This window comes from uncultured Jannaschia sp. (genome assembly GCF_947494055.1).
In the GTDB taxonomy this organism is placed as follows: Bacteria; Pseudomonadota; Alphaproteobacteria; order Rhodobacterales; family Rhodobacteraceae; genus Jannaschia.
Genome location: NZ_CANLTR010000006.1, coordinates 1 through 109746, shown reverse-complemented (window position 1 = coordinate 109746; position 109746 = coordinate 1). Strand labels below are relative to the sequence as shown.

Annotated in this window: 116 protein-coding genes, 3 tRNA genes, 5 pseudogenes and 1 riboswitch (1 of these 125 only partly in view); of the genes and pseudogenes, 70 read left to right on the top strand and 54 right to left on the bottom strand. The window is 67.5% G+C overall.

The genetic code is table 11. The features are described from left to right. The 3 genes from scpA to Q1A87_RS24165 form a co-directional block, all read left to right on the top strand. Positions 1-1105, top strand: partial view of a methylmalonyl-CoA mutase gene (gene scpA, locus Q1A87_RS08340; protein ID WP_299649592.1) — the 3' portion only. Its footprint begins 1028 nt before the window's first position; 1105 of the gene's 2133 nt are visible here — the last part of the coding sequence; its start codon lies off the left edge, out of view; it ends in the stop codon at positions 1103-1105. Positions 1106-1225: 120 nt separating this feature from the next. Beyond that, positions 1226-1300: transfer RNA gene (locus Q1A87_RS08335), tRNA-Gln, on the top strand. Positions 1301-1385: 85 nt separating this feature from the next. Beyond that, complete coding sequence (locus tag Q1A87_RS24165) at positions 1386-1676, top strand: DUF6538 domain-containing protein (RefSeq protein ID WP_363322968.1); 291 nt, start codon at positions 1386-1388, stop codon at positions 1674-1676. A gap of 197 nt (positions 1677-1873) precedes the next feature. Here Q1A87_RS24165 and Q1A87_RS08330 read toward each other — a convergent pair. The 4 genes and pseudogenes from Q1A87_RS08330 to Q1A87_RS08315 form a co-directional block, all read right to left on the bottom strand. Continuing rightward, positions 1874-2635, bottom strand: a pseudogene (locus Q1A87_RS08330) (transposase); the annotation flags it as partial. A 374-nt stretch (positions 2636-3009) separates the two neighbouring features. Further along, entirely contained in the window at positions 3010-4314 is a 1305-nt protein-coding gene (locus Q1A87_RS08325) for a TRAP transporter large permease (RefSeq protein WP_299649589.1), read from the bottom strand. Next, positions 4301-4795 carry a TRAP transporter small permease gene (locus Q1A87_RS08320; RefSeq protein WP_299649586.1) on the bottom strand — a complete coding sequence of 165 codons (495 nt, stop codon included), beginning with the start codon at positions 4793-4795 and terminating at the stop codon, positions 4301-4303. The genes Q1A87_RS08325 and Q1A87_RS08320 overlap by 14 nt, the downstream gene beginning before the upstream one ends. A gap of 79 nt (positions 4796-4874) precedes the next feature. Continuing rightward, the gene (locus tag Q1A87_RS08315; RefSeq protein ID WP_299649583.1) at positions 4875-5855 is read right to left on the bottom strand and encodes a TRAP transporter substrate-binding protein; all 981 of its coding nucleotides are present in this window, start codon (positions 5853-5855) and stop codon (positions 4875-4877) included. 135 nt (positions 5856-5990) lie between these two features. Between Q1A87_RS08315 and Q1A87_RS08310 the strand changes: the two genes are divergently transcribed. After that, positions 5991-6821 (top strand): SDR family oxidoreductase, encoded by an 831-nt coding sequence (locus tag Q1A87_RS08310; protein WP_299649580.1) that lies wholly within the window; start codon positions 5991-5993, stop codon positions 6819-6821. 233 nt (positions 6822-7054) lie between these two features. Here the strand turns inward: Q1A87_RS08310 and Q1A87_RS08305 are convergent, their stop codons facing one another. Further along, positions 7055-7579, bottom strand: coding sequence for a TetR/AcrR family transcriptional regulator (locus Q1A87_RS08305; protein ID WP_299649577.1), 525 nt, complete (start codon positions 7577-7579; stop codon positions 7055-7057). Positions 7580-7648: 69 nt separating this feature from the next. Between Q1A87_RS08305 and Q1A87_RS08300 the strand changes: the two are divergent. Further along, a pseudogene (locus Q1A87_RS08300) lies at positions 7649-8720 on the top strand (alcohol dehydrogenase family protein). Between the two features lie 124 nt (positions 8721-8844). Here Q1A87_RS08300 and Q1A87_RS08295 read toward each other — a convergent pair. Then, positions 8845-9125: pseudogene (locus Q1A87_RS08295) on the bottom strand (transposase); the annotation flags it as partial. A gap of 583 nt (positions 9126-9708) precedes the next feature. On the opposite strand from Q1A87_RS08295, the pseudogene Q1A87_RS08290 reads away from it, so the two are divergent. Then, positions 9709-9813 (top strand): annotated as a pseudogene (locus tag Q1A87_RS08290) (IS5/IS1182 family transposase); the annotation flags it as partial. Positions 9814-9898: 85 nt separating this feature from the next. Here Q1A87_RS08290 and Q1A87_RS08285 read toward each other — a convergent pair. The 7 genes from Q1A87_RS08285 to Q1A87_RS08255 all read right to left on the bottom strand — a co-directional run bounded on the left by Q1A87_RS08285 (position 9899) and on the right by Q1A87_RS08255 (position 17392). Beyond that, a complete protein-coding gene (locus Q1A87_RS08285; protein WP_299649574.1) occupies positions 9899-12193 on the bottom strand; it encodes a molybdopterin-dependent oxidoreductase in 2295 nt (764 codons plus the stop codon). A gap of 16 nt (positions 12194-12209) precedes the next feature. Further along, on the bottom strand, positions 12210-13016 hold the full coding sequence (locus tag Q1A87_RS08280; protein ID WP_299649571.1) for an FCD domain-containing protein: 807 nt from the start codon (positions 13014-13016) through the stop codon (positions 12210-12212). 61 nt (positions 13017-13077) lie between these two features. Beyond that, a complete protein-coding gene (locus Q1A87_RS08275; protein ID WP_299649568.1) occupies positions 13078-14307 on the bottom strand; it encodes an ABC transporter substrate-binding protein in 1230 nt (409 codons plus the stop codon). A 49-nt stretch (positions 14308-14356) separates the two neighbouring features. Further along, the gene (locus Q1A87_RS08270; protein ID WP_299649565.1) at positions 14357-15364 is read right to left on the bottom strand and encodes a branched-chain amino acid ABC transporter permease; all 1008 of its coding nucleotides are present in this window, start codon (positions 15362-15364) and stop codon (positions 14357-14359) included. Positions 15365-15367: 3 nt separating this feature from the next. Continuing rightward, a complete protein-coding gene (locus Q1A87_RS08265) occupies positions 15368-16243 on the bottom strand; it encodes a branched-chain amino acid ABC transporter permease (protein WP_299649562.1) in 876 nt (291 codons plus the stop codon). Continuing rightward, complete coding sequence (locus Q1A87_RS08260; protein WP_299649559.1) at positions 16240-16959, bottom strand: ABC transporter ATP-binding protein; 720 nt, start codon at positions 16957-16959, stop codon at positions 16240-16242. Before Q1A87_RS08260 ends, Q1A87_RS08265 begins: the two co-directional genes overlap by 4 nt. Next, positions 16946-17392: an ATP-binding cassette domain-containing protein gene (locus tag Q1A87_RS08255; protein ID WP_363322967.1), complete on the bottom strand. Its 447-nt coding sequence runs from the start codon at positions 17390-17392 to the stop codon at positions 16946-16948. Before Q1A87_RS08255 ends, Q1A87_RS08260 begins: the two co-directional genes overlap by 14 nt. Between Q1A87_RS08255 and Q1A87_RS08250 the strand changes: the two genes are divergently transcribed. Further along, positions 17346-17537 (top strand): hypothetical protein, encoded by a 192-nt coding sequence (locus tag Q1A87_RS08250; RefSeq protein WP_299649556.1) that lies wholly within the window; start codon positions 17346-17348, stop codon positions 17535-17537. The two genes, Q1A87_RS08255 and Q1A87_RS08250, sit on opposite strands and share 47 nt — an antisense overlap. A gap of 3 nt (positions 17538-17540) precedes the next feature. On the opposite strand, the gene Q1A87_RS08245 is transcribed toward Q1A87_RS08250, so the two are convergent. Next, entirely contained in the window at positions 17541-17771 is a 231-nt protein-coding gene (locus tag Q1A87_RS08245; RefSeq protein WP_299649553.1) for a peptidase dimerization domain-containing protein, read from the bottom strand. 320 nt (positions 17772-18091) lie between these two features. On the opposite strand from Q1A87_RS08245, the gene rpsJ reads away from it, so the two are divergent. From rpsJ to Q1A87_RS08035, 42 genes are all read left to right on the top strand, one after another. Continuing rightward, a complete protein-coding gene (rpsJ, locus tag Q1A87_RS08240; RefSeq protein WP_298430474.1) occupies positions 18092-18400 on the top strand; it encodes a 30S ribosomal protein S10 in 309 nt (102 codons plus the stop codon). Between the two features lie 13 nt (positions 18401-18413). Beyond that, positions 18414-19286 carry a 50S ribosomal protein L3 gene (gene rplC / locus Q1A87_RS08235; protein ID WP_299649549.1) on the top strand — a complete coding sequence of 291 codons (873 nt, stop codon included), beginning with the start codon at positions 18414-18416 and terminating at the stop codon, positions 19284-19286. After that, positions 19283-19900: a 50S ribosomal protein L4 gene (rplD, locus tag Q1A87_RS08230; protein ID WP_299649546.1), complete on the top strand. Its 618-nt coding sequence runs from the start codon at positions 19283-19285 to the stop codon at positions 19898-19900. The genes rplC and rplD overlap by 4 nt, the downstream gene beginning before the upstream one ends. Beyond that, entirely contained in the window at positions 19897-20181 is a 285-nt protein-coding gene (locus Q1A87_RS08225) for a 50S ribosomal protein L23 (protein ID WP_299649543.1), read from the top strand. Before rplD ends, Q1A87_RS08225 begins: the two co-directional genes overlap by 4 nt. A 109-nt stretch (positions 20182-20290) precedes the next feature. Beyond that, positions 20291-21133 (top strand): 50S ribosomal protein L2, encoded by an 843-nt coding sequence (rplB, locus tag Q1A87_RS08220; RefSeq protein WP_299649540.1) that lies wholly within the window; start codon positions 20291-20293, stop codon positions 21131-21133. Position 21134: 1 nt separating this feature from the next. Then, positions 21135-21413 (top strand): 30S ribosomal protein S19, encoded by a 279-nt coding sequence (gene rpsS / locus Q1A87_RS08215; RefSeq protein ID WP_299649537.1) that lies wholly within the window; start codon positions 21135-21137, stop codon positions 21411-21413. A gap of 3 nt (positions 21414-21416) precedes the next feature. Further along, positions 21417-21797, top strand: coding sequence for a 50S ribosomal protein L22 (gene rplV / locus Q1A87_RS08210; protein WP_299649534.1), 381 nt, complete (start codon positions 21417-21419; stop codon positions 21795-21797). Continuing rightward, on the top strand, positions 21797-22531 hold the full coding sequence (rpsC, locus tag Q1A87_RS08205) for a 30S ribosomal protein S3 (RefSeq protein ID WP_299649531.1): 735 nt from the start codon (positions 21797-21799) through the stop codon (positions 22529-22531). The genes rplV and rpsC overlap by 1 nt, the downstream gene beginning before the upstream one ends. Before the next feature lie 12 nt (positions 22532-22543). After that, positions 22544-22957: a 50S ribosomal protein L16 gene (rplP, locus tag Q1A87_RS08200; RefSeq protein WP_299649528.1), complete on the top strand. Its 414-nt coding sequence runs from the start codon at positions 22544-22546 to the stop codon at positions 22955-22957. A 113-nt stretch (positions 22958-23070) separates the two neighbouring features. Further along, positions 23071-23691: a TIGR02466 family protein gene (locus Q1A87_RS08195; RefSeq protein ID WP_299649525.1), complete on the top strand. Its 621-nt coding sequence runs from the start codon at positions 23071-23073 to the stop codon at positions 23689-23691. Positions 23692-23849: 158 nt separating this feature from the next. Continuing rightward, on the top strand, positions 23850-24059 hold the full coding sequence (gene rpmC, locus Q1A87_RS08190; protein ID WP_299649522.1) for a 50S ribosomal protein L29: 210 nt from the start codon (positions 23850-23852) through the stop codon (positions 24057-24059). A 4-nt stretch (positions 24060-24063) separates the two neighbouring features. Continuing rightward, complete coding sequence (gene rpsQ, locus Q1A87_RS08185) at positions 24064-24294, top strand: 30S ribosomal protein S17 (RefSeq protein WP_299649519.1); 231 nt, start codon at positions 24064-24066, stop codon at positions 24292-24294. 73 nt (positions 24295-24367) lie between these two features. Then, the gene (gene rplN, locus Q1A87_RS08180; protein WP_007118848.1) at positions 24368-24736 is read left to right on the top strand and encodes a 50S ribosomal protein L14; all 369 of its coding nucleotides are present in this window, start codon (positions 24368-24370) and stop codon (positions 24734-24736) included. Next, the gene (rplX, locus tag Q1A87_RS08175; protein ID WP_299649515.1) at positions 24736-25041 is read left to right on the top strand and encodes a 50S ribosomal protein L24; all 306 of its coding nucleotides are present in this window, start codon (positions 24736-24738) and stop codon (positions 25039-25041) included. The genes rplN and rplX overlap by 1 nt, the downstream gene beginning before the upstream one ends. Next, positions 25041-25604: a 50S ribosomal protein L5 gene (gene rplE, locus Q1A87_RS08170; protein ID WP_299649512.1), complete on the top strand. Its 564-nt coding sequence runs from the start codon at positions 25041-25043 to the stop codon at positions 25602-25604. The genes rplX and rplE overlap by 1 nt, the downstream gene beginning before the upstream one ends. Positions 25605-25614: 10 nt before the next feature. Beyond that, positions 25615-25920, top strand: a complete 306-nt coding sequence (gene rpsN, locus Q1A87_RS08165) for a 30S ribosomal protein S14 (RefSeq protein WP_299649509.1) — start codon at positions 25615-25617, stop codon at positions 25918-25920. A 14-nt stretch (positions 25921-25934) separates the two neighbouring features. After that, complete coding sequence (gene rpsH, locus Q1A87_RS08160; protein WP_299649506.1) at positions 25935-26327, top strand: 30S ribosomal protein S8; 393 nt, start codon at positions 25935-25937, stop codon at positions 26325-26327. Positions 26328-26338: 11 nt separating this feature from the next. Then, a complete protein-coding gene (gene rplF / locus Q1A87_RS08155) occupies positions 26339-26872 on the top strand; it encodes a 50S ribosomal protein L6 (RefSeq protein ID WP_299649503.1) in 534 nt (177 codons plus the stop codon). A gap of 11 nt (positions 26873-26883) precedes the next feature. Then, the gene (gene rplR, locus Q1A87_RS08150; RefSeq protein WP_299649500.1) at positions 26884-27243 is read left to right on the top strand and encodes a 50S ribosomal protein L18; all 360 of its coding nucleotides are present in this window, start codon (positions 26884-26886) and stop codon (positions 27241-27243) included. A gap of 100 nt (positions 27244-27343) precedes the next feature. Then, positions 27344-27928 (top strand): 30S ribosomal protein S5, encoded by a 585-nt coding sequence (gene rpsE / locus Q1A87_RS08145; protein WP_299649497.1) that lies wholly within the window; start codon positions 27344-27346, stop codon positions 27926-27928. A 3-nt stretch (positions 27929-27931) separates the two neighbouring features. After that, positions 27932-28120 carry a 50S ribosomal protein L30 gene (gene rpmD, locus Q1A87_RS08140; protein WP_299649494.1) on the top strand — a complete coding sequence of 63 codons (189 nt, stop codon included), beginning with the start codon at positions 27932-27934 and terminating at the stop codon, positions 28118-28120. Positions 28121-28245: 125 nt separating this feature from the next. Beyond that, on the top strand, positions 28246-29031 hold the full coding sequence (locus tag Q1A87_RS08135; RefSeq protein ID WP_299649491.1) for an MBL fold metallo-hydrolase: 786 nt from the start codon (positions 28246-28248) through the stop codon (positions 29029-29031). A gap of 192 nt (positions 29032-29223) precedes the next feature. After that, positions 29224-29691: a 50S ribosomal protein L15 gene (gene rplO / locus Q1A87_RS08130; RefSeq protein ID WP_299649835.1), complete on the top strand. Its 468-nt coding sequence runs from the start codon at positions 29224-29226 to the stop codon at positions 29689-29691. Positions 29692-29796: 105 nt separating this feature from the next. Continuing rightward, entirely contained in the window at positions 29797-31155 is a 1359-nt protein-coding gene (secY, locus tag Q1A87_RS08125; RefSeq protein WP_299649488.1) for a preprotein translocase subunit SecY, read from the top strand. Further along, the gene (locus tag Q1A87_RS08120; protein WP_299649485.1) at positions 31152-31802 is read left to right on the top strand and encodes an adenylate kinase; all 651 of its coding nucleotides are present in this window, start codon (positions 31152-31154) and stop codon (positions 31800-31802) included. Before secY ends, Q1A87_RS08120 begins: the two co-directional genes overlap by 4 nt. A gap of 167 nt (positions 31803-31969) precedes the next feature. Beyond that, entirely contained in the window at positions 31970-32338 is a 369-nt protein-coding gene (gene rpsM / locus Q1A87_RS08115; RefSeq protein WP_299649832.1) for a 30S ribosomal protein S13, read from the top strand. 14 nt (positions 32339-32352) lie between these two features. Then, positions 32353-32745, top strand: a complete 393-nt coding sequence (gene rpsK, locus Q1A87_RS08110; protein ID WP_299649482.1) for a 30S ribosomal protein S11 — start codon at positions 32353-32355, stop codon at positions 32743-32745. 115 nt (positions 32746-32860) lie between these two features. Beyond that, positions 32861-33877, top strand: a complete 1017-nt coding sequence (locus tag Q1A87_RS08105) for a DNA-directed RNA polymerase subunit alpha (RefSeq protein ID WP_299649479.1) — start codon at positions 32861-32863, stop codon at positions 33875-33877. Positions 33878-33987: 110 nt separating this feature from the next. Next, positions 33988-34407 carry a 50S ribosomal protein L17 gene (gene rplQ, locus Q1A87_RS08100; protein ID WP_299649476.1) on the top strand — a complete coding sequence of 140 codons (420 nt, stop codon included), beginning with the start codon at positions 33988-33990 and terminating at the stop codon, positions 34405-34407. A 238-nt stretch (positions 34408-34645) separates the two neighbouring features. Continuing rightward, positions 34646-35260 carry an autoinducer binding domain-containing protein gene (locus Q1A87_RS08095; protein ID WP_299649473.1) on the top strand — a complete coding sequence of 205 codons (615 nt, stop codon included), beginning with the start codon at positions 34646-34648 and terminating at the stop codon, positions 35258-35260. A gap of 83 nt (positions 35261-35343) precedes the next feature. Beyond that, on the top strand, positions 35344-35931 hold the full coding sequence (locus tag Q1A87_RS08090) for an acyl-homoserine-lactone synthase (protein WP_299649470.1): 588 nt from the start codon (positions 35344-35346) through the stop codon (positions 35929-35931). A 54-nt stretch (positions 35932-35985) separates the two neighbouring features. Further along, complete coding sequence (locus tag Q1A87_RS08085; RefSeq protein ID WP_299649466.1) at positions 35986-37311, top strand: replication-associated recombination protein A; 1326 nt, start codon at positions 35986-35988, stop codon at positions 37309-37311. Between the two features lie 31 nt (positions 37312-37342). Then, the gene (gene crcB / locus Q1A87_RS08080) at positions 37343-37708 is read left to right on the top strand and encodes a fluoride efflux transporter CrcB (protein WP_299649463.1); all 366 of its coding nucleotides are present in this window, start codon (positions 37343-37345) and stop codon (positions 37706-37708) included. Then, positions 37705-38748 carry an RluA family pseudouridine synthase gene (locus Q1A87_RS08075; protein ID WP_299649460.1) on the top strand — a complete coding sequence of 348 codons (1044 nt, stop codon included), beginning with the start codon at positions 37705-37707 and terminating at the stop codon, positions 38746-38748. The genes crcB and Q1A87_RS08075 overlap by 4 nt, the downstream gene beginning before the upstream one ends. Beyond that, positions 38741-39403 (top strand): HAD-IA family hydrolase, encoded by a 663-nt coding sequence (locus tag Q1A87_RS08070; protein WP_299649457.1) that lies wholly within the window; start codon positions 38741-38743, stop codon positions 39401-39403. The genes Q1A87_RS08075 and Q1A87_RS08070 overlap by 8 nt, the downstream gene beginning before the upstream one ends. Further along, complete coding sequence (locus Q1A87_RS08065; protein WP_299649454.1) at positions 39400-40110, top strand: ATP12 family protein; 711 nt, start codon at positions 39400-39402, stop codon at positions 40108-40110. The genes Q1A87_RS08070 and Q1A87_RS08065 overlap by 4 nt, the downstream gene beginning before the upstream one ends. Positions 40111-40328: 218 nt before the next feature. Beyond that, positions 40329-41348, top strand: a complete 1020-nt coding sequence (locus Q1A87_RS08060) for an amino acid ABC transporter substrate-binding protein (RefSeq protein WP_299649451.1) — start codon at positions 40329-40331, stop codon at positions 41346-41348. Positions 41349-41496: 148 nt separating this feature from the next. Further along, positions 41497-42783: an ABC transporter permease subunit gene (locus Q1A87_RS08055; protein WP_299649448.1), complete on the top strand. Its 1287-nt coding sequence runs from the start codon at positions 41497-41499 to the stop codon at positions 42781-42783. Position 42784: 1 nt separating this feature from the next. Then, on the top strand, positions 42785-44083 hold the full coding sequence (locus Q1A87_RS08050) for an amino acid ABC transporter permease (protein WP_299649445.1): 1299 nt from the start codon (positions 42785-42787) through the stop codon (positions 44081-44083). Positions 44084-44093: 10 nt separating this feature from the next. After that, on the top strand, positions 44094-44879 hold the full coding sequence (locus tag Q1A87_RS08045) for an amino acid ABC transporter ATP-binding protein (protein ID WP_299649441.1): 786 nt from the start codon (positions 44094-44096) through the stop codon (positions 44877-44879). Positions 44880-45106: 227 nt separating this feature from the next. After that, positions 45107-45544, top strand: a complete 438-nt coding sequence (locus Q1A87_RS08040; RefSeq protein WP_299649438.1) for a universal stress protein — start codon at positions 45107-45109, stop codon at positions 45542-45544. A gap of 11 nt (positions 45545-45555) precedes the next feature. Further along, a complete protein-coding gene (locus Q1A87_RS08035) occupies positions 45556-47109 on the top strand; it encodes an alanine/glycine:cation symporter family protein (RefSeq protein WP_299649435.1) in 1554 nt (517 codons plus the stop codon). Between the two features lie 51 nt (positions 47110-47160). On the opposite strand, the gene Q1A87_RS08030 is transcribed toward Q1A87_RS08035, so the two are convergent. After that, positions 47161-47733 carry a DUF6151 family protein gene (locus tag Q1A87_RS08030; protein ID WP_299649432.1) on the bottom strand — a complete coding sequence of 191 codons (573 nt, stop codon included), beginning with the start codon at positions 47731-47733 and terminating at the stop codon, positions 47161-47163. Next, positions 47733-49052: a polyhydroxyalkanoate depolymerase gene (gene phaZ / locus Q1A87_RS08025; protein WP_299649429.1), complete on the bottom strand. Its 1320-nt coding sequence runs from the start codon at positions 49050-49052 to the stop codon at positions 47733-47735. The genes Q1A87_RS08030 and phaZ overlap by 1 nt, the downstream gene beginning before the upstream one ends. Positions 49053-49201: 149 nt before the next feature. Between phaZ and phaC the strand changes: the two genes are divergently transcribed. The 4 genes from phaC to phaR all read left to right on the top strand — a co-directional run bounded on the left by phaC (position 49202) and on the right by phaR (position 53806). Then, positions 49202-51010 (top strand): class I poly(R)-hydroxyalkanoic acid synthase, encoded by a 1809-nt coding sequence (phaC, locus tag Q1A87_RS08020; protein WP_299649829.1) that lies wholly within the window; start codon positions 49202-49204, stop codon positions 51008-51010. Between the two features lie 88 nt (positions 51011-51098). Then, positions 51099-52484, top strand: coding sequence for a peroxidase family protein (locus Q1A87_RS08015; protein WP_299649426.1), 1386 nt, complete (start codon positions 51099-51101; stop codon positions 52482-52484). A 189-nt stretch (positions 52485-52673) separates the two neighbouring features. Continuing rightward, positions 52674-53123, top strand: coding sequence for a Phasin (locus Q1A87_RS08010; protein WP_299649423.1), 450 nt, complete (start codon positions 52674-52676; stop codon positions 53121-53123). A 116-nt stretch (positions 53124-53239) separates the two neighbouring features. After that, complete coding sequence (gene phaR / locus Q1A87_RS08005; protein ID WP_299649420.1) at positions 53240-53806, top strand: polyhydroxyalkanoate synthesis repressor PhaR; 567 nt, start codon at positions 53240-53242, stop codon at positions 53804-53806. Between the two features lie 9 nt (positions 53807-53815). Here the strand turns inward: phaR and Q1A87_RS08000 are convergent, their stop codons facing one another. The 9 genes from Q1A87_RS08000 to Q1A87_RS07960 form a co-directional block, all read right to left on the bottom strand. Next, positions 53816-55186: an aminotransferase gene (locus tag Q1A87_RS08000; RefSeq protein ID WP_299649417.1), complete on the bottom strand. Its 1371-nt coding sequence runs from the start codon at positions 55184-55186 to the stop codon at positions 53816-53818. Positions 55187-55239: 53 nt separating this feature from the next. After that, entirely contained in the window at positions 55240-55677 is a 438-nt protein-coding gene (gene dtd / locus Q1A87_RS07995) for a D-aminoacyl-tRNA deacylase (protein ID WP_299649414.1), read from the bottom strand. Then, on the bottom strand, positions 55674-56561 hold the full coding sequence (locus Q1A87_RS07990) for a carbohydrate kinase (protein WP_299649411.1): 888 nt from the start codon (positions 56559-56561) through the stop codon (positions 55674-55676). The genes dtd and Q1A87_RS07990 overlap by 4 nt, the downstream gene beginning before the upstream one ends. 13 nt (positions 56562-56574) lie before the next feature. Beyond that, positions 56575-57606: a primosomal protein N' (replication factor Y) - superfamily II helicase gene (locus tag Q1A87_RS07985; protein WP_299649826.1), complete on the bottom strand. Its 1032-nt coding sequence runs from the start codon at positions 57604-57606 to the stop codon at positions 56575-56577. A gap of 137 nt (positions 57607-57743) precedes the next feature. After that, complete coding sequence (locus Q1A87_RS07980) at positions 57744-58862, bottom strand: SPFH domain-containing protein (protein WP_299649408.1); 1119 nt, start codon at positions 58860-58862, stop codon at positions 57744-57746. A gap of 42 nt (positions 58863-58904) precedes the next feature. Next, positions 58905-59852: a DUF2927 domain-containing protein gene (locus Q1A87_RS07975; RefSeq protein WP_299649405.1), complete on the bottom strand. Its 948-nt coding sequence runs from the start codon at positions 59850-59852 to the stop codon at positions 58905-58907. A 4-nt stretch (positions 59853-59856) separates the two neighbouring features. Further along, the gene (locus Q1A87_RS07970; protein ID WP_299649402.1) at positions 59857-61050 is read right to left on the bottom strand and encodes a toxic anion resistance protein; all 1194 of its coding nucleotides are present in this window, start codon (positions 61048-61050) and stop codon (positions 59857-59859) included. Between the two features lie 3 nt (positions 61051-61053). Beyond that, positions 61054-61935: a 5-bromo-4-chloroindolyl phosphate hydrolysis family protein gene (locus Q1A87_RS07965; RefSeq protein WP_299649399.1), complete on the bottom strand. Its 882-nt coding sequence runs from the start codon at positions 61933-61935 to the stop codon at positions 61054-61056. Positions 61936-62098: 163 nt separating this feature from the next. Then, positions 62099-62782: a glutathione S-transferase N-terminal domain-containing protein gene (locus Q1A87_RS07960; protein ID WP_299649396.1), complete on the bottom strand. Its 684-nt coding sequence runs from the start codon at positions 62780-62782 to the stop codon at positions 62099-62101. Between the two features lie 104 nt (positions 62783-62886). After that, positions 62887-62963: riboswitch (SAM riboswitch) on the top strand. Between the two features lie 49 nt (positions 62964-63012). On the opposite strand from Q1A87_RS07960, the gene metZ reads away from it, so the two are divergent. The 3 genes from metZ (at position 63013) to chrA (ending at position 66668) form a co-directional block, all read left to right on the top strand. Then, a complete protein-coding gene (gene metZ / locus Q1A87_RS07955; RefSeq protein WP_299649393.1) occupies positions 63013-64206 on the top strand; it encodes an O-succinylhomoserine sulfhydrylase in 1194 nt (397 codons plus the stop codon). A gap of 193 nt (positions 64207-64399) precedes the next feature. Next, complete coding sequence (gene folE2 / locus Q1A87_RS07950; protein WP_299649390.1) at positions 64400-65431, top strand: GTP cyclohydrolase FolE2; 1032 nt, start codon at positions 64400-64402, stop codon at positions 65429-65431. A gap of 28 nt (positions 65432-65459) precedes the next feature. Further along, positions 65460-66668 (top strand): chromate efflux transporter, encoded by a 1209-nt coding sequence (gene chrA / locus Q1A87_RS07945; protein WP_299649387.1) that lies wholly within the window; start codon positions 65460-65462, stop codon positions 66666-66668. A gap of 226 nt (positions 66669-66894) precedes the next feature. Here chrA and glmM read toward each other — a convergent pair whose 3' ends face one another. The 9 genes from glmM to Q1A87_RS07900 form a co-directional block, all read right to left on the bottom strand. Further along, positions 66895-68238: a phosphoglucosamine mutase gene (gene glmM, locus Q1A87_RS07940; protein WP_299649384.1), complete on the bottom strand. Its 1344-nt coding sequence runs from the start codon at positions 68236-68238 to the stop codon at positions 66895-66897. Continuing rightward, complete coding sequence (gene folP, locus Q1A87_RS07935; protein WP_299649381.1) at positions 68219-69211, bottom strand: dihydropteroate synthase; 993 nt, start codon at positions 69209-69211, stop codon at positions 68219-68221. The genes glmM and folP overlap by 20 nt, the downstream gene beginning before the upstream one ends. Then, positions 69208-70086 (bottom strand): dihydroneopterin aldolase, encoded by an 879-nt coding sequence (locus Q1A87_RS07930; protein WP_299649378.1) that lies wholly within the window; start codon positions 70084-70086, stop codon positions 69208-69210. The genes folP and Q1A87_RS07930 overlap by 4 nt, the downstream gene beginning before the upstream one ends. A gap of 70 nt (positions 70087-70156) precedes the next feature. Continuing rightward, positions 70157-70861 (bottom strand): cell wall hydrolase, encoded by a 705-nt coding sequence (locus Q1A87_RS07925; protein WP_299649375.1) that lies wholly within the window; start codon positions 70859-70861, stop codon positions 70157-70159. A gap of 72 nt (positions 70862-70933) precedes the next feature. Beyond that, positions 70934-73483, bottom strand: a complete 2550-nt coding sequence (locus Q1A87_RS07920; protein WP_299649372.1) for a putative PEP-binding protein — start codon at positions 73481-73483, stop codon at positions 70934-70936. A 269-nt stretch (positions 73484-73752) separates the two neighbouring features. Then, positions 73753-75909 (bottom strand): glycine--tRNA ligase subunit beta, encoded by a 2157-nt coding sequence (gene glyS / locus Q1A87_RS07915; protein ID WP_299649369.1) that lies wholly within the window; start codon positions 75907-75909, stop codon positions 73753-73755. Positions 75910-75912: 3 nt separating this feature from the next. After that, positions 75913-76443 (bottom strand): DUF6446 family protein, encoded by a 531-nt coding sequence (locus Q1A87_RS07910; protein ID WP_299649365.1) that lies wholly within the window; start codon positions 76441-76443, stop codon positions 75913-75915. Positions 76444-76515: 72 nt separating this feature from the next. Beyond that, positions 76516-77223, bottom strand: coding sequence for an FkbM family methyltransferase (locus tag Q1A87_RS07905; RefSeq protein WP_299649362.1), 708 nt, complete (start codon positions 77221-77223; stop codon positions 76516-76518). 58 nt (positions 77224-77281) lie between these two features. After that, complete coding sequence (locus tag Q1A87_RS07900) at positions 77282-78214, bottom strand: glycine--tRNA ligase subunit alpha (RefSeq protein WP_299649359.1); 933 nt, start codon at positions 78212-78214, stop codon at positions 77282-77284. A 156-nt stretch (positions 78215-78370) separates the two neighbouring features. On the opposite strand from Q1A87_RS07900, the gene Q1A87_RS07895 reads away from it, so the two are divergent. Beyond that, complete coding sequence (locus Q1A87_RS07895; RefSeq protein ID WP_299649356.1) at positions 78371-80119, top strand: serine protease; 1749 nt, start codon at positions 78371-78373, stop codon at positions 80117-80119. Positions 80120-80309: 190 nt separating this feature from the next. Here Q1A87_RS07895 and Q1A87_RS07890 read toward each other — a convergent pair whose 3' ends face one another. Both Q1A87_RS07890 and ilvC read right to left on the bottom strand, forming a co-directional pair. After that, entirely contained in the window at positions 80310-81758 is a 1449-nt protein-coding gene (locus Q1A87_RS07890; protein WP_299649823.1) for a TrkH family potassium uptake protein, read from the bottom strand. Between the two features lie 155 nt (positions 81759-81913). Further along, positions 81914-82936 carry a ketol-acid reductoisomerase gene (gene ilvC, locus Q1A87_RS07885; RefSeq protein ID WP_299649353.1) on the bottom strand — a complete coding sequence of 341 codons (1023 nt, stop codon included), beginning with the start codon at positions 82934-82936 and terminating at the stop codon, positions 81914-81916. Between the two features lie 132 nt (positions 82937-83068). On the opposite strand from ilvC, the gene Q1A87_RS07880 reads away from it, so the two are divergent. The 3 genes from Q1A87_RS07880 (at position 83069) to Q1A87_RS07870 (ending at position 85183) form a co-directional block, all read left to right on the top strand. Continuing rightward, entirely contained in the window at positions 83069-83524 is a 456-nt protein-coding gene (locus Q1A87_RS07880; RefSeq protein ID WP_299649349.1) for an Lrp/AsnC family transcriptional regulator, read from the top strand. Then, entirely contained in the window at positions 83521-83985 is a 465-nt protein-coding gene (locus Q1A87_RS07875; RefSeq protein WP_299649346.1) for an Lrp/AsnC family transcriptional regulator, read from the top strand. The genes Q1A87_RS07880 and Q1A87_RS07875 overlap by 4 nt, the downstream gene beginning before the upstream one ends. A gap of 70 nt (positions 83986-84055) precedes the next feature. After that, entirely contained in the window at positions 84056-85183 is a 1128-nt protein-coding gene (locus tag Q1A87_RS07870) for an aminotransferase class V-fold PLP-dependent enzyme (RefSeq protein ID WP_299649343.1), read from the top strand. A gap of 89 nt (positions 85184-85272) precedes the next feature. Here the strand turns inward: Q1A87_RS07870 and Q1A87_RS07865 are convergent, their stop codons facing one another. Next, entirely contained in the window at positions 85273-86451 is a 1179-nt protein-coding gene (locus tag Q1A87_RS07865; RefSeq protein WP_299649339.1) for an FAD-dependent monooxygenase, read from the bottom strand. Next, positions 86448-87107, bottom strand: coding sequence for a pyrimidine 5'-nucleotidase (locus tag Q1A87_RS07860; RefSeq protein WP_299649337.1), 660 nt, complete (start codon positions 87105-87107; stop codon positions 86448-86450). The genes Q1A87_RS07865 and Q1A87_RS07860 overlap by 4 nt, the downstream gene beginning before the upstream one ends. Positions 87108-87207: 100 nt before the next feature. On the opposite strand from Q1A87_RS07860, the gene Q1A87_RS07855 reads away from it, so the two are divergent. Beyond that, entirely contained in the window at positions 87208-87825 is a 618-nt protein-coding gene (locus tag Q1A87_RS07855) for a GntR family transcriptional regulator (RefSeq protein WP_299649333.1), read from the top strand. 4 nt (positions 87826-87829) lie between these two features. On the opposite strand, the gene Q1A87_RS07850 is transcribed toward Q1A87_RS07855, so the two are convergent. Both Q1A87_RS07850 and carA read right to left on the bottom strand, forming a co-directional pair. Next, entirely contained in the window at positions 87830-89797 is a 1968-nt protein-coding gene (locus tag Q1A87_RS07850; protein ID WP_299649330.1) for a glycosyltransferase family 2 protein, read from the bottom strand. Between the two features lie 116 nt (positions 89798-89913). Further along, positions 89914-91065, bottom strand: coding sequence for a glutamine-hydrolyzing carbamoyl-phosphate synthase small subunit (carA, locus tag Q1A87_RS07845; RefSeq protein ID WP_299649327.1), 1152 nt, complete (start codon positions 91063-91065; stop codon positions 89914-89916). A 185-nt stretch (positions 91066-91250) separates the two neighbouring features. Here carA and Q1A87_RS07840 point away from each other — a divergent pair, with 185 nt between their 5' ends. Then, positions 91251-91703 (top strand): GatB/YqeY domain-containing protein, encoded by a 453-nt coding sequence (locus Q1A87_RS07840; RefSeq protein WP_299649324.1) that lies wholly within the window; start codon positions 91251-91253, stop codon positions 91701-91703. Here the strand turns inward: Q1A87_RS07840 and Q1A87_RS07835 are convergent. From Q1A87_RS07835 to ccmA, 5 genes are read right to left on the bottom strand one after another with little or no spacing between them, the layout of a single operon-like run. Further along, on the bottom strand, positions 91700-92221 hold the full coding sequence (locus Q1A87_RS07835) for a DsbE family thiol:disulfide interchange protein (RefSeq protein WP_299649322.1): 522 nt from the start codon (positions 92219-92221) through the stop codon (positions 91700-91702). The two genes, Q1A87_RS07840 and Q1A87_RS07835, sit on opposite strands and share 4 nt — an antisense overlap. Then, positions 92218-92355, bottom strand: a complete 138-nt coding sequence (gene ccmD, locus Q1A87_RS07830) for a heme exporter protein CcmD (protein WP_299649319.1) — start codon at positions 92353-92355, stop codon at positions 92218-92220. The genes Q1A87_RS07835 and ccmD overlap by 4 nt, the downstream gene beginning before the upstream one ends. Beyond that, entirely contained in the window at positions 92352-93080 is a 729-nt protein-coding gene (ccmC, locus tag Q1A87_RS07825) for a heme ABC transporter permease CcmC (protein ID WP_299649316.1), read from the bottom strand. Before ccmC ends, ccmD begins: the two co-directional genes overlap by 4 nt. A gap of 41 nt (positions 93081-93121) precedes the next feature. Continuing rightward, positions 93122-93778 carry a heme exporter protein CcmB gene (ccmB, locus tag Q1A87_RS07820; protein ID WP_299649313.1) on the bottom strand — a complete coding sequence of 219 codons (657 nt, stop codon included), beginning with the start codon at positions 93776-93778 and terminating at the stop codon, positions 93122-93124. Continuing rightward, positions 93775-94398, bottom strand: coding sequence for a heme ABC exporter ATP-binding protein CcmA (gene ccmA, locus Q1A87_RS07815; RefSeq protein ID WP_299649311.1), 624 nt, complete (start codon positions 94396-94398; stop codon positions 93775-93777). Before ccmA ends, ccmB begins: the two co-directional genes overlap by 4 nt. Positions 94399-94551: 153 nt before the next feature. Between ccmA and acnA the strand changes: the two genes are divergently transcribed. From acnA to Q1A87_RS07790, 5 genes are all read left to right on the top strand, one after another. Then, on the top strand, positions 94552-97326 hold the full coding sequence (gene acnA, locus Q1A87_RS07810; protein WP_299649308.1) for an aconitate hydratase AcnA: 2775 nt from the start codon (positions 94552-94554) through the stop codon (positions 97324-97326). A 181-nt stretch (positions 97327-97507) separates the two neighbouring features. Continuing rightward, positions 97508-98188, top strand: coding sequence for a DUF1223 domain-containing protein (locus Q1A87_RS07805; protein ID WP_299649305.1), 681 nt, complete (start codon positions 97508-97510; stop codon positions 98186-98188). A gap of 10 nt (positions 98189-98198) precedes the next feature. Next, the gene (locus tag Q1A87_RS07800; RefSeq protein ID WP_299649302.1) at positions 98199-98906 is read left to right on the top strand and encodes an HAD family hydrolase; all 708 of its coding nucleotides are present in this window, start codon (positions 98199-98201) and stop codon (positions 98904-98906) included. 61 nt (positions 98907-98967) lie between these two features. Continuing rightward, complete coding sequence (locus Q1A87_RS07795; RefSeq protein ID WP_299649299.1) at positions 98968-99564, top strand: heme NO-binding domain-containing protein; 597 nt, start codon at positions 98968-98970, stop codon at positions 99562-99564. 2 nt (positions 99565-99566) lie between these two features. After that, positions 99567-100592 carry a GGDEF domain-containing protein gene (locus Q1A87_RS07790; protein WP_299649296.1) on the top strand — a complete coding sequence of 342 codons (1026 nt, stop codon included), beginning with the start codon at positions 99567-99569 and terminating at the stop codon, positions 100590-100592. Between the two features lie 88 nt (positions 100593-100680). On the opposite strand, the gene Q1A87_RS07785 is transcribed toward Q1A87_RS07790, so the two are convergent. The 6 genes from Q1A87_RS07785 to efp all read right to left on the bottom strand — a co-directional run bounded on the left by Q1A87_RS07785 (position 100681) and on the right by efp (position 105869). Further along, positions 100681-100755: transfer RNA gene (locus Q1A87_RS07785), tRNA-Glu, on the bottom strand. Between the two features lie 78 nt (positions 100756-100833). Continuing rightward, the gene (gene recJ / locus Q1A87_RS07780; protein WP_299649292.1) at positions 100834-102579 is read right to left on the bottom strand and encodes a single-stranded-DNA-specific exonuclease RecJ; all 1746 of its coding nucleotides are present in this window, start codon (positions 102577-102579) and stop codon (positions 100834-100836) included. Position 102580: 1 nt separating this feature from the next. Further along, a complete protein-coding gene (gene glpX / locus Q1A87_RS07775; RefSeq protein WP_299649289.1) occupies positions 102581-103540 on the bottom strand; it encodes a class II fructose-bisphosphatase in 960 nt (319 codons plus the stop codon). A 72-nt stretch (positions 103541-103612) separates the two neighbouring features. Further along, complete coding sequence (locus Q1A87_RS07770) at positions 103613-104899, bottom strand: homoserine dehydrogenase (RefSeq protein ID WP_299649286.1); 1287 nt, start codon at positions 104897-104899, stop codon at positions 103613-103615. 69 nt (positions 104900-104968) lie between these two features. Beyond that, entirely contained in the window at positions 104969-105298 is a 330-nt protein-coding gene (locus Q1A87_RS07765) for a hypothetical protein (protein ID WP_299649283.1), read from the bottom strand. A 7-nt stretch (positions 105299-105305) separates the two neighbouring features. After that, complete coding sequence (efp, locus tag Q1A87_RS07760; protein ID WP_299649280.1) at positions 105306-105869, bottom strand: elongation factor P; 564 nt, start codon at positions 105867-105869, stop codon at positions 105306-105308. Between the two features lie 331 nt (positions 105870-106200). Between efp and Q1A87_RS07755 the strand changes: the two genes are divergently transcribed. Next, a complete protein-coding gene (locus tag Q1A87_RS07755) occupies positions 106201-106530 on the top strand; it encodes a DUF6280 family protein (protein ID WP_299649277.1) in 330 nt (109 codons plus the stop codon). Between the two features lie 33 nt (positions 106531-106563). Here the strand turns inward: Q1A87_RS07755 and Q1A87_RS07750 are convergent, their stop codons facing one another. From Q1A87_RS07750 to Q1A87_RS07740, 3 genes are all read right to left on the bottom strand, one after another. After that, a complete protein-coding gene (locus Q1A87_RS07750; protein WP_299649274.1) occupies positions 106564-107037 on the bottom strand; it encodes a hypothetical protein in 474 nt (157 codons plus the stop codon). A 98-nt stretch (positions 107038-107135) separates the two neighbouring features. Next, entirely contained in the window at positions 107136-108581 is a 1446-nt protein-coding gene (locus tag Q1A87_RS07745; protein WP_299649270.1) for a TolC family outer membrane protein, read from the bottom strand. Beyond that, positions 108581-109204 (bottom strand): protein-L-isoaspartate O-methyltransferase, encoded by a 624-nt coding sequence (locus tag Q1A87_RS07740; RefSeq protein ID WP_299649267.1) that lies wholly within the window; start codon positions 109202-109204, stop codon positions 108581-108583. The genes Q1A87_RS07745 and Q1A87_RS07740 overlap by 1 nt, the downstream gene beginning before the upstream one ends. Positions 109205-109373: 169 nt before the next feature. Between Q1A87_RS07740 and Q1A87_RS07735 the strand changes: the two genes are divergently transcribed. After that, a tRNA-Cys gene (locus tag Q1A87_RS07735) sits at positions 109374-109444 on the top strand. A gap of 194 nt (positions 109445-109638) precedes the next feature. Beyond that, a pseudogene (locus Q1A87_RS07730) lies at positions 109639-109746 on the top strand (IS5/IS1182 family transposase); the annotation flags it as partial.

Genomic DNA, 109746 nt, shown 5'->3' with positions numbered 1-109746 from the left:
CTCCGCCGTGCTCGGTGGGACGCAATCGTTGCACACGAACTCCTTCGACGAGGCGATGGCGCTGCCGTCGGAAACGTCGAGCCGGATCGCGCGGAACACGCAGCTCATCCTGCAGGAGGAGACGGGCGTGACCAACGTCGTCGACCCGCTTGCCGGCTCTTTCTACGTCGAGCGCCTGACCCATGATCTGGCGGAAGCCGCCTGGACACTCATCGAGGAGGTCGAGGCGATGGGCGGCATGACGAAGGCCGTGGCCTCCGGCATGCCGAAGCTGCGCATCGAAGAGAGCGCGGCCACGCGGCAGGCCAAGATCGACCGGGGCGAGGATGTCATCGTCGGCGTCAACAAGTATCGCCGGGAGACGGAGGACGAGATCGACATCCTCGCGATTGACAACGATCTAGTCAGGGCGGGGCAGGTGGACCGGCTCGAGCGCATCCGGGCGAGCCGCGACCAATCCGCCTGCGACGCGGCGCTGGCGGAACTCACCCGACGCGCGGCCGACGGTGGCAACCTGCTCGAAGCGGCGGTCGAGGCCGCTCGCCAGCGCGCGACGGTGGGCGAGATCAGCCTGGCGATGGAGGAAGTGTTCGGCCGCCACCGGGCCGAGGTGAAGACGCTGGCGGGCATCTACGGAGCGGCCTACGAGGGGGACGAGGCCTTCGCCGCGATCCAGCGCGACGTCGAGGCCTTCGCGGAGGAGGAGGGACGCCGGCCGCGCATGCTGGTCGTCAAGATGGGTCAGGACGGACACGACCGTGGCGCCAAGGTCATCGCGACCGCCTTCGCCGATATCGGCTTCGACGTCGACGTGGGTCCGTTGTTCCAGACGCCGGAAGAGGCCGCACAGGACGCGATCGACAATGACGTTCACGTCATCGGCATATCCTCGCAGGCCGCCGGGCACCGGACCCTTGCGCCGAAGCTGATCCAGGCGCTCCGCGCGCAGACGGCCGGCGAGATCCTCGTGATCTGCGGCGGTGTCATTCCGCAGCGGGACCATGCGTTTCTGAAGGAAGCCGGTGTTGCCGCGATCTTCGGTCCTGGCACGAACATTCCGCAAGCAGCGAAAGAGATCCTCGGCCTTGTCCGGGCCGCCCGCTGAAGGCGTCGCGTACTTGCGGACGGGGGTTGCCCGCTTGGGAAGCCAGGATGTGGAGGGGGGCGAAGAGGCACTTTTTGACTTGCGACCCTTTCCGGCCTCGCCTATCCCACGCCGCACGGTTGGGGTGTAGCCAAGTGGTAAGGCAGCGGTTTTTGGTACCGTGTACCGTAGGTTCGAATCCTACCACCCCAGCCAATGAACTCCGATCAGACACGAAAAGCGCAAGAAGATAGGGGTTCCGATCTCCTGTCGGAAACCCGCGTATCCCACCGCCGCGTCAATGGGATACGCGGTAGGATACACGCCTCCGAGCCATCCCGTCCATCGCCGCGCCGCCGATCCGTATCTCCTGCGAAGAGGGCGCATTTACTACTTCAGGAAGCGCTTACCCAAGGTCATCTCAGGAAATTGCTGCCGTACGTTTCTGTGTCTGTCACTGCGGACCCCCTTACTGAGCGAAGCGATGAGCCGGTCCGCCCGGGTCTTCGCCGCATATCAACGTACAGAGACCAGAGTGATGACCGGCCTTGAAAGCGCAACCTCGCATCCAAAACCATTCTCGCCGTCCTGACGGAAACGGCGCGGAACGAACTCGACCGCATCCTCCGCGAGCAGGATGAGGGTCCTGTCCTGTACGACGACGAGATCGACCACCGTATCGAGCAGATCGACAGCCGGCGCACAGCGCTGCGCCGGCGCGCGCGGGGCAATGACTTCTCGGCGCCGTCCACTGCCCGGCAGGGTCATGCGAAGCATGATCCCGAGAGGGGCGGTGACCGAGGCGATCGGCTCGCTCTCAGGGACTTGGCCAAGCAGGTCCGGCAGCACGGAAGCACGGAAGCACGGAAGCATCCATTGCCCGACAGGCGATTGCGAAGCAATCTGCCGAAAGGGGCCCACGCCGCTGCCGGTGATCTCGACTGCACGAACCTCGAGCGTGCTCTCGTCGACGACAAGGTGGACCTTGCGCCAAACCCGCCTCCGCGCCCCACCATGTTTGCGAGCGTGCCATTCGCCCTCACCGCGCGCTTTGATACCGGTCCTGTCCACTGCCCGGCAGGGCATTGCGCAGCAATGTCCCGAGAGGGGATCAGCAGGTGCAGCGGGCCGCCGCTGCCGCGGTAGGGCAGTTGCACGGCCAGCATCTTTTGCCGCCAAGACAGCGTCGAGACTGAGGAGGATCAGCGAGCCTTCCAGTGGAAGGATCGCCCGACGAAGGGCACCGGCCAGTCGAACCCTGCCAGCTTGAGAAGGCTTGCTACGAAGCCTGTCGTTTGGCGCAGCGGCGGGCTGAACAAGACCTTGATCCCTCTCGGGACATCACCGCGTGATGCCCTGCTGGGCAAGGGTCAGACAGGCTTGGATCGCGGCGTCACTGTAGACCGTCTGCCCGCCGCGCTTGCCCGATGGTGCAGCGTGTCAAGGCGTCGACGGGTCAAACCAGACCGTCAAAGATCCGCGCTCACGTAGCGAGGCGTTGTAAGTAGACTAGTTCAGAGTGCGGTAGCGGTTCGGAACAGGCTTGGACATGCCGTCCAGCTATGCTGCTGGAGGCGCAATGTGAATTCCGGGCAGACTTCGTGCAACAAGGCCGCGGAGGAGTCCCCGTTAGTTTACTTATCGACCAACTTGATGTGCGCCATTCTGTCGTCGGTCATCTCCGTCTTGGTTCGAGGTGCTGCAATCGAATGTTTTAGAAGATCGCCGGTCGCCGCCAGCGTCGCCACCACGTGCCGCGCTCAGCCGAAGGCTCCGTGCTCGGCGTCCAACACCAACCGTAAGGAAACCCTCCGATGCGGAGGTCTGCACTTCCTGTAATGTCTGACCGCCGGACGTCCTTGCAGTTTCCATGCCGAATGGACCGGCCAGTTCGTCAACGATGCGGCGCCCTACCGGGGCGGGAGTCAGTTGACGTAGGTCGGCATGATCCAACGGGGCAGGGCAAGGATAATGTCCGGAAATAGAATGATGATTAGAAGTACCGCAATCATTGGAAGGAGAATTACGGCCACGTCACGCAGGGCGTCGATCAGGCGGATCCGTCCGATCGAGGCCGCGATCAGCAGGCAAAGACCGTAGGGCGGCGTGACCAAGCCGAACGCGAGGCTCATAACGCCGATGATAGCGAAGTGGATCGGGTGCATTCCGACATGTTGCGTCACCGGGTAGAGCACGGTGCCCAAGATGATGATCGCCGGGATCGCATCGATGAACATGCCGATCAGCAGAAAGGCCAACGCGCTCATGATGCCGATGCCGATGATGCCGAGACCCATTTGGTCGATCTGTTCGACAAGCGCTGCGGGAATCTTGAAGTAGGCAAGACACCAGCCGAAGGCTGAAGCGGTGCCGATGCAGAAGAGGGTGATCGCGGCGAAGCGGGCACTGTCGTAGATCACGCCGGGCAGGGCACGCGGGGTGATCGAGCGATAGACGAAAACGCCGAGGATCAGGGAGTAGATTACCGCAACGACGGAGGCTTCGGTCGGTGTGAAAAAGCCGCCGACGATGCCACCGACAATGATGAGCGGAGTCATGAGGGCGAGGGTGGCCGAAGCCAGGGCCCGCATGAGTTCGACGAAGGTGGACCGCGTGTGAACGGCGTAGCCGCGCCGTTTGGCATAAATGTAAACGGTAAGCATCTGCGAGCCGGCGATCAGAATGCCCGGCACGACACCGGCGAGGAATAGCCCGCCGATGGAGACCGACATCAGCCCCCCCCAGACAACCATCAGGATCGAGGGCGGGATGATGACGCCCATGACGCTCGAACAGGCGGTGATGGCCACAGCGAAAGGGGCATCGTAGCCCTCCTTGCGCATCTGGGGAATGAGGAGCGAACCGATCCCGGCCGCGTCTGCGGTGGAGGAGCCGGAAATGCCGGCAAACAGCATCGAGACGACGACGTTCACATGGCCGAGTCCACCCGGCAAATGCCCCACCATGGCGCGCGCCAATCGGATGAGGCGGTCGGTGATCCCCGCGGAGTTCATCAGGTTCGCCGCCAGCAGGAAGAAAGGCACGGCGAGCAGCACGAAGGAGTTGTAGCTCTTGAACATTTCCCGCATCAGGAGGATGGGGGTCAGCCGCTCCTCGATGAAGAAGACGGGGACCACGGCGAGACCCAGTGCGAAGGCTACGGGAACTCGCAGGAAGACAAGGATACCGAAAGTTCCGAACAGGATCGCGGCGACTTCAGCGGGACCCATCCGGACCACCCCTCCTGAATTCGATGATGTCGGCCCAGATCCGTTCGAGAAGGAACAGGGTCCAGGTCGCGCCGGCGAGCGGCCAAGCGATGTAGATGGCCAGCATCGGCAGACCGGAGATCTCGGATCGCTGACGAGAGCCGAGGATACCGAAATCCCAGCCCCACCAGAGGAAGGATACCGCCATCGCGAGCATGGCGAGATTGACCAGGAGCCGGAGCGCCAATTCGACCCACTTGCGGCGGCTGTGAGGCATGACGTCGACATCGAAATGGGTGCCGTCGCGCACGGCGATCATGGCGCCGATCATGATCACCCAGACGAAGCAGAATCGCGCAATTTCCTCTGTCCAGATGTAGCGCGGGATGACGCCGGTGTAACGGCTGAGGATCTGCATCGCGACGGGCACGATCAGCACGGCCATCAGCAGGGTCAGGAGCAGCTTGAGGAGACGGTAATAGCCTTCCAGCAGGACGTGCATGGCCCCTCGCAGATGTTTCGTGGATCAGGATGGGCGGTGGATTGGAGCGGACCCGCCGGCGAAGCGGACCCGCCCAGGGTCACTCGACGGCTTCGATCGCCTCGAGAACGTCCTCTGCGCCAAGCTCCTCGGCATAGGCGCGCTTGACCGGAGCGGCAAGCTCGAGCAGCTTGTCGCGCTCGACGAATTCGTGCGTGGTCAGCAGACCCGCCTCTTCCATCGCCGCGAGTTTCTCGCCGTCTTGGCCGCTCTCGACGTCGCGGCCGAGCTTGCCACCCGCCTTGCCCGCCTCGATGACGCATTCCTGCTCCTCGGGGCTCAGCCGCTCGAAGGTAGCGTTCGAGAAAGCGATGGGGCGTACGGTGATCGCGTGCTTCGTCAACGCGATATCCGGGCCGACTTCGTAGAATTTCATTTGCTCGATGCCGGCGGCCTCGTTCTCGGCGGCATCGATCACGCCGGTCTGTATGGCGTTGTAGACCTCGTCATAGGCGATGACCGAGGGCGCGGCCTGAATGGCCTCGAAGATACGGGTCTGGATCGGCGCGCCCATCACCCGCATCGGAAGGCCCGACAATTCTTCCATGTTCGTCACCGGCTTGTTGACGATCAGGTTGCGCGTGCCGCCTCCGGCGTAGCCGATAAGGCGCACGTCGGCCTGTTCGAGGACGTCCTGAGCCAGCGGCGCGAGCGCATCCTGCTCCATCACGGCGTTCCAGTGCTCGAGGTCGCGGAACAGGAACGGCATGTCCATCAGCGGGGCCTTCTGCGAGAAGGTCGACATGTGCGAGGGGCTGACGATGCCGTAATCGACGGCAATGCCTTGGCTCATGTTCTCGAAGTAATCCTTCTCGAGCCCGAGCTCCGAGTTCAGGTGCAGATCGAAGGTCAGCGAACCGTCCGAGCATTCGCTTGCCACGCGCTCGAATTCTCGCAAAGCCTTGGTGAAGGCATGGTCTTCGTCGAATTGGACCGCGCCGACCAGTTCGACCGCCTGAACGGGCAGAGCCGTGAGCACAAGAAGCCCAAAGCCGCACGTCAGCTTCCCTATCGTATGCATGTAAATTCCTCCCAACGGTCAGGCCCGTTCGCCCAGACAGTCGTCTTGTGAACGTTCCTCGGGGAGCACGTTGCAGCTTTGAATGGCGTGTGTCTACATTCCCGTTTTGAGGATGTCCTGGGGAGTGCGCTGTGCTTGGCACCGCGCACCATCGACAACCTCGCCAAAAACCGGACGGATTCTGCCATGAGCTCGAAACCCTTCACTTTCCCCGAACTCGACGGGAAGTCGGTCTTGATCACCGGGGCCTCGACCGGAATCGGCGCGGCCCTCGCTAAGGCCTTCGCCGCACAGGGGGCGAAGGTTGGCGTGCACTACAATTCCAGCCAAGACGCCGCGGAGAATCTTGCTGCCGAGATTGAAGAGGCGGGTGGCACGACCGTTCTGGTGCGTGCGGATGCCTGCGACTCGGCTGCGTTTGCCTCCGCCGTGGACGAAGCGGCCGAGAAGCTTGGCGGGCTGAACGGCCTGATCAACAACGCCGGCGGAATGGTCAAGCGCGTGCCCTACGAGGAGGCCACCGATGCGGATTACGACCGGGTAATGGACCTTAATGCGCGGTCAGTTCTGACCGCTTCGCGTGCTGCGCTGCCCTATCTGAAGAAGCAGGGCGGCTTCGTGATCAACACCACGTCAATCGCGGCGCGCAATGGCGCAGGCGGCGGCGCGGGACTCTACGGGTCGTCGAAATCCTTCGTCTCGAATGTGACGCGCGGTATGGCAAAGGAATGGATCAGCTACGGCATCCGGGTGAACGCGGTTTCGCCTGGCGTGATCGAAACGCTCTTCCATGAGAGGTATTCGACGAAGGAGCAGATGGATACGATGCTCGCGACTGTCCCCCAGGGACGCCTGGGCAGTGCTGAGGATTGTGTCGGCGCATTCCTCTTCCTGGCCTCCGAGGCTTTGGCAGGCTATATCATCGGGCAGGTCATCGAGGTCAACGGCGGCCAGCTGATGCCCTGACGGGTGTCTTCCGTTCGACTATCTGGCCTGAACACGAGCGAATTACGCGTGTGCGCCAAGAATTTAACCCCTATTATTCACGCGAAGAAGCATATGCGCGTCGGACCCGGGTGCAGCCGTTTGACAGGCCACGCGGCCGTTGAATTTCGCTTCTCGTAGTCGACCGAATTGCCAGCCATGACGTTTCGCTTGGCTAGCGCGTAGCATTCTGCACGATGGGCCTCGGAGATCGCTTATACGAACGACACTCGAAGGGCGTGACCCAACCGCTTTGCAGCATCTACGGCCGGATCGCCGCGCAGCGGCCATGCTTGAGTCAGGCCCTCGATGATTACGAGCAATTCGGCCTCGGCCTCGACGACGCCGGTTGCCGCGGCCGCTCTGGACGCGACCTCCGCCTTGTGGCGTTCGAGAAGCTCGCGGAGTGGACCGCTGTTCGGGTCGGCTGCCACGGCGGCATGAAACAGACAGCCATGCGACGTCTCGGTCGCCATCCAGGTGCCGACCCTCACGAGGATAGCGTCGGTCGCTTCTTCGGTGTCGTCCGGCAGGCCATCGAAGACATGCAAAAGGTAGCGTTGATGCCGGTTCTCCAATGCCGCCAGAACCATGTCGGCCCGGGAAGGGGTATATTTGTAAAGCGTGCGCAGGCTCACGCCAGCGGCATCGCGCAAGTCCTCGACGGAGGGCTCCGCGAAGCCGCGGCTGGCGAAGGCTCGCTCGATGCCGGCGGATATCTTGCTCATCATGTCAGCCATAAGTGACTACGTAGAATGATCCCTCTACCTAGGCAAGTAGAGGGATCATTCTACACGGGAGCTGCTTCGATGACGTTGCCTGCTACGATGAAAGCCGTCGTCCTCACCGGACATGGCGGTCTAGACAAGCTTGAATGGCGGGAGGCCGTGCCGGTTCCCCAGCCTGACGCGGGAGAGGTCCTGATCCATGTCGGTGCTTCCTCGGTGAACAATACCGACGTGAACACTCGGACTGGCTGGTATTCCAAGTCCGTGCGGGGCGACACGAACTCAGCGGCGACGGAAGGATATGGCGGCATCTCAGACGCCGACGGTTCGTGGTCCGGAGCGCTGAGTTTCCCGCGCATCCAGGGCGCCGATTGCTGCGGCAAGATCGTCGCGGTTGGCGAGGGCGTGGACGGTGCCCGTGTCGGCGAACGGGTTCTCGTGCGGCCGATGCATCGCCCAAAGAGCACGGAGCCTGATGTCCTTGTGACCTTCGGCTCCGAGCGCGACGGTGCCTTTGCCGAATATACGACCGTCGAGTCCGAACACGCCTTGAAGATCGACAGTACGCTTTCTGATATCGAACTCGCTTCCTTTCCCTGCGCTTTCTCGACCGCCGAAGGAATGATCCAGCGTGCGGCCCTGGGCGGGGAACGGGTGCTGATCACGGGGTGCCTCGGGCGGTGTCGGCTCGGCCGCCGTGCAACTCGCCAAACGCCGCGGTGCCCATGTCACCGCGGTCACCAGTGCCGCGAAGATGGAGGCGCTGAAGGAGCTTGGGGCCGATGCCACGGTTGATCGGGACGAGGCCTTCCCCGAGAACAGCTTCGACGTCGTGCTCGATCTGGTCGGCGGGCCGCGCTGGCCCGCGTTGCTGAATGCGCTCGTGCCGAGGGGCCGCTACGTAACCTCGGGCGCAATCGCAGGGCCGATCGTCGAGCTGGACCTGCGAACGCTATATCTCAAGGATCTGACACTTTTCGGAAGCACCCGACAGGCCCCGAGTGTCTTCACTGACCTGGTGGGCTACATCGAGATGGGCGACATACGCCCGGTCTTGGCTGAGCGTCGCCCTCTGCACGAGTTGCGCGTCGCTCAGGAGGCCTTCCTCGAAAAGTCTCATATGGGGAAGATCGGGATAGAGATTTCCGGGTGACGGATGCCGGAAGTCGCTCTTCCACGACGGAACAGGTCCAAGGTCGAGGAAGGGTTCACGGCAGACCTGCGGCTTGAAAGGATCGTGGCCACCGATAGAACCCACGAGGGTGTGCGTCGCATCACAGTGAGCGCGACATCACGACCGACGAGATTCCCTTCGAGGATGTCGGCACGAGGAATATCGTGCAATACCGATCCGATCGAGCTTCGTCGCATGGGGTGGTGCCTCGGTCGTCACGGTGAACTGGCCGCGGCATTCCTTCTCGGCGGACCCATACAGACCGGGGCGGACGGAGCCACCGCGCAGCGGGTGCGAGCTAAGGCTGCCGCAGTGCGGACAGAACTGGTCATTGCCCCAGATGGCGTTCTCGAGAACGAGCCGCGCGTGACGCTCGGTCGGCATCGTCTTCCAGATGTCGCGGACGGACTTCAGTTCGGTATCACGACGTAGGCTTCCTTCAGGGGGAACCAAAAGATTGGCTGGTTACTCCGAACCGGAGACGACTACGCCGAGGCGGATGGAAAGCCTGCAGGCTAGGCTTCCCGGGAACCCTGCTTTGTCTAGATAATATTGAAAAGGCGGAGCGGTTCGAGGAAGGAATGGTGACCAAGGCTGGGGATTGGCATCACGGTTCGTCCGCTAGGGCGACAATGTTTCTGTTAAGTTGCCGCGAGACGTATTCTTGAAGGCTTTATTACACGGAGGCTGCTCGGAATTCGCATCGCGAGTCCTGCGGTATAGCTGGGTGACAGGTCCAAGCCCGCACCGACCCTCTACGGCACCCTGAACTGGCCTGTCTACCACGCGTCTCTGTGCGGACGCGGGCCGCCGGCGGTCTGGTTCGACCCGTCGTCGAAACCGTGGCACGCAGCGTCTTCGAGCAGGCAGGGCGGGCAAGCGTTGCGTCTGCCGCAAGGTGCATCTGGCCTTGGACGAGCGTGAGGAGGATCAGGAAAGGCCCCGGTAGGGCGCTTCCCCAACGAACCTCGAGGTGCGGCTGGTCGAATTTGTTGGAAGCGGGGTGGGCGACGCGCGCATGCTGCCTAGCCTGCTGTCGCAGATCCTCGAGGGTGAGCCGATCGCGTCCATGTCGGCCCCCTCTCGGGATCATGCAGTCGAAGCCGTTAAACTACTTCCCAAAGGGTCAGACCAACCTGGTCTGGGTAATGGGTCATCTATATCGGGCCGTCGAAGGCTCTGATGTCGGGCACGTCGCCGTGCCACTTTTCGACCTCTACGCAACAGAGTTGTCCCGTTGAGCCCTGCGCGAGCCGTGATGTCCCCGCGTCCCGCGTCACTGCGTTAGGGTTGCCGTGTTGGCATATCCGTTGGCCGTCAAAGTCGATCGGATCGTACCAAGCGCCCGTCGGGAGATTGACGACGCCTCTTGCGACAGACTCGGTTATTGCTGCGGCTGCCAGACATGCGCCTCGATCGCTTGAAATCTTGATCAGGTCTCCATCCGCTATGCGTCGATCCTGCGCGTCGCCGGGATTGAGATATGCAACTTCGCGACCCTTTCGCTTGGACGCCTGTGAGGCCGCGCCGAAATCGAGCTGGCTGTGCAGCCGCGTCGCAGGCTGGTTTGAAACCAGCCAAAGCGGACAGGCCGGCGTGGGCACTTCGATCCGGTCGAGCCAGACCGGGTGTCCGGGACAATCGGGATAGCCGAACCCGGCGATCGTCTCCGAGTAGAGTTCGATCCGGCCGCTAGGAGTTGGAAGGGGGTGCGCAACCGGGTCGGCTCGGAACTTGCGGAGCATGCCGCCGTCGTCGACGGGCGCCGGCAAATCGACCTCGCCCGTATCGCGGAAGGCATCGAAGTCTGGTGCTGGAAGGCCGCGGGCCTCAAGTGCCGCGCGGGTGGGTTCGTAGAGGTGACGCAGCCAAGCTTCGGTGTCGCGCCCTTCCGTGAAGGCGTCCCCGCAACTCATGCGCGACGTAAGACCCTGGAAGATCGCGAAGTCGTCCCGCGCCTCGGCGAACGGCTCGGCCAAGGCGCGCATCGCCACCATCTGCAAATCGGTCTTGGCGGCGCCGATATCCTCCCGCTCGAGGCTCATGGTGGCAGGCAGGACGATATCCGCGTGACGCGCGCTCGCCGTCCAGGCGAAATCCTGCACGACGAACGTGTCGATTCCGGCGAAGGCTAGGGCGAGCCGCGTCAGATCCTGATGATGGTGGAATGGATTTCCGCCGGCCCAGTAAACCAGCTTGATTTGCGGGTAGGTCAGGCGCTGACCGTTGAAGTCGAACGAGGCGCCGGGATTCAGAAGCATGTCGGCGATGCGTGCGCAGGGGATGAATGCCTCGACCCCGTTCTGGCCCTGTGGAAGCGTTGGCAGAGGCAGGTCGATCGGAACCCGGCCGGTATGGCCGAGGGAGCCGAGCGCATAATTGTATCCAGCGCCCGGCAGTCCGATCTGCCCCAGCATCGCGGCCAGCGCGATACCGGCCCAGACCGGCTGCTCACCGTGCTCCGCCCGTTGCAGGGAGTGCGACACGGTGATCAGCGTTCGCCCCTTCGCTGCGTCGAGGGACAAGGCAGTAATGACCTCAGCATCGAGACCCGTGATGCCGGAGGCCCAATCGGGCGTCTTCGGTATGCCGTCCGCTTCGCCGCGAACGTAGGCGATCAGCCGGTCCGCGCCGACGCAATACGTCTCGAGATAGCGGCGATCGGCCAGCCCGGCCGCGTCCAAGACGTGCATCATCGCCAGCATCATCGCTGTGTCGGTCCCGGGCTGCGGCGCAATCCACTCTGCGCGAGCTTCAGGCGGGAAGTCTCCACGGAGGGGGCTCACGTTGACGAAGCGCGCACCGCGTGCAGCGGCCTCGGCCATCGATCCCCGTTCGATATGCCGGGAGATCCCGCCGGCGGCGACGTTCGAGTTCTTCACCGCCATTCCGCCGAAGGCGATGACCAGATCGGTATGCTCGACGATCTGCCCCCAGGTGATGTTGTGGCGCGAGATCGCCTCGAACGATCCGACGACGTGAGGGAGCAGGAACGTCGAGGCGCCGGCGCTGTAGCTGCCGACCGAGCCGACATAGCCGCCGAGGGCTGTGTTCAGGAAGCGGTGCAGCTGGCTCTGAACGTGATGGAAGCGTCCTGCGCTGGCCCAGCCGTAGGAGCCGCCGAACACCGCCTCGGGGCCGTGATCGTCGCGCACGCGCGCAAGCTCGGCGGCGAGCCTGTCGAGCGCTTCGTCCCAAGGCACCTCGACATAAGCGTCCGTCCCTCGACTTTCATCTGGTCCGGGGCCACGCTCCAACCATCCGCGTCGGATCGCAGGCCGCGCGATCCGCGCGCGGTGACGAAGCGCATCCGTGAAGTTGTCAAGGAGCGGGGAGGGATCAGGATCGTCGGGATGAGGCCGGACCTCGAGACGATCCCCCTCAAGTCGGCCACGGAAGCGGCCCCAATGGGAGCTATGGGGCAAGCCCCAGTTCGATCCGTCCTCTGCCATGTCCGTCCTTTCGGTGTCAGGGGCGATCGCGCGGGTTGAGCGCGATGTCCTCCAGCGTGAGATTGCCGTAGATAAGTCGAAGGTGCTCATGGGCGCTGTCCATGTGCTTGCGCATCAGGGCCGCGGCCTGATCCCCGTCTCCGTTTCGGAGGGCTTCGACGATCCGGCCGTGAAAGCCGCAATTCTCCTCGGACCAGGCGCCATGCAGTTCGTGATCCGCACTTTCGCGAGCGGTCGCCGAAACGAGCAATCCCGTCAGGACCTCGACCATCAGCGACAGGAGGGGATTGGGTGAGGCGGAGGCGAGTACCGTATGGAACGCGAACTCGGCTTCACGCTGCTGGCGCCGTCCGTCCCCGTCGCTGGCGGGACGGGACGAAATTTCGATGAGGGCCTCGAGCTGGCTGAAGGTCGCGGCGTCGACATGCCCGATCACGGACCGGACAGCCTGCACCTCGATCATGCTGCGCAGCTCGTAGATATTCTGAATGGTCGCAACCTCGAAGTAGCAGAAGTTGCGGATTGATTGGATCGCTTCCCGCGCGCCGCTGGCCGCGACGACCGGGCCGCCCTTCGGGCCTGTGCGGAGCTGGATCAGGCCCTGCACTTCGAGTTCGCGGAGCGCCTCGCGGATCGTCGCCCGGCTGACGCCATAGGCCGCGATCATGTCCCGCTCGATCGGAAGCGCATCCCCGGGCCGAAGGCGCTGCATGATGATCGAGGCGCGTATCTGTCCGGCCACGACGGCGGATCGTTTGGGCGGCCGGGCCGGGCGCGGCGGGGCCTGCGTCGTCTGCCCGTGTCTGCCTGAACGCCCCGTCATCGAAGATCTCCCGAGCGATGCCCCCGGCGGGCGGGCGCCCGCCGGAGAATGCGCCAATTGGCTATTGCGGCTCTGCCGTGGCGACGTTCTCGGGCCAGATGATCTGACTCGCGTCGCCCTGGACCTGGGCCACGGGCACCGGAATGAAGTCGGGGCCGGACTGGACCGTGTTATCCTCGCCGAAGGCGTACTTGCCCACGAGGCAGTCGTAATCCGTGCCGCCAATCTCGCTTGCGATGGCATCCGCATCGGTGCCGCCGGCCGCGTCGATGGCCCGCAGTGCGACCACCATCGTGCAATAGGCATGTGCGTGACTGTAATTGGCCGACACGCCGAACTCCGCCTCGATCCTGTCGTTGAACGCCTGGTGCTCGGGCGTGATCTCCGGGCTGAATTGCAACGCTGCCCAGAACATGCCGTCCGCGATATCCGGGGCCTGCTCCATGAATTCAGGACGGGTGGGATAGAAAATCGCCATATGCGACGCCTCAAGCGCCTGCTCGTCAAGCTGACGCACGAAGGAGATGCCGGAATTGGCCAATGTGAACACGGAGACCAGGATGTCCGGATCGAGCCCGCGCAGCTTGGAGAGCTGCGGGTAGAAGTCGGTCGTGCCGGTCGGCGTCGTCTCCGTCGCCGCGACCGTCCATCCATCCGCCTCGAACAGTTCGCCGATCTTCTCGGCATTGGCGATGCCGTAATCGGTATCCTCGACCACGAAGGCGATCGTCTTGTCACCTTCCGGCACGACGTCGTTCTCGAAGGCCCAGCTGTAGAAGCCATGCACAGCCTTACCGTACCCATCGCTGTTGTAGTTGCCCTTGTAATAGAGCGCGTAGCGCTCGGGGTCGGAGAGGACCTTGTCGGCGATAGCCGAGGAAACGGGCTCGGCGCTCAGGATCGGCACGCCGTATTGCGGCGCCATCTCCATCAGGGCGAGCGTCACATGACTGTGCAGCGTGTCGCCGATGATCATGTCGACATCGCTGCGGGTCATCAGCCTTTGCGCCGCCCCGATGGCCACTTCGGGTTTGGAGTTGGAATCCTCGACCACGAGCTCGACCTGCGGCGGTTCGTCGGAGACATAGTCGCCGGCCCCCTCGTTCCACTCCTTGACCGCAAGCTCCATCCCCTCGCGATGGGCGGTGCCGGTATTCGCCGCTGGGCCCGTCATCGGTCCGATCACCCCGATGCTGACGTCTTGGGCCTGAGCCGTGCCTGCCGTTCCGGCAAGCAGCATCAGAGCGAGTATGCGCCGCGCCGCTACAGGGCCCTTTGTATAAGTCGCCATGTCCTTCACCTCCTTCGTTGCAAGATTGTCGTCTCGGTTTCCTTCGCCATCATGCGGAACTCGAGCTTTCGTTCGTCCCGTGCCCTCGGCGGCGGCGCAGCCGGTCGAACTTCAGACCCGCGATGCCCTGCGGCGCCACGAATACGAACCCGATCACCAACGCGCCGTAGAGGAGCATCCGGTAGTCGCCGAACTCGCGCAAAAGCTCGAGCGACCCGGTCAGCAGCAGCGCGCCGTAGAGCGGTCCGAAGAACCGCCCCGCGCCGCCGACGATGATGATGGCCAGTAGCGTAATCAGCATTTCCGGCCCCGCCACGGAGGTCGGCGTGAGGATCATGACGTAATGGGCGTAGATCGCCCCGCTCAGCCCCACGATTCCCGCGCTCAGCGCGAAGGCCGCAAGCTTCCAGGCGCCGAAATTGATGCCAAGGCTTTCGGCCGCGGCCTCGGAATCCCGGATCGCAGCGAAGGTGAGGCCGGGCCGGGACCGTAGCAGCAGAAGCAGGCCCCCCTGCACGGCGAAGAAGAAGAGGCCCACGAGGATGAAGGACCCCCAAGCGTTGCCCAGACCGAAGCGGATCGTGGTTTCGCCGAAGGAGACGGGATCGAAGGGCGGGATGCCCCAGAACCCCAGTTCTCCGCGGGTGATGTCCTTGAGGTTGGAAAAGATAAGGCGAACGATCTCGGCGAAGGCCAGCGTGACGATCGCCACATGCGGCATCGAGCGGATTCGCAGGATGGGCAAACCGATGAGGAGGCCCGCAAGCGCTGCGAGCACCGCGCCCACCCAGATCGTCAGCCAGGGGCTAACGCCGCCGTAGAAGGCCGCAATCGCAGAGAGGTAGGCGCCGATGGCGAAAAAGGCATGGTGCCCCAGCGTCTTCAGACCGAGGATTCCGAGGGTCAGGTTCCAGCCCGAGGCGAAGATGGCGAAGATCAGGCTCAGCGTCAGGATGTGCAGGACGTAGTCATTGAGTGGCAGGACAAGCGTCAGGAGAAAGAGTCCGACGCAGATCAGAAACGACAGGGCAGGGCGGCGGCCGAGGATCTCCGTCATGCCTCAGGCCTCCCGTCCGGCAAAGAGCCCGTTGGGCCGTACCCAGATCACTGCAATCAGGAAGGTGAAAGCCACGACATCGCGCCATTCCGTTGGCAAGACCATCACGCTCGCCGCTTCGATCAGGCCAAGGAGGAAGCCAGCGGCGACGGCTCCTCCGAAGGAGCCCAGCCCGCCCAGGATCACCACCGCAAAGCCCTTCAAGAGGAATGACACCCCCATCCAGGGGTTCACCGTCAGGATTGGCGAAAGCAGGATCGCCCCGGCCCCGGCCAGCACGGCGGAAATGGCGAAGACGCTCGTATGCACCAGCCCAGCGGGGATTCCGACGGCAAGCGCGGCCTCGGCGTCCTGTGCCGTGGCGCGGACGATCCGGCCAAGGCTCGTGCGGTACAGGACAAGCGCGCAGAGGCCCATCAGCAGCAGTGCGATCACGAGAATCGACAGCCGCTGGACCGGCATCCGAAGCCCGCCGAGGCTGACCACGCCGTCGAAGAAGTAGGGCAGGGTGCGGAACTGCTCGCCCCAGACGATCTGCGCACCGCTTTGCAGGAAGATCGACAGGCCGATCGTCGCGGCGATGACGCGGAACGCCCAGTCCTCGCGGGCAAGAAGCGGGGCGATGGTGATGCGCTGGATCGCGGCGCCAATGCTGCCGACGAGCGCGAGCGTGACCACGGAGGCGAGCAGCACGTTCCATCCCAGCGTCACTGCGAAAAACAGGACCAAATAGCCGGCGATCATCAGAAGTTCGCCATGCGCAAAGTTCAGCACCCGCGTCGTGCCGTAGACCAGGGCGATGCCGGAGCCCACAAGGGCATAGATCGAGCCGGAGATGAGCCCATTGATAGCCATTTCGAGAAACAGGGGCGCGGTCATCGGGCGGCCTCCTCACGCACGCCGAGATAGACACGCTTCACTTCGGGATGGTCGAGCATCTCCTGGCCGGACCCGCTGAGGATCACGCGACCGCTCTCCAGCAGGTAGCCGCGATGGGATAGTGCAAAGGACAGCTTCGCGTCCTGCTCGTTGAAAAGGATGGCGACGCCCTCGCCATTGATCGTGCGCATGATCGCGCTGACGGTTTTGACCATTGCAGGCGACAAGCCGAGGAACGGCTCGTCCATCAGGAGGACCCGTGGCCGCGCCATCAGACCGCGCGCGATCGCGACCATCTGCTGCTGCCCGCCCGACAGCTTGCCGGCGGTCGCGTCCAGATGCTCCCGTAGGTCGGGCAGCAGGCCAAGCACCCATTCGAGAGACCCCTTCGTCTCGCGCGCAGGACGGGCATAGGCGCCCAGCACGATGTTCTCGTGCACACTCATGCGAGGGAAGAGTCGCCGTCGCTCCAGCACGATCGCCATTCCGTGACGCGGGCGCTCCGTCGCGGAGGCGTCCTGCATTTCGCGTCCGTCGAGCAACACACGGCCGCCCGACGGGGCCTTCAGGCCCATCGCCGCCTTCAGCACGGTACTCTTGCCCGATCCGTTCGGCCCCATGATCGCAACGATTTCGCCTTCGGCCACACGCATGTCGACCGACCAGAGCACCTGCGTGGCGCCGTAATGGACGTCGATCCCCTCAAGCCGCAGCATCGGCATCCCCGAGATAGATACGACGCACCTCGCCATGCGCCGCGATGTCGGCCATGCTGCCGGACGTGACGACACGTCCTCGGTCGAGGAAGACCGCGTCGTCGGCCAGCCCGTGCAGCACGTCCATCTTGTGCTCGATGACGAGCACCGTGATGCCCCGCTCGACACGAAGCCGGCGGATCAGGTCGAGGAGTTCCGGTACGCTGGGTTGATCGACGCCGCCTGTCACCTCGTCGAGCAATAGAAGTCGGGGTCGTGTCGCCAGCGCACGCGCGAGTTCCAGCCGCTTGCGCTGTCCCGTGCTAAGCGTCCGCGCAGGAGATGTGGCTTTTGCCCCGAGGCCCACAAAGTCCACGTATTCGGCGGCATCGCGACGAGCAGCTCCCATGGAAGCACCGCGCGAAACGATCGCGACCGCGACATTCTCGATCACGCTCAGGCCGCTGAAGGGCTGGGTGATCTGGAATGTCCGCGAAGGCAGCGACGCGATCCTTGATCTCGCGCGCTGCTCGGGCGGCCTGGCCTCTGGGATAGATCGACACGCGGCAATCGAGGCGACACCAGAAGGGCACCGATGATGCTCAGTCTCCGCCCTCGATCCGGCTAAGGTTCAGCTTGATTAATTGATCCTCTCCGACGAAATGGGGGTGGTCGGCCCGGACCGCGTTCCAGACCGCCTCCATCTGCCTGAGCGCGCCCACGACCCGATAAGCCGCGTCGATGGCATTCGCCCCGGCGCCCATCTCCCGGACATGGACCGGCGTGCCCGACAAGTGGACCTGAAACCAGATCACACCGGTATTGGCCCGCACGAGCATCTCCTTCTCGGGTTCGCGGATCAGGACCGCATCGGCGCGGTAGCCGCGCAGAGTTTCTTTGGTGCGCTCCTCATTGTCGTTCCGACCGCCCAGTTAGGTATGCTCCGCCGACTTCACTGGTCACGGGAAAAAGCCATGATCCGGGGTTGCCACCTTGAGCGACTCGGTCTAGAGGCCCCCATCCGGACGGGGTCGCGATTGCGGCCCCGCTTCCGTCAGGTCCGACGAGGGGGCCGGATGAGCCGTTCTCCTCCTCTCGACTTGAACAGCCAGGGTGCCCGGGCGGGCGCCTGGCCGTCATTCGGACGAACGACATGAAAAGCCAGAATATCCGTATCCGGCTCAAGGCGTTCGATTACCGCGTGCTCGACGCCAGCACGCAGGAAATCGTAAATACCGCCAAGCGCACGGGTGCCCAGGTTCGCGGGCCGATCCCGCTTCCGAACAAGATCGAGAAGTTCACCGTCCTGCGCGGTCCGCACATCGACAAGAAGTCGCGTGACCAGTGGGAGATCCGCACGCACAAGCGGATGCTCGATATCGTCGACCCGACGCCGCAGACCGTGGACGCGCTGATGAAGCTCGACCTCGCGGCCGGCGTCGACGTCGAGATTAAGGTCTGAGGAGGGCACGTCTATGCTGCGTTCCGGAGTGATCGCAAAGAAGGTGGGCATGACCCGCCTGTTTCTGGAAGACGGCAAGCAGGTGCCCGTCACCGTGCTGCAGCTCGACGGCGTGCAGGTCGTCGGTCAGCGTACCGCCGACAAGCACGGCTACACGGCCGTCCAGCTCGGCGCGGGGACCGCGAAGGTCAAGCGCACGAGCCAGCCGATGCGCGGTGTCTTCAAGGCCGCCAATGTCGAGCCCAAGCGGAAGATCGTAGAGTTCCGCGTCGACGACGACGCCCTGATCGAAGTCGGTGAGGAGATCATTGCCGATCATTACTTCGAGGGTCAGTTCGTCGACGTCTCGGGCACCTCGATCGGCAAGGGCTTCGCCGGCGCGATGAAGCGGCATAATTTCGGTGGTTTGCGCGCCTCGCATGGCGTCTCGATCAGCCACCGCTCGCATGGCTCCACCGGCCAGTGCCAGGACCCCGGCAAGGTGTTCAAGGGCAAGAAGATGGCCGGCCACATGGGCGCCGCCCGTGTGACCACGCAAAACCTGCAGGTTGTCCGCACCGACACCGACCGTGGTCTGATCATGGTCAAGGGCGCCGTTCCCGGCTCCAAGGGCGGCTGGGTGACGATCAAGGATGCGGTGAAGAAGCCGTTCCCCGAAAGCGCCATCATTCCCGCCGCGCTTATGTCCGCGCGCCGCGAGGCGCAGAAGGCCGCCGAGGAGGCCGCTGCTGCTGCGGAAGCGGAGGCGAAGGCCGCCGAGGAGGCGCGACTGGCCGAGGAAGCCGCCGCGCAGGAAGCCGCTTTGAAGGAAGCCGAGGCGGAGATCGCCGAGGACAAGGCCGACACGGATCATTCGGATCCCGAGAAGAAGGAAGGTGACGAATGAAACTCGATGTCATCACCCTCGACGGCGACACGGCCGGGTCGGTCGAGCTGAGCGACGACCTGTTCGGGCTCGAGCCGCGTCGGGACATCCTCTACCGCGTCGTCCGTTGGCAGCGGAACAAGGCGCAGCAGGGGACGCACAAGGTCAAGACGCGCTCCGAGGTCAGCTACTCGACCAAGAAGATCGTCCGTCAGAAGGGCTCCGGCGGCGCGCGCCACGGCTCCCGCAAGGCGCCGATCTTCCGCAAGGGCGGCGTCTACAAGGGGCCGACCCCGCGCAGCCATGCCCACGAGCTGACGAAGAAGGTCCGCAAACTGGGTCTGATGCACGCGTTGTCGTCGAAGGCACAGTCCGGCAAACTCGTCGTGCTCGACGAGCTTCGTGCGGAGGGCAAGACCGGCGCGCTCGCCAAGCAGCTCTCCAATCTCGGCTGGAAGCGTGCGCTCATCATCGATGGAACCGAGGTCAACACCGAGTTCGCGCAGGCCGCGCGGAATCTCGGCCATGTCGACGTCCTGCCTTCGGTCGGCGCGAACGTCATGGACATCCTCAAGCGTGACACGCTCGTGCTCACGAAGGCGGGTGTCGAGGCTCTGGAGGCTCGCCTGAAATGAACACCTACGACGTGATCCGAAAGCCGATCATCACTGAGAAGGCGACCATGGCTTCCGAGGCCAACGCGGTTGTCTTCGAAGTGGCGATCGATGCGAACAAGCCGCAAATCAAGTCCGCGGTGGAAGAATTGTTCGGTGTGAAGGTGCGCGCGGTGAACACCGCGATCACCAAGGGCAAGTCGAAGCGCTTCCGGGGGCGAATGGGCCGCCGGAAGGACGTGAAGAAAGCCTATGTGACGCTCGAAGAAGGCAACACAATCGATGTGACGACGGGGCTCTGAGCCCTACTGCGGCCGACCTGCAAGGGTCGGTCGTTTTCAACGGGGACCTCCGGGGCCCTTTGACCAAGGCGGGGCGACCCGCCGACATTGCAAACGGAAGACAGGTAACATGGCACTCAAGTCGTACAAGCCGACGACGCCGGGCCAGCGTGGGCTGGTTCTGATCGACCGTTCGGAGCTGTGGAAGGGCCGGCCGGTCAAGTCCCTCGTCGAGGGGCTGACCAAGAACGGCGGCCGCAACAACACCGGACGGATCACGATGCGCCGCAAGGGCGGCGGGGCGAAACGCCTCTATCGGATCGTCGATTTCAAGCGCAGCAAGCTCGACGTCCAGGCGAACGTGGAGCGGATCGAGTACGATCCGAACCGGACCGCCTTCATCGCGCTCATCCGCTACACGGATGGCGAGCAGGCCTACATCCTCGCGCCGCAGCGTCTCGCCGTGGGCGACCGCGTCGTCGCTTCGGCCCGCGCGGACATCAAGCCGGGCAACGCGATGCCGTTCCAGGGCATGCCGATCGGCACGATCGTCCACAACATCGAGCTGAAGCCAGGCAAGGGCGGGCAGATTGCGCGCGCGGCCGGTACATACGCGCAGTTCGTCGGTCGCGACGGCGGCTACGCGCAGATCCGGTTGTCCTCCGGCGAGCTGCGGCTCGTGCGGCAGGAATGCATGGCGACGGTCGGAGCGGTCTCGAACCCGGACAACTCGAACCAGAACATCGGCAAGGCTGGTCGCAACCGGCACAAGGGCATCCGCCCGAGCGTCCGCGGCGTCGTGATGAACCCGATCGACCACCCGCATGGTGGCGGCGAAGGGCGCACCTCCGGTGGCCGGCATCCGGTCACGCCCTGGGGCAAGCCGACCAAGGGTGCCCGCACCCGTGACAAGAACAAGGCGTCCAGCCGACTGATCGTTCGGTCGCGCCACGCTCGCAAGAAAGGCCGCTGATATGAGCCGTTCCGTCTGGAAAGGGCCCTTCGTGGACGCATTCGTCCTGAAGAAGGCCGAAGCCGCTCGGGAATCGAGCCGCAACGACGTGATCAAGATCTGGTCCCGCCGCTCGACCATCCTGCCGCAATTCGTCGGCCTCACCTTCGGCGTCTACAACGGCCAGAAGCATATCCCGGTCAACGTCTCCGAGGACATGATCGGCCAGAAGTTCGGCGAGTATTCCCCGACGCGGACCTATTACGGCCACGCGGCCGACAAGAAAGCCAAGAGGAAGTAAGTCATGGGCAAGGAAAAGAATCCCCGCCGCGTGGCTGAGAACGAAGCCATGGCGAAGCTGCGGTCGCTGCGCACCAGCCCGCAGAAGCTGAACCTCGTCGCCGCGATGATCCGCGGCAAGAAGGTCGAGCGCGCGCTGAGCGACCTGACCTTCTCCAAGAAGCGGATCGCGATCGACGTGCGCAAGTGCCTGCAATCGGCCATCGCGAACGCCGAGAACAACCACAACCTGGACGTCGACGAACTGGTCGTCGCCGAGGCCTGGGTCGGCAAGAACCTTACCATGAAGCGCGGCCGCCCGCGGGCGCGTGGCCGGTTCGGGCGGATCATCAAGCCGTTCTCGGAGATCACGATTAAGGTGCGGCAAGTCGAGGAGCAAGCCTGATGGGCAACAAGGTCAACCCGATCGGCATGCGGCTTCAGGTCAATCGCACCTGGGATAGCCGCTGGTACGCCGACACGAAGGATTACGGAAACCTCCTGCTCGAGGACCTGCGCATGCGCGAGTTCATCGAGAAGGAATGCAAGCAGGCCGGCGTCAGCCGCGTCGTGATCGAGCGCCCGCACAAGAAGTGCCGCGTCACGATCCACACCGCGCGTCCGGGCGTCATCATCGGCAAGAAGGGCGCCGATATCGAGGTGCTTCGCAAGAAGCTCGCCGCGATGACGGACAGCGAACTGCACCTCAACATCGTCGAGGTCCGCAAGCCCGAACTCGACGCGCAGCTCGTCGGTGAGAGCATCGCCCAGCAGCTCGAGCGTCGGGTCTCGTTCCGTCGGGCGATGAAGCGGTCGGTGCAGAACGCGATGCGCATGGGTGCGCTCGGCATCCGGGTGAACCTCGCCGGCCGTCTTGGCGGCGCGGAGATCGCGCGGACGGAATGGTATCGCGAGGGGCGGGTGCCGCTGCACACGCTGCGCGCGGATATCGACTACGCGCATTCGGAAGCCACGACGCCTTACGGGATCATCGGGATCAAGGTCTGGATCTTCAAGGGAGAGATCATGGAGCACGATCCCTCGGCCCGTGATCGCAAGGCGCAGGAATTGCAGGACGGTCCGGCCCCCCGTGGCGCCGGCGGTGGACGTCGCGACGACCGCCCGCGCGGCCGCCGGTAAGGAGAAACCACGATGCTACAGCCAAAACGGACGAAGTTCCGCAAGCAGTTCAAGGGACGCATTCATGGCGAGGCGAAGGGCGGGTCCGACCTGAACTTCGGCACCTACGGTCTGAAGGCGACCCAGCCCGAGCGTGTCACCGCGCGTCAGATCGAGGCCGCCCGCCGGGCCATGACGCGCCATATGAAGCGCCAGGGCCGCGTCTGGATCCGGATCTTCCCGGACTTGCCGGTCACGTCCAAGCCGACCGAGGTGCGGATGGGCAAGGGCAAGGGCTCCGTTGATTACTGGGCCTGCAAGGTGAAACCCGGCCGCGTAATGTTCGAGATCGATGGCGTGAGCGAACCCGTCGCCCGCGAGGCGCTGCGGCTCGCAGCGATGAAGCTGCCGATCAAGACGCGTACCGTCGTCCGCGAGGATTGGTAACTTAAACGGCGAGCCCGCTGTATACAAATTGGCCCCTGCCGGGAACGGCAGGGGCCTTCTGGTCTCCGCCGGCCTCCTAAGCGACTGGGGCATGCAACACCAGGATGGCTACCATGTCCGACATATCCTCGATCTTCAGCACACGCCTGTATCGCGCTACGTTGTCCGAGCATGGCCCGGCAATTGATGCGCGTGAGCTCGAGGCGTCCTGTCTCTCGATCGCCGAGGACGACGAGGCGGGACAGGCGTGGTGCGAAGAGAACGACTTTCCGGGCTATACGAGCTATGCCTCGCTGACCGACCTGGCGTGGCGATTCCCTATTTTTGCCGACCTCGTAAAGTCTCTCGACGCGCATGTGGGCGCATTCGCCGAAGCGCTGGTTTTCGATCTGGGGGACGGGCGTCTCATCCTCGAGGATATCTGGATCAATATCCTGCCTGAAGGCGGCAGCCATTCGGGTCACCTTCACCCGCATTCGGTGATCTCGGGTACGACCTACGTAGCGATGCCTGATGGGGCCTCGGCGATCCGGTTCGAGGATCCGCGTCTGCCATTCATGATGGCTGCGCCGCCGCGGCGGAAGGATGCCCCCGCGGACCTCCGCAGTTTCTCCTATGTCCGGCCGACAGTCGGTGACGTGCTTCTGTGGGAGAGTTGGCTGCGCCACGAGGTGCCGCTCAACATCTCCGAGGGAGAGCGGATCAGCGTGAGCTTCAACTACGCCTGGCGTTGAGTGCGGCGATCGGTCGGTGAGGCGGGAAACTCGATCCTTGGCCGATCTGACTGTTGTCATTCCCGGTCGGTCCCCCTATAGGCCCTTCACTCACCCTCCACCGGGAATTAGGTGACCCTCTTGGGGCCTGCCGGTGATGTTGCAGAAAGGAGCCGGCGATGAACGCCAGCGAAATGAGAAACAAGACGCCGGACGAGCTCCGGGACCAGTTGAAACAGCTTAAGAAGGAAGCCTTCAACCTGCGCTTCCAGGCTGCGACGAACCAGCTCGAGAACACCGCACGCATGCGCAATGTCCGCCGTGACGTCGCGCGCGTTAGCACGATCCTCAATCAGAAGGCGGCCGAGGCCGCGAAGTCGGAGGCCTGAGTCCATGCCGAAGCGTATCCTGCAAGGCGTCGTGACCTCCGACCAGAACGCCCAGACTGTTACCGTTTCCATCGAGCGCCGCTTCAAGCATCCGCTCCTGCACAAGACGGTTCGGAAGTCGAAGAAGTACCGCGCCCACGACGAGACCAACCAGTTCAAGGTCGGCGACGTAGTCCGCATTCAGGAATGCCCGCCGAAGTCCAAGACGAAGCGGTGGGAGGTCATCGCCGAATAGGGCGTTGACCTGAAGAAATCGAAACCCTGGGGACGAAGGCACGCATCGCCTCCCCAAAGGTCGGGAGAAACCAATGATCCAGATGCAAACCAACCTGGATGTTGCTGACAATAGCGGCGCGCGCCGTGTTCAGTGCATCAAGGTCCTGGGCGGGTCCAAGCGGAAATACGCCTCCGTCGGCGACATCATCGTGGTGTCGGTGAAGGAGGCCATTCCGCGGGGCCGCGTCAAGAAGGGCGACGTCCGCAAGGCCGTGGTCGTTCGCACCGCCAAGGAAGTGCGCCGCGACGACGGCACCGCGATCCGCTTCGACCGGAACGCCGCCGTGATCCTCAACAACAACAACGAGCCGGTCGGCACCCGTATTTTCGGGCCGGTGGTTCGCGAATTGCGCGCGAAGAACTTCATGAAGATCATCTCGCTCGCGCCGGAGGTGCTGTGATGGCCGCGAAACTCCGCAAGGGCGACAAGGTCCGCGTCCTGGCCGGTAAGGACCAGGGTCGCGAAGGCGAGATCGTCAGCGTCGATCCGAAGGCCGGCAAGGCTGTCGTCGACGGCGTGAACATGGCGATCCGCCATACGCGTCAGAGCCAGAACTCGCAGGGCGGACGCATCCCGAAGGCGATGCCGATCGACCTGTCGAACCTCGCTGTCATCGACGGCAACGGCAAGGTCACTCGGGTCGGCTTCCGCTTCGAGGACGGCAAGAAGGTTCGCTTCGCCAAGACCACGGGAGACGTGATCTGATGCTCGATCAAGCAAACTACACGCCGCGTCTGAAATCCGTTTACGCGGAAACCATAAAGCCCGCCTTGAAGGAAGAGTTCGGCTATAAGAACGTCATGCAGGTTCCGCGTCTGGACAAGATCGTCCTGAACATAGGGGCCGGTGCGGAGGCCGTGCGCGATTCCAAGAAGGCGAAGTCGGCGCAGGACGACCTGTCTACCATCGCCGGCCAGAAGGCCGTCGTGACCAAGGCTAAGAAGTCGATCGCCGGTTTCCGTGTCCGCGAGGGCATGCCGCTCGGCGCGAAGGTGACGCTGCGTGGCGCCCGGATGTACGAGTTCCTCGACCGCCTCGTCACGATCGCGCTGCCCCGCGTCCGCGACTTCCGCGGCGTGAACGGCAAGAGCTTCGACGGGCGCGGCAACTACGCCATGGGCCTGAAGGAGCACATCGTGTTTCCCGAGATCAACTTCGACAAGGTCGATGAAGTCTGGGGCATGGATATCATCATCTGCACCACCGCGAAGACGGATGCGGAAGCCAAGGCGCTGTTGAAGCACTTCAACATGCCGTTCAACAGCTGAGGGAATAGACATGGCAAAAGAATCCATGATCGAACGCCAGAAGAAGCGCGAGCGGCTGGTGAAGCAGTATGCTGCCAAGCGCGCGTCTCTGAAGGACATCGCCAACGACGAATCGAAGCCGGTGGAAGAGCGCTTCAAGGCCCGGCTGAAGCTGGCCGAGTTGCCGCGCAACTCCTCGCCGACCCGTCTCAACAACCGCTGCCAGCTCACCGGACGGCCCCGTGCCTATTACCGGAAGCTCAAGCTCAGCCGCATCATGCTGCGCGACCTCGCCTCGCAGGGGAAGATCCCCGGCATGGTCAAGTCGAGCTGGTAAGGGAGGTCAGATAGATGAACGATCCTATCGGTGATATGCTGACCCGCATCCGCAACGCGCAGATGCGCGGGAAGTCGACCGTCTCCACCCCCGCCTCGAAACTCCGGGCGCACGTCCTCGACGTGCTGGCCGACGAAGGCTACATCCGTGGCTACGAGACGTCGAGCGACCGTCAGGGTCATCCGACGCTCGAGATCGCGCTGAAGTACTACGAAGGCACGCCGGTCATCCGCGAGGTCAAGCGGGTGTCAAAGCCCGGGCGTCGTGTGTACATGGCCGTCGCCGACCTGCCGTCGGTCCGCCAGGGCCTCGGCGTTTCCATCGTCTCCACCTCGCGTGGCGTCATGTCCGATGCAGCAGCACGCTCCGCCAATGTTGGCGGCGAAGTGCTCTGCACCGTATTCTGAGGAGGGTTGCAATGTCTCGTATCGGCAAACGACCCGTCGAGCTGCCTTCGGGCGTCGAAGCCTCGCTTTCTGGTCAGAAGATCTCCGTCAAGGGGCCCAAGGGCACCCGTGACTTCACCGCGACGGACGACGTCACGCTGGCCGTCGAGGACAACGCCGTGACGGTAACGCCGCGCGGCAAGTCCAAGCGGGCGCGCCAGCAATGGGGCATGACCCGGACGATGGTCGAGAACCTCGTGACCGGCGTGACCACGGGTTTCAAGAAGGAGCTCGAGATCACCGGCGTCGGCTACCGCGCACAGATGCAGGGCAACACCCTGAAGCTGGCACTCGGCTACAGCCACGATGTAAACTTCGATGTGCCCGACGGCGTAACCGTGACGGCGCCGAAGCAGACCGACATCGTGGTCGAGGGCATCGACCAGCAGCTCGTCGGTCAGGTCGCGGCCAACATTCGCGAATGGCGCGCACCGGAGCCCTACAAGGGCAAGGGCATCCGCTATAAGGGCGAGTTCATCTTCCGCAAGGAAGGCAAGAAGAAGTAAGGACCAGACAGATGGCAAACAGCAAACGGGATCTGTTCCTGAAACGCCGCCTGCGCGTCCGGAACAAGCTACGCAAGATGGCCGCGGGACGTCCCCGTCTCTCGGTGCATCGCTCCAACAAGAACCTTTCGGTTCAAGTGATCGACGACGTGGCGGGCCGCACGCTCGCCTCGGCTTCGACGCTCGAGAAGGATCTGGGGCTTATCGGCAAGAACAACGTCGAGGCGGCAGCCAAGGTCGGCGCGGCGATCGCGGAGCGTGCGAAGAAAGCAGGTGTCGAAGACGTCTATTTCGACCGCGGCGGCTTCCTTTTTCATGGCAAGGTGAAGGCCCTGGCCGACGCTGCGCGTGAAGGCGGCTTGAAGTTCTGAGTGCGGGGGGCGTTCGCGCCCCCTCGATGATCCGGGAGCGGGTTCACTCACCAAGGATCGAACCAATTTGGGCACGGGCCCGAAACCGAAGGAGTGCCGCATGGCGGAACGTGACAACAACAGGGGACGCGGCCGCGGGCGCGACCGCGACGAGACCCCGGAATTTGCTGATCGCCTCGTGGCGATCAATCGTGTGTCGAAGACGGTAAAGGGTGGTAAGCGCTTCGGCTTCGCGGCGCTCGTTGTTGTCGGCGATCAGAAGGGTCGTGTCGGCTTCGGCAAGGGCAAGGCCAAGGAGGTCCCCGAGGCCATCCGGAAGGCGACCGAGCAAGCCAAGCGGCAGATGATCCGCGTGCCGTTGCGCGACGGACGGACGCTTCACCACGACATGAACGGCCGCCACGGCGCCGGTCGCGTGGTCATGCGCACCGCACCTGAAGGCACAGGCATCATCGCCGGCGGTCCGATGCGCGCCGTGTTCGAGATGCTGGGCATCAAGGACGTCGTCTCGAAGTCGATCGGTTCGCAGAACCCCTACAACATGATCCGGGCGACGCTCGACGGTCTGACCAAGGAGGCCAGCCCGCGTTCCGTCGCGCAGCGTCGCGGCAAGAAGGTGGCCGACATCCTGCCCAAGCGGGACGAGGCGCCGGCTGAGTCGACCCAAGTCGCAGAGGAGGCCTGATCCATGGCGAAGACGATCGTCGTCAAGCAGATTGGCAGCCCGATCCGCCGACCCGAGAAGCAGCGGGCCACCTTGGTCGGTCTGGGGCTCAACAAGATGCACAGGACGCGGGAGTTGGAGGATACGCCCTCTATCCGCGGTATGATCTCCAAGATCCCCCATCTCGTGGAGATCGTGGAAGAGCGCGGCTGATCCGCCACCCAGTTGCGTATGAATGCAAGGGGCGTCCGACGGACGCCCCTTTTTGCTTTGCGGGTCGCCGCGTGTGGTCAAGTGGCTGGATGGCTCTATTCTCGCACCCGACAGGAGGAAACATCATGAGCCAGACAAGACGCAGCTTTCTTGCCACCGCCGCCGCAACCGGCGCCGTGACCGTGTTGCCTTACGCTGCCCGCGCCGCGGCGCATCAGGCCGACACGTTCCAGACCGGGTCGGGCGAGGTGACGGTCCACCCGGTGAGCCACGCCTCCTTCGTGATGGAGACGCCCGCAGGTGTGATCTACGCCGACCCGGTGGGCGGGGCCGCGGAATACGCGGAACTGCCGCCGCCGGATCTGATCCTGATTACGCATGAACACGGTGACCACTACGATGCGGACACCCTTGCCGGGCTCGTCGGCGAGGCCACTCGCATCATCGCCAATCCGGCCGTCTACGCGATGCTTCCTGCAGAACTGCAAGACAGGGCCGAAGAGATCGGGAATGGCGGGGAGACGAGCTTCGGCGACGTCTCCATCGAAGCCGTTCCGGCCTACAACACGACCGACGGGCGGCTCGAGTTCCACCCGGAGGGTCGTGACAACGGTTACGTCCTGAACTTCGACGATTTCCGCGTCTATATCTCTGGCGATACCGAGGATATCCCGGAAATGCGGGCGCTGGAGGATATCGACCTCGCCTTCCTCTGCATGAACCTTCCCTACACGATGGACGCCGAGCAGGCTGCCTCGGCCGTGCAGGAATTTACGCCGACCTACGTCTATCCCTATCACTACCGGGGCCAGGACGGGGGAACGCAGAATCCGGCCGAGTTCGCGCAACTGGCCGGCGACGCTACGGAAGTGAAGACCGGCGAATGGTATGCGCCGGGCGAGCTCGGCTGACCGTTCGTCGGAGCGAGGGGAACTCGGGCGCACCGAACGCGCCCGGGATATCCCGTTCACACGCCATCTCATCCTCTTGCGTTCACCTTCCGGCTTCGCTATTCGCGCCGGGTCCGCGAAGGACGCAATATGAACGCCGTGTCCCTCCCGCATTCGCTTCGGGGAGGTCGTCCGGCAAGAGGAGAAGCGATCATGAAACTGCACGAACTCCGCGACAACGATGGCGCGGCGCCCAAACGTAAGCGCGTCGGTCGTGGCCCCGGCTCCGGCATCGGCAAGACCGGCGGCCGCGGCATCAAAGGCCAGAAGTCCCGTTCCGGCGTGGCGATCAACGGCTACGAGGGCGGTCAGATGCCGCTCTACCAGCGGCTCCCGAAGCGCGGCTTCAACAAGCCGAACCGGAAGTCCTATGCCGTCGTCAACCTGTCGAAAATCCAGGAATTCATCGACAACGGCCGCCTCGACGCGGACGCAATCACCGAGGAGAGCCTCGTCACCGCCGGCGTCGTGCGGCGCAAGCTCGACGGCATCCGTCTGCTCGGCAAGGGCGAACTCACCGCCAAGGCCGCCATTACCGTCACCGGCGCGTCTAGGGGCGCGGTCGAGGCGGTAGAGAAGGCGGGCGGATCGGTCACGCTTCCGGCAGCCGCCGACGCCTGATCGGTTGCAGGCGGTCACGGCGCCGCGTACATCGGTTCCACGTTTTCCGAACGCCGTCTGCGGGGAAATCCGTCGGGCGGCGTTCCCGTTTCAAGAGAGGCTCGCATGGCGTCAGCTGCGGAGCAAATGGCCGCGAACATGAGCTGGGGCGCGTTCGGCAAGGCGAAGGAACTGCGCCAACGCATCCTGTTCACGATCGGCCTTCTGATCATATACCGGGTCGGCACCTATATTCCCGTGCCTGGCATCGACGCGGAGCAGCTTCGCCGTTTCGTCGAGGATGCGAGCGCGGGCCTCGGCGGCGTGCTCAACATGTTCACCGGCGGCGCCATCGGCCGCATGGGCGTCTTCGCCCTCGGGATCATGCCCTACATCTCCGCTTCGATCATCATCCAGTTGATGACGGCGATGGTTCCGCAGCTCGAATCCCTGAAGAAGGAAGGCGAGGCGGGCCGCAAGAAGATCAATCAGTACACGCGTTACGGGACGGTCGCGCTGGCGACGCTCCAGGGCTATGGCTTGGCGGTCTCGCTGCAATCGGGCGGGCTGGTGCACACGCCAGGCTGGTTCTTCATCGCCTCCTGCGTGATCACGTTGGTCGGCGGCACGATGTTCCTGATGTGGCTGGGCGAGCAGATCACCGCGCGCGGGATCGGCAACGGTATTTCGCTGATCATCTTCGTGGGCATCGTGGCCGAGCTCCCCTCCGCTTTCGCGCAGTTCTTCGTGCAGGGCCGGACCGGTGCGATTTCGACCGCGGTAATCCTTGGTGTCCTCGTGATGCTGCTCGCGACGCTGCTCTTCGTCGTCTTCATGGAACGCAGTCTGCGCAAGATTCATATCCAATATCCGCGCCGACAGGTTGGCATGAAGGTCTATGACGGCGGGTCGAGCCATCTGCCGATCAAGGTGAACCCGGCCGGTGTCATCCCGGCGATCTTCGCCTCGTCGCTGCTGCTCCTGCCGACGACGATCAGCACGTTCTCGGGCGCGAATTCCGGTCCGGTCATGTCGACGATCCTCGCCTATTTCGGGCCGGGCCAGCCGCTCTACCTGCTGTTCTTTGCGGGCATGATCGTCTTCTTCGCGTACTTCTACACCCACAACGTCGCCTTCAAGACCGACGACGTGGCCGATAATCTGAAAAACCAGAACGGCTTCATCCCGGGCATCCGGCCGGGACGGCGCACGGCGGAATATCTCGAATACGTCGTCAACCGCGTTCTCGTGCTCGGCGCGGGCTACCTTGCCCTGGTCTGCCTGATCCCGGAAATCGTGCGTCAGGAACTCGCCATCACGGCCTATTTCGGGGGAACGTCGATCCTGATCATCGTCTCGGTCGGTATGGACACGATTCAACAGGTGCAGTCGCATCTGCTGGCGCACCAGTACGAAGGTCTGATCGAGAAATCGCAGCTGCGTGGTAAGCGGCGCGGACGAAACAAGGGAACGGCACGTCGATGAACATCATCCTTCTGGGACCGCCCGGGGCGGGCAAGGGAACGCAAGCCCGCAGACTCGTCGACGAACGCTGCATGATCCAGCTCTCGACCGGAGACATGCTGCGCGACGCGCGGAACTCCGGGACCGAGATGGGGAACCGCGTGGCCGGGATCATGGACCGAGGAGAATTGGTGACCGACGAGATCGTCATCGGACTGATCGAGGAGAAGCTGGAAGGCGACACCGGCGGCGGGCTGATCTTCGACGGGTTCCCCCGGACGCTCGCCCAGGCGGACGCGCTTGAAGCGCTTCTGTCGCGCAAAGGGACCGGGCTCGATGTCGTGATCGAGATGCGCGTCGATGACGAGACTCTGGTCGCTCGCATTATCGCACGGTCGACCTGCGCCGCCTGCGGCGAAGTCTACAACGATCTGACGCGACCGGTTCCGGATGACGGGCGGTGTGCGAAGTGCGGTGGAATGCAGTTCACCCGTCGCGCCGACGACAACGAGGAAAGCCTCAAGACGCGTCTGTTGGCGTATTACAAACAGACGTCTCCCTTGATCGGATACTACCACTGCAAGGAAAAGCTCCGGGTCGTGGACGGCCTCGGCGAGATTGCGGATGTCGCCGCGAGCATTTCCGAAGCGATGTCAAAAACTCCTTGACAGCGCGCCGCGCAGCGCTTGACGCGCCCGTCAATAGCCCTTAGGTCGCAGTCTCCGCCGGTTATCGCAGGGTTCCCGGTGATATGTTTTTGCTCGGTCGGGAACGACGCGGGCGTTGTGAAAAAAGGTTCTGGGGCTACGGAACCGCAACGAAGAAGGAAGCTCCCTTGGCTCGAATCGCTGGTGTCAACATTCCGACCGGGAAGCGTGTTCCCGTCGCCCTGACCTATATCACGGGAATCGGTCCCTCAAAGGCGCGCGAGATCGTCGAGGCGACGGGGATCGATGGATCCCGCCGCGTCAACGAACTCTCCGACGCCGAAGTGCTGTCGATCCGCGAGTTCATTGACGCCAACGTCACCGTCGAGGGCGATCTGCGTCGCGAAACGCAGATGAACGTCAAACGTCTTATGGACCTCGGTTGCTACCGCGGTCTGCGCCATCGTCGTAATCTGCCGGTGCGGGGTCAGCGGACCCACACCAACGCGCGGACCCGGAAGGGCCCCGCGAAAGCCATCGCCGGCAAGAAGAAATAAGGGAGCGCACAGACATGGCACGTGATACCCGCCGCGCTCCGAAGCGCAAGGAACGCAAGAACATCGCCGCCGGTGTGGCGCATGTGAACTCATCGTTCAACAACACCAAGATTCTGATCTCCGACGTGCAGGGCAACGCCATCAGCTGGTCCTCGGCCGGCACGATGGGCTTCAAGGGCTCGCGCAAGTCGACGCCCTACGCCGCACAGATGGCCGCCGAGGATGCGGCCCGCAAGGCGCAGGAGCACGGCATGAAGACGCTCGAGGTCGAAGTGCAAGGTCCGGGGGGCGGTCGCGAATCTGCGCTTCGCGCCCTGGCTGCGGCCGGCCTCCAGATTACGGCGATCCGCGACGTGACGCCGATCGCGCATAACGGCGTTCGTCCGCCGAAGCGCCGCCGCGTCTGATCCGAACCAGATTATCCGACGGGGGCCGTTCCGCGGCCCCCGTGCCGCCGTTTGACACACCTCGGGAGTCCCGCGCCATCCGCCCCGGCGCCGGACAGGAATGGAGGGACAGGGCATGATCCACAAGAATTGGCAGGAACTCATCAAGCCGCAGCAGCTTGAGGTCCGGCCGGGCAACAACCCGGCCCGTCAGGCGACCGTCGTGGCCGAACCGCTCGAGCGGGGCTTCGGTCTGACGCTCGGCAACGCGCTGCGCCGTGTGCTCATGTCGTCGCTGCAGGGCGCCGCCATCACAAGCGTCCAGATCGACAACGTGCTCCACGAGTTCTCAAGCGTGTCGGGCGTCCGCGAGGACGTGACGGACATCATCCTGAACCTCAAGGGTGTCAGCCTCAAAATGGAGGTCGAGGGGCCGAAGCGCGTCTCGATCTCGGCCAAGGGTCCGATGGTCGTTACCGCGGGCGACATCAGCGAGTCGAACGGGATCGAGGTGTTGAACCGCGACCACGTGATCTGCCATCTCGACGACGGTGCCGAGTTGTACATGGAGCTGACCGTCGATGTCGGGAAGGGCTACGTCTCAGCCGACAAGAACAAGCCCGAGGACGCGCCGATCGGGCTGATCCCGATTGATGCGATCTACTCGCCAGTCAAGAAGGTCTCCTACGAGGTGCAGCCGACCCGTGAGGGGCAGGTCCTCGATTACGACAAACTCACGCTGAAGCTCGAGACCGACGGCTCGCTTGCGCCCGACGATGCGGTCGCCTACGCGGCCCGCATCCTGCAGGACCAGTTGCAGGTCTTCGTCAACTTCGACGAACCGGAGGCCGCGCGTGGCGCCGAGGCGGCCGACGACCTTGAGTTCAATCCGCTGCTTCTGAAGAAGGTTGACGAGCTGGAGCTTTCGGTGCGTTCGGCCAACTGCCTGAAGAATGACAACATCGTCTATATCGGCGACCTGATCCAGAAGACCGAGGCCGAGATGCTGCGGACTCCGAACTTCGGGCGCAAGTCGCTCAACGAGATCAAGGAAGTGCTCTCGGGCATGGGCCTGCATCTCGGCATGGAGATCGTCGACTGGCCGCCCGAGAACATCGAGGACCTCGCCAAGAAGTTCGAGAATGAATTCTGATACTACGGGACGCCTCAGGGCGTCCCGCGACCCGGGCATCCTGCCCCAAGAGGTGAGGTCGCGACACGCATCGCGATCCGGACAAAGCAAAATGGAATCGGAGTAAAAACATGCGTCATGCCCGCGGATACCGCCGCCTCAACCGCACGCACGAACATCGCAGCGCGATGTTTGCCAACATGGCCGGCTCGCTGATTGAGCACGAGCAGATCAAGACGACCTTGCCGAAGGCGAAGGAGCTTCGCCGTATCGTCGAGAAGATGGTCACACTCGCCGGCCGGGGTGACCTTCACGCGCGCCGCCTCCTGCGGTCGCGGCTGAAGGAGGACCGGCACTTGGCGAAACTCATGGACGTGCTCGGACCGCGCTACAAGGAGCGCCCGGGCGGTTACGTCCGCGTGCTCAAGGCGGGGTTCCGTTACGGGGACATGGCGCCGATGGCGATTGTCGAGTTCGTCGACCGCGACGTCGATGCGAAGGGTGCAGCGGATCGCGCGCGACTCGAAGCCGAAGATGTCGAGCTCGGCTAGGTCGGGACACAAGGAATCGATGCATGAGGGCTCGGCCAGCCAAGGCCGGGCCCTTCTGCTTTTTCGGCGACGGGACTGGATTTGCGCAACCGTTCGGATAACATCGGCCAATTAACAAAGAAAGAAAGCTAGAAATCGAAATACTTAAAGCCGAGGTTTAGGCGTTCATTAACCCTTACCGCGTCAACAATCGGCCGGTAATGTTGACGGAACTCCGCCAGCGAATGGAACGATGGAAATGTCCGATAAACTGCGCCAGATCAGCAAGGTCATGCAGCGGCTCACCGAGATCGCTCCGGCGGGTTGGCAGACGGGCATCCATATCCGGTTTGCCCAGCCGCTCTACCTCCGCAGCACCTACCCGCAGTCCTGGCAGGACCATTATGCCACCAACGCCTATTCGCTACGCGATCCGCTGGTCTTCTGGGGGATCAGCCGGACTGGCACTGTGCGGTGGAGCGAGATCACGCTGCCCGATCCGTTCGGCGTGATGGACAAGGCCCGGGAGTTCGGTCTGCATTACGGCGCAGTCATTTCCTGCGGAAAGATCACATCGCGGACGATCGTCGGCATCGCGCACGGCGAGAGAGAGTTCACCGATGAGGAGATCGCAGAGACGGCCTTGCTGACGGACGAACTCCACCTGGCCGCCGACCTGCCCCAGAAGCTGACCCCCGCCGCTGTCGAGGCGCTTGCCCTGTCCGCGGAGGGATTTACGGCCGAGGACGCCGCGGGTCGGCTCGGGATCACCGAAGACGTCTTCGAGGCGCGGCTCGCGAGCGCGTGCAGCACACTGGGCGTCAGAACAACAGCCGAGGCATTGAGGATGGCCCGAGAGTTTCAGCTGATCTAAGGGGTTTGGCCCGCCCATCGACCGTACATCACGAGAACACTGGACCGGCGACACCGCTCCGCCGGCAACGAAAGTCATTGTCCATGCAAGTCACCACGCTTTCCTTCGACAACCTTCATGCCCACGGACCGCTTTTCGCCGACCTGCTGCGCGCCCGGCACCGTACGTTCATCGAGCAGGCGAAATGGGACCTCCCCGCGGCCGACGGCATGGAGTTCGACCAGTACGACACGCCGGCGAGCCGTTGGGTCGCGGTCCACGAGGGCGGCCGCATTCTCGCCGGCGTCCGGCTGACGCCGACGACGCATCGCTGCGGGATCTACTCCTATATGATCCGCGACGCGCAGCTTGGGCTGCTCTCGACCATCCCGCCGAACCTTCTCTTTCAGGAGGCGCCGGTCGATCCGAAGATCTGGGAGTCGAGCCGGGTGTTCGTGTCCCATGACGTCCCGGCGAGTAAGCGGCTGCGCGTGCAGATGCAGCTCATCTCGGAGATGGTGCAGGCTGGCCGCGCCCTCGGCGCGACGTCGGTCCTCGGCTTGATCCCCGCGAATTCGCCGCGTCTGGCCCGTCGCGTCGGGCTCGACTGCATCCCGGCTGGGCCGGTGCTCGACATCGGCGGCTCGATGAGCGTGGCGGTCAACATCTCGATGGCGACGAAGGTTCACTGACCCACCTTGCCGGCCGGCTTTCCCAGCGGCGCGGCAAGGTCTACATGACGGGGGATGGCCGACCTGTTCGATACCGCCCCGGAGCCCACATCCGACGTGCCGAGTGCGCCAGTACCCCTTGCGGACCGGCTGCGCCCCGCCTCCCTCGAAGCCGTGATCGGGCAGGGGCACCTCCTGGCCGAGGACGGTGCCCTGACGGCGATGCTGGAGGGTACGCTGCCGAGCCTCATACTCTGGGGCCCCCCCGGTGTTGGCAAGACGACCATCGCGCGTCTGCTCGCGGAACGCTCGGGCCGACACTTCGTCCAGATCAGCGCGATCTTCACCGGTGTCGCCGACCTTCGCAAGGTGTTCGAGACGGCGCGCAACAAACGGGCGAACGGCAAGGGGACGCTCCTCTTCGTCGACGAAATCCACCGTTTCAACAAGGCGCAGCAGGACAGCTTCCTGCCACATATGGAGGACGGGACGATCACGCTGGTCGGCGCGACGACGGAGAACCCTTCCTTCGAACTGAACGCCGCGCTGATGTCGCGAGCGCAGGTCCTCGTCCTCGAACGCCTGACCCTCCGCGACATGGAACTCCTGACGCAACGCGCGGAGAAGGAGATCGGCGCGAAGCTGCCGCTCGACGGCGAGGCGCGCGAGGCGATGCAGGAAATGGCGGACGGCGACGGGCGGGCGCTCCTGAACCTCGTCGAGCAGGTTGCGGCCTGGGGCGCCAAGGGACCGGTCGATCGCGACACGCTGTCCCGCCGCCTCCAGCGTCGGGCGGCGCAATACGACAAGTCCGGCGACGCGCATTACAACCTGATCTCGGCGCTGCATAAATCGGTGCGCGGCAGCGACCCGGACGCGGCGGTATATTGGCTGGCGCGGATGCTCGCGGGCGGCGAGGACCCACGCTACCTCGCGCGGCGCGTGACCCGGATGGCGGTGGAGGATATCGGCCTCGCCGATCCGCAGGCGCAGGGCATCTGCCTCCAGGCCTGGGAGACCTACGAGCGGCTCGGATCGCCCGAAGGCGAACTCGCCATCGCCAATGCCGTCATCTACCTCGCGCTCGCGCCGAAATCGAACGCGGCCTACGCTGCCTACAAGGCCGCCGTCGCGGGCGCGGCCAAGACCGGATCGGAACCGCCACCCAAGCATATTCGCAACGCCCCGACGAAGCTGATGAAGGAGCAGGGTTACGGCGCGGGTTACGCCTATGACCACGACGAGGTCGATGCGTTCTCGGGACAGAACTACTTCCCGGACGGCATGAAGCGTCCGGTCTATTACGTCCCCGTCGATCGCGGCTTCGAACGCGAACTCGGTCGGCGGCTCGACTGGTTCGTGGAGCAGCGCGAGAAGCGGCGCGCTCGCGGCGACGGTTGACACCGGGCGGCGCAGGTTCGACAGGACGGCCATGACCTTCCCCCTGATCTCCGTCGCGCTCGGCGGCGCGCTCGGCGCGTCGCTGCGGTTCCTCGTCGGCGCTGCCCTGATGCGCGAAGGCTTCCCGATCGCAGTCCTGACGGTCAACGTGGTCGGCAGTTTCGTCATGGGGCTCGCGGCAATTATGCTCGGACGAGCGGGCCTGCCGGAATGGCAGCCCTTCGTCCTGACCGGCGTGCTCGGCGGGTTCACGACCTTCTCGGCCTTCTCGCTCGAGACGCTGACCCTGATCGAACGCGGCCAGGGCGGCGCGGCAATCCTCTACGTCCTCCTGTCGGTCGGGCTCAGCCTGCTTGCGCTTACCGCCGGGCTCGCCCTCGCGCGGGGTCTCTCGTGAGCGGTGTGCAGACCATCGCAGTCGGACCGGGCGAGGGGGACCAGCGCCTCGACCGCTGGCTCCGTCGCCGGTTTCCGAACGTGACGCAGGGGCAGGTCGAAAAGATGTGCCGCAAGGGCGATCTGCGGGTCGATGGCGGACGGGTGAAGGCCAACACCCGCGTGACCGAGGGCCAGATGGTCCGTGTGCCGCCCTTGCCGGAGGACCGCGCGCCCGCGGCCCCGCGTCGCGAGAAGGTGGCCGAAGCGGATGCGGAGATGATCCGGTCCTGCGTTCTCTACCGTGACGAGCACCTGATCGCGCTGAACAAGCTGCCGGGCCTCGCTTCGCAGGGCGGCTCCGGCCAGACGCGGCATGTCGACGGGCTGGGCGACGCGCTGCGCTTCGATGCCGAGGAGCAGCCGCGCCTCGTCCACCGGCTCGACAAGGACACGTCGGGCGTCATGATCATGGCCCGCAATCGCCTGACCGCCGCGCAGCTATCGGAAGCGTTCCGCGACCGCGACACGAGGAAGATCTACTGGGCCGCCGTGGCCGGCGTGCCGCAGCTGCGGATGGGAACGGTCCGCTACGGGCTCGTGAAGTCCGGCGGCGGCGGGGAGGGGGGCGAGAAGATGCGGGTCGTGCATCCCGACGAGGTGGATGACGTTCCGGGGGCCAAGCGGGCGGTCAGCGACTACGCCGTTCTGGAAAGCCTCGGCGCCCGCGCCGCATGGGTCGCGCTCGTCCCCGTGACCGGCCGGACGCACCAACTCCGCGTGCACATGGCCGAGATGGGCCACCCGATCGCGGGCGACGGCAAATACGGCGGTTCGGGGCAGGAGAATCTGGGCGATGGCTGGGGCGCGTCCTTCGGCGGCGAGATCAGTCGCAAGTTGCACCTTCACGCGCGGTCGCTGACCTTGACGCACCCGATCACCGGCGCCCGCCTGCACATCACCGCGCCGCTGCCCGAACACATGCAGCGCACGTGGGACATGCTGGGCTGGTCGGCCGCGGACGTGCCCGTCGACCCCTTCGCGGAGGACGACCTTGTCTGAAGGGCTGGCGATCTTCGACGTGGACGGCACGCTGGTCGACAGTCAGGCGGTGATCGTCGCCACGATGGCGCAGGCCTTCGCGGCGGTCGACCGGCCCGTTCCCGACCGGCGCGAGATCCTGTCGGGCGTCGGCCTGTCGCTGCCGATCCTCGTCGCCCGGCTGACGCCCGGCGTCGACGAAGCGACGCGGGCGGAGATTGTCGCGGGCTATCGCAGCGCCTACGGGCCGACGGCAGCCGAGTACGGCGAGACGATGCTTTATCCGGGCGTGGTCGAGGGACTCGAGCGTTTGCGCAGCGTCGGCGTCATCCTTGGCATCGCCACGGGCAAGTCGCGGCGCGGCCTCGACCGCCTGATCGCGGCGAAGGGCTGGGACGACCTCTTCGCGACGCTGCAATGCGCCGACGATCATCCGTCGAAGCCGCATCCCTCGATGATCGAGCGCGCGCTTCTGGAGACGGCGACCGAGCCGGGCCGGTCGATGATGATCGGCGATACGACATTCGATGCCGCGATGGCCGCCGCCGCGGGCGTCCCGATGGTGGGCGTGGACTGGGGATTTCACACGGCCGATGCGCTCGCGGCGGCTGGGGCCAGCCCGATCGTGTCCGACTTCGCGTCGCTCACGGCGCTGATCGAGGCGCGCCTGACGTGAGCGAATGGGCCCCCAAACGGTTCTGGACGGACGCGCGCGTGGAGTCCGTGCCGCAGGGCCATGCCGTTCGCCTCGACGGCCGGTCGGTCCGCACGCCGCTGAAGACGGAACTCGTCGTGCCGTCCCGCGCACTGGCCGAAGGGATCGCCGACGAATGGCGCACACAGGGCGAGCGGATCGATCCGCTGTCGATGCCGCTGACGCGGGCGGCCAACGCGACGCTCGACAAGGTCGTGCCGCAACGGGCCGAGGTCGCCGCGGGTCTGGCGGAATACGGCGGCTCGGACCTGCTGTGCTACCGGGCCGCGGGGCCGGACGCGCTCAAGGCGCGGCAGGCTTCGGCCTGGGACCCGCTGCTCGCCTGGGCCGCCTCCGCGCTCGGCGCCCGCCTCGTTCTGACCGAAGGCGTCATTCCCGTCGAACAGCCGGATAGCGCGCTCGATGCCCTGCGACGCCGGGTCGCGACGTTCTCCGTCTGGGAGCTGACGGCCCTGTCGGAGTTCGTGTCGCTGTCGGGGAGCCTCGTCATCGGTCTTGCGGCGATGGACGGGCAGGACGCGGAGGCGCTCTGGGCGGCCTCCCGGGTCGACGAGGACTGGCAGGCCGAGCAATGGGGCCTCGACGCCGAGGAGGCCGAACGCGTGGCGATCCGGCGGGCCGCATTCCTCCAGGCGGCGCGATACCTGGAGCGGCTGAACGGCGCCTGACGCGGCAATCCGGTCGATCCGACGCACAATTCGGACGCTTCCGCCGCGTCCGACCGGATCGGTCGAAGGTATCTCCCTTGACCTTCGGCCCCCCATCTGGCCTCTTTCCGCGCAGTGAGGGGATCAAGCATCCTCACGTCAAAACCGGTCGGCCCGTATGTTTTTCGGTCCCGACCCCGTTCGCGCGTGCGGGCGGATCAACAGGAAGAGGTATATCCATGAAGAATTCCGTCCTTCTCGGCACGCTGGCCTTCGCCGGCCTCGCCGCCGCCGGAGCGTCCGCCGCGACGCTCGACGACGTGAAGGCGCGCGGGTCGCTGAATTGCGGGGTCAACACCGGCGTGCCGGGCTTCGCCGCGCCGGACGCGAACGGCGAGTGGCAAGGCTTCGACGTCTCCGTCTGCCGGGCCGTCGCCGCCGCCGTGCTGGGCGATCCGGAGGCGGTCAACTTCATCTCGACCACCGGCAAGACCCGCTTCACCGCGCTCGCCTCGGGCGAGGTCGACCTGCTGGCACGCAACACGACCTGGACGTTCTCGCGTGACACGGACCTGAAGTTCGATTTCGTCGGGGTGAACTACTACGACGGACAGGGCTTCATCGTCCCCACCGCCCTCGGCGTGTCCTCCGCCACGGAGCTCGACGGCGCCACCATCTGCATCCAGACCGGCACGACGACCGAGCTGAACCTCGCGGACTATTTCCGCGTCAACGACATGTCCTACGAGCCGGTCCCGATCGAGACCGAGGCAGAGGCACGGACCCAGTTCCTCGCCGGCGCCTGCGACGTCTACACGACCGACCGTTCTGCCTTGGCCTCGGTCCGCGTGACCTACCCGTCGCCCGACGATTACGTGATCCTGCCCGAGGTCATCTCGAAGGAGCCGCTCGGCCCCCTCGTGCGCCACGGCGACAGCGAATGGGGCGACATCGTCCGCTGGACCTACTTCGCGCTCGTCGCGGCGGAGCAATACGGCGTCACCCAGGACAACGTCGAGGAGATGGCGGCGGAAGCCGGCGACAACCCCGAGGTGAACCGTCTTCTCGGCACCGAGGGTGAGCTCGGCGCGATGATCGGCCTCGAGAACAGCTGGGCCAAGGACGCGATCGCGGCCGTCGGCAATTACGGCGAGATCTTCTCCCGCAACATCGGCGAGGATAGCCCCGTCGGACTGGAGCGGGGTCTGAACGCGCTCTACACCGAAGGCGGCCTGCAATACGCGCCGCCGTTCCGGTAAGACGAGACGGGGAGGGGCGCGGGCATCACCCGCGCCCCTCTCGCATCAAGAATCCTCCACGGGCATGAACGGGTCGATCCACGGCCCGACGGACGAGAAGGCCGAAACGCGCCCCGTCCGATAAGCCGGCGGAACACGGGGAACACATATGACGACACTGAGTGATCCGCCGCGCGCGGACGGCTTCAGGCTGAGCCTCCTCGTCCGCGACAAGCGCTACAGGTCCTACACGTTTCAGGCCATCGCGCTGATCGCCCTGATCCTGTTCTTCGGGTGGCTCGCGAGCAACGCGATCCGCAATCCCGTGCTCCGACAGGCCGGCATCGATTTCGGCTTCCTCGCCGATCCGGCGGGCTACGACATCAACCAGCAGCCGATCCCCTACACCAGCCAGTCGTCGCATCTTCGGGCCGCCTTCATCGGCGCCATCAACACGCTGATCGTTGCGTTCCTCGCCTGCGCGACCGCGACCGTCCTCGGCGTCATCGCCGGCGTGTTGCGGTTGTCGAACAACTGGATCGTCCGGAAGCTGATGGCGATCTACGTGGAGATGTTCCGCAACATTCCGGTGCTGATCTGGATCCTGATCATCTTCACGATCTCCGCGAACGTGTTCCCCCAGCCGAGCGCCTTCCGCGGGGACAACCCCGAGGCCTCGCCGATCTTCGGGGTCGCGGCGATCACGAACCGCGGCTTCTACCTGCCGCGCCCCTACTTCACGAACGGCATCGGCGCCGTCGCCGACGAGGTCCCGGCCGACGCGGCCGCCCCGGTCGCGCAGGAGGTCGCGAGCAACGCGAACTGGCTGATCGTGCTGGCCGTTCTCGTTACGTCGTTCTTCGCGGTGCGGGCCGTCAACGCCTGGGCGACGAAGCGGCAGAATGCGACGGGCGTCCGGCCTACCACCCTCTGGGTCAATCTCGGGCTCTGGTTCGTGCCGATCGTGGTCACGCTCGTGATCCTCGGGCTCCGGTGGGAAGTGCCGGAACTGCGCGGCTTCAATTTCCAGGGCGGCATCCTCGCCCGGAACTCGCTCATCGCGCTCTGGTTCGCCCTTTCCGTCTATACCGGCGCCTTCATCGCCGAGAACGTGCGCGCCGGCATCCTCGCCATCAGCCGGGGCCAGACGGAGGCGGCCGCCGCGCTCGGCCTTCGACCGGGACGCGTCATGTCCCTCGTCGTCCTGCCGCAGGCGCTCCGGATCATCATCCCGCCGCTCATCTCGCAATACCTGAACATCACCAAGAACACCTCGCTGGCGATTGCCGTGGGCTACATGGACCTCACCGGCACGCTGGGGGGGATCACCCTGAACCAGACCGGGCGGGCGCTGGAATGCATCCTGCTGCTGATGGCCTTCTATCTTGTCTTCAGCCTCGTCATCTCCGCCGTCATGAACGCCTACAACGCGTCCGTCGCCCTGAAGGAGCGCTGAGATGAGCGACACCCACGCCGAATCCGTCGCCTTCGTCCGCGAGAGCGTGATCCCGCCCGCGCCGCCGCCCGCCCGCGAGACCGGCGCCGTTCGATGGCTCCGTGAGAACCTGTTTGCGACCTGGTTCAACGCCATCCTCACGCTAGTCGCGCTCTACGTGCTCTGGGTCCTGCTGTCGGGCCTCGTCCCCTGGGTCGTCAATGGAACGTGGCAGGGCAGTTCCCTCGCGGAATGCCGTGAGATCCTGCAGGGCAATGGCGGCGGTTGTTTCTCCGTCCTGCGGGAACGCTGGCCGCAACTCCTTTTCGGGTTCCAGTACCCGGATTACCTACGGTGGCGTCCCGTCCTCGCGTTCTTCCTGCTCTTCGTGGCGGTGCCGCCCGCGCTCTTCATCATGTTCCTGCCGCGCTGGACGCTGATCGTGACCGCGATCTATCCGTTCCTGGCCTACTGGCTCATCTGGGGCGGCACGATCCTCACGCCGCTCTTCGCCGCTCTGGGCTTCCTCGCCGGCTATCTCGCGTTCTCGATCGTCGAACGGCGCGGCTTCGTCCTGGGCCTCGCCGCGGGATTGCTGGCCGCGGTCGCGGTCTGGTGGTTCGGAGGGCTCCTCGCCGGCGAGTTCCCCCGCTTCGCCCGCCTCGAGGCCGTGGTAAGCCGGGCGATGGGAGGCTTCATGCTCAACCTCATCCTCGGGATCGTCTGCGTGTCCCTGTCGCTTCCCTTCGGGATCCTGCTCGCGCTCGGGCGGCAGTCGCGGCTGCCGGTGGTGAAAGGCTTCTGCGTCGTCTTCATCGAGTTCGTCCGGGGCGTGCCGCTCATCACGCTGCTTTTCGTGGCGAACGTTGTTCTGGCCTTCTTCCTGCCGCCGGACGCGAATTTCGACCTCATCCTGCGCGTCATCATCATGATCACGCTCTTCGCCTCGGCCTATATCGCGGAGGTGATCCGGGGCGGGCTCGCCGCCTTGCCGAAGGGTCAGTACGAGGCCGCCGACAGCCTCGGCCTCGATTACGCGCAGGCGATGCGGCTCATCATCCTGCCGCAGGCGCTGAAGATCTCGATCCCGGGCATCGTCAACGTCGCGGTCGGGCTCTTCAAGGACACGACGCTCGTCTCGGTGATCTCGATGTTCGACCTCGTCGGCATGATCCGCGGTCCGATCCTCGCCTCGACCGCCTGGGCCGGCATCTACTGGGAGCTTTGGGCCGCGGCCTGCATCATGTTCTTCACCGTCTGCTACGGCATCTCGCAATACTCGCAGTGGCTCGAACGCCAGCTGCATACCGACCATCGTTGAGGGTAGTCACATGGCCATGACCGACACGGATACGGCAACGCCGCAGATGGAGATCTCCGACGAGGTCGCCATCGAGATCCGCAACATGAACAAGTGGTACGGTGCGTTCCACGTGCTGCGCGACATCGACCTGACCGTGCAGCGCGGCGAACGGATCGTGATCTGCGGCCCGTCGGGCTCGGGCAAGTCGACGCTGATCCGCTGCATCAACGCGCTGGAGGAGCACCAGCAGGGCTCGATCGTCGTGGACGGCACGCCGCTGTCGTCGGACCTCAAGAACATCGACAAGATCCGGTCCGAGGTCGGGATGTGCTTCCAGCACTTCAACCTGTTCCCGCACCTGACCATCCTCGAGAACTGCACGCTCGCGCCGATCTGGGTCCGAAAGATCCCGAAGCGCGAGGCCGAGAAGACGGCGATGTACTTCCTCGAGAAGGTCAAGATCCCCGATCAGGCCAACAAGTATCCCGGTCAGCTCTCCGGCGGTCAGCAGCAGCGGGTGGCCATCGCCCGCAGCCTGTGCATGCGGCCGCGGATCATGCTTTTCGACGAACCGACCTCCGCGCTCGATCCCGAGATGATCAAGGAGGTGCTGGACACGATGATCCAGCTCGCCGAGGAAGGCATGACGATGATCTGCGTCACCCACGAGATGGGCTTCGCCCGGCAGGTCGCGAACCGGGTGATCTTCATGGATGCCGGCCAGATCGTGGAGCAGAACGAGCCCGAGGCGTTCTTCAGGAACCCGCAGAACGAACGCACCAAGCTGTTCCTGAGCCAGATCCTCGGCCACTGATCGGCCGCGTCTTCGTTCGACTTGGGCGCGCGGGGAGGGCATCGTGCGCGCCCCAAGTGCAAAATTGCCGCGTTTGCCGTCGGAAATCGTGGTGACCGATCCGTGACAGGCGCTTTCCGTTAACCATTCTCCTAGGCTTCCGCGGGGGCAGCGCGATGGGCTGGCCCGGACGATTGCCGGCGCCGTCGCGGAGACCGCGTGTCCGGCCGCATTCGAGGAGACGGAAAATGACAGTCAAACTTGTCGTGGGCCTCGATGGCCAGGCGTCGGGCGAGAGGGCGTTGGCCCATGCCCAGCATCTCGCCGAACTGATCGGGGATTGCGAGCTCATCGTGACCTACGTGATCGAATGGTCGCCCTATTCCTTCCAGACGGCCGAGGAGAACGCGCAGCGTCACCGCCGGCGTGAGGAGGAGATCGCGACCGCGACGGAGCGTCTGGTCGATCCGGCCGTCGCGAAGCTCCGGGCGGCGGGACTGACCGCACGCGGCCTGGTCCGTCACGGGGATGTCGCCGACACGTTGAACCGCATCGCCGGCGAGGAGGGCGTCGAACAGATCATCGTCGCCCGCATGTCCGAGGGCGGCTTCGTCCAGCGGGTCTTCGGTTCCTCCACCTCCAACCTCGTCATGAGCGCCGTCGTGCCCGTGACCGTCGTCGCCTGAAGGAGGCCAGCATGAGACTTGTTTCGACATTCCTTGCCGCAAGCGCCGCGGCCCTCCTCGGAAGCGCGGCCTTCGCGCAGGAGGAGGCGCTGAGCCTCGATGACCGCGTCAACGCCGTCTTCTCCGACGTGACGGGCCCTTACGTGAGCTTCATCTTCATGCCGTTCCCGGGGACGGACTTCCCGTGGATCGTCATGTGGCTCGTCGTCGCGGCGACGATCTTCACGATCTATTTCGGCTTCGTGCAGTTCCGCTTTTTCGGCCACGCCATCGCGCTGGTGAAGGGTGACTATTCCGACCCGAACGACGCGGGCGAAGTCAGCCACTTCCAGGCTCTGGCGACGGCACTCTCGGGCACGGTGGGCCTGGGCAACATCGCGGGAGTCGCGGTCGCGATCGGTATCGGCGGGCCCGGCGCGACGTTCTGGATGATCGTCGCCGGGCTGCTCGGCATGGCCTCGAAGTTCACCGAATGCACGCTCGGCGTGAAGTACCGCAACGAATATCCCGACGGCACGGTCTCCGGGGGGCCGATGTACTACATGCAGAAAGGGTTCGACGAGCTCGGCCTGCCCGGCGGGCGCATCCTCGCGATCCTCTTCGCGGTGTTCTGCATCCTCGGCGCGCTCGGCGGGGGCAACATGTTCCAGGCCAACCAGGCGCATGCGCAGATATCCGGCATCGTCGGCGATTACCCGGGCGTCATCACCGGCCTCGTCTTCGCGGGCGTGGTCTTCGCGGTCATCGTCGGCGGCATCAAGTCGATCGCCCACGTGACGGAGAAGATCGTGCCATTCATGGGGCTTCTCTATGTCGGCGCTGCGCTGATCGTGCTGATCGCGAATTACGACATGATCGGCGCGGCCTTCGGACAGATCTTCGCGGGCGCCTTCACCGGGCTCGGGGTTGCCGGCGGGCTCGTCGGCGCACTGATCCAAGGGTTCCGGCGCGCGGCCTTCTCCAACGAGGCAGGCGTCGGTTCGGCGGCGATCGCGCATAGCGCGGTGCGCACGAACGAGCCGATCACCGAAGGGTTCGTCTCGCTCCTGGAGCCGCTGATCGACACGGTGGTGATCTGCACGATGACGGCGCTCGTCATCACGATCTCGGGCCAGCTCATCACCGACCCCGAGACCGGGCGCTTCGTCCTCGACGAGGCCGGCGCGGCGATCCGCACCATCGGCGACACGTCGGGCGTGGCCCTCACCTCGGCCGCCTTCGCGACGGCGATCTGGTGGTTCCCCTACGTCCTCGCGCTGGCGGTGGTGCTCTTCGCCTTTTCCACGATGATCTCGTGGTCCTATTACGGGCTGAAAGCGTGGACCTACCTGTTCGGCGAGGGTCGGACGTCGGAGCTGACCTTCAAGGTGATCTTCTGCATCTTCACCGTGATCGGTGCGGCGGCGAGCCTCGGGCCGGTCATCGACTTCTCGGACGCGATGATCTTCTCGATGGCGGTCGTGAACATCTTCGCGCTCTACTTCCTGATGAAGCTCGTGAAACGGGAGCTCGACTCCTATTCGGATCGCCTGCGCGGCGGGCAGATTCGACGCTTCAAGGCCTGAGGGGCGGCGAGGGAGAGACGGGAAGGGCGCCGCGCGGCGCCCTTTTCGCGTTCAGCGCCGCAACGCGGACAACGCCTCGCTGCGCTCGGCCCGGGCGAGGATCTTCGGATCCCGGACCGGCTCCCCGGCGGCATCGAAGAACGGCGTTTCTCTCCATTCGCCGGTGACATTCCGACCGACTACGCGCGAGACGAGCCGCGTCGCGACGAACAGGATGTTCTTGTGCCGGACCTTGCCGTCGGGCGTCCGGATGAAGCCTTCGCCCCGAACCGGGCCGATCGCCACCGGGTCGTCCAGCCGATCGGCGTTCATTCCGACATGAACGAGGCGCGGGCGCAGCGGCGTCACGAAGAGCGGCAAGTCGCAGCAGGCCGCGTACCACCGGAGCGCACCACGAGGCGTATGCCGGAACGCCCGCAGCTTGTCGCGGCCCTCGGTCACGCGGATGCGATCCTGACTCGTCTGGATGAGATCCACGACGCCGGGATCCTCGTGGCCGAGATACGTGTAGGCCGACCGGCAATCGTGGCAATGGCACAGGACGTGGCTGCAGGCGGCGGGCGTGACGTCGGCCACCGTCCCGCGAAGCTTGCCGCAGGCGCAGCCGTAGCCAAGATCCGGCATCAGACCGCGACGCGGCCGCTATCGCCTTCGGGCGCCTTGGTCTCGACGCTGCGCAATCTGGAATTGCCCCGCCGCGCGGGTGTCGGCCCGGACGCGTTCGCGTCGATGAAGTCGAGAACGAGCGGCCGGATGTTCCTGCGCCAGGACCCGCCGGCGAAGATGCCGTAATGGCCCGCCTCCGGCTCCAGGTGACTGGCCTTCTTCCCGTCCGGAAGCCCGGTCAGCAGGTCCAGCGCGGCGACGCACTGGCCGGGGGCCGAGATGTCGTCCTTGCCGCCCTCCACCGTCTTCACGGCGACATCGGTGATCCTGCCGATATCGACCCGGTGGCCGTCCACGACGAAGCGGTTCTGCGCGATCTCGAGACCCTTGAAGATGCGCTCGACGGTCGAGAGATAGAACTCCGCCGTCATGTCCATCACGGCGAGATACTCGTCGTAGAACCGGTTGTGGCGGTCGTGGTCTGCGGCCGTGCCGTTGGCGACGGCGAGGATCTGGTCGCGCATGGCGCGGGAATGCGTCTCGAGATTCATCGAGATGAAGGAACTCAGCTGGAGCAGCCCCGGATAGACCTTCCGGCCGACGCCCGCATGCTGGAACCCGACCTGCTGGATCATCGAGTGCTCGAGTTGCCCCATCGTGACGCGGCGCCCGAAATCGGTCACGTCTGTCGCGGCCGCGTCCGGGTCGATCGGACCGCCGATCAGGGTAAGCGTGCGTGGTTGCGCCTCCGGCTCCTGCTCGGCCAGAAGCGCTGTCGCGGCGAGGGTGAGCGGCGCGGGCTGGCACACGGCGATGACGTTCAGGTCGGAGCCGAGATGGCGCATGAACTCCACGAGGTAGAGCGTGTAATCCTCGATATCGAACTTGCCCGCGGAGACGGGGATGTCGCGGGCATTGTGCCAGTCGGTCACCCAGACATCCGCGTCGGGCAGAAGGGAGGTGACGGTGGAGCGCAGCAGGGTCGCGTAATGCCCCGACATCGGCGCGACCAGCAGGATGCGGCGCGCCATCTTCGGGCGGCCGGAGACCGCGAAGCGCAGCAGGTCTCCAAACGGCCGACTGACTTCCACCTTCGGCTCGACGATCATGTCGTGCCCTTCCGGCGAGGAGAGGTGCGGGATGTTCCAGTCCGGCTTGGCGATCATCCGGGCGAAGCTGCGCTCCGTCACCTGACCCCAGGCGGCCAGCATCTTGAAGGCCGGGTTCGGAACGAGCGCCGTCGCCGGGAAGCTGCCCATCGTGCGCGCCGTCGCGCCGAGCCACGCATTCGCATTGCGCGTGGCTTCCATCATGTCGTAGGCGGCCATGAATTGCATGAGGCGACTCCTCGTCTTGCTTGGGCGCGGGCCCGGCAGGCCCTGTCTTATTCGGCCGCATCGGGTATGCTTGCGTCCAGGGAGACCTTAGCAGTTGCAGCATGACGGGGGGAAATCAAGCGATGAGCGGGTCGGACGACGGAAACGAAATGTCGCGGGACGGCAACCCTCCGGACCCGGCGGGCCCCGCCGCGCTGGAGCGGTTGAACGAGAATCTGCTCCGGATCGACGCCTTGACCAAGCGTCTTGTGACGGCGCTCGCATCGCGCCGGAAATCCGATCCGGGGCTGCAGGGGCCGGGCGCGGAACTCTATGCCAAGGCGATGGCGGCCTACTGGACGGAGATGGCGAACAACCCCGGCAAGCTGATCGAGCGGCAGGTCGGCTATTGGGGCCAGGCGTTGCGCCACGCGATCGAGGCGCAGACCGCCCTGGTCAGCGGCAAGCCGATCCCGGCGCCCGACAACCAGCCGAAGGACCGGCGCTTCGCCAACCCGCTCTGGCAGGAGCACCCGTATTACAACTTCCTCAAGCAGCAATACCAGATCAGCGCGGCCGCGATACGCGACACGGTACACGAACTCGGCGGGCTCGACGCGGCCGACAAGCGGCGGGTGGAGTTCTTCAGCCAGCAGATCGTCGACCTGTTCGCGCCGACGAACTTCCTCGCGACCAATCCCGAGGCGATGCAGCGGGCGGTCGAAACCGAGGGCGAGAGCCTCGTGAAGGGGCTCGAAAACCTCGTCCGTGACATCGAGGCCAATCATGGCGACTGGCTTGTGACACTGTCGGACCCGGATGCGTTCAAGGTCGGCGGCAACATCGCCACGACCGAGGGCTCCGTCGTCTACCGAAACCGCCTCTTCGAGCTGATCCAGTATGCACCGACCACGGACAAGGTCCGTGCGACGCCGATCGTCCTGTTTCCGCCCTGGATCAACAAGTTCTACATCCTCGACCTGAAGCCGCAGAATTCCCTCATCAAGTGGATCGTGGATCGCGGCTACACGCTCTTCGTGGCGAGCTGGGTCAATCCCGAGCGCGAGCATGCCGACGTCACGCTGTCGGACTATATCGAGAGCGGTTTCCTCGAGGCGGTGGAGACCGTCAAGGCGATCACCGGGCAGTCGCAGGTCAACGCGATCGGCTACTGCATCGCGGGTACGACATTGTCGGCGACGCTCGCGCTGATGGCGCGGCGTAAGGACAGGTCGATCAAGTCGGCCACCTTCTTCACGACGCTGGCGGATTTCGAGGATCCGGGCGAGATGGGCGTGTTCCTCGACGACGATTTCGTCGCAGGGATCGAGCGGGAGAGTGCTGCGAAGGGCTACCTCGACAAATTCTTCATGGGCCGGACCTTCAGCTATATGCGGTCCAACGACCTCGTCTACGGACCCGCGATCAAGTCCTACATGCTGGGCGAGGCGCCGCCGGCCTTCGACCTGCTGCACTGGAACGGCGACGGGACGAACCTGCCCGGCCCGATGGTGACCGAGTATTTGCGCCGGCTCTGCATCGGCAACGAGCTGGCCACGACCGGCTTCGACCTACTGGAGCAGAAGGGCCTGACGCTCGGCGATATCGACGTGCCGCTCTGCGCGATCGCCGCCGAAACTGACCATATCGCGCATTGGCGCGGGGCGTGGCGGACGGTGGACAGGATGGGCGCGAAGGACAAGACCTTCATCCTGTCCCAGTCCGGCCATATCGCCGGGATCGTGAACCCGCCGTCGAAGAAGAAGTACGGGCATTACGCGAACGACGCGTTCGCTGCCGAAAGTCCCGAAGCGTGGCACGCGTCGGCGACCTTCCACGAGGGGTCGTGGTGGCCGCGATGGGAGGAATGGCTGCGACCGCGATCCGGTCGGGAGGTCGCGGCCCGCGCGCCGGGCGGAAACGGCTATGACCCGATCGAGCCCGCGCCGGGCAGCTACGTACTGCCGAAGGCGAGCTAGGTCGGGTTTCCCTCACTGTCGGCCGTTCCGTTCGGGCTGGTACGTTGACCACGCGTCAGTAACCAGTTCGACATCGGAGTAGATCGACATGACCAGGGAAATGGGAGCGTCCCGCCACGGGATGATGAAGGGTGTCACCGCCGCGATCGCGATGGCCTGCGAGGGAGAGGCGAAGGGCACGCAGAGCCTCGATCACAGGCCCGCGGCGGAGATCGGCAGCGCGCAGGGACCGCGCGTCCAGGCGCAGCGCAATTTCGGTCGGCTCCTCGATCGGCAGGAAGAACAGCCCTCGGTCGAGGAGATCCGGGCGCTCGCCAACCGGATGGCGGAAACGCCGGAGACGGCGACCGACGGGCCAGCGGATGCGGGGATGGCCTTTCTCGGACAGTTCATCGACCATGACCTCACACTCGATGCGACGACGCGCCTCGGCGTGGCGGCCGGGCGGGTAGAGGACGTCGAGAACTTCCGCACGCCGCGCTTCGACCTCGACTCGGTGTTTGGCGCCGGACCGGAGGTCGATCCGTGGCTCTACGGACAGGACGGGGAGGCGCGGGGGCTGGCCTTCGGGCGCGGCTGGGCGGCCGGGTCGCTCGGCAACCCGCTCGACTTGCAGCGCAACTGCAACGACCGTGCCCTGATCGGCGACCCGCGGAACGACGAGAACCTGTTCGTGAGCCAACTCCACGGCCGACTCTTTGTGGCCCGCTACAACGAGCTTCTGGCCGAGGAGACCGGGAGCGACGAGGAACGGTTCGAGGCCGCGCGGACCCGGCTGCGGCACGAATACCAGAACCGGGTCCTCACCGAGTTCCTGCCGGCCGTCGTAGCGCCGAGTGTCCTCGACCCGATGGTGTCGGGCGCTCGCGCGGGGCACCTGCCCGGGCCGGTCCATTGGGGTTGCGCGCCGGACATGCCGGTCGAGTTCTCGGCGGCGGCGTTCCGGTTCGGCCATTCGATGATCCGGCAGAGCTACGACCTGAACGACGCGCATGGCACGGTCGACGTCTTCTCGCCGATCAACCGCGGCTTCTCGCCGGTCAAGCGCGAGCACAACCTCGATTTCGCCCGCTACTTCGGACCGGCGGCGCAGAAGTCCCGGTCCATCGATACCAGGATCGTCCGCGCCCTCATCGAGTTGCCGCCCAACGTCGTGTCAGACCATCCCAATCTCGCGGAGCGCAACATGCTGCGCGGGCAGCACACGTTCTGCCTGCCGACGGGCGAGGCGGCGGCCACCGCGCTCGGCCTCGACGTGCTCGACCCGTCACCGGATGTAGAGGCGTTGAAGATGACCGGGCGGACGCCGCTCTGGTACTACCTGCTGTGGGAAGCCGAGCAGTTCGGCGGCAAGCTCGGACCCCTCGGCGGTACGCTCGTGGCCGGGACGATCCTGAACCTGATGCTTCGCGATCCAGGCTCTATCCTCAACCTCCCCGCGGAGGCGTCGCAGGCCGTCGCGCGCGTCGCCTGACGGAGGGAGCGGCCTTGCAATTCTGCAAGGCCGCCCTGTTGCCTCATTCGGTCCTTACGTCATGCTGCAATGCAGAATAATGGTTGAAATGCCGCACTGCAGCATGTATGTCCCTGTCAGCCGCCGAGGAACCGGCCCGATGGTCGGGTCCACCCGGTCGGCCCGACATGCGAGATGGAGACCGATATGATGAACCGGAACCAAGATTTCACGAAGTACATGACCGACATGATGGGTCAGTTCCCCGTCGATACTTCTGCGTTGACCGAAGCCTTCAAGACGCAGGCCGCCTTCGGCGAGAAGATTTCGAAGATCGCGCTGGCCGCCGCCGAGCAATCCGCCGAGATCAGCCACAAGTGGACCCGCGAGACGCTCTCGAAGATGGGCCCGATGGCCGAGATCAAGGAAGAGCCTTCGGACTACGCCAAGGCGATGACCGACTTCGCTTCCGCCTCTGCCGAAGTCGCTGCCGAGAACATAGCCGCCTTCGCCGAAGTCGCCAAGAAGGTCCAGATGGACACGGTCGAGCTGATGATGTCCGCCGGCAAGGAAGCGCAGGAAGACGCGACCGCCGCCGTGAAGAAGGCCACCTCCGAGGCCACCACGGCTGCGAAGAAGGTCCCTGCGACCGCGAAGTAAGGCCACGTCGTCTCCGGATCAGGGGCGGGACACCGGACGGGTGTCCCGCCCTTTTCGTTTGCGCTTTTCCGCGTGCCCGTTACGGTTCGGTGCATCGCAACCGATGGGGGCCGGAGATGTTGGACGAAGCCAAACCGCTCTTGATCAAGCGCTATGCGAGCCGTCGCCTCTACAACACCGAGACGAGCGACTACGTCACCCTCGAGGATATTGCCGGGTTCATCCGCGCCGGGCGGGAGGTCAAGATCGTCGACCTCAAATCCGGTGACGACCTGACCCGCTCCTACCTGCTGCAGATCATCGCCGAGCACGAGTCGCGGGGCGAGAGCGTGCTGCCGCTGGGTGTGCTGACCGACCTCGTTCGCTCCTACACGGGCTCGGCCCAGTCGGTGGTGCCGGACTTCCTGGCCATGAGCTTCGAGATGCTGCGCTCCGGTCAGTCGAAGATTGTCGAGAACATGACCGTGATGAACCCGATGTCGCAGATGCCGGGGTTCAAGGCCATGCGCGAGCAGCAGGCCGCCTTCTTCAAGGCGATGACCGGCGGCTGGACCGCGCCGCCCGACACTTCCCCGGACCCGTCCGAAGCCGCGCCGTCCGAGCCGCAGTCGCGCGAGGAGCTCGACGCGATCCGCGCGCAACTGTCCGAGATGCAGGAGATGCTCTCGAAGCTGAACAAGTAGCGCCGCGGCTCAGGCGATCTCGGCGAAGACGGCGTCGAGCGAGGCCGACAGCTTGTCGAACATCTCGTCCATCTGCGCGTCGGTCGTGATGAAGGGCGGGCAGAGCACGATGGCCTGACCGAGCGGCCGGCAGATCAGGCCGTGATCGGTGCAGGCATTGGCGATCCGCTCGGAGACGGAAAGCTCGCTTTCGAAGGGCTCCTTCGTATCCTTGTCGCGCACCGCCTCCAGCGCCCCCATCAGTCCGCGACCGCGCCATTCGCCGATATGCTCGTGCTTCGCGAGTTCCGCGAGCCCGGCCTCGAAGCGCGGGATCAGGCGCCGCACGTTGTCGAGCAGCCCGCCGTTCAGCACGAGGCCGATGGCGGCCTGCGCGATGGCGCAGCCGACGGGATGGCCCGAGGCGGTGAAGCCGTGCGGAAACTCCTCGATCACGCGCACCGCCCGGTCGAGCCGGTCGGCCAGTTCCGGCCCCAAGATCACGGCGCCCATCGGGAAGTAGCCCGCCGTCAATGCCTTGGAAGAGATGATCGCGTCGGGCACGAAGCCATAGCTCTCGCAGCCCCAGACCGCGCCGGTGCGGCCGAAGCCGGTGATGACTTCGTCGGCGATCACCGGAATGCCGTGGCGACGCAGCACCGGCAGCATCGCATCGAAATAACCCTCGACCGGCGGGATGACCCCGCCCGCGCCCTGCACCGGCTCCGCGAAGAAGCCCGCGATGGTGTCCGCACCCTCGCGCGCGATCATCTCTTCGAGTTCGGCGACGAGGCGGGCGAGGAAATCGGCCTCGCTCTCGCCCGGCCGCGCCTCGCGCCAGTAATGCGGGCAGGTCAGGTGGAGGAAGCCGGGCAGGGGCAGGCCGAAGACCGCGTTGTAGGGCTTGCCCGTCATCGAGGCGGAGACGGCCGTGACCCCGTGATAGGCGTTGCCGCGCGTCAGGATCTTGCGCGCCTGCGGCCGCCCCTCCGCGGCGTGCAGGAACCACAGCATCTTGACCATCGTGTCGTTCGCCTCGGACCCCGAATTGGTGTAGAACACCTTGCCGGTCTCGAAGGGGGAAACCTCGACCAGCCGCTCCGACAGCATCACCGCCTGGTCCGACATCCGCCCAAAAAAGGCGTGGTAGCCGGGAAAGCGCGCGTACTGATCCTGCGCGGCTTTCGTCAGCGCCGGATGGTCGAAGCCCGCGACCATGTTCCAGAGCCCGGAATTCGCGTCGAGGTAGCGCCGCCCCTCGGTGTCGACGACATAGGGCCCCTCGCCATGGGTCAGCACGACCGTGCCCCGCGCCTCGATCGAGGGCAGGTCGGTGAAACCGAAGAAGCTGGACGCCTTGGCGCGGGCATCCCAGGAATTGGGCAGGGCGGTATCGGGCATGACGGACCTCTCGAAAGTGCCGCCTTGCTACGCCGGCCGGCGCGGCGCGTCCATCAGCGTTCCATCGGGATCGTCACCGGTCCGTCATTGACGAGATGCACCGCCATGTCGGCCCCGAAGCGCCCGGTCTCCACCGGCACGCCCCCGGCCCGGAGCGCGGCGACGAAATGCTCGTAGAGCGGCTCGCCCGTCTCCGGCGGCGCGGCGGCGGCGAAGCCCGGGCGGTTGCCGCGCGACGTGTCGGCGGCCAGCGTGAACTGGCTGACGACGAGGGCCGAGCCGCTCGTGTCGCGGATGGATCGGTTCATCCGGCCGGCCTCGTCGCGGAAGACGCGCAGCTTCGCGATCCGCCCGGCGAGCGCCTCCGCATTGGCCTCGGTGTCGCCCTGCATCGCGCAGACGAGGATCATCAGACCCGCGCCGCAGCGCCCGACGACCTTGCCGTCGATCTCGACCCGCGCCTCCGCGACGCGCTGCACGACGGCCTTCACGCCGCGAGCTCGTCGCGCCGCGGCGGGTTGGCGCCGGCCCGGCTCACGGTGATCGCGGCCGCCGCCACGCCAAGCTCCAGTGCGGCGCAGAGCGCGGGCTCCGACGGGGTATCCGTCGTGAGCGCCCCGGCTTCCTGCAGCCCGGCCATCAGCCCCGCGTTGAACGTGTCGCCCGCGCCCACCGTATCGACCACTTCGACCCGGCGGGCCGGGACGGCGATCTCGCCCTTCGCGGTGATCGCACGGACGCCGCGTTCGCCCTCCGTCAGGCAAAGCACCTTCGGCCCCCGCGCCATCACCTGCGCCGCGTCCATCCCGAGCCAGCGCATGTCCTCGTCCGAGAGCTTCACGATGTCGGCCACTGCGAGGAGCCGGTCGAGCCGGGCGCGGAACGCGGCTTCGTCGCGGATGAAGCCCGGGCGGATGTTCGGGTCGATCATGATCGGAAGGTCCGAATGAGCGAGCGCCAGAGCCTCGTAGGCCTCCGCGCAGGGCTCCACGGCGAGCGAGATGCCGCCCAGGAACAGCGCCTCGATCCCGGTCATGTCGGGTGCGTCGGCAGGGGCCAGCATCCGCCCCGCCGTGCCCTCGTCGTAGAAGGCGTATTCGGCATGCCCGTCGGTGAGCGTCACGAAGGCCAGCGTCGTCGGCCGGTCCGAGATCGCCGCGCGGTTCTCCACCCCCGAGGCCGCGAGCGCGTCGGCGAGCCGGGCGCCGAACAGGTCCGAGGAAAGACCCGAGTGGAACGCCGCCGGCGCGCCGAGCCGGCCGAGCGCGATCGCCGTATTGAACACCGCGCCCCCCGTCGCCGGGAAGAAGCCCGGCCCGTCGGCCGTCTCGCGCGGCAGCATGTCGATCAGGGCCTCGCCCGCGCACAGGATCATCGCGCACCTCCGGTCATTGCGTCTGGCTGGCGATGAAGCCCACGATGGCGGCCACGATCAAGCCGAGGATCACCGCGATCGTGATCTTGATCGCCGAATAGGGCCGCTCGCCCTGCACACGGCCGGTCTGGCCGTTGACGACGAAACGGAAGGTCTCGCCGCGATACTTGTAGGCCGCGATCCAGACCGGAAGCAGGACATGCTTGAAGGTCACGTCCGAGATCTTCGTATCGAGCGCGGTGATGCGCTGCTGATCGCCGCCGATATCCATCCGCACGTCGCGGGCGATCACCGCGTCCATCCGGGTCCGCGCCTCGCGGAAGCCTTCCTCGAGCGCGACCTGATAGGCCTCGGCGCGGAAGCCCGCGAGGAATTGTGGCGCGTAGGGCGACAGACCGGACAGGTCCCAGGGCTCGAGCGCGTCGGTATGGCTCTTCGGCAGCGATTTCGACGCCAGCACCACCACGTCGTCGAAGAACCGCGCGACCCGACCCCGGCGCGGGGTCCAGCGTATCTTCGGAACCTGCACCGAGACCGGCTTGCCGTCGCGCATGACGGTGCGGCGGACGAAGTAGGTGTCGCCGCGCTGTCCGGAATAGCTCGTCTCGGTCCGCGCGTCGAAGGTCCAGAAGGGGACGTAGATGCCCGACATCTTGCGGCGCTTCTTCGCGTAGCGCTGCAACCCGTTCGGCGCGAACCAGAGCGAGCCGAGCCAACGGTTCATCGCCTCGTGCGCCTGCGGCTCCTCCAGCGCGAAGGGCAGGACGGCACCCGGCTTGATGTGCCGGTTCACGCCGGTCCCGGTGACGACCGGCGTGGCGCAGAACGGGCATTCGGCGGCGTGGACATCCGGGTCGAACTCGACCTGCGCGCCGCAATTCGGGCAGTCGAGGACGCGCGTCTCCTCCTGCTCGGCGCCGCCCGCACCGTCCTGCAGCCCCTCGCGGATGTCGATCTCGCGGATCGGGGCGCGGGCCGGCGTCACGTCGACGCTGTTGCCGCAATGGTCGCAGACCATGCGGCCGGCGGCCGGCTCGAACCGCATGTCGCCGCCGCAGGCCTCGCAGGGAAAGCGGTGATCCTCGGTCTTCGGGATCTCGCGCGGGCGTTCGGGCTCGCGGCGGGGCACGACGGGGACCTTCACGGGCGCCTCCGGATCGACAGATTCGGCATCGGGCGGCGTCAGGTGCCGGGCGGCGGAGGCGGGGGCATGACGGTGAAGAGCTGCGCGAGCTCCGCCACGTCCTCGGCCTTCTGCCAGCCGTCCTGGCCCTGCGTCCAGACATAGGTCTCGCGCGTGACCTCGCCCTCGGTCACCATCCGGCCCAGCCGCGCCTTGGAGAACGGCCCGCTCGTCTGCCCGCCCTTCGCGACGTGCCAGACATGCTCGACCGGCGGCGGGGGCGGCGGTGCGGCCTGCGCCGGTTGCGCCTCGGCGGGGCGCGGACCCCAGGGGCCGGTGGCCATCATGTTGCCCATCGCCATGCCCATCCCGGCGCCGAGCCCCATTCCCATGCCCGAGCCGGGCGTCGTGGCCGCGTTCTGCATCGCCTCGGAGGTGGCGAAATGGCGATACTTGTCGAGGTCGCCCAGCACGCCCATCGAGGTGCGCTTGTCGAGCGCGGCCTCGACGGCGGGCGGCAGCGAGATGTTCTCGACATAGAGCTCGGGCACCACGATCCCGTATTCCGCGGTGGTCGCCGAGATCTGCTCGGCCACGATCCGGCCCAGCTCGTCGGTGTTGGCCGCCATGTCGAGGACCGGGATGCGGCTCGAGGCCAGCGCGCGGGAGGCGGCCTGCACGATCATGTTGCGGATCTGGAACTGGATCTCGTCGCGGGTGAACTCGCCGTCGGTGCCCACGATCTCGGTCAGGAACCGCCCCGGATCGCTGACCTTGATCGCGTAGCTCCCGAAGGCGCGGAGGCGGACCGGACCGAACTCGGGGTCGCGCAGCGTGACCGGGTTCTTCGTGCCCCATTTCAGATCGGTCATCCGCGTCGTCGAGACGAAGTAGACCTCCGACTTGAAGGGCGAGCGAAAGCCGTGATCCCAGTGCTGCAACGTGGTCATCACCGGCATGTTGTTGGTCTCGAGCATGTAGAGCCCGGGCATGAACACGTCGGCGAGCTGTCCCTCGTGGACGAAGACCGCGGCCTGGCCCTCGCGCACCGTGAGCTTGGCGCCGTACTTGATCTCGTGGCCGTAACGCTCGAATCGGTAGACCAGCGTGTCGCGCGTGTCGTCCGTCCACTCGATGACGTCGATGAACTGGCCGGCGAGGAAGTCGAAGATGGGCATGGGCGTCTCCTGATCGGGTGGGGCGCGTCGAACGGGGTCCGGTCAGACGGGGCCGTCGTCGGGGCGAAGCTCGGCGGCGATCCGGCGGATGGTCGGACGGGCCTCCTCGGCGCTCATGCCGATCTCGAGCCGGGAATCGTAGAGCATCCGCAGCAGCAACTCGTCGTGCCGGGTGAGCAGCGCGTATTCCTCGTCGTCGTTGAAGATCGACGGGCGGACGTCGAAGCTGTCATTGGCGAGGCCGAGGCCCTGCGCGATCTCCTCGTGGTAGCAGGACTGGCGGAACAGGTCCGGATGCTCGGACCGCACGAAGGCGATGGCCGAGACATAGGCATTCGGCCGCTCCGACGCGGAGGAGGCGTAGACGGCGCAATAGGTCGTCCAGTCGAGCCGCGTGATCTCGCGGATCGTCGTCCGCGCGAGGCCCGGCTCGGCGGCGGCGATGGCGGGGCCGAGCCGGCGCTGTTCGTCCACGGAGGCCACGAAGATGTGGTAGTTTCCGCCCGTCTCCACGAGGTCGATCGGATGGTCCGTCAGGCGGGCGAGGCGTTCCAGATAGCCCTGCACCCGGACCCGGTCCGTCCGCCGCACGGAGTCGGGCACGGAGGCGCCGAAATGCAGCTCGACCCGCACCGGCCCCTCCCAGCGCCGAAGCTGCGCCCGGCTCTGCTGCGGGACGAAGCGCCCGTCCGTCTCGGCATATTCGGAATACAGCGCGATCCGTTCGAAGTTGCGGGCCAGTCGGGCGGCGTCGAAACTGTCCGCCTCGGACCCGTCGTCGCGCTTGAGCAGGCCCTGCGCCAGGAGTCGCCCCTGCAGATTGGCGTAGAATGCGCGCGCGTCCCGGCTCTCCGGGGAGATCGTCGCGGCGCGCGCGGGGGGGCGGTCCGGACGCGTCTTCGGGACCGGCGAGGGCTCGACCGGCTCCGGGGCGACCGTCTGACAGGCGGCGAGCGCCAGGGCGGCCGGAAGGAGGAGTGCGGCGCGCATCCGGTCAGCCGTTCGGCACCGACGTGCCGGCATTGGTGCCGACCCCGTCGCGGCGGGCGCTGGCCGAGGCGAGCGTCTCGCGCAGCTCGGCCTCCATCTTCTGCATCTCGCGCTCGGCCTCGGCGCGCTTGGCCTTGCCCTCGTCGGCGATCTGCAGGCTCTCGTTGATGGTCGCCACGAGGTCGTCGTTCGCCCGCCGCACGGCCTCGATGTCGAAGACGCCGCGCTCCATCTCGGTGCGCACCACCTTGTTGGCGTCCCGCAGGTTCTTCGCGTTCGCCGTCAGCAGTTCGTTCGTCAGGTCGTTGGCGTCGCGCACCGCCTCGGCCGCCTCGCGCGAACGCTGGATGGTGACGGCCTGCGCGAGTTGGGTCTCCCAGAGCGGGACGGTGTTGACGAGGGTGGAGTTGATCTTGGTGACCAGCGACTTGTCGTTCTCCTGCACCAGTCGGATCGAGGGCAGGGATTGCATCGTCACCTGACGCGTGAGCTTCAGATCGTGGACCCGCCGCTCGAGGTCGTCGCGCGCGGAGCGAAGGTCGCGCAGCTCCTGCGTGGCGATCATCCGGTCGCCCTCGGGCAGGGCCGCGACGCTGCGCTCCTTCGCGGGGATCGTCTCCCCGTCGAGCTCGGCGAGCTTCGCCTCGCCCGCGGCGATGTAGAGGCCGAGCTCGCCGTAGAAGTCGAGCGTCTTCTCGTAGAGCTTGTCGAGCGACTTGATGTCCTTCAGCAGGACGTGCTCGTGCCGCAGCAGGTCGCCCGTCACCTTGTCGATCTGCGCCTGCACGTCCTCGAAGCGTGCCACGAACTTGGAGAACGGCGCGGCCCGGCCGACCAGCTTCTCCCACCAAGACCGCTTGCGGCGCACGTCGAGCTCGCTCACCGAGAAGCCGCGAATGGTGGAGACGATGGAGCGCAGGCTGTCGCCCGCCGGTCCCACGTCCTTGCTCTTGACGTCCTGCAGCATCGACTGGCTGATCTGCTGCAGTTCAGCCTGCGCCTCCGCCCCGAACTCGATGATCGACTGCGTGTTCGCCATGTCGAGACGGTCCATCCGCGCGCGGATCTCGGCGGCGACCGGTTCGGGCGCGCCGGTCAGCGGCATCACCTCGCCGGCCGGCTCCGGCAGGCTCAGCGTGGCGACCCGGTCGATCTCGGTCGCCGTCTCCGCGGCCTTCTGCCTCGTGGCGGTGTCCATCGCTTACTCTCCTGTTGGCAGGCCATCGGCCTTCAATCGGTCCCGCAGCACCTCGATCTCGACGTCGAGATCGGTGCGGTCGGAACTCAACAACGTCTCGCGCCGGGCGTCCATCCCGCGTTCCAGATCGTCGAGCAGGTGGAAATAGTCCACCTTCGCCTGACGGTCGCGGGTCGAGGCGTAGAGGTCGGCGAACTTGGCCGTCGCGTCGCGCGCGCCCATCAGGTAGACGGTGAGGAACTTGCGCGCCGCGTTCAGGTCGCGCGGATCGTCCTCCACCACCCGGAACATCTCCCGCGCCGTTGCCGACACCCGGGCCACCCGCGCCTCCGCGTCGCGATCCTTTGCGCGCAGAACGGCGCTCTGCATGTCGGTCAGGTAGGTTTCCGCCTCCTCGATGGAGCGGGCGACGCGCTCGGTCTGGAACGTGTCGACGCCCTCCATCCCCTTGTCGCGCATCGGATCGGGGCCGAAGGCCACGACATGCAGCCCCCCCGCGATCAATCCGTAGAGCAGCCCCGGCAACAGACCCGTGAGTCCCGTCATCGCGGCCAGCATCACGCCCAGACCGACGACGACCGCCCCGAAGAGCTTGCGCGGGATGGCGGGGCGGCGCGCGATGCGGCGTTCGTTCCAGCGCGCCTCCGCCAGCAGGCCTTCCCGTGTGAGGTAGCCGCCGCCGGCGATCGCGGCGCCGGCCAGCAGGCTGCCCGCCATCGCGACCGGCCCGTCCTGCCCGAAGGCGGCAAGGACCGGGATCGCGCCGAGCAACATCAGGAACGTCGTCCGGGCCCGGCCGCGCAGGGGCGGCCGCATCTTGGCGGGCGGCTGCGTCCCGGCCTGTCCGCCGCCCGGAGAATAGCGTCCGCCGAACCGTCGCGCCATCAGAGGCCGCCACCGTCCAGCACGCCGGCCCCCGCCAGTGCGATCAGCACCGCGAGCGCCGCGAAGGCGATCTTCTGCACGCCGTCGGACCCCATCATTCCTCTCCTCGATCCTGCCGCATCATCCTATGACAGACGTCGCGCGGGAAACCAGTGCCGCGCCTTCAGCCCGTCGTCAGTGTTGCCCGCCAATCGGTCGCCGCCGTCGGGTCCCGCCGCAGATCCGCCCGGAGGTCGCGCCCCGCGCGCACGCCCGGCCGGTCCGCGACCTCCTCCAGCCAGCGCGCGAGGGCGGGCTTGTCGTCGAGGCTCTGCTGCTGACCGCGCCAGAGCGACGCCCAGGGCCAGATCGCCATGTCGGCGATGGTGAACCCGTCGCCCGCCACGAAACGCGTCTCGTGCAGCTTCCGGTCGAGCACGCCGTAGAGCCGCGCGACTTCGGCCCTGTACCGGTCCTTCGCGTAGGGCACGTCCTCGCGCGCGAATTTCAGGAAGTGATGGGCCTGTCCGGCCATCGGCCCGAGCCCGCCCATCTGCCACATCAGCCATTCGTCCACCGCGATCCGCTCCCGCTCGGTCTCGCCGCAGAAGCGCCCGGTCTTGCGCGCAAGATATTGCAGGATCGCCCCGCTCTCGAAAATCGAGATGGGCGCACCGTCAGGGCCCTCCGGGTCGGTGATGGCCGGGATCTTGTTGTTCGGGCTGACCTTCAGGAAGTCCGTTTCGAACTGCGCGTCCGCGCCGATATCCACGAGCCGCAGATCGTAGGGCAGGTCGAGCGCATGCAGAGCGATCGAGACCTTCCAGCCGTTCGGCGTCGGCCAATAGTAGAACTCGATCGGAGCCATGTCGCGTTTCCTTCTGCACCTCTTTGACACTTCGACACGGCGGCCCCCGGATACAACCCGCCGCGACACAGCGCTGCCTTGACCGGCTCGCATCCGCGCGGTATCGCCGCCGGCGAGGGGATTTGAACCAGCTTGCGGCCCTCGCGAAACATTCCGCTAAAGAGGTCCGGGACGTCCGCGTCCGCTTCCTCCGAGATTCTGGTGCCCGCGACCCGAAGGAGGTCTTCGAGATGAAAGACAACCAGTCCCGCCCGCGCAACCCGCGTACGCTCGCCGTCCATGCCGGCACCCGCCGCTCGCAATACGGCGAGGTGTCGGAGGCGATGTTCCTGACGCAGGGCTTCGTCTACGAGACGGCCGAGGCCGCCGAGGCGCGGTTCCTGAACGCCTCGCGGGAGGAGTTCATCTACGCCCGCTACGGCAACCCGACCGTCGCGATGTTCGAGGACCGGATCGCCGCGATCGAGGGGACGGAGGACGCCTTCGCCACCGCCTCCGGCATGGCCGCCGTCAACGGCGCCCTCGTCGCGATGCTGAAGTCCGGCGACCACGTCGTCGCGGCGCGCGCGCTGTTCGGCTCCTGCCTCTACATCCTCGAGGAGGTGCTGCCGCGCTACGGGGTGGAGGTCACGCTGGTCGACGGCACTGATCTCGACGCCTGGCGCGACGCGATCCGTGCGGACACGAAGGCCGTCTTCTTCGAAAGCGTCTCGAATCCCGCGCTGGAGGTCATCGACATCCGCGCCGTGGCGGACCTGGCCCACGGGGTCGGCGCGACGGTGATCGTCGACAACGTCTTCGCCACGCCCACCTTCTCGCGCGCGCTGGAACTCGGCGCCGACGTGATCGTGTACTCGACCACCAAGCATATCGACGGGCAGGGGCGCTGCCTCGGTGGCGTGATCTGCGGCACGCAGGACTTCGTGCGCAAGGTCGCCGAGCCGTATCTCAAGCATACCGGCGGGTCGATGTCGCCCTTCAACGCCTGGGTGATGCTGAAGGGGCTGGAGACGCTCGACCTGCGCGTGCGTGCGCAGGCCGAGGCGGCGGAGCGTCTGGCCCGCGCGGTCGAGGGTCACCCGAAGCTCGCCCGCGTCATCCACCCGCATCTCGCGAGCCATCCGCAGCAGGCGCTCGCCCGTGCGCAGATGGAGCGGGGTGGCACCGTCCTCGCGCTCGACCTCGCCGGCGGCAAGGACGCCGCGTTCCGGTTCCTGAATGCGCTCGGGATCGTGGTGATCTCCAACAATCTGGGCGATGCGAAGTCGATCGCGACCCATCCCGCGACCACCACCCACCAGCGCCTCCCCGACGATCAGAAGGCCGCGCTCGGCATCACCCCCGGCCTCGTCCGCCTTTCCGTGGGTCTGGAGGACGCCGACGACCTGCTGGCCGATATCGAGGCCGCGCTCGACGCCGCCTGAGGATCCATCGGGCCAGGACTTCTTCTTGGCCCAAATACTCATGACGCCCCGCCATCCGCGCCGTGCAGCGTCACCGTGACGAGGGCCGCCGGGCCCGTCCGCGATCGATCTTGCACCGGCGTCGGGGCTGGACATAGGGGGCGCGAGCGGCCACCTAGTGACCGTGCAAGCGCGAACCGAAGGGAGGGACGAGATGAACGTCCTGAAACCAGATATTGACCGCGAGCCGACCGAATCGGAGGCGCGCGCCGCGCTCGACGTTCTGGAACGCTACAGCCTGAGTGGGCAGCCGGCGATCGGCGGCTACTACCCCGTCTTCGCAGCGAGCTATCCCGACCATCCGGTGGACGAGGCCTACCGCGCCACGCTGCCCGACATGCAGAACGGCCCCGCCAGCACGATCCGCGGCGCGGACCGGATGATCCAGCATGTCGGCGTTTCGGGCTTCCGCGTGCCGATGCAAGTCGCGACGCGCGCGGGCCCCCGCGAGGTGGATGTCGACGTCACCGGTACCGTCAGCCTCGCCGCCGGCCGCAAGGGCATCAACATGAGCCGCCTCCTGCGGTCCTTCTACGACCAGGCGGAACGCCTCGACTTCACCAGCGTCGAGGCCGCGCTCGACGCCTACCGGCAGGAGATCGAGAGTGCCGACGCGCGGCTTCTCCTGCGGTTCTCCCTGCCGCTCCGGGTCGAGAGCCTGCGCTCCCGTCTGACCGGCTGGCAATATTACGACGTCGCGATGGAGGTCGTGCACAGCGAGGCCGGCCCGCGCCGCATCCTGCATCTCGACTACGTCTACTCCTCCACCTGTCCGTGCTCGCTGGAACTGTCGGAGCATGCCCGGCGTGTGCGGGGGCAGCTCGCCACCCCTCATTCGCAACGCTCGCTCGCACGGATCTCGGTCGAGGTGACGGACGACGTGACGCTCGAGGATCTGATCGACATGGCCCGCGCCCGGATCCCGACCGAGACGCAGGTCATGGTCAAGCGCGAGGACGAGCAGGCCTTCGCCGAGCTCAATGCCGCGAACCCGGTCTTCGTGGAGGACGCGGTGCGCCTGCTGGCCGAGGGTCTCGCGGCGCTGCCGGGGACGGCCGACTTCCGGGTCGCCGCCAGCCATCAGGAAAGCCTGCACAACCACGACGCTGTCTCCGTCCTGACCCACGGCGCGCTCTTCGCCGCGGCGGTGCCCGACCTGCACCTCTTCCCGTCGCTCACCGCCTGACGTGACCGCCGGGCCGTCCTGGTGGGACATGGCCCGTGTCTTCGGCCGGATCGGCCTGCTGTCCTTCGGCGGACCGGCGGCGCAGATCGCGCTGATGCATCGCGAACTGGTCGAGCGGCGGGACTGGCTGGCGGAGGAGACGTTCCTGCGGGGCCTGGGCTTCTGCACGCTCCTGCCGGGCCCGGAGGCGATGCAGCTCGCCACCTTCACCGGCTGGCGCCTGCGCGGAACGGGCGGGGGGCTTCTGGCCGGGCTCCTCTTCGTTGTGCCGGGAGCCGTGGTGATGGTGGCGCTGGCGGCGCTCTATCTCGCCTACGGGCGCCTGCCGCCGGTCGAGGCCGCGTTCCTCGGCATCAAGGCCGCGGCGCTTGCGATCGTCGCGGGCGCGCTGTGGAAGCTCAGGGCGAAGGCGCTTCGCGGTCGGCTCGCCCCGATCGTCGCCGGGCTGGCCTTTCTCGCCCTTTTCGTCTTGGGTGTGCCGTTCTGGGCCGTGCTCGGCACCGCGCTCGTCATCGGGGCCCTGCGCGGCGGGGACGCCTCGGCTGTTCCCGCCGCCGGCCCGGTCCCGCGGACGTTCCGGACGGTCGCGGTCTGGCTCGCGATCTGGTGGACGCCGCTTCTGGCGCTCGTCGTCCTCGCGCCCGGCTCGATCCCGGCGGAGGCCGGTCTGTTCTTCAGCTGGCTCGCGACGGTCAGCTTCGGCGGCGCCTACGCGGTGCTGGCCGCGCTGGCGCAGGTCGCGGTCGAGACGCGGGGCTGGCTCACGCCGGAGCAGATGGTCGACGGGCTGGGTCTCGCGGAGACGACGCCGGGCCCGCTCATCCTCGTCACCGTCTTCACCGGCTGGCTCGCGGGGGCGCAGTTCGGCTGGCTCATGGCGCTCGCCACGGCGGGCGTGACGCTCTGGGCGACCTTCGTGCCGTGCTTTCTGTGGATCTTCGCCGGCGCGCCGCATCTGGAACGTCTGAGCGCCAATCCCCGCCTGCGGGGCGCGCTCGACATGGTTTCGGCGGCGGTGGCCGGGGTGATCGCCAACCTCTCGGTCTGGTTCGCGATCCACGTCCTGTTCCGTCGGGTCGCGGACACGACGCCGCCGGTCCCGAACGCGGCGTCGCTCGACCCCGCCGCGCTCGCGCTGGCGGCGTTCGCGTCCGTCTGGCTGCTGATGCTGAAGCGCCCGCTCATGGAAACGCTCGCGCTCGCGGCGCTGGCCGGACTCGGCCTGCATCTCCTTTAGGTTACCTGACGCAAGCACGTTCGGACCTGCTCGGCCCGATCTGGAGTGCCGCCCGTCAGTTCGAGCAAGCTACGCGGGGCGTCTGTCCCAAATACAGACGGTTCGGCGGCATCGCCCGTCATGATGCCGAACGGGCAGCGCCCCCGCCCTGGCAGGCGGTCGAGGGCTGCCCGGAGTGACTTCGGACGGTCCCGAAAGCACGCCCGCCATCTCTCGACGCTTGGCGCTAAACGGCGGCGCGCACGGCGCCGGCGACCGTCTCCACCACGTCGTTCAGGAGCGCTGGATCCTCGCTTTCCGCCATGACCCGGATCAGCGGCTCCGTCCCCGAGGCGCGGATCAGGAGCCGCCCGTTGCCGTCGAGCCGCCCCTCGGCATCCGCGATGGCGCTCTTCACCTCGATCCGGTCGAGCGGGGCCGCGCCGCGTTCGTAGCGCACGTTCTCGAGCCGCTGCGGCACGCGCGCGAAGCTGTGCATGAGGTCGGCGGCGGGCTTGCCCGTCCGCACCATCTCCGCAAGGAACTGCAGCCCCGCGATCAGCCCGTCGCCCGTCGTCGCGTGATCGGTCATCACGATGTGACCCGATTGCTCGCCGCCCAGATTGAACCCGTGCGCGCGCATCGCCTCGACCACGTAGCGGTCGCCCACGCGCGTGCGATGCAGGTGCAGGCCGCGCGCGCCGAGGAACCGCTCGAGCCCGAGATTGGACATCACGGTGGCGACGAGCGTGTCGCCCCGCAGCCGGCCCTCCGACGCCCATCGCGCCGCGAAGAGCGCCATCAGCTGATCGCCGTCCGCGACGTTGCCGTCGGCGTCGAGGATCATCACCCGGTCCGCGTCGCCGTCGAGCGAGATCCCCACATCCGCCCCGTGGCTCACCACCGCCTCGGCGCAGGTGCCGGTCGCGGTCGAGCCGCAATCGAGGTTGATGTTGCGGCCATTGGGATTGACGCCCACCGTCACCACGTCCGCGCCGAGCTCCGAGAGCACGTCCGGCGCGGCGCGGTAGGCGGCCCCGTTGGCGCAGTCGATGACGACCTTCAACCCTTCCAGCGTCATGCCCGGCGGAACCGTCGTCTTGGCGTATTCGATGTAGCGCCCGAGCCCGTCGTCGATCCGCTTCGCGCGGCCGATATTCGGCGCGTCCGCGGGGGCGACGCCGTCCGCCACCATCCGCTCGATTTCCTCCTCCGCCTCGTCGGAGAGCTTGAAGCCGTCGGGCCCGAAGAACTTGATGCCGTTGTCGTCGGCCGGGTTGTGGCTGGCCGAGATCATCACGCCCAGATCGGCGCGCATCGAGCGCGCGAGCAGCCCGACGGCCGGCGTCGGCACGGGACCGAGGAGGAGGACGTTCATGCCCGTCGAGGTCAGCCCCGCCGTCAACGCGTTCTCCAGCATGTAGCCCGATTGCCGCGTGTCCTTGCCGATCACCACCCGGTGCGCGGCGAGACCCGTCCCTTCGCGCCGGAAGTAGCGTCCCGCCGCCGCGCCGAGGCGCAGCGCCATCTCGGCGGTCATGTCGCCCTCGTTCGCCCGCCCGCGGACGCCGTCAGTGCCAAAGAGGCCCATCCATCCCTCCTGTCTCGCGCCAGAGTGCCAGACCCTGCGCCACCTCGGCCACGTCGTGAACCCGGTGCATCTGCACCCCTTGTGCCACGGCCGCGAGGGTGACCGCCAGCGTGCCGGGCATCCGCGCCGCCGCCTCCGGCGCGCCGCCGATCGTGCCGACGAAGCGCTTGCGCGAGACGCCTACCAGGATCGCCACGCCGAGGCCGTGGAAGACCGCGATCCGGCGCAGGAGCGCGAGGTTGTGCGCGGCCGTCTTTCCGAAGCCGATGCCGGGATCGACGACGATCCGGTCGCGCGGGATGCCGGCGGCCAGGGCGGTGTCGATCCGTTCCGCCAGCGCGTCGTAGACGTCGAGCACGACATCGGCGTAACGCGGGTCGTCCTGCATCGTCTCGGGCGTGCCGGCGCTGTGCATCAGGCAGAGCGGGGCTCCGCTCGCCGCCACCGTTTCGGCCATGCGCGGGTCGTAGGCCAGCCCCGAGACGTCGTTGACGAGCGCCGCGCCCGCCTCGAGCGCCGCACGCGCCACGTCGGCCTTCCGCGTATCGACCGAGATCGTCCGCCCGGCCAGCGCGCGGATCACCGGCAGGACGCGGTCCACCTCCTCCCCGGCGGGCACCTCTCGCGCGCCGGGCCGCGTGCTCTCGCCGCCGATGTCGAGGATGTCGGCAGCCGCCATCGCCTTCGCCTGGGCCAACGCGGCATCGGGGGCGAGGAACCGGCCACCGTCCGAGAAGCTGTCGGGCGTGACGTTGAGGATGCCCATGATGGAGGGGCGGTCGAACGCCACGTCCGCGATGGCGGGGCGCGGTGCGACGAGGGGAGCGAGCGCCGCATCGGGGATGTCCGCGACGGGCACGACGTCCGGCGCGCGGCCGCGTTCCAGGATCGCCGCGTGATCGAAGCGGTACCAGCCTCCGGCCAGGCGCGGACCGGTCGCGTGCGGGGCGGGAAGGGGGCAGATGTAGCTCACGACGACAGCGCCTCGGCAACCGCCGCCGCCGGGGTCACGTCGCGCGCATCGAGGCGCGCTGCGATCCAGGCGGCCAGCGCCTCGGGCCCGAGGTCGGACGGCGCGTCGGTCGCGTCGCCGACGATTCGCCCGGGCGCCCAGAGAGCGAGACGGCGTTGCCGGAGAGACCAGTCGAGTTCCGTGCGCGTGGCGACCACGCTCAGCCGGTCGTCGCGCGCCGCGACCTGCCAGGCCGCCTGCTCGATGGCGAGGAGGTCGATCCGTCGCTGCGCGGTCGCCGTCGCGGCCTGCGGAGCCGGGGCGTCGGGCGTGGCGAGGAGGAGCGCGGGCGCCTCGGCGGCCAGCCTGTCGAGAAGTCGCGGCAATCCCCCGGCGGCATGCGCGCCGGCGGGCAGGCACAGGACCCGTGGGCGCGGGGCCTCGGGCATCCGCGTCGCCTCCGGCAAATCCGCGCGCGTCCGGACGATCTCGACGCCGAGCACGTAGGGCCCCCGGTCGAGCTTCCCGATCCGGACGAAGACGCGGGCCGCGCTTGCATGGCCGAGAACTCGCGCCGCGATCCGCTCGGCCAGCGTCTCGAGCAGGTTCACCCGCTCCGCCGCGAGCGCGCCATCCACCGCCTCGATCAGCGTGTCGTAGCTCAGGATGCCGTCGACGTCGTCGCCGGCCACCGCCTCGGGCGCCGGCATCACCTCCGCCACGATGTCGAAGCGGATGCGCTGCGTCACGCCGCGCTCGCCCTGGAACGCGCCGATCTCGACCTCCCGGATATCCTCGGTGAGCGAGATGCGGTCGCGCGGTCCGCCGGATGCCTGCGCGCGTTCGAGCGGCGTGGCGAAGGCGTGGGGCGGCGCGTCGGGGTCGGGCGGGGGCATCGGGTCTCCGGAAGGCGGGTTCGCCCTCTCAGACCACGTCGCCCGCCGGAGCGGAAGCCTTCGGCGCGGCTCAGGCGCCGGGAATCTGCCGGTAGAAGATGTGCCGCCCGAGAACGGCGGTGCGCGGATAGACCTTGGCCCAGTAGGGATCGACGTAATCGGCGTGGTAATGCGTCGCCCGGTTCGTCAGCACCCGCGGCGCGCCGTCGAGCAGACGCCGGGCGATGCGGCCGGCCGTGGCCCAGGCGGCGCCGTCGCGCACGATGTCGGCGATGCCGTCGCAGGTATAGGTGAACTGGCACGCGAACTTGCGCCCCGTGCCCTGGTTGACCACGCCGCACACGTCGTCGGGGTAGTTCTCCGCGTCGACGCGGTTCAGGATGACCTCGCCGACCGCGACCTGGCCGTCCAGCGGCTCGCCCCGGGCCTCGAAGTAGATCGCCTCGGCCAGGCAGCCCCAGGCCTCGTCGCCCGTGATCCGCGGCATCTCGCCCGGCTGCGACTCGTCCGTCGCGATGGGGCCGAGGGCGGCGACGGTGTCGCGGATGCGGCCCTGATCGGAGAGGGGGCGGGCGGTGCGGATCAGGCTCCGCCCCGTGCCCGCGACGAGGCCGCGCGGAGCCTGCGTATCGTCGCCGAGCGCGCGGGAGGGCTGGAACGCGGCGAGCTGCACACCGCCGCGGCCACCACCGAAAAGCGACTGCGCCATCGCCGGGGGGACCAGCGCGCAAAGGATCAGCACGCTCGCGAGGATCACGTTCTGCAATCCGGTCATCCGTACTCCGTCCGTCCGAAACACCGGGCGGGGCTATCGCGACGGGGTTAGGAAAGCATGAAACGGGACCGGTCAGGTCTTCGGCTTGTGCGCCGCCGCGTGTTTCGACGCCATCAGCGTCGCCTGCGCCGCGGCGAGCTTGGCCACCGGCACGCGGAACGGCGAGCAGCTGACGTAATCGAACCCGGCCAGACGGCAGAACGCGATCGAATCCGCCTGCCCGCCATGTTCGCCGCAGAGCCCCAGAACAATGTCGGGCCGCGCCTTGCGTCCCCGGGACGCGCCGAGCAGGAGGAGTTCGCCCACTCCGTCGATGTCGAGCGTGCCGAACGGGTCCTCCGGATAGACGCCCTCGTTGACATAGGCCGACATGAAGCGGCCCGCATCGTCGCGCGACAGACCGTAGGTCATCTGCGTCAGGTCGTTGGTCCCGAAGCTCAGGAACGCCGAAGTCTCCGCGATCTCGCTCGCGCGGAGCGCGGCGCGGGGCGTCTCGACCATCACGCCGACATCGTAGCGGAAGTCGGTTCCGCTCTCGTCGCGCACGGCGCCCGCGACGCCGTCGATCCGGCGCTTCACGAGTTCCACCTCGCGATGGGCGGTGACGAGCGGGATCATGATCTCCGGGTGCACGTCGTGCCCGGCCGCCTGCGCCGCGACGGTCGCCTCGAAGATGGCGCGGGCCTGCATCTCGTAGATCTCCGGGAGCGCGATCCCGAGGCGGACGCCGCGCATGCCGAGCATGGGATTGTATTCCTGCATCGCGTCGATCCGGGCGCGCACCTCCGAGAGCGGCCGGTCCAGCGCCTCGGCCAGCGCCTGGACGCCCTCGGGACCGGAGGGCAGGAACTCGTGCAGCGGCGGGTCGAGCAGGCGGATGCAGACCGGCAGGCCCGACATCAGCCCGAACAGCTCGGTGAAGTCCGCGCGCTGCATCGGCAGCAGCCGTTCGAGCGCGGCGGCGCGGTCCGGTCCCGTCTCCGCGAAGATCATCTCCCGCATCACGGTCAGGCGGCCCTCGTCGAAGAACATGTGCTCGGTCCGGCAGAGGCCGATCCCGTCGACGCCGAAGGTCCGCGACAGGGTGGCGTCGGCGACCGTGTCGGCATTGGCGCGCACGCCGATGTCGCGCACCGCGTCCGACCAGGCCATAAGGTCGCCGAACGCCCCGTCGAGCGCGGGCTCGTTGGTCGCGACCCTACCCGACAGGACCTGCCCGGAGGAGCCGTCGACGGTGATCACGTCGCCCTCCGTCAGGGTCGACCCGTCGGGCAGGCGCACCTGCCGGTTGCGGTAGCTGATCGTCAGGCCCGTCGCCCCCGTGACGCAGGGCAGGCCGAGCCCCCGCGCGATCATGGCGGCATGGCTGGTCGAGCCGCCGCGCTCGGTCAGGACGGCGTCGGCCGCATGCATGCCGCGCACGTCGTCCGGCGTGGTCTCGCGACGCACGAGGATGCAGGGTTCGTCGCGTGCCAGTGCGGCCTGCGCGGCGGCGGAATCGAAGACGATCCGGCCGGCGGCGGCGCCGGGGGAGGCGGCCACGCCCCGGGCGATCACCCGACGCTCGGCGGCCGGGTCGATCTGACGGTGGAGCAGATGCGACAGCGTGCCGGGCGCCACCCGCAGGAGCGCCTCGGCGCGCGGGATGATCCCGTCGCGGGCGAGCGCGGTGGCGATGGCGACGGAGGCGCGGGCCTCGCGCGGGCAGCGCACCGCGTCAAGCACGGCGAGACGGCCCTGGTCGATCGTGAACTCGACCTGCATCTCCTCGCGCAGACGCTCGCGGCACCGGGCCCCGATCTCGAGGAGTTCAGCGTAGACCTCGGGAAGCATCTCCTGAAGCGAGGCGCCGCGCGGGTCGCGGGTCAGGTAGATGGCCTTCTCCCGCCGGCGTAGCGCCTCGCGCCCCATCGACTGGCCCATGTAGCGGCCCGTCACTTGGGGATCGCCGGTGGCGGGATCGACGAACTGCACCACGCCCGCGCCGGACTGCCCCGGCCCCATTCCCTGCGCCATGCGCTGCACCACCAGCCCCAGACCGGCATCGGCGGGGGCGCCCTGCGCCTGCCGCAGGAGCCGCGCGGAGGTGCCCTCCCAGGCGCGCGCCATCGAACGCAGCACGGCGGCGAGCTGGTCGGCGATGGCCTGCGGGAAGGGCGCGTCGATCTCCGCCTCGTAGACGTCGCGGGCGATGGCAGGGGTCTCGGCTTCGGCGAAGGCCTCCTCGTCTAGGCGCATCACCTCGATGGCGAAGGAGCGGATGAAGCGCAGATAGATCCGGTCCGCCGTTTTTTCGCCCAAGGTGTTGGAAAGCCAGGCATGGGCCCGGTCGTTCATGCCGATGTTGAGGACGGCGTTCGGGCCGCCCCAGTCGGCGGCCTCCGAGGAGGAGCGGACGGAGAGCAGCTTCGGCTGTCCCTCGAAGAGCGCGATGAGGGTGGCGAGGTCGGGCAGATGGCCTTCGGCGATGCCGCGCACGGTGTCGAAGGAGAGCGCGACCGTCTGCGGGACCGGCAGGTCCATGCGGATAAGTCTTTGAAGACACTTGGCGCGATTACCGTGCCGGGCGACGCGGATGTCGGCCGTGGGGGTGATCTCGACGAATCCGGGCGTGTCCAGCATGATCTTGTCCTCGCACTTGCAGCATAGCGCCATGCCGCGTTGCGGCAAGGACGGAGATGCAACCCGACGCCATGTTGTCAGAGTTTCGCCCCGGCATGGTTAACGCCCGCCGAGCGCAAGCGTTGCCCGTGTTACGGCTGTGTTATGCCTGTGTTACGGTCGTGCCACATCCGTGGGCCATGCGGCCGGAGCGGGCAAGCGCCGTCACGCGGACAGGCATCGACGGGGCCGGCGGTTCCGGGCGCTGCGTCTCGCGGTCGCGAAACGCGTCAGGCGGCGATCCGGGTCAGATCGGCGATGCGGGTGCCGGCGCGGACGATCTCGGAGATCAGGTTGAGCCGGTTGCGCCGCAGGATCGCGTTCTCGGCGTTGACCTGCACCCCCTCGAAGAACGCGTCCACGGGGCCGCGCAGGGCGGCGAGGGCGGTCATCGCGGCGGGGTAGTCCTCGGCCGCCATCGCGGCGTCGATGCGCGGGCGGGCCTCCGCGATGGCGTCGAAGAGCGCGCGCTCCGCGTCGGTCTCGGCGAGCTTGCGGTCGGCGCCGAAGCTGTATTCCACGCCATCGGCCGCCTCGGCCTGCGCGAGGATGTTGGCGGCGCGACGGTAGAGCTGGATCAGGTCGGCGCCGTCCTCGGTCGCGAGCATGGCGTTGAGGGCGCGGGCGCGGGCGACGAGATCGGCGAGGTCGTCGGTGCGGTCCCCGGTCAGGCAGGCGTCGATGACGTCGTGCCGGATGCCCTCGTCGCGGAGGTGGACCTTGAGGCGGTCGTGGAGGAAGGCAAGGAGGTTTGTTTTGTCAGGGTCAATCCAAACTCTGTCAGCATCTGCAGTCACAAGACCCGTCAATTGCTGCTCGAGCTCGAACCAACGGCCAAATCCTGCATTCGCCAAATTCCAGAATGCGCCATCGATCGGCCCTTTTTCTTTTGCATTCAAACGTAGCCGAATGCTGTTGCTGACAACTAGCTGAATGACCCCAAGCGCCGCCCGTCGCAGCGCGTAGGGGTCCTTCGACCCCGTCGGTTTCTCGTCGATCGCCCAGAACCCCGCCAGCGTGTCGAGCTTGTCGGCCAGCGCGACCGCCACGCTGACCGGCGCGGTCGGAACGTCGTCGGAAGGGCCGAGGGGGGCGTAGTGTTCCTCCGCGGCGGCGGCGACCTCGGGGGGCTCGCCGGCGGCTTCGGCGTAATACCGGCCCATAAGCCCCTGCAATTCCGGGAACTCGTAGACCATTTCGGAGCTGAGATCGGCCTTTGCAATCTTTGCGGCATCGTTGGCGAGGTCCGGGTCTGCGCCCACGGCGGGGGCGATCTCGCGGGCCAATGCGGCGATCCGCTCAATCCGATCGCGCTGTGAGCCGAGCTTCGCGTGGAAGGTCACGTTTCCAAGGGCTTCGAGCCAATCCTTCATCCCCGCGCGGGCCACGCGGAGGTCGTTCTCCCAGAAGAACTTGGCGTCGGCCAGCCGGGCCGAGAGGACGCGGGTGTTGCCGTCGAGGATGGTCGCGCCGTCATCGGCGGTCTCGCGGTTGGCGACGGTGACGAAGCGCGTGATGCGGCCGTCGCGGTCGCGGACGGAGAAGAACTTCTGGTGCTCCTTCATCGAGGTCTGCAGCACCTCGGGCGGCAGGTCGAGATAGTCCCCGGCGATCCGGCCCATCAGCACGACCGGCCATTCCACGAGGCCGGCCACCTCGGCCAGCAGGCCCTTGTCCTCCACGACCTTCAGCCCGGCGGCGAAGGCGCGGTTGGTGGCGTCGTGCCAGATCGCCTCGGCCCGCTCCTCGGCGGAGAGGATCACGTGGGCGCGCTTCAACTTCGCCGCGTAATCCTCGAAGGATGCGACCTTTATCTCGCCCGGTGACATGAAGCGGTGGCCTTCGGTCACGTTGCCCGCCACGAGGCCGTCGATCTCCAGCGGCACCACCTCGGCCCCGTCGTCGCGCGTCATCAAGCAGAGGATGCGGCGCAGCGGGCGGACCCAGCGGAGCGTGCCGTCGCCCCAGCGCATGGATTTGGGCCAGGGGAAGGCGCGGATCGTCGTCTCCAGCACCTCGGCCACGATCTCGGCGGCGGGCCGGCCGGGGCGGGTGATCTTCGCGACGTAGACCTGGCCCTTCCTGTCGTCCTTCACGGCGAGGTCGTCGCGGGCAAGGCCGGTGGAACGCAGGAAGCCCTCGATGGCCTTCTCCGGCGCGTCGGTGCGGGGGCCGCGGCGTTCTTCGGTGGTGGTCGGGCTCGCCTCCGTCAGGCCTTCGAGCGCGAGGACGAGGCGGCGCGGCGTGGCGTGGGCGACGGCGCCGGCATAGGTGAGCCCGGCTTCCACCAGCCCGTTGGTGACCAGCCGCTTCAGGTCGTCGGCGGCGCGCGCCTGCATGCGGGCGGGGATTTCCTCGGAGAGGAGTTCGATCAGGAGGTCGGGCATGGTCTAGAAGCTCCCCTCGACGAGCGGTTGGAACGTGTCGCGATCCGGGCAGGACGGGCCCGTGGGCGTGCCGTCATAGGCCTTGTCGCCGCAATCGTTGAGCTGGTGCCAGGCCCAGCCGCGCCCGTCGGCGGCGAGTGCCACCACCCGGTCGACGCCGTATTGCGCGTTCGGGTAGCCGGTATAGGCGGTCGCGGTGCCGTCGATCAGCATCGCGTCGATCTCGCCCGCGTCGAAGCAGTCGAACCAGCCCGGCGCGATGGTCGGCGCGGCGTCGGTGCGGGGTTCGGGCCGCAGGTCGGCCGACGCGCCCTGTTCGTGGGTGAAGCAGGCGCGGAAGCCGAGCGGCGAGGCGGGCGAGGCGATGGCGCGGACATCGCCGGCGGACAGGGGCGCGACGCCCGCCGGACCGGCGAGCGAGAGCGTCACCGGCCCGTCGACGGGCGCGTAGTAGCCGCGGGTCTGGGCGTACCAGATGCCCGCGCCCACGGCGAGCGCGGCGCCGAGGATGAGGATGACGGTGATCTTGCCCACGCCCTGCGGCTCCCTGTCTGACGGGGGCGGGCTACACCGCGGCCCGCCGGGGGGCAAGCGACGGGCGGGGCGTCAGATCCAGTCGAGATTGACCTTGCGGGCGGGGTAGGCCGCGGCGATCTCGCGGCGCATGGCGAGGAAGTCGCGCCGGCGGTCGGGGAACTTGCGCTGGTGCGTCTCGACGAGGGTGCAGGCGATGGCGTCCAGAAGGCCCGCCGCGTGGAGCGCTGGCAGGAGGTCGAGCTCGCTGCCCTCCACGTCGAGCTTCAGGAGCGCGAGGCGCCCGGGTCGGCCCGTGAGCGGCGGGGGGACGTCGCCGGCGGCGAGCGCGGCGATCAGCGCGGGCAGGGGCAGGACGTCCACCTCGACGTCGTTGGCGCCGCTCGCGTCGGCGTCGCGCTTGCCGGTCTCGAGGGTGGAGGAGGTCGTGGCGGCGAGCGGGTCGCCGTCGAAGCGGGCGGACCGGCGCAGCGTGGCGCGGCCGGGGGTGGCGCCGACGGCGGCGTGGATGGCGCGGGCGGCCGGGTAGGGCGCGAGGCGGCGGACGAGGGCGTCGAAGGCCAGCGGGTCGGGCTCGAAGGCGAACACGGTCGCGCCGGTCTGCGCCAGGGGTTCGGCGATCTCGCCCACGTTGGCGCCGCAATCGAGGGCGATGTCGCCGGGGCGGAGCTGCGACAGGATGCCGTCGAGCAGGCCGCGCGCGGTGGCCCGGCGCAGACGCCGCTGCAGGCGCCGCGTCTGCCGCTTCGCCCGGGGGTCGGAATCGGTCGTCGTGTCCATGCGCGGCCTCCGTCGCCCCGGTCCTAGCGTGCCGGGACGGCGGATGGGTTAACGGCGCTCAGGCCGCGGCGTCGTGGCCGCCGGCGCGGGTCAAGAGGAACGCGTCGGCGCAGGCCTTCGCGAGCGTGCGGACCCGGCCGATATAGGCCTGCCGCTCGGTCACGGAGATCACGCCACGCGCGTCGAGCAGGTTGAAGAGGTGAGAGGCCTTGATGCACTGGTCGTAGGCCGGCTGCGCCATGACGATGTGGCGGCCGGTCTTGGGGTCGGTCGCGGGCTGCTCGAGGATGCGGTGGCATTCGGCTTCGGCGTCGCGGAAATGTTGCTCCAGCATCGCGGTGTCGGCCGTGTCGAAGTTCCAGCGCGCGTATTGCGCCTCCGCCTCGCGGAACACGTCGCCGTAGGTGAGCGGAATCGGGGCGTCGGGGGCATTGAAGGGCATGGCGTTGCCGTCGTCGCAGCCCAGCACGTACATCGCGAGGCGTTCGAGACCGTAGGTCAGCTCGCCCGAGACGGGGTGGCAATCGTGGCCGCCGACCTGCTGGAAATAGGTGAACTGCGACACCTCCATGCCGTCGCACCAGACCTCCCAGCCGAGGCCCCAGGCGCCGAGCGTGGGGCTTTCCCAGTCGTCCTCGACGAAGCGGATGTCGTGCAGGTCCATGTCGATGCCGATGGCCGCGAGCGAGCCGAGATAGAGCTCCTGCAGGTCGGGCGGGCTGGGTTTGATGATGACCTGGAACTGGTAGTAGTGCTGCCAGCGGTTCGGGCTGTCGCCGTAGCGGCCGTCGGTCGGGCGGCGCGAGGGCTGCACGTAGGCTGCCGTCCAGGGCGTGGGCCCGAGGGCGCGGAGCGTGGTGGCCGGGTGGAACGTGCCGGCGCCGACCTCCATGTCGTAGGGTTGCAGCACGGCGCAGCCCTGCGCGGCCCAGTAGGCTTGCAGCCGCAGGATGATCTCCTGAAACGAGCGCGGCGTGTCGGGACGGGTCATCGCAGGGCCTCTCGAACGGTCGCGGATGCGTCTATGCGGCCACGGTTTCGCCGTCAACGCGGGCCCGGGGACGGCGCGCGTGAGGTCGCCTTCACGGCCTGTTAACCTTGTCTCCCGACAGTTCCGCCGAACCTCCCCTTCAGACCGAGACACGCCATGCGCCGCGCCCTCCTTACCCTGATCGTCGCCGCCTTCGCGGGGCTGGCCGCCGCGCAGGAGCGCGCCTTCGTGCAGATCGAGGCGCATCCCGAGCCGGTCGAGGCGAATGCGCGGGCGCGCGCCTACGAGGCGATCGTGTCCGACATCAACGGGTTCCGCCTGGGCAGCGGCTGGTTCGCCATCGCGCTCGGCCCCTATCCCCCGGCGGAGGCCCGCGCGACGCTGGGTCGGCTGCGGGCGGAGGGGCTGATCCCGCGGGACAGCTACATCTCGGACGGCAACGCCTATCGCGAACGGTTCTGGCCGGCCGGGGGGGAGGCCGCGTCCGTCGAACCGGAGGCGGCGGACGACACGCTGGGCGCGGCGCTGGCGGCGATCGAGCGGGCGGAACCCGGTGCGGGCGCGCCGACGACGCCGCGCGCCCCGGAGGAAACGGTGCCCGAGGCCCGCCGCTCGGAGGCGGCACTGGGCCGGGCCGAGCGGATGGAGCTGCAGAGCGCGATGCAATGGTTCGGGCAGTATGGCGGCGCGATCGACGGCGCCATCGGCCGGGGCACGCGCGCGGCGATGGGCGACTGGCAGGCGGCGGCGGGCGACCGGGTGACGGGCGTGCTCACCACGCGGCAGCGCGCGCGCCTGCTTTCCGACTGGCGGGCATCGCAGGCGGCGCTCGGGCTGGAACCGCTCCGCGTGGCGGAAGCGGGGATCGCGCTGACCGCCCCGATGGGGCTCGTGACCTTCGACCGGATCGAGGCGCCGTTCGTGCATTACGCGCCGCAGGACGAGAGCGGCGTGCGCCTGTCGCTCCTCTCGCAGGCCGGCGACCGGACGACGCTGGGCGGGCTCTACGAGATCCTGCAGACGCTCGACCTCGTGCCGCCCGAGGGTGCCCGGTCCCGGTCGGGGGACGCGTTCCGCATCACCGGCCTCGCCCCCGACCGCACGACGCAGGTCGAGGCGCGGCTGATCGACGGTCACGTCGTGGGCTACATCCTGAGCTGGCCCGAAGCGCAGGACGCGCTGGCGGCCCGCGCCCTGCCGGAGATGTCGCGCACGCTCGCCTCGATCGGCCCGGCGCTGCCCGAGGCGGCCGGGTTCGACCCGGCGGAGCAGCGCTTCGACATGGTGTCCGGGCTGGAGGTGCGCCGCCCGCTCCGCTCCGCCGCGGGCTTCTGGGCCGATGCGGACGGGACGGTCGTGACGGCCGCGGCCAACGTGGCGGGATGCGGCCGGGTCACGCTCGACGGGCGGCACGCGGCCATCGTGACGCGCGAGCGGGACGGGGCGGCGGTGCTGGAGCCGCGCGCGGATCTGGCCCCCGTGCAGGTCGCCGCGCTGGCCCCCGCCGAGGGGCGGCTCCGCAGCGCCGTCTCGGTCGGCGGCTTCCCCTATGGCGGCGTGCTCGACGCCGCGACGGTCAGCTTCGGCACGCTCGAGGACGTGCGCGGGCTTGGCGGTGAGGAGGCGCTTCTGCGCCTGTCGCTGCGGGCGCGGGGCGGCGATGTCGGCGGGCCGGTGCTCGATGCGGCGGGACGCGTGGCGGGCATGCTGCTGCCTACGCTGGTGGAGGGAGACCGGGCGTTGCCGGACGACGTGGCGTTCGCGCTGAAGTCCACGCGGCTCGCGGCGATCCTGTCCGACGCCCCGGACCTGCCGTCGCTGGCGGGCGCCGCCGCGCCGCTTGCCGCGGAGGACCTCGCGGCCCGGGTGGCGGATCTGACCGTGCGGGTCGATTGCTGGGAGTGAGGCGCTGCCGGAGGGCTTGGGAGTCCCGGGCTACGGGCGTCAGGATCGATCCGTTTCTTCGGAGCGCCCCGCCCGGTCGTGAGGCCGGGCAGCCCCCGGCCGCCCCCATGGGCGGGGGCTTTGCCCCCACCCGCGGCCGGGGGCTGCCCTCGCCGCATCGCAAGCCTGTGGCGGTTTCGGTGTCCGACGCTCACGTCCGCCAGAACCCCGGCGTGAACAGCACGTAGACCACCACCAGTTCCAGCCGCCCGATCAGCATCGCGGCGGAGAGCAGCCATTTCGCCGTGTCGCCGAGCGGGGCGAAGTTGCCCGCCGGGCCGATGATCGGCCCCAGCCCCGGCCCGATATTCGCCACCGCCGTCGCCGCCCCGGAGATCGAGGTGACGAGGTCCAGCCCGGTCATCGCCAGCAGGACCGAGAACACGCCCATCGTCACGATGAAGAGGACGAAGAACGCCATCACCGACGACAGCACGTCCTCGCTCACCGCGCGCCCGTCGTAGCGCGCCCGGAAGACGCCGTGCGGGGAATGGACGCGGCGAAGCTGCGCCTTCGCGGCGGCGAAGAGGATCTGGTAGCGGAAGATCTTGACCGAGCAGGAGGTCGAGCCGGCGCAGCCGCCGATGAGGCCGCAGAAGAAGAACAGCGCGATGATGAACCCGCCCCATTGCATGTAGTCCACCGAGGCGTAGCCCGTTCCGGTCAGGATCGAGGCGATGTTGAACATCGCCTCCCGGATCGCCCGCTCGAACCGGTAGCCGTCGACGAGCATCAGCGTCACCGCCACCGTGACCACCAGCGCCGCCACGGTGCCGAAGAAGGCGCGGACCTGGCTGCTGGTCAGAAGCGGGCGGGCATGGCCGGCCGCGAGCTGGATGTAGAGGACGAAGGGCAGCGCCGCCGCCAGCATGAAGAACGTGGCGATGTATTCGTGGGCGCCCTGGAAGCTGCCGAAGCTCGCGTCGTAATTGGCGAACCCGCCGGTCGAGAGGGTCGTCATCGCGTGCACGATGGCGTCGAACCCGTTCATCCCCGCCGCCGCGTAGCAGAGCGCGCAGAGCAACGTCACGCCGATATAGATGGTGGAGATCAGACCGCTGATCTGCGCGGCGCGGGGCAGGACCTTGCCCATCGTGTCGAAGGCCTCGGAGCGGAAGATCTGCATGCCGCCGACGCGCAGTTCCGGCAGGAAGACCATCGCCATGACGATGACGCCGATGCCCCCGAACCATTGCAGCAGGCCCCGCCAGAGCAGGATGCCGGCGGGCAGGTGGTCGAGCCCGACGATCACGGTGGAGCCGGTCGTCGTCAGCCCCGACATCGCCTCGAAGAAGGCGTCCGTGTAGCTGAGATCCGTCGCGCCGATCATCAGGGGCAGCGCGGCGAAGACCGGCAGCATCAGCCAGACGCCGGTGGTGAGCATGAAGGTCTGCTGCAGGCTCAACCGGTCGCGCACGCCGTTGGAGCAGGCGAGCGACAGCGACATGCCGCACAGGAGCGTGATGAGGCCCGTCTCGGCGAAGACGGGCCAGTGTCCGTTCCGCTCGATCAGGTCGGCCCCGAGCGGCAGGGCCATCGCGCCGCCCAGCATCAGCAGCAGAAGACCGATCACGTATCCGACGGGGCGCACGTCCAGCATCGCGCCGGTGTCGGGCGGGGTCGCGGCTCTGTCAAGCGCGGGCGGAACGACGCGGCCTGCCGCCGGGAGGGCGGGCAACAGGACCGGCCGCCTTGCCTATGGCCGCGGAGCGGCCGTCGATGCGCGGCCGCTCCGTCGTCATGTGGTTCGGCGGATCAGTTCCGCGTCTTGTCGACCATCTTGCCGGACGAGATCCACGGCATCATCTCGCGCAGCTTGGCGCCGACCTCCTCGATCTGGTGCTCGTCGTGGAGGCGGCGGGTGGCCTTGAAGGACGGTTGGCCGACGGTGTTCTCGGCCATGAAGTCGCGCACGAAGCGGCCCGACTGGATGTCGGTGAGGACCTCCTTCATCCGCTTCTTGGTCTCGTCGTAGGGCAGGATGCGCGGGCCGGAGACGTATTCGCCGTACTCGGCCGTGTTCGAGATCGAGTAGTTCATGTTGGCGATGCCGCCCTCGTAGATCAGGTCCACGATCAGCTTCACCTCGTGCAAGCACTCGAAATAGGCCATCTCGGGCGCGTAGCCGGCCTCGACCAGCGTCTCGAAGCCCATGCGAATGAGCTCCACCAGACCGCCGCAGAGCACGGCCTGCTCGCCGAAAAGGTCGGTCTCGCATTCCTCGCGGAAGTTCGTCTCGATGATGCCCGAGCGGCCGCCGCCGATGGCGGAGCAGTAGCTGAGCCCGATCTCGAGCGCGCGGCCCGACGCGTCGTTGTGCACGGCCACGAGGCAGGGAACGCCGCCGCCCTTGACGTATTCGCCGCGGACCGTGTGGCCGGGGCCCTTGGGCGCCATCATGATGACGTCGACGCCGGGCTTCGGCTCGATCAGGCCGAAATGGACGTTGAGCCCGTGGGCGAAGGCGATGGCCGCGCCGTCGCGCAGGTTGTCGTGGACGTGGTCGCGGTAGGTCTTGGCCTGCAACTCGTCGGGCATGGTGAACATGATCAGGTCGCACCAGGCGGCGGCCTCCTCGATGCCCATGACCTGCAGGCCCTCGCCCTCGGCCTTGGCGCGGGAGGGGGAGCCCTCGCGCAGCGCCACGGCGACGTTCTTCGCGCCCGAATCGCGCAGGTTCAGCGCGTGGGCGTGGCCCTGGCTGCCGTAGCCGAGGATGGCGACCTTCATGTCCTTGATCAGGTTCACGTCGCAGTCGCGGTCGTAGTAAACGCGCATGGGTCTCTCCCGTTGGTTCGTTCCGGCGCGATTGGTAGAGGGGGGATCCGTCGAAGGCGAGAAGCGAACGGGGTGGATTGGGGCCAGGAATGACAATATTTATTCGCCGCCAAGGTTTGCAGCGGAGATTCCATGCTCGACGATCTCGACCGGCGAATGCTGCGCCTCTGGCAGGCGGAGCCGGAGATGGGCCCGGCGGACCTCGCCGCGCTTCTCGACCTGCCCGCCGCACGCGTGACGCGGCGGATCGAGAAACTGCGCGAGGCGGGGATCGTGCGCGGCGTGCGCGGCGTGATCGACTGGGCGGCGCTCGGCTATTCGGTGGAGGTCTCGCTGCGCTTCCAGCTCGAGAAGTCGGTGCCCGGCGCCTTCGACGCCTTCCTCGCCGCTGCCCGCGACGTGCCGGAGGTGACGGAGATCCAGACCTTCCTCGGCCGCGTCGACGTGCGTCTCGTCGCGATCGCGCGGGACCTGGCGCATTGGCAGAGCCTCTACCGCGACCGTATCCTCACCTTGCCGCATATCGCGGAGATCGAGGCGCTGATGCACGTGGCCACGGTCAAGACCGACCAGAGCCTGCCGATATGAGCGCGGGGACGGAGATCGACGCGACCGACCGTGCCATCCTGCGCGTGGTGCAGGCCAACGCGGCGCTTTCGGCCGGCGCGGTGGGACGGGCGGTCGGCCTGTCCCAGCCGGCGGCGTGGCGGCGGATGCGGCGGTTGCGCGACGCGGGCGTGTTGCGCGGGCGGGAGCTTTCGCTGGACGTGGAGAAGCTGGGCTTCGGCGTGACCGTCTTCCTCGGCATCAAGCTCGCCGCGAAAGGCCGCGTCAGCCTTGACGATTTCGAGCGCGCCGTCTCCGCCATCCCCGAGGTGCGGCAGGTGGAGCACGTGCTGGGCCGCTACGATTACCGGCTGCGCGTGACGGCGCGGGATCTGGCGGATTTCGAGCGGGTGCTGCGCCGGCGGATCATGGCGCTGCCCGGGATGGGCGAGATCGAGTCGAACGTGATGCTGAGCGAGGAGCGCCTCCCCGGGCCGCTCTGAGACCATCGGACCCTTTGCGCCCGCCCGGCCGCCGTGGAACAAGGCGGGCGACAGCGACAGGAGCATTCCGATGGCACTTCTCGACGACGTTGACCCGCAGGGCCTCGACGAATTCTCCGTGGTCTTCACCGACCGCTCCCTCAATCACATGTCGGCCGCTTTCCAGCAGGTGATGCGCGACCTTCATGCCGGATTGTGCGAGGTCTACGGCGCGGCGCATGTCGCCATCGTGCCGGGCGGCGGCACGTTCGGGATGGAGGCGGTCGCGCGCCAGCTGGGGCAGGGGGCGCGGGCGCTGATTGTGCGGAACGGCTGGTTTTCCTATCGCTGGTCGCAGATCATGGAGGCCGGCGCGTTCACCGGCGGGACCGAGGTGATGCGCGCCCGCCAGAGCGGCAACGATCCGCTATCGCCCTTCGCGCCGCCGCCGATCGAGGAGGTCGTCGCGCGCATCCGGGAGACGAAGCCCGATGTAGTCTTCGCACCGCATGTGGAGACGTCCGCGGGGGTGATCCTGCCCGACGAGTATATCACCGCGATGGCGGAGGCGGCGCAAGAGGTCGGCGGGCTGATGGTGCTCGACTGCATCGCCTCGGGCTGCGTCTGGGTCGACATGGGCGCGACCGGCGTCGACGTGTTGCTGTCCGCGCCGCAGAAGGGGTGGAGCGCCTCGCCCTGCGCGGGGCTGGTGATGCTCTCGGAGCGGGCGGTGGAGCGGGTCCGAGCCACGACGTCTGACAGCTTTGCCATCGACCTGAAGAAATGGCTGTCGATCATGGACGCCTATCTGGGCGGCGGACACGCCTATCATGCGACGATGCCGACCGATGCGCTGCGCGATTTCCGCGACACGTTCAGGGAGACGCGGGAGGTCGGATTCGCTGCGCTGAAGGACGCGCAGTGGGATCTCGGGAACGAGGTCCGCGCGATGCTGGCGGGGCATGGTATCCGGTCGGTCGCGGCCGACGGGTTCGGCGCCCCGGGCGTCGTCGTGAGCTTCGCGCCGTCGCCCGAGGTGCAGTCGGGCAAGGCCTTCGCGGCGCATGGCATGCAGATCGCCGCGGGCGTGCCGCTGCAGGTGGGCGAGCCCGAGGGGTTCGCGACGTTCCGCATCGGGCTGTTCGGTCTCGACAAGCTGCGCGACGTGGACGGGACGGTGGCGCGGCTGAAGGGCGTGGTGGACAAGGTGTTCGCCTGAAGGGGCGGGCCGCTTGACCGTTTCGCCCGGCGGCAATGCCGGGCAGCCCTCGACCGCCCCCCGCGTGATCGGCCGTTCCCTGGGACCTGTCAGGCGCCGAGGCCCAGCCGCATGATCGCCCGGCGCAGCGGGGGGACGTCGTGGAGCGCGGCGATGCCCAAGCGCCGTAGCGCCTGCACGGGGGCGAGGCCGGCAAGCGAGGTCCGGTTCAACAGGTCGATCCCGGCCATCCGCAGGGCGACGTCGGCGCGCCGGTCGCGCTCGTAGCGGGCGAGCATGTCGGGCGAGCCCGGCTCCCCCGTTGCGGCGAGGTCGCGGAGGGCGGCGATGTCCTTCAGCGACGTATTGAGCCCCTGCGCCCCGATCGGCGGCATCGCGTGCGCCGCCTCCGCCGCGAGCGCCAGCCGCCGCGCCGTCCAGCGCTCCGCCAGCACGGAGGAGATCGGCCAGGCGGCACGGGGCGAGGCGAGGGTAAGCGTCCCCATCACGTCCGCCGACCGCGCCTGCGCCTCCGCGAGGAATTCGGCGTCGGAGAGCGCCATGCGCCGGGTCTGCGCGCGGGCGTCGTCCATCCAGACGATTGCCGAGCGATGCCCGTTATCGTCGGATTGGAGCGGCACGAGCGTGAACGGCCCGCCGGAGGCGTGGATCTCGGTCGAGACGTCCTCGTGCGGCGCGGTATGGGTCACGGCGAAGGTGATCGCGGTCTGGCCGTAGCCCGCGCGCCGCGTCCCGATCCCCGCCATCTCGCGCAGGGGAGAATCGCGGCCGTCGCAGGCCAGGACGAGTCCGGCGGTCAAACGCGTGCCGTCGGCAAGCGTGACCCGCGCGGCGGCGTCGCGCGCGAAGAGCGCGGTCACCGACGTCCCGAAGCGCGTCTCGACCTTGGGCAGCGCCCCGATCCGGTCGAGCAGCGCGCGCCGCAGGACGGCGTTCGGAACGTTCCAGCCGAACGGCGCGTCCGAGATGTCCCTTGCCTCGAAGTCGCGCGCGACCGGCGGCGTGGTCGCGGCATCGACGATCCGCATGGTCCAGAGCGCGGTCGCGTTCGGCGCGAGTCCGTCCCAGACCCCGGCACGATCCAGAAGGTCGCGCGCCGGCTGCAGCAGCGCGGTGGTACGCAGGTCGGCGCCGGGCGCGTCCGCATCGACCACGGGGGCGGCCGGGTCGACGAGGGTCACGCGGTGCCCTTCCGTGCCGAGCGCGCAAGCAGCGGCAAGTCCGGCCGGGCCGGCGCCGGCAATCAGGATGTCGGTGTCCACCATCATGCGACGGATCTAGGCTGCCCGGAGGCGATGTCCCGGAGGAACGCGACCAGATCGTCGGTGTGGTGCCGCACGTAGGGCGCGGGGTCGCGGATCGGGCCGACATGCACGGTGACGACGCCCAGCTCGTGCGGCACGGCGAGGTTGCGGACGCTGTCCTCGAACATCGCGGCGCCGGTCGGGTCGAGCCCGTCGCGTGCGAAGACGCGGTCGAAGGCCTCCCGGTCGGGCTTGGGCACGTGGTCCGCGTGCTCGACCCCATAGACCGCATCCCAGAGCCCGCCCAGGCCACGCGCCGCCAGCACCCGCTCGGCATAGGGCGCGGTGCCGTTCGTGTAGATGATCCGCCGGCCGGGCAGGGCTTCGAGCACGGCGCGCAGGTCGGGGTCGGGGGCGAGCACGGAGAAGTCGATGTCGTGCACGTCGGCGAGGAACGGGCCCGGGTCCTCGCCGTGCTCGCGCATGAGGCCGGCGAGGGTGGTGCCGTGGTCGTGCCACCAGCGCGCGCGGAGCGCGTCGGCCTCGGCCGCGCTCACGCCGAGCTTCGCGCGGATCCACGCCCCCATCCGCGCCTCGATCTGCGGGAAGAGGGGCGTGCTCGGCGGATAGAGCGTCTCGTCGAGATCGAAGATCCAAGTTCTGACGTGGTCGAAGGCCATGCCCGGTCTGGTGGCCGCCGGGGATGGCGCCGTCAAGCGTTGCGCTGTCGCGGCCGCGTCGCTAGCGTCCGGCCCGCGGCACGGCACCGGGAGGGGTGGGATGGATGCGCATGCTCTGATCCTCGACGCGATCGACCGCGGCGCGTTCCGGCCGGGCGACCGTCTGGTGGAGATCGAACTCGCCGAGCGATTCGGCATGTCGCGCACCCCGATCCGCGAGGCGCTGCAGCGGCTGGAGACGCAAGGCGTGCTGCGGCGCGACGGCCGGTCGCTCATCGTCGCGACGCTCAACCACGACCAGATGGCCGAACTCTACGCCGTCCGCACCGAGCTCGAGGCGCTGGCCGCGCGGCTCGCCGCCAAGCACGCCGCCGCGGAGGAGGCGCGGGTGCTGGCGCAGATGGTCGACGAGGACGTCGCGTTCCTCGACGATGCCCGGGCGCTGTCGCGGGCGAACCGGCGCTTCCACCGCCAGATCCATCTGGCGTCGCACAATCGCTACCTGGTCCAGCAACTCGACATGGTACATCGCTCGATGGCGCTGATGGCCACGACCTCGCTCGCCGCACCCGGGCGGGGCGAGGTGGCGCTGGCCGAGCATCACGCGATCGTGGCGGCCATTGCCGCAGGGGACGGGGATCGGGCGGCGGACGCGCTCCGCAGCCATCTGAGCTCCGCGTTCGAGACGCGGCTCCGGGAGGAGGCGCGGGCGTTCTGAGCGGTCAGCCGCCGTGTCCGGCGCGCGGCCGGACCGCGATCGAGCCTGCCGCCACCGTCCGCTCCAGCGCGTAGATCTCCGCCGCCGCGGCGCCGCCGAACGCGCCGTGCTCGGTCTTTTCCCAGTGGAACGGCCGAAGCGCGATCTCGACGAGTGCGCGGATGACGGCCATCGTGGCGAGCGGGAAATACGCCTCCAGCGTCGGGATCCACCATCGGAGGTGCCGGTGGTGGGGCGCGGCGCAGCCGATGCAGGTGACGCTGATCGACAGCAGCGTGGCCGAAATCATCAGGATCGCCATCGCCACGATCCCGTCGCCCGGCAGCCAGTCGAGGATCGGATGGCGCCAGCCGAACATGATCGCGAGCGTCGACCAAAGCGTCGGCATCAGGAGCGCGTTCAGGATCGAGCCGAGGAACAGGAGCTGCAGACCGGCGAAGCGCTTCACGCCGAGATCCCGGATCAGAGCGAACGGGTTCCGCGTATGCACGGCCCAGGTCAGGATGTAGCCCTTCATCCAGCGCGAGCGCTGCTTTACCCATTTGAAGGGCGCCGCGTTGGCCTCTTCCAGCGTGGTCGTGCGGACCAGTTCGGTACGGTAGCCGCGACGGGCGAGCCGGACGCCCAGATCGGCATCCTCGGTGACGTTGTGCGCGTCCCAGCCGCCGACATCCTCGAGCGCGTCGCGCCGGAAGAAGAGCGTCGTGCCCCCGAGCGGCACCACGAGCCCCATCCGCGCGATCCCCGGCAGGACCAGCCGGAACCAGTTCGCGTATTCGATGGTGAAGCAGCGCGACATCCAGTTCCGGTCCGGGTTGTAGTAGTCCAGCATCCCCTGCAGGCAGGCCACGTCCGGCGGCGCCGTCTGGAACCGGCCCGCCACGATCATCAGCTGGTCCGGCGCCGGCGCGTCCTCTGCGTCGTAGATGCCGACGATGGAGCCGCGTGCGAAGTTCAGCGCGTAGTTCATCGCGCGCGGCTTGGTCTGGGGATAGCCGGGCGGCACCTCGATCACGCGCATCCAGATCGGCAGATCGGCGCGGGCGAGGGCGTCGATCGTTTCGGTGTCGGCCTCCTCGACCACAAGACAGATGTCGAGCAACTCGCGCGGGTAGTCGATCCGGGAGAGCCGGGCCGTCAGCTCGCCCACGATGTCCGGTTCGCGGTTGAGCGGCACGAGGATCGAGATGCAGGGCAGCTTGCGCGCGGCGGCCTCCACCGGACGGACCGACACGAAGGGTGTGGTGGCGCGGTGCATCGTGATCGCCGCGGCGACCCGGAGCGCGAGATTGCTCAGCATCACCACGAGGCCGAGCGCGGTCGCGAGGCGCAGGGCCTCGAGCGGCCACTGGATCGTGGCGTAGAGCGTGGCGACCAGCATCAGGGCGAGCACCGCCGCGCCCGGCCGGGCGCGCCAGAGACGACAGCTCATCTCCCGCGGCACGCGGCATTCCGCCGCGCGGGCAAGGGCGGGGCCGTGCACCTCCTGCATGCGCGTGTCGAGGGCCGTGTCGGTCACGACGGCGAAGAGGCACGGACCCATTTCCGACGGGATCGCGGCGCGCAGAACATCGAGGTTTTCCGGGCGGGAGGTCGCGATCAGGGTCTGTCCGCCGACCCGCCCCCAGGGCATGGCCCGGAACTCCAGCGCCACCGCGAGCGGCAGCTTGCGGGCGAGTGTGTCGGCCGAGATCGAGCTTCTGGGGGCGGGACCCGCCCGGCCCATCGAGCGCTGCTCGCCCAGCGCGTCCGCGAGCACGTCTTCCGAGACGAGGCCGCGACGCAGCAGCACGTCGCCCATGCGGGCCGAGAGGCGACGCTGCAGGATCAGGGCGCGCGCAAGGTCCGAGGGCGAGATGGCCCCCTTCTCCATCAGGATCTCGCCCAGCTTGCGCCGTCCTTCGCCGGGGACGCGGCGGTGAACGCGGACAAGCGGTCCAGGTCGGAGCAGGTCGTCGGCGAATCCGCCCATGCCCCCGTCCGGGGGCGCATAGACCGGGTTTTTCGCGGGGCGAGCGGGCATGGCGAGCCTTGCGCAAGGACGCGCCGTGCCTAGCCGTACTCCGGTTAACGAAGCTTTAAATGGCTTCAGCGCGTCAGGGCATGCGCATCCATCGCCGCCGCGAAATCATCGAAGAGGTAGGTGCTGTCCTGCGGGCCGGGGCTGGCCTCAGGGTGGTACTGGACCGAGAAGACCGGCCGGCCGGAGAGGCGGATGCCGCAATTCGAGCCGTCGAAGAGCGAGACATGCGTCTCCTCCACGTCCGCTGGCAGCGTCTGCGTGTCGACGGTGAAGCCGTGGTTCATCGAGGTGATCTCGACCTTGCCGTCGGCGCGGCGCTGCACGGGATGGTTGGCGCCGTGATGGCCATGGTTCATCTTGATCGTCTTCGCGCCGAGCGCCATCGCGAGCATCTGGTGACCGAGGCAGATGCCGAAGACCGGCAGGCCGCTCTCCACCATCTCGCGGATCACCGGCACCGCGTACTCGCCCGTCGCCGCCGGATCGCCCGGTCCGTTCGTCAGGAACAGCCCGTCGGGGTTCAGCGCGCGCACGTCATCCGCCGTCGCCGTCGCGGGCAGGACCGTCACCTCGCTCCCGGTATGGGCGAGGGAGCGGAGGATGTTGCGCTTGGCGCCGTAGTCGATCGCGACAACCCGGTGGCGGGGCGTCCCGACCTGTCCGAAACCCGCGGGCCACGCCCAGCGGGTCTGGTCCCACCGGTAGGATTGCGCGCAGCTGACCTCGCGGGCGAGGTCCATGCCGACGAGTCCCCGAAACGCACGGGCACGGGCGACCAGATCCTCGATGTCGAAGCGGCCTTCAGGGTCATGCGCGAGCGCGACATGCGGCGCACCCTGCTGGCGGATCGCACGGGTCAGGCGGCGGGTGTCCACGCCGCCCATCCCGATCCGGCCGCCGGCGGCGAGCCAGTCTTCCAGGCCCCGCGCGGCGCGCCAGTTCGACGGCTCGGTCGGGTCCCACTTGACGATCATTCCCGCGGCGACCGGATCCTGCGCCTCGTCGTCCTCGGGATTGGTGCCGGTGTTGCCGATATGCGGGAAGGTGAAGGTGACGACCTGCCCGGCATAGCTCGGGTCGGTCATGATCTCCTGGTAGCCGGTCATCGCCGTGTTGAAGCACAGCTCGGCTACCGCGACGCCCGTCGCCCCGAACCCGCGCCCTTTGAAGATTGTCCCGTCGGCGAGGGCGAGGCAGGCGGTGGGAACGAGGGACATCGGAACTCTCCGGGGCTGCTGCGGACGGGCACGCAAACTCGCGGGCTTCTAGAAAGGCGTCGCGGGTGCGTCAACACGCCGTGATGCGGGTGCCCCGCCAACGGCGCGTTTGCGGGGATGATTGCCGGCGCCGATGCGCTGCGCTAGGGGTCCCGGCCTGACCGATGCGATGCGAGGCACGTGCGATGGACATGCGGGAGCGGCTGAACAAGCGGCTGAAGGAAGCGATGCGCGACAGGGACCAGCGTCAAGTCGGCACGCTGCGTCTCATCAACGCCGCTTTGAAGGATCAGGACATCGCGCTGCGCGGCGAGGGCCGCACCGTCGGCGACGCCGAGGCGCTCGCGATCCTCGCCAAGATGGTCAAGCAGCGTCAGGAGAGCGCGCGCGCCTACGAGGAGGCGGGCCGGCTCGAACTCGCCGAGCAGGAGCGCGCGGAAATCGGCATCATCGAGGGCTTCCTGCCCCGCAAACTCTCGGAGGCGGAGGTCGAGGCCGCGGTCGACAAGGCAATCGAGGAAACCGGCGCGACCTCGGTGCGCGACATGGGCAAGGTCATGGGGGCGCTGAAGGGACGCTATGCCGGCCAGATCGACTTCGGCAAGGTCGGTCCGATGGTGAAGGCGCGGCTCGGCTAACGCGCGCGCTCGATTTCGGGCAGGATCGTGTCCTCGATCACCGAGGCGGTGATCGGGCCGACGAAGCGATAGGTCACGATCCCGTCACCGTCCACGATGAAGGTCTCAGGCAGGCCGTAGACACCCCAGTCGATGCCCGTCCGGGCTTCCGTGTCGGCCCCGATGGCAGCGAAGGGGTCGCCCAGTTCGTTCAGGAAGCGGTCGGCCTTCTGCAGGTCGTCCTTGTAGTTTATGCCGTAGACGGGGACGACCTCCGCCAATTCCTCGAGCTGCGGATGTTCCACGCGGCAGGGCACGCACCAGCTCGCCCAGAAGTTCACCAGCTTGACCTCGCCATCCGTCATTACCGCAGGATCGAGCGGTGTCCGCCCGGGCAACTCGGCGACAGTGAACGGCGGGGCCGGCTCGCCTACGCGGGTCGAGGGCAGGACGTCCGGATCCTCGCGGTAGAGGCCCGACAGGAAGAAGCCGCCGAGTCCCGCGAAGACCGCGACGGGCAGGAGCGCGAGCCACCTCATTCTCCGGCCTCCTGCAGGCGGCGGCGCGCGGCGCGGGCTGCCGCGACGGATTGCGCGATCAGACCGCCGACCAGCAGCGCGGTGACGCCGTAGGCCAGCCAGATGTCGGTTGCGTAGGGACCGAAGTCGATCATGCGAGACGTGCCTTCAGGGACAGGCTGTGCAGGCGGCGGCGGCGGATCTCCGTCCGCGTGCGCAGTAAAACGAGCGCGAGGAACAGCAACGTGAACCCCGCGATGGCGAGGACGAGGGGGAGCCAGAAGACGTCGGCGATGTTCTCCTCCGCGTCCAGCGAGAGCGACGCGCCCTGGTGCAGGCCCTGGTTCCAGAATTGCGCGGCGTAGCGCGACAGGACGGCGAAGACCGTGCCGACGAGGCACAGGATCGAGGTGAGATCGGCGGCCGCGTCCTGCGCCTCGATCGCTGACCAGAGCGCGATGTAGCCCAGATAGAACAGTCCGAGAATGAGGAATGCGGTCAGCCGCGGGTCCCACGCCCAGTAGGTGCCCCACATCGGCTTGCCCCAGATCGCCCCGGTCAGAAGTGCCACCACCGTCATCACGAGGCCGATCGGCGCGGCGGCGCGGGCGGCCAGCGCGGAGACGTGGTGGCGTCGGATCAGCCAGATCAGCGAGGCGACCAGCATCATGAACCACGCGTTGATCGCCACGAAGGCGGAGGGGACGTGAATGTAGATGATCTTGACGGAATGCCCCATCCGGAAGTCCTCGGGCGTGAAGAACAGGCCCCAGACGATTCCGGTCGCGCAGAGAAGCGCCGCCGCGCCCGCCACCCAGGGCAGGAGCCGACCGGAGACGGCCATGAAGCGGCGCGGATTGGCATATTCCCAGACGGACATTGCGGTGTCCTATTCAGCGAGGGGCCCGGCGGCAAGCGGGCTCACCGAAGGTTGACGCGGAGTGCGGCGGCGGTCGCGAAGGGCAGGAGCGCGACGCAGCCCAGCGTGATCGCCGCAAGAAGGGCAAGCGGCGTCGCGACCGGCAGGCCCGCGGCGCCGCGTCGCACCACCTCCGCGCCGAAGACGAGAGTGGGGATGTAGAGCGGCAGCACGAGGAGCGACAGGAGAAGGGAGCCGCGCCGGAGCCCCACCGTCAGCGCAGCCCCGAACGTGCCGAGCCAGGAGAGCGCCGGCGTTCCGACGAGAAGCGCGAGGATGAGCCACGGGAGCGCGGAGGCGGAGAGGAATAGCAGCAGCGACAGCGGCCCCGCGGCGAGCGCGAGCGGCAGCCCGGTCGTGATCCAGTGCGCGAGCGCCTTGGTTGTCGCCACGCCCTCGAGCGGCAGCGGAGCCATGGCGAGCAGGTCGAGCGATCCGTCCTCGGCGTCGAGCGCGAAGATTCGGTCGAGCGAGAGCAGACAGGCGAGGAGCGCACCGAGCCAGAGGATGCCGGGCGCGACGGGGGCGAGAAGGTCGGGGCGCGGTCCGACGGCGAGCGGGACGAGCGTGGCGAGGATCAGGAAGAAGGCGAGGCCCAGCCCGAACCCCCCGCCGGCGCGGATCGCGAGCCGCAGGTCGCGGAGGAGAAGCGCGTTCACTCGACGGCCTCGGCAAAGGGATCGCGGAGCGTCGCGTCGGATTTCGCAACGAAGACCGTGACGTCGAGTTCGTCCGCCTCGATGCCGAGGTCGATATGGGTCGCGAGGATCGCGGAACCGCCGGCGTCGAGATGCGCGCGCATCACGCGGGCGAAGCGGTCGACGGCTGCCCGGTCGAGGGAAACGGTCGGCTCGTCGAGAAGCCAGAGCGGCCGGCCGGTGACGAGAAGGCGGGCCAGGCCGGCCCGGCGCTTCTGCCCGGCGGAAAGCTCAGCCGCGAGCCTGCCGTGGAGTGGACCGAGATCGAAGGCCATTGCGGCCTTCTCTATTTCGGCGCGGCCGGTGCCGAAGATCGCGGCCCAGAAGGCGAGGTTCTCGCCGATCGTGAGCTGCGCCTTCAGACCGTCGGCATGTGCGGCATAGGCGGCGCGCTCCGGGTCCGGCATCGTGCCGGCAACGGGCGGCGTCAGCCCGGCGAGAGTTCGCAGCAGCGTGGTCTTCCCAGCCCCGTTCGGGCCACGGAGGGCGAGAGCCCGACCGGGCGGCAAGACGAAGGAGACCCCTTCGAGGACGATTGCCTCGCCCCGGCGGCAGGTCAGGTCGGTGACGGTGACGTCCATGCCCGCCCTCTATCCGCGCCGCGCCGGGATGGGGAGGGGGTCGGATGGCATACCACGGTATACCCTTGAACCCGGGCCGCCTTTCGGGCATTGAGCCGGCAACGACACGCGGCCTGCGCGTGACCCGCCAGCCAACCCATCCGGAGCAAGCCCATGACCGTCCAAGTCGGAACCGATACCGCCAAGACCCGCCGCACGCTCGAAGCGGACGGACAGACGGTCGACTACTATTCCATCGACGCGGCGACCGAGGCGGGGCTGGGCGATTTCAGCAAGTTGCCCGCGGCGCTGAAGGTCGTTCTCGAGAACATGCTGCGCTTCGAGGATGGCGGGCGGACCGTCTCCGTCGACGACGTGAGGGCCTTCGCCGAATGGGCGACGAAGGGTGGACAGAACCCGCGCGAGATCGCCTACCGGCCCGCACGCGTCCTGATGCAGGACTTCACCGGCGTGCCGGCCGTCGTCGACCTGGCCGCGATGCGCGACGGGATCAAGGCGCTCGGCGGTGATGCGCAGAAGATCAATCCGCTCAATCCCGTCGACCTCGTCATCGACCATTCGGTGATGATTGACGAGTTCGGCAACCCGCGTGCGTTCCAGGTGAACGTGGAGCGCGAATACGAGCGCAACATCGAGCGCTACCAGTTCCTGAAATGGGGTCAGACCGCGTTCGACAATTTCCGCGTCGTCCCGCCGGGGACCGGCATCTGCCATCAGGTGAACCTCGAATACCTCGCCCAGACGGTCTGGACCGACGCGGACCAGACCGGCGCGACGATCGCCTATCCGGACACGCTGGTGGGCACCGACAGTCATACCACGATGGTCAACGGCGCCGCGGTCCTCGGCTGGGGCGTGGGCGGGATCGAGGCTGAGGCGGCGATGCTGGGCCAGCCGATCTCCATGCTGATCCCCGAGGTCGTGGGCTTCGAGCTGACCGGCGCGATGGTCGAGGGGACGACGGGCACCGACCTCGTCCTCAAGGTCGTGGAGATGCTGCGCAAGAAGGGCGTCGTCGGCAAGTTCGTGGAGTTCTACGGCAGCGGGCTCGACAACCTGCCGCTCGCCGACCGTGCGACTATCGCCAACATGGCGCCCGAATACGGCGCGACCTGCGGCTTCTTTCCGATCGACGGCGAGACGCTGCGCTATCTGGAGAATACCGGTCGCGCGAAGGATCGCATCGCGCTGGTCGAGGCCTATGCCAAGGCGAACGGATTGTGGCGCGGGGACGATTACGCGCCGGTCTATACCGACACGCTGCATCTAGACATGGGCACCATCGTGCCGGCGATCTCGGGTCCGAAGCGGCCGCAGGACTTCATCGCGCTGACCGAGGCATCGAAAGCGTTCGGTCAGTACGTCAAGGGCATCCGCACCGGCAAGGACGTGAGCCCGCGCGCCGAGGTTCGTTGGGAAGGCGAGGGCGGTGCGCCCGAGCCGGTCGATATTCCCGGCGACGAGGGGCACCACATGCGCGGCTACGTCGATGCGGAAGGCGGCGCCTACCAGATGCACGACGGCTCGATCGTGATTGCCTCCATCACCTCCTGCACGAACACGTCGAACCCCTACGTGATGATCGGCGCGGGTCTCGTCGCGCGGAAGGCCCGCGAGCTGGGTTTGAACCGGAAGCCCTGGGTCAAGACCTCGCTCGCCCCCGGCTCCCAAGTCGTGTCGGCCTATCTCGAGGCGGCGGAGCTGCAGGAGGATCTCGACGCGATCGGGTTCAACCTCGTCGGTTACGGCTGCACGACCTGCATCGGCAATTCCGGCCCGCTGGCGCCGGAAATCTCCCAGACGATCAACGACAACGATCTGATCGCGACGGCCGTCCTGTCGGGCAACCGCAACTTCGAGGGCCGGATCTCGCCCGACGTTCGCGCGAATTACCTGGCCTCGCCGCCGCTCGTCGTGGCCTACGCGCTGGTGGGCGACATGAACGTCGACATCACGACCGCGTCGCTCGGGAAGGGCAAGGACGGGCAGGACGTCTACCTCAAGGACATCTGGCCCTCCGCCAAGGAGGTTGCCGAGCTGGTCGAGCGCACGGTGACGCGCGAGTCGTTCCAGGAAAAATACGCGGACGTCTTCGAGGGCGACGAGAAGTGGCAGTCGGTCGACGTGCCGCAGCAGGAGACCTACGACTGGCCGGCCGCGTCGACCTACGTGCAGAACCCGCCCTACTTCCGGGACATGGACCCGAACCCCGGCGCGATCGAGGATATCGAAGGCGCGCGGGTCCTCGCGATCCTGGGCGACATGATCACAACCGACCATATCTCGCCCGCCGGGTCGTTCAAGGAGACCTCGCCCGCCGGCAAGTACCTGACCGAGCGGCAGGTCGCGCCGCGGGAGTTCAACTCCTACGGCTCTCGGCGCGGCAATCACGAGGTGATGATGCGCGGAACCTTCGCTAATATCCGCATCAGGAACGAGATGCTGGACAATGTCGAAGGCGGCTACACGCTCGGGCCGGACGGGGAACAGACCTCGATCTACGACGCGGCGATGGCGTGGCAGGAGCGCGGCGTGCCGCTCGTCGTGTTTGGCGGCGAGCAGTACGGTGCCGGTTCCTCCCGCGACTGGGCGGCGAAGGGCACCGCGCTTCTGGGCGTGAAGGCCGTGATCGCCGAGAGCTTCGAGCGCATCCATCGCTCCAACCTCGTCGGCATGGGCGTGATCCCGTTCGAGTTCACCGGCGGCGACACCCGTGCGACGCTCGGCCTGACGGGGCAGGAGGAGGTGACGATCACCGGCCTCGCCGACGTGAAGCCGCTGCAGGAGGTCGAGGCGAGGATCAGGATGAACGACGGCACCGACAAGACCGTCACCCTCCGCTGCCGCATCGATACCGAGGTCGAGATCGACTACATCAAGAACGGTGGCGTGCTGCATTACGTGCTGCGGAGCCTCGCTGCAGCCTGACATTCGCTTTCGCTAGTGCTGAACGGTAACGAACGGCCCCTTCGGGGGCCGTTTTCGTGGAACGTCGGGCGGCGGCGTCCTGTGGCTGTCACGCACCTTCGCGATCTTGTGACGGCCCCGTGCATGGCCGGTGCGGCCCGACATCGCTAGACCGGACGGACCACTCGACCGGAGCCTGCCGATGCGCGCCGTCCTTTCCGCCGCCCTGTTCGCCTGCACGACCTTGCCCGCGGCCGCCGATCCGGTCGTCGTCGAGCTCTTCACCTCGCAGGGCTGCTCGGCCTGCCCGCCGGCCGACGAGATGCTGGGCGAGCTCGCGGATCGCGACGACGTCATCGCGCTCTCGCTGCATGTCGATTACTGGGACTGGATCGGCTGGGCCGATACCTTCGCCGAGCCGGCCTATGTCGACCGGCAGCGCGCCTATGCCGCCGTCGCCGGGTCGAGCGTCGTCTACACGCCGCATTTCGTCGTGGGCGGGGTCGACCAGGTCGCGGGTCCATCGGGCATGGCGCTGGCGGAACTGGTGATGAAGCATGCCGACCGGACCGGCGACGTCCTACGCCCGGCATCCGACGGAACCCGCGCCGTGACCGCGGGGCCGAGCGACGCGTCGGGCGTCCTGATCCTCGCGACCTACCGTCCGACCTCGTCCGTCCATATCCTGCGGGGCGAGAATGCCGGTCACGACATGACCTACCACAACATCGTCGAATCCTGGAGCGTCCTGCAGGAATGGGACGGATCGGAGACGACCGTCAGCGTGCCCGAACCCGAGGACGGGCTGGCGCAGGCCGTACTCGCGCAGGAACTTGTCGACGGCAAGCCGGGGCCCATCGTCGGCGCGCTGCGGCTGGATTGATGCCCGAGCGATGATCCGCGCGATCCTGTTCGACAAGGACGGCACACTCACCGATTTCCGCGCGACCTGGGAAGCGTGGATGCCGGAGACGATCTATGCCCTGGCCCGTGCCTCGGGCGCCGATCCGGCGGAAATCGCGGAATCCTATGGCTACGACCTGCAAGGGGGGCGGATCGCGGCGGACGGGCTGTTCGTCACGGCGACGGGCGACACCGTGGCCCGGGCCGTGGGCAAACGCATAGGATGGCCGGCCGACCGGCTCGCCGCGTGGCTTGCGCCGCGACAGGCAGCGGTCGAACAGGTTGCGGTGCCGGGCCTGGCGGACCTTTTGGGACGCCTCAAGCGGGCGGGTCTCGCGCTCGGGGTGCTTACCAATGCCGACGCGGCGGAGGCGCAGGCCCAGCTCTCGCGCTTGCAGCTTGCCCCCCATCTCGACCGCATCATCGGCTGCGACAGCGGCTACGGCGCCAAGCCGGACCCGGCCGGGGCCGCCGCCTTCGCCGACGAACTGGGCCTGAAGCGGGAGACGGTCGTGCTGGTCGGCGACGGACTCACCGACATGGCCGCGGCACGCGGCGCGGGATTGCGCGCCGTCGCCGTCCTGACCGGAACGCTCGATCGAACGCGACTCGCCGAACACGCGGAGGCCGTCCTGCCGGACGTGACGCATTTGCCGCAATGGCTCGCGACACAGGGCGTGCCGATCCCCGAAACGTAACGCGATCTTCAGGATTGGCTGGTTGAAACCGCGATGCATTGGATCCGGATCGGAGGTCGGAATGCACGGTTTGATCTGCAAGACGCTCGAGGAGTTCGTGATCGATCAGCACGGCCCTCAGATCTGGTCACAGATCCGCCGTGACGCCGACGCCCCGTACGGTCGTTTCGAAGCGTTGCGGAACTACGATGCGGCCCTCATGCTCCGGCTCATGGATGCCTCGGGCGAACGCCTGAATCGCCCGATCATGGTCATCTTCGAGGATATCGGCCATTGGATCTGTACCCATCCCCCGCTGGAGCAGGTCCGACGCCTGATCCGGTTCTCGGGCCGGACATTCGTGGATCTCCTCTACTCGCTCGACGAGCTCCACGACCGCGCGCGCATGGCGCTGCCGGGAATCGATCTGCCGCATTTCGAGATCGCCGAGCCGGATCCGGGGATCTTCCACGTGACGTCGCAATGGTCGTTTCCGGGCGCGGGCGCTGTCCTGACCGGAAGCCTGCGCGCGATGGCCGACGATTACGGCGCCCTCGTCCTGATCGACGCCGACCGGTCCCGGCCCAAAGGCGACGGCTGGACCGATCAGGTGACGGTGCAGGTCATCGAACACGCTTTCCACGCGCCGCGCGAATTCACCTTGGGCGGGGTGACCTGAGGATGATCGGCATCGATCCATCCGTCCTCGCCAAGGCAATGCCGATGATGCTCCTCCTCGAGGCGGATGGCAGGGTCAGTCACGCGGGTGCGACGCTCGCGCGGATCGCGCCGATGGGCGCGGATGACGGGATCGCCGACGTGCTGCGATTCGTCTCGCCGAATTTTGCCGCGGATATGGATGCCCTTCGGGACCGGACAGACCGGCGTCTCAAGGTCGAACTCCTGCGCGAGACGCGGATCGGTGCGGACGAGCGCGCGACCCGTTTGCGCTGCATGGCGTTTCCGCTCGCCGAGGGGCGGATACTGCTCAACCTGTCCTTCAGCGCCGATCCGGGGGAGGCCTTGCGCCGCCACCGTCTGACCGCGCAGGACTTCTCGGAAGTCGATCCGACGGTCGACCTGCTGTTCCTGAAGGAAGCCCACGACGTCGTCCTGACCGAGTTCGAACGGCTGAGCGACCGCCTGGAACAGGCACGTCGGACCGCCGAGGAGGAGGCGGCGACGGACAAGCTGACCGGTCTGCGCAACCGCCGGGCGATGGACGTGTATCTCGCGCGCCTAGCGGACAGTCGGAAGCAGCCGTTCGGACTAATGCATCTCGATCTGGACTTCTTCAAGTCGATCAACGATTCGCTGGGCCACGCGGCCGGCGATCACGTGCTGGAGGAAGTTGCCCGCATCCTCCGCGCTGAGGTGCGGCGGGACGACATGGTCGCGCGGACGGGCGGTGACGAGTTCATGCTCGTCTTCGCCGATTGCACCGAGGTCGAGATCATGCGCCGGATCGCGGCCCGCATCATCGGACGTCTGGAAAAGCCGATCGACTGGCAAGGCCATGCCTGCCGCATTTCGGGCAGCATCGGTATCACCATGTCGAACTTCTACGACAAGCTCGATACCAGGCGCCTCGTATCCGATGCCGACAGGGCGCTCTACGAGTCGAAGCGCTGCGGTCGCGCGCGCCATACGGTCGCGGTTCCGACGATCGCCGGGCGCCGCGTGAGCGACGCACCGCGGCCCGTCTGACGGCACGGCAGTTCCCGAGAGAAGTCGCGCCTGTACATGCCCTGGACTCAACTGTGACCGACAGCATCGACAATGCCACAAGGGGAATTGGCAGCCCGTAGGGGAATCGAACCCCTCTTTCCAGGTTGAAAACCTGGCGTCCTAACCGATAGACGAACGGGCCGTGATCCGGCGTGAGGGGTGTTTAGGCGAGGGATCCTGCGGTCGCAAGCGGATTTTAAGGGAAAATCCGGGGCGGGCGTCACGTCTCCGGCCGTGCGACATCCTCAAGGTTGAGCTGCACGGTCTCGCGGCCCTTCCAGCGGTTGAGTTCGAGTCGGCCGGCGACGTGGAGCGGCGCGCCTGCGGCGCGTTCGATCGCCTCGGTCAGGCCACTGGCACCGGCGCGGAACGCGATCGCGTCGAGGCGGAGCGGCCCGCCGTCGGTGAAGGTCACCTTCAGATGCCCGTCGCCGACGGCGCGGGACTGCGCGGCACGCAGGGCGGGGAACGCGAAGCGCGGAGCGGACGCGCTCTGGCCGAACGGCCCGGCGGCCTCGAGCTGGCCGACCAGCTCGCGCGTCGCAGCGCCCGGCATAAGGGTGCCGTCGACGCGCAGGTCCCGCGGGCCCGCCGCGCCCGCGCCCTGTTGGGCCAACAACTCGCCGAGCCGGGCCATCGCGCCCTCGATCCTGCCGGCCTCCACCGTGAGGCCTGCCGCCATGCGGTGGCCGCCGCCCTTCAGGAGCCAGCCCTCCGCCGCCAGACGCTGTATCGAGGCCCCCAGATCCACCCCGGCGACGGAGCGGGCCGAGCCCTGTCCGGTCCCGTCCGCGCGCAGGCCGATCACGACGGCGGGGCGGTTGAGCGCCTCCTTCAGGCGGGAGGCGACGATGCCGACGACGCCTGGATGCCAGCCCTCGCCCGCCGCCCAGACGAGGGGACCGTTCGCCTGCGCCTCGGCCTGCGCCATCGCCGCTTGCGTCACCTGCGCCTCGATCGCGCGGCGCTCGGCGTTGAGCGTGTCGAGCCGCTCGGCCAGCGCGCCGGCCTCGGCATCCGACGTGGTCGAGAGCAGCCGCGCGCCGAGATCCGCGGCGCCGATTCGCCCGCCGGCGTTGATCCGGGGACCGAGCAGGTAGCCCAGATGGTAGGCCGTCGGCGGCCCGTCCATCCGGGCGGCATCGGCGAGCGCCCGCAGGCCCGGCCGGGCGCGGCCGCGCAGGACGAGGAGCCCCTGCCGGACCAGCGCGCGATTGATCCCGAGGAGCGGTGCGACGTCGGCGACGGTCGCCAGCGCCACGAGGTCGAGCATCGCTATCAGGTCGGGCGTCGCGTGCCCCGCCGCGCGACGCTGCCGGTTGGCCTCGACGAGGCAGAGGAAGACGACCGTCGCGGCACAGAGATGCGCGAGCTCGCCGGTTTCGTCCATCCGGTTCGGGTTCACGACGGCGAGGGCAGGGGGCAGCGTCTCGCCCCCCAGATGGTGATCGAGCACGATCACGTCGGCCTGTCCTTCGGCAACGGCAAGGGCGTCGTGGCTCACGGTGCCGCAATCGACGCAGACGATCAGGTCGTGCGCCTGCACGAGCCGGGCGATGGCGGGAGCGTTCGGCCCGTAGCCCTCCTCGATCCGGTCGGGGACGTAGAGCGTCACTTCGCGCCCGAGTGCGCGGAGCCACCAGACGAGGAGCGCCGCGGAGGCCGCGCCGTCGACGTCGTAATCGGCGAAGATGGCGATGCGTTCGCCGCGATCCGCCGCGCCGGAAAGGCGCGCGGCGGCGGGTCCCATGTCGCGCAGCGACAGGGGGTCGGGCAGCAGGTCGCGCAGCTTCGGGTCGAGGAACGCCGCAGCGGTTCCAGTGTCGACGCCGCGACGCGCCAGATGTCGGGCTACGGCGAGGGGCAGGCCCGATTGCGCGATGGCCTCCGCCGCGCGGTCCTCGGCGGCGTCGGGCCCGACCCAGCGTCGCCCCGTGGCCGAGGCGGTGACGCCGAGCCAGCCCATCTCAGGTCGGGTTGCGATAGACCATGCGGCGGACGGACCCGGTCTTGGACCGCATCAGGATGGTCTCCGCCGTCAGGTAGCCGACTTCGCGCTTGATGCCCGAGAGGATCGAGCCGTCCGTGACGCCCGTCGCGGCGAAGATCACGTCGTCGGTCACGAGATCGTCGCGCGTGTAGACGCGGTCGAGATTGGTGATTCCGGCCTTTGTCGCGCGCCCCCGCTCGTCATCGTTACGGAAGGTCAGACGGCCGTACATCTGCCCACCCATGCATTTGAGCGCCGCGGCGGCCAGCACGCCCTCCGGCGCCCCGCCCGAGCCCATGTACATGTCGATGCCGGTCGTCGCGGCCTCCGCGCAGTGGATGATGCCGGCCACGTCGCCGTCGGTGATGAGGCGGACCGCGGCGCCGGTGCCGCGGATTTCGGCCAGCATCTCCTCGTGGCGCGGCCGCTCCAGCACACAGACGGTGATGTCCTGCGTGGAGCAGCCCTTGGCGGCGGCCAGCGCGTTCACGCGCTCCGCCGGCGACATGTCCATCGTGACGACGCCGTTGCGGTAGCCGGGGCCGATGGCGAGCTTGTCCATGTAGACGTCCGGCGCGTGCAGCATCGAGCCGCGCGGCCCCATCGCGATCACCGTCAGCGCGTTCGGCATGTCCTTGGCGGTCAGCGTCGTGCCCTCGAGCGGATCGAGCGCGATGTCGACCTCCGGGCCGTTTCCGGTGCCGACCTCCTCGCCGATATAGAGCATCGGCGCCTCGTCGCGCTCGCCCTCGCCGATCACCACCGTTCCCGCGATGTCGAGCAGGTTGAGCTGATCCCGCATCGCGTTGACCGCGGCCTGGTCCGCGGCCTTCTCGTCGCCCCGGCCGATCAGGCGGGCTGAGGCGAGGGCGGCGGCCTCGGAGACCCGTGCGAGCCCGAGGGACAGCATCCGGTCGTTGAAGTCGATCTTGGGCATCGGGGGTCCTCGCGAGATGGCGTTGCCGGTGGCTTAGGCGGCAGGGCGCAGCTAATCAAGCCGCCCGTCCCGTCAGGGCGTCTGGATCTGCAGCGCGACCGGTTCGCCCCGGACGACATCCGTGCCCTTCACATCCTCCAGCGCGGCGGCGAGATCGGCGGGCGCGCAGGGATGGGTGACGATGAGAACCGGCGCGTCGTCGCCCGGGTGATCGTATTGCCGCATCCGGTCGATCGAGATGCCGGCCCGTCCGAGCGCCGTGGCCACGCGCGCCAGAGCGCCGGGCTCGTCGCGGAGCACCATCCGCAGGTAATGCGCGCAGCCCGTGGCGGCGGACGCACGGGCGGCTTTCGCGAGTGTCGTCGCGGGCTGGCCGAAGGTGGGCCTGTCGAGCCCCCGCGTGACGTCGCAGATGTCGCCCAGCACGGCGGAGGCGGTCGGGCCCTCGCCGGCGCCGGCGCCGCGCAGGACGATCTGGCCCACGGCATCCCCCTCGATCACCACCATGTTCGTGCCGCCCTCGAGCTGTCCCAGCGGGCTGTCGGCGGGCACCAGTGTCGGGCGCATCGACTGCTCGATCCCCTCCGGCGTCGCCCGCGCCTCGCCCAGCAGCTTGATGCGGTAGCCCATGTCGCGGGCGCGGTGGATGTCATCGATGGAGACGCGCTCGATCCCCTGGATCCGGACGCCGGCGAAGTCCACCCGCGTCCCGAAGGCGATGGCCGAGAGGATGGCGAGCTTGTGCGATGCATCGATCCCGCCCACGTCGAGCGTCGGGTCGGCCTCGAGATAGCCCAGCGCGCGCGCCTCCTCGAACACTTCGTCGTATGGCAGGCCCGCAGCTTCCATCCGCGTCAGGATGTAGTTGCAGGTGCCGTTCATCACGCCGGAGACCCGGGTGATCCGGTTGCCTGCCAACCCTTCGGTCAGCGCCTTGATGCAGGGGATACCGCCCGCGACCGCCGCCTCGAAGCGCAGCGGCGCGCCGTTCGCCTCCGCGAGTTCGGCCAGCGCCTGGCCGTGGATCGCCAGCATTGCCTTGTTGGCCGTCACCACGGGCTTGCCCGCTGCCAGCGCGGCCTCGGTCGCGGCCTTGGCCGGGCCGTCCGCGCCGCCCATCAGTTCGACGAAGAGATCGACGTCGTCGCGCCGGGCAAGGGCGACCGGATCGTCCTCCCAGGCATAGCCCGACAGGTCGACACCGCGCGCGCGGTCGCGGGTCCGGGCGGAGACGCCCGTGATCGCGATCGTCCGGCCGGTGCGCGCGGCGAGCAGGTCGGCATTGCCCTCGACCATTCGCACCACGCCCACGCCGACGGTGCCGAGCCCTGCGATGCCGAGGCGGAGAGGTGTGGTCATCTGCGGTGTCTCCGGGCTGCAATCTGGTCCGCGCCCGGTTAGCCGGTGACGGTCAGGGGCGCAACGCCGTCAGATCTCCGCCGCCCGAAGCGCCTCGGCCCGGTCCCGCAGGCGACGCGCGCGAACGTCGAGATCGTCAGTGCGGGGCACGGCGATCGTCGCGCGCCCGAGCGCCGCGCCGCGCGCCAAGAGGATTCCCTGCTCCGACCCGGCGCGCGAAGGATTGCGGCCCTCCGCAAGAAGGGGGTCGAGCGGCATGAGGACCGGGTTCGCCCGCAATCGCGCGTCCGTCGAGATCGTGTCCTCGACAGGGGGCAGCTCGGCACAGGCGGCGAGCAGGGCGAAGGGGATCAGACGCCACATGGCGCAGAGACTAGGCGCGGCGATCGGGCCCGGCAAGCGCGGCTCAGGCGCGCTCGGAATATTCCATCGTCTCGGTGTTGACGACGATGTCCTCGTCCTGGCCGACGAAGGGCGGCACCATCACGCGGACGCCGTTGTCGAGCAGCGCCGGCTTGAAGCTGTTCGCGGCGGTCTGGCCCTTCACGACCGGTTCCGTCTCGACGATCTTGCAGACCACCTTCTGCGGAAGCGTCGCGTTCAGCGCCTCATCGTCGTAATACTCGACCTGCACCATCATCCCATCCTGCAGGAACGGCCGCCGCTCACCCAGGATTTCCGCGTCGAGCTCGACCTGGTCGTAGCTGACGGTGTCCATGAAGACGAGACGGCCGTCAGTCTCGTAAAGGAACTGCTGGTCCTTCTGTTCGAGCCGGACGCGTTCCACCTTGTCGGCGGAGCGGAAGCGTTCGTTGAGCTTGGAGCCGTTGCGCAGGTTCCGCAGCTCCACCTGCGCGAAGGCGCCGCCCTTGCCGGGCTTCACGTGGTCGACCTTCACCGCCGACCAGAGATGGCCGTCGTGCTCCAGCACGTTGCCAGGGCGGATTTCGTTGCCGTTGATCTTGGGCATTGCGCGAGGTCTCCGAAGGCGTGTGTCCGCTGCGCTCTACGCATTGCCGTCGGTTCGGGCAAGCGTACAGAACGCCGTCGATCGGTGACAAAACGGCTCCGATCCGGGAACCGGGATTGTGTCAACAAGTTGACGCATGGTTGAAACAAACGAGGCAAGGGCCAGATGTTGTCGTGTCGCAGCGGGCCCGACCACCGAACCTTGTATCCTGAACAACGCGAGATGCGGCATTGGCATATGGGGTATTCCAGAATCGCATAGCACGGATCGGGGTTCCACGTGCTAGGTCGCTGAACCTGAGAAGAAGCAAGAGCAATAAGGAGAGAGCGGTATGACGGATTTCGTCGACGCAACTGCGTTCAATTTCGAACAGGGGCAGCGTGCGCGCAAGCTGTTTGCCGCCGTTGTTCTGGCCGCGCTGGACGACGCCATCTCCGACGACAAGAAATTCGGCAACGGACCCGATCAGATCGCCCGCTGGGCGCGGTCCCGCGACGGGCGGGAAGTTCTTTCCTGCGCCGGGATCGATCCGAACGAGCGTGTCGTCGCCGGACTCATGGAATTCGTCAGTCGCGGGGTCCGCACCTCCGTCGCGCTATCGCGCGAGGAGAGCGAGCGTCGCCACGCGGCTGAACTGGCGGAGGCGGCCGAGGCCGCTTGATCGTCGAACCTGCCGCGCAAGACCGCGCCGGACCTACCGGCGCGGTTTTTCGTTTCCGGTTTGGGGTCCACCGGCATCGGTTCCGGCCATGGCGCGCGCGATCTCACGGCGGACGAGCTTGCGGACATTGCGGGTGATACGCTCGCCGAGTTCACCGGCGAGTTCCTGCCGCACGATCTCCGTCACGAGATTGCGCAGATCCGGGTCCTCGGTCGGTTCCTCCGACAGGTCCGCGAGCGAACTCGACGTCGCGGGCGCCGCGGGCAGGGGCCCGCCATCTTCGAAATCAGCGTCTTCGGCATAGTCCTCGGGAAGTTCCGCGCGTGCCCAGTCCCCGGACGCCGCGACGGATTCGTCCTCGTTGCGTACGCGTTGCTCCGCCGCCAGCAGGAGCGTGGGCCCGTCCCCCTGCCTTACGGGATCGGTGCTCGTCTCTCGCGCGGTCTCCTGCGCAAGCAGGTTCCGCACCGATGCGACGAGGTCGTCGCTGCTCTCCCGCGTCGCCATGGTGCTCTCCGATCGCTCCCTTAGCGGCGGGCTGTCGCGCGCCGCCGCATCGTGACCCGTATCTCTGTCCGCCGCGGCGAAGGTGCCACCCGTCCGGGTCAGTTGCGGTTGAACCGCCGCAGGACGCTGTCAAGCCGGCCGCCGCGTTCGGACGGGCGCAGCGTCGTGTCCTGCGGGGCAGTCGCCGCCGCGCTGTAATAGATCGACGGGTCGTAGCGCTCCACCGACAGGCCTAGATGCTCCGTCGTCAGCAGGCCGATCGATGCGAGCACTTGATAGACCGCGAGTTGCGCATCCGATTGCGCCGTGAGCAGGTCGGTACGCGCCACGAGCAGATCGTTCTCTGCGTCGAGCACGTCGAGCGTGGTGCGAACGCCCAGCGTCGCCTCCTCGCGCAGGCCCTCGAAAGCCAGTTCCGACGCGCGCACGCCTTCCTGCGTCGCGGTGATCTGCGCGCGGGCCACTTCCAGCCCGGCATAGGCCCGACCGACGCCTTCGACGATCTGGCGGCTGGTGTTGCCCAGATCGCCGCGCGCGGCCTGCGCCCGCGCGATGGCCTGACGTTGCAGGGCAGGCAACTGACCGCCGGTATAGACGGGCATGGTTCCGCGCAGGCTGAGGTTCAGCGAGTCGGTATCCGGCGATTGCCGTCCGGCATTGGCCTGGAGCGATACCGTCGGAAGCCGATCAGCCGCCCGTGCCTCCGCCAGAATGGTCAGCGCGGTGATGTCGTGCTGCGCGGCGGCAACCAGCGGGTGGATCTGCAACGCAAGCTGCTGCGCGCGCTCGACGCTCGGCGGCAGGGCCGGGGGCGGGGGCGGGTCGGCCAGCGTGCTGCCGGGCAGGGTGCCGGTGGCCAGACGATATGTCTCGCGCGCGATATCCACCTGTCCCCGCGCCGCGGCGAGTGCCGAGCGGGCAGCGGCCAGGCGCGACTGCGCGATCGCCACGTCGGTCCGGGTGACCTCGCCGACCTCGAACCTGTCCTGCGTCGCGCTGAGCTGCTGGTCGATCAGGCGCACGTTGGTCTGCCGCACGTCGACCAGGCGGACCGCCAGTCGCAGGTTCAGATAGGCCGACACGGCATCGAGCAGGACCTGTTGTTCGACCTGCGTCAGGTTGAACCGTGCGCCGATTACCGCTTCCTTCGCGGCACCGATGCGCAGGTGACGCTGTCCGCCGTCTGCCAGCACGTAGTCGAGCACGAGCGAGAGAGCGCCGATCGTGGTCGTCTCCCGCCCGCCGACATTGATCGAGGTCTGTACCCCGTCGAGCGGGTTGGTCTGCCGAACCCGCTGACGGTCGGTGAAGGTCACGGTCTTGCCGTAGCTCGACTGGAAGCTCACGGTGGGGCGCAGCGCGGCGACGGCGACGGCAACGTCCTCGTCCGTGGCGCGAAGCAGATAGCGCTGCTGCTCGAGGAGCGGCGAGGTGCGGTAGGCCTGGATGAGCGTGTCGCTGAGCGTCTCGGCGGCCAGTGGGATTGCCGTGACTAGGGCGAGACCGGTGCCGAGCGCGAGGCGGCGAAACAGACGGCCCGCCATCAGAACGCGAAACCGCGTTCGGCGGCGAAGCCCGGGAGGACCGGGGCGCCCGCGTTGAAGGCGAAACGCCATCCGATATGTTCGTCCATCATCCGTCCTACCCTCACTTCGCCCAGCGTGCCGCTCTGGAAGGCGGCCACGATGCGTCCACCCTCGCGCAGTTGCGCGGTGATCGCCTCCGGTATCCGCTCGACCCCGCCCTCGACCAGGATGACGTCGAACGGCCCGGCCTTGACGGACCCCTCCGCCGGGTCGCCCTGCAGGACGACGGCGTTGTGCGCTTCGATCGCGGCGAGCGCAGCCTCGGCCTCCGCGACCATCGCCGCATCCGCCTCGATCATCACCACCGAATCCGCCATCCGCGATAGGATCGCAGCCGAATATCCGTAATTGCCCCCGAGGATCAGCACGTCGTCCTCGAGTCTCACGTCGAGCGCGTCGAGCATCTTGGCCAAGACCCGCGCGTCGGGCATCTCGCGCCCGTCGCCCAGCGGCAGCGGCGCATCCATATAGGCTACCTCCCGCGCGCTGCTCGGCACGAACGCCTCCCGCGGCACGTCGAGCATGGCCGAAATGATCGGAAACTTCGTGACGTCGGAGGGGCGGACCTGTGTGTCCACCATCATCGTCCGGAGAGCCTGTGATGCCGCCATCGTCGCCTGCACCCGTCGTGCTGTTCTGCCTAGGGCCAAAAAGCATGTCCGCTCCCGTGCCGCAACGCGAAACCCCGCGCGCGTCCTGCGACCGCTTGCGAGTGTTGCCCGCAGGCTCTAGAGCGTGCCCATCCCCGGCGGCGAGTTGGCGGAGTGGTTACGCAGCGGATTGCAAATCCGTGCACACCGGTTCGATTCCGGTACTCGCCTCAATACCTTACCGGATCCTGTACTCTGTTGCCTCAACTCAGGCCTCAACGTTTTTGCAGGTTTTCGGCTTCACCGACTTGAAAATGTGCAGTTTATCTTGCTGCTTTTGAAGTGCGAAGTGTGCATCTGGACGGCGTTGTTGCGCAAAGATGCGAGGGATTCAGGTGATTAATCCTGACGGTTAGATCAGGCGCATGCCGAATTCTTCTCCGAGCCGCTACCGCGCGACGAATTGGTCAGCCTACGACGCCTCACTGCGGAAGCGGGGCTCGCTGTCGATCTGGTTCGATCCCGACATGGCC

Coding starts and splice junctions, on each gene's coding strand:
- folE2 (WP_299649390.1), top strand. CDS start 64,400: ATGAACGTCCTGAAACCAGATATTGACCGCGAGCCGACCGAATCGGAG.
- chrA (WP_299649387.1), top strand. CDS start 65,460: ATGGCCCGTGTCTTCGGCCGGATCGGCCTGCTGTCCTTCGGCGGACCG.
- Q1A87_RS07875 (WP_299649346.1), top strand. CDS start 83,521: ATGAGCGCGGGGACGGAGATCGACGCGACCGACCGTGCCATCCTGCGC.
- Q1A87_RS08050 (WP_299649445.1), top strand. CDS start 42,785: ATGAGCGACACCCACGCCGAATCCGTCGCCTTCGTCCGCGAGAGCGTG.
- Q1A87_RS07870 (WP_299649343.1), top strand. CDS start 84,056: ATGGCACTTCTCGACGACGTTGACCCGCAGGGCCTCGACGAATTCTCC.
- Q1A87_RS07880 (WP_299649349.1), top strand. CDS start 83,069: ATGCTCGACGATCTCGACCGGCGAATGCTGCGCCTCTGGCAGGCGGAG.
- rpsQ (WP_299649519.1), top strand. CDS start 24,064: ATGCCGAAGCGTATCCTGCAAGGCGTCGTGACCTCCGACCAGAACGCC.
- Q1A87_RS08260 (WP_299649559.1), bottom strand. CDS start 16,959: ATGCTGCGGCTTGAGGGGATCGACGTCCATTACGGCGCCACGCAGGTG.
- rplP (WP_299649528.1), top strand. CDS start 22,544: ATGCTACAGCCAAAACGGACGAAGTTCCGCAAGCAGTTCAAGGGACGC.
- recJ (WP_299649292.1), bottom strand. CDS start 102,579: ATGGGCTGGCTCGGCGTCACCGCCTCGGCCACGGGGCGACGCTGGGTC.
- rpsS (WP_299649537.1), top strand. CDS start 21,135: ATGAGCCGTTCCGTCTGGAAAGGGCCCTTCGTGGACGCATTCGTCCTG.
- rplC (WP_299649549.1), top strand. CDS start 18,414: ATGCTGCGTTCCGGAGTGATCGCAAAGAAGGTGGGCATGACCCGCCTG.
- rpsC (WP_299649531.1), top strand. CDS start 21,797: ATGGGCAACAAGGTCAACCCGATCGGCATGCGGCTTCAGGTCAATCGC.
- Q1A87_RS07925 (WP_299649375.1), bottom strand. CDS start 70,861: ATGACCGGATTGCAGAACGTGATCCTCGCGAGCGTGCTGATCCTTTGC.
- Q1A87_RS08035 (WP_299649435.1), top strand. CDS start 45,556: ATGAGACTTGTTTCGACATTCCTTGCCGCAAGCGCCGCGGCCCTCCTC.
- secY (WP_299649488.1), top strand. CDS start 29,797: ATGGCGTCAGCTGCGGAGCAAATGGCCGCGAACATGAGCTGGGGCGCG.
- ccmD (WP_299649319.1), bottom strand. CDS start 92,355: ATGATCGACTTCGGTCCCTACGCAACCGACATCTGGCTGGCCTACGGC.
- Q1A87_RS08040 (WP_299649438.1), top strand. CDS start 45,107: ATGACAGTCAAACTTGTCGTGGGCCTCGATGGCCAGGCGTCGGGCGAG.
- Q1A87_RS07990 (WP_299649411.1), bottom strand. CDS start 56,561: ATGATCCTGTGCGCGGGCGAGGCCCTGATCGACATGCTGCCGCGCGAG.
- Q1A87_RS08095 (WP_299649473.1), top strand. CDS start 34,646: ATGTCCGATAAACTGCGCCAGATCAGCAAGGTCATGCAGCGGCTCACC.
- Q1A87_RS08010 (WP_299649423.1), top strand. CDS start 52,674: ATGAACCGGAACCAAGATTTCACGAAGTACATGACCGACATGATGGGT.
- Q1A87_RS08225 (WP_299649543.1), top strand. CDS start 19,897: ATGAACACCTACGACGTGATCCGAAAGCCGATCATCACTGAGAAGGCG.
- Q1A87_RS07895 (WP_299649356.1), top strand. CDS start 78,371: ATGCGCCGCGCCCTCCTTACCCTGATCGTCGCCGCCTTCGCGGGGCTG.
- ccmC (WP_299649316.1), bottom strand. CDS start 93,080: ATGTCCGTCTGGGAATATGCCAATCCGCGCCGCTTCATGGCCGTCTCC.
- Q1A87_RS08275 (WP_299649568.1), bottom strand. CDS start 14,307: ATGGCGACTTATACAAAGGGCCCTGTAGCGGCGCGGCGCATACTCGCT.
- Q1A87_RS07960 (WP_299649396.1), bottom strand. CDS start 62,782: ATGGCTCCGATCGAGTTCTACTATTGGCCGACGCCGAACGGCTGGAAG.
- Q1A87_RS07900 (WP_299649359.1), bottom strand. CDS start 78,214: ATGACCCGTCCCGACACGCCGCGCTCGTTTCAGGAGATCATCCTGCGG.
- Q1A87_RS08030 (WP_299649432.1), bottom strand. CDS start 47,733: ATGCCGGATCTTGGCTACGGCTGCGCCTGCGGCAAGCTTCGCGGGACG.
- Q1A87_RS08270 (WP_299649565.1), bottom strand. CDS start 15,364: ATGACGGAGATCCTCGGCCGCCGCCCTGCCCTGTCGTTTCTGATCTGC.
- glyS (WP_299649369.1), bottom strand. CDS start 75,909: ATGCCCGACCTCCTGATCGAACTCCTCTCCGAGGAAATCCCCGCCCGC.
- Q1A87_RS07800 (WP_299649302.1), top strand. CDS start 98,199: ATGATCCGCGCGATCCTGTTCGACAAGGACGGCACACTCACCGATTTC.
- rplX (WP_299649515.1), top strand. CDS start 24,736: ATGGCCGCGAAACTCCGCAAGGGCGACAAGGTCCGCGTCCTGGCCGGT.
- Q1A87_RS07740 (WP_299649267.1), bottom strand. CDS start 109,204: ATGGTGGACACACAGGTCCGCCCCTCCGACGTCACGAAGTTTCCGATC.
- Q1A87_RS07860 (WP_299649337.1), bottom strand. CDS start 87,107: ATGGCCTTCGACCACGTCAGAACTTGGATCTTCGATCTCGACGAGACG.
- Q1A87_RS07790 (WP_299649296.1), top strand. CDS start 99,567: ATGATCGGCATCGATCCATCCGTCCTCGCCAAGGCAATGCCGATGATG.
- glpX (WP_299649289.1), bottom strand. CDS start 103,540: ATGCCCAAGATCGACTTCAACGACCGGATGCTGTCCCTCGGGCTCGCA.
- Q1A87_RS07965 (WP_299649399.1), bottom strand. CDS start 61,935: ATGGCGCGACGGTTCGGCGGACGCTATTCTCCGGGCGGCGGACAGGCC.
- rpsK (WP_299649482.1), top strand. CDS start 32,353: ATGGCACGTGATACCCGCCGCGCTCCGAAGCGCAAGGAACGCAAGAAC.
- rplV (WP_299649534.1), top strand. CDS start 21,417: ATGGGCAAGGAAAAGAATCCCCGCCGCGTGGCTGAGAACGAAGCCATG.
- Q1A87_RS07985 (WP_299649826.1), bottom strand. CDS start 57,606: ATGCGGTTCGAGCCGGCCGCCGGCCGCATGGTCTGCGACCATTGCGGC.
- rpsJ (WP_298430474.1), top strand. CDS start 18,092: ATGAAAAGCCAGAATATCCGTATCCGGCTCAAGGCGTTCGATTACCGC.
- Q1A87_RS08305 (WP_299649577.1), bottom strand. CDS start 7,579: ATGGCTGACATGATGAGCAAGATATCCGCCGGCATCGAGCGAGCCTTC.
- Q1A87_RS07745 (WP_299649270.1), bottom strand. CDS start 108,581: ATGGCGGGCCGTCTGTTTCGCCGCCTCGCGCTCGGCACCGGTCTCGCC.
- phaR (WP_299649420.1), top strand. CDS start 53,240: ATGTTGGACGAAGCCAAACCGCTCTTGATCAAGCGCTATGCGAGCCGT.
- rplR (WP_299649500.1), top strand. CDS start 26,884: ATGGCAAACAGCAAACGGGATCTGTTCCTGAAACGCCGCCTGCGCGTC.
- rplO (WP_299649835.1), top strand. CDS start 29,224: ATGAAACTGCACGAACTCCGCGACAACGATGGCGCGGCGCCCAAACGT.
- rplQ (WP_299649476.1), top strand. CDS start 33,988: ATGCGTCATGCCCGCGGATACCGCCGCCTCAACCGCACGCACGAACAT.
- Q1A87_RS08325 (WP_299649589.1), bottom strand. CDS start 4,314: ATGGGTCCCGCTGAAGTCGCCGCGATCCTGTTCGGAACTTTCGGTATC.
- glmM (WP_299649384.1), bottom strand. CDS start 68,238: ATGGGCCTCTTTGGCACTGACGGCGTCCGCGGGCGGGCGAACGAGGGC.
- metZ (WP_299649393.1), top strand. CDS start 63,013: ATGAAAGACAACCAGTCCCGCCCGCGCAACCCGCGTACGCTCGCCGTC.
- phaZ (WP_299649429.1), bottom strand. CDS start 49,052: ATGCAATTCATGGCCGCCTACGACATGATGGAAGCCACGCGCAATGCG.
- rpsE (WP_299649497.1), top strand. CDS start 27,344: ATGGCGGAACGTGACAACAACAGGGGACGCGGCCGCGGGCGCGACCGC.
- rpmD (WP_299649494.1), top strand. CDS start 27,932: ATGGCGAAGACGATCGTCGTCAAGCAGATTGGCAGCCCGATCCGCCGA.
- Q1A87_RS07930 (WP_299649378.1), bottom strand. CDS start 70,086: ATGCCCCCGCCCGACCCCGACGCGCCGCCCCACGCCTTCGCCACGCCG.
- Q1A87_RS07770 (WP_299649286.1), bottom strand. CDS start 104,899: ATGACCACACCTCTCCGCCTCGGCATCGCAGGGCTCGGCACCGTCGGC.
- Q1A87_RS07840 (WP_299649324.1), top strand. CDS start 91,251: ATGGACATGCGGGAGCGGCTGAACAAGCGGCTGAAGGAAGCGATGCGC.
- Q1A87_RS07970 (WP_299649402.1), bottom strand. CDS start 61,050: ATGGACACCGCCACGAGGCAGAAGGCCGCGGAGACGGCGACCGAGATC.
- Q1A87_RS24165 (WP_363322968.1), top strand. CDS start 1,386: ATGGGATACGCGGTAGGATACACGCCTCCGAGCCATCCCGTCCATCGC.
- Q1A87_RS08090 (WP_299649470.1), top strand. CDS start 35,344: ATGCAAGTCACCACGCTTTCCTTCGACAACCTTCATGCCCACGGACCG.
- Q1A87_RS08135 (WP_299649491.1), top strand. CDS start 28,246: ATGAGCCAGACAAGACGCAGCTTTCTTGCCACCGCCGCCGCAACCGGC.
- Q1A87_RS07905 (WP_299649362.1), bottom strand. CDS start 77,223: ATGGACACGACGACCGATTCCGACCCCCGGGCGAAGCGGCAGACGCGG.
- Q1A87_RS08085 (WP_299649466.1), top strand. CDS start 35,986: ATGGCCGACCTGTTCGATACCGCCCCGGAGCCCACATCCGACGTGCCG.
- Q1A87_RS08265 (WP_299649562.1), bottom strand. CDS start 16,243: ATGACCGCGCCCCTGTTTCTCGAAATGGCTATCAATGGGCTCATCTCC.
- Q1A87_RS07805 (WP_299649305.1), top strand. CDS start 97,508: ATGCGCGCCGTCCTTTCCGCCGCCCTGTTCGCCTGCACGACCTTGCCC.
- Q1A87_RS07890 (WP_299649823.1), bottom strand. CDS start 81,758: ATGCTGGACGTGCGCCCCGTCGGATACGTGATCGGTCTTCTGCTGCTG.
- Q1A87_RS08250 (WP_299649556.1), top strand. CDS start 17,346: ATGGAAGCACCGCGCGAAACGATCGCGACCGCGACATTCTCGATCACG.
- crcB (WP_299649463.1), top strand. CDS start 37,343: ATGACCTTCCCCCTGATCTCCGTCGCGCTCGGCGGCGCGCTCGGCGCG.
- rpsN (WP_299649509.1), top strand. CDS start 25,615: ATGGCAAAAGAATCCATGATCGAACGCCAGAAGAAGCGCGAGCGGCTG.
- ccmA (WP_299649311.1), bottom strand. CDS start 94,398: ATGGACGTCACCGTCACCGACCTGACCTGCCGCCGGGGCGAGGCAATC.
- Q1A87_RS08280 (WP_299649571.1), bottom strand. CDS start 13,016: ATGACGGGGCGTTCAGGCAGACACGGGCAGACGACGCAGGCCCCGCCG.
- Q1A87_RS07975 (WP_299649405.1), bottom strand. CDS start 59,852: ATGCGCGCCGCACTCCTCCTTCCGGCCGCCCTGGCGCTCGCCGCCTGT.
- Q1A87_RS08000 (WP_299649417.1), bottom strand. CDS start 55,186: ATGCCCGATACCGCCCTGCCCAATTCCTGGGATGCCCGCGCCAAGGCG.
- rplD (WP_299649546.1), top strand. CDS start 19,283: ATGAAACTCGATGTCATCACCCTCGACGGCGACACGGCCGGGTCGGTC.
- Q1A87_RS07920 (WP_299649372.1), bottom strand. CDS start 73,483: ATGCTGGACACGCCCGGATTCGTCGAGATCACCCCCACGGCCGACATC.
- rplB (WP_299649540.1), top strand. CDS start 20,291: ATGGCACTCAAGTCGTACAAGCCGACGACGCCGGGCCAGCGTGGGCTG.
- rpmC (WP_299649522.1), top strand. CDS start 23,850: ATGAACGCCAGCGAAATGAGAAACAAGACGCCGGACGAGCTCCGGGAC.
- Q1A87_RS08195 (WP_299649525.1), top strand. CDS start 23,071: ATGTCCGACATATCCTCGATCTTCAGCACACGCCTGTATCGCGCTACG.
- carA (WP_299649327.1), bottom strand. CDS start 91,065: ATGTCCCTCGTTCCCACCGCCTGCCTCGCCCTCGCCGACGGGACAATC.
- Q1A87_RS08060 (WP_299649451.1), top strand. CDS start 40,329: ATGAAGAATTCCGTCCTTCTCGGCACGCTGGCCTTCGCCGGCCTCGCC.
- Q1A87_RS07855 (WP_299649333.1), top strand. CDS start 87,208: ATGGATGCGCATGCTCTGATCCTCGACGCGATCGACCGCGGCGCGTTC.
- Q1A87_RS07865 (WP_299649339.1), bottom strand. CDS start 86,451: ATGATGGTGGACACCGACATCCTGATTGCCGGCGCCGGCCCGGCCGGA.
- Q1A87_RS08105 (WP_299649479.1), top strand. CDS start 32,861: ATGATCCACAAGAATTGGCAGGAACTCATCAAGCCGCAGCAGCTTGAG.
- acnA (WP_299649308.1), top strand. CDS start 94,552: ATGACCGTCCAAGTCGGAACCGATACCGCCAAGACCCGCCGCACGCTC.
- Q1A87_RS08055 (WP_299649448.1), top strand. CDS start 41,497: ATGACGACACTGAGTGATCCGCCGCGCGCGGACGGCTTCAGGCTGAGC.
- Q1A87_RS08120 (WP_299649485.1), top strand. CDS start 31,152: ATGAACATCATCCTTCTGGGACCGCCCGGGGCGGGCAAGGGAACGCAA.
- rplN (WP_007118848.1), top strand. CDS start 24,368: ATGATCCAGATGCAAACCAACCTGGATGTTGCTGACAATAGCGGCGCG.
- Q1A87_RS08015 (WP_299649426.1), top strand. CDS start 51,099: ATGACCAGGGAAATGGGAGCGTCCCGCCACGGGATGATGAAGGGTGTC.
- Q1A87_RS08315 (WP_299649583.1), bottom strand. CDS start 5,855: ATGCATACGATAGGGAAGCTGACGTGCGGCTTTGGGCTTCTTGTGCTC.
- rplF (WP_299649503.1), top strand. CDS start 26,339: ATGTCTCGTATCGGCAAACGACCCGTCGAGCTGCCTTCGGGCGTCGAA.
- phaC (WP_299649829.1), top strand. CDS start 49,202: ATGTCGCGGGACGGCAACCCTCCGGACCCGGCGGGCCCCGCCGCGCTG.
- Q1A87_RS07980 (WP_299649408.1), bottom strand. CDS start 58,862: ATGCCCATCTTCGACTTCCTCGCCGGCCAGTTCATCGACGTCATCGAG.
- Q1A87_RS08285 (WP_299649574.1), bottom strand. CDS start 12,193: ATGGCAGAGGACGGATCGAACTGGGGCTTGCCCCATAGCTCCCATTGG.
- Q1A87_RS08320 (WP_299649586.1), bottom strand. CDS start 4,795: ATGCACGTCCTGCTGGAAGGCTATTACCGTCTCCTCAAGCTGCTCCTG.
- efp (WP_299649280.1), bottom strand. CDS start 105,869: ATGCCCAAGATCAACGGCAACGAAATCCGCCCTGGCAACGTGCTGGAG.
- Q1A87_RS07795 (WP_299649299.1), top strand. CDS start 98,968: ATGCACGGTTTGATCTGCAAGACGCTCGAGGAGTTCGTGATCGATCAG.
- ilvC (WP_299649353.1), bottom strand. CDS start 82,936: ATGCGCGTTTACTACGACCGCGACTGCGACGTGAACCTGATCAAGGAC.
- Q1A87_RS07755 (WP_299649277.1), top strand. CDS start 106,201: ATGACGGATTTCGTCGACGCAACTGCGTTCAATTTCGAACAGGGGCAG.
- Q1A87_RS07850 (WP_299649330.1), bottom strand. CDS start 89,797: ATGGGCGGATTCGCCGACGACCTGCTCCGACCTGGACCGCTTGTCCGC.
- Q1A87_RS07835 (WP_299649322.1), bottom strand. CDS start 92,221: ATGAGGTGGCTCGCGCTCCTGCCCGTCGCGGTCTTCGCGGGACTCGGC.
- rplE (WP_299649512.1), top strand. CDS start 25,041: ATGCTCGATCAAGCAAACTACACGCCGCGTCTGAAATCCGTTTACGCG.
- Q1A87_RS07750 (WP_299649274.1), bottom strand. CDS start 107,037: ATGGCGACGCGGGAGAGCAGCGACGACCTCGTCGCATCGGTGCGGAAC.
- Q1A87_RS08045 (WP_299649441.1), top strand. CDS start 44,094: ATGGCCATGACCGACACGGATACGGCAACGCCGCAGATGGAGATCTCC.
- rpsH (WP_299649506.1), top strand. CDS start 25,935: ATGAACGATCCTATCGGTGATATGCTGACCCGCATCCGCAACGCGCAG.